This window comes from Cellulomonas sp. KH9 (assembly GCF_900114185.1).
Classification (GTDB): Bacteria; Actinomycetota; Actinomycetes; order Actinomycetales; family Cellulomonadaceae; genus Cellulomonas.
Genome location: NZ_FOSE01000001.1, coordinates 104,156 through 215,859, shown reverse-complemented (window position 1 = coordinate 215,859; position 111,704 = coordinate 104,156). Strand labels below are relative to the sequence as shown.

Below are 111,704 nucleotides of genomic sequence, written 5' to 3'. Positions count from 1 at the left end.
CGTCGCGCTCCCCCACCACGTGCACCGGCCCCACGCGCTCGTCGACGCCGGAGCGCCCCGCCAGCACGGCCACCGCGTGCACCTCGCCCGGGGCCAGCCCGACCTCGGCCAGCTCCCCCTCGGTGCGGTACGCCAGGTCGGCCAGCGCCATGAGCTCGTCGGTGACGTCCTCCTGACCGCGGTGGATGCGGTCGCCGGCGATCGACACGTCGGCCCAGGCCTTGGTGTCCACCACGAACACGCCGGCCGGCCCGACGACCACCATGTCGACCTGCGCCCGCCGGCTGCCGGGCCACTGCCGGTCCGCGAGCAGGTGGTAGCCCGCGGCGGCCAGCGGCGCCAGCACGGCCGCCGTGCGCTGCTCGGTCGCCGAGGCGAGCCCGTACCGCGAGGCGGTCGCGCGCGCGGCGACCGCCGCCTTCTCGTGCGCGGCCGCCAGCGCGAGCTGGCGGCTCGCCTCCTGCGCCGCGGAGTCCCCTGCAGGCATGGTCGTCCCTCCCCACCGTCGAGGCTCTATCGGCCGCGGTGCGCGGGAGCATGAGACGGCGGAGGGGTGACCACCCCGATGACCCGGACGGCTCACCCGGGCGCGCCCCCAGGGGCGGACGGCCCCGGGGCGGTGGGTCAGTCCGCGGGGCGGTGGGTCAGTCCGCGGGGCGGTGGGTCAGGCCCCGGGACGGTGGGTCAGGCCGTGGGGCGTCAGGCGGTCGGGCGTCAGTCCGTGGGGCGTCAGCCCGTGCGTCCGACCGGAGGCGCCGCGAGCGCGGCCACCCGCTCACCGGCGAGCCGCGGCACCGCGGCCATCGCCGGCACCAGCAGCAGCGCCGGCACCAGGAACCCCGGGCCGATGCCCGTGATGCCGGCCAGCAGCCCGATCGAGACCGACCCGATGAGCGCACCGGCGTAGTTGAAGAGGTTGATCCGGGCGATGACGTCGTCCAGGCGCCCGGGCGCCAGCTCCCCGGCCGCGGAGAAGGCCAGCGGCACGAGCGTGCCGGCGCCGATCCCGGCCAGCGCGAACCCGACGATCGCCGCCGCCGGGCTGGGCACGAGCGCGACGAGCACGAGACCCACGGCGGCCACGGCGCCGGTCGGGGCGGCCACGCGCACCCGCCCGTGCCGGCGCACCAGCGGGTCGCCCAGGAGCCGGGCGATCAGCACGGCTCCCTGGTAGGCCGCGTACCCGAGCGGCGCGACGGCAGCGGACGCCGCCAGCTCGTCGTACAGGTACACCGTGCTCCAGCTGGAGACGGCGGCGTCCACCACGAACGCGGCGGCGACGAGCGCGCCGAAGACCCACAGGCCGGCGCGCGGCAGCGGGGTCCGCGCGGCGGCCGGGGCGGGTGCGGCGGCGACCCCCGTCCGGGCACCCGGCAGGATCCCCTCGTGGTCGTCCGGGAGCGGCGGCGGCGACGCGGTGCTGTCCAGCAGCGACGGACGCACCAGCAGCGCGACACCGGCCGCGACCGCCGTGGCCACGACCAGGGCCGAGACGGCCCCCGTGGTCGTCCCGAACCGCGCCAGCCCGGACTGCACGAGCGCGGCGGAGACGGCCGCGACGGTGAGGCACGCGAAGAGCGAGGAGACGACGGGGCGGCCCACCTGCTGCTGCAGCGCGACGCCCTGCATGTTGGACGACGCGTCGACCATGCCCAGCCCGAGGGCGAACACGACGAACGCGACGACCAGCGCGGGCACCGACGTCGCCGAGGCGACCAGCGCCAGCCCGCCGGCCTGCGCCAGCAGACCCAGGACGACGGCCGTGCGGCTCGACCACCGGCGGGCGACCCGCTCGGCGGTCACCGACCCGGCCGCGGCGAGCAGCGCGCCCATCAGCAGCACCACCGAGATCATCGCGTCGTCGATGTCGGTGCGGGCCTTGAGGCCCGGCAACGCGGTCACGACCGTGGCGTACCCGAAGCCCTGCGCGGCGTACGTGGCCCCCACGGCCACCCTCGTCCGCACGTCGACGACCTGCTGCATCCGTCCCCCTCGTCCCCCTGCTGCCCCTGCGGTGCCGACGACCCTACTGCGCGGGGACCGTGGCGCGCCGGGTGATCGCGGCCGCGTCGTGCTCGCGCCGCGGGTCCGGGCTCAGGTCACGGGGTGGACGGGCCGATACCGGGGACATGGGGCCACGATGAGCACGGGCGACGAGCCGACCACCACGCGCCGCGGTCCGGCCGGCGCACGCCGTGGCCTGCCGTCGTGGGCGCACGACGTCCCGGCGGCCGAGCCCCCGGAGGTGCCCGGGGTGCCGGCGGCGCTTCGCGAGCTCGAGGCCGAGGGCTGGCTCGCGCTGCACGCGCTGCACCACCCGGGGCGGGCGGCGGCGCGGATCGCGCACGTGGCCGTCGGCCCGGGCGGCGTGGTGGTCGTCGAGGGCACCCGCCTCCCCGCTGACGCGCACCGGGGGACGGACGCGGCCGCGGCCGTCACCGCGCTGCTGGCCCCGCGGTTCCGCACGGCGGTGCGTGGCGTGCGCTGCGGGACCGGTCGGGGCACGGGCGACGCCCCGGTGGTCCGCGCGACGTCGCTCGCTGCGCACCTGCGCGCCCTGCCGCCCCGGTTGTCGCCCGTGGACGCGGCCGGGCTCGCGCTGCTGCTCGAGGTGCGGCTGGGCGGCGCCGGCCAGCCCGACCTGCTGACCACGGCCGCCCTCACGGACGACGCCCGGGTGTCACGCCGCCGGGCCGTCCGCCCGCGCCGGTCCGGACGCTGCGTGCCGCCGCAGGCACCGCCGGCGGCGGCACCGTGGCCGGTGGCCGCCCGGCGCACGGCCGCAGCCGCGCTCGTGCTGGCCGCCGCGTGGCTGGCCTGGGCGGCGGTGACCGCACCGCTCGCGCTCGGCTGAGGTCGTCGCGGGCCGTCGTCCGGCCGGCGTCAGCCCGCCACGCGCTCGCGCCGGTCGCACCCCTCACCGACGGGCGTCGGCTGCTCCGCGACGGTGTCCGCCCCGGACCCGCGGCGCGGCTGCGGCACGACCGCGTCGACCACCATGGACCCCTCGGACGGCCCCTCGAGGGTGACCGGCTCGGGCGTCGCCGCGACCTGGGACAGCGGCGCGATGGGGACCTGCGCCAGGCTGCGGTGCGCCCGCAGGTACGCGGGGACCAGCAGCGCGACGGCCCCGAGCCAGGCGAGCGGGTTGCCCCACACGACGCCCGCGAACCCGTAGGCGGCGCCGAGCACCACCGCGGCCCCGACGCGGCAGACCAGCTCGATGAGACCGGTGACGGTCGGCACGAGGGTGCGGCCCAGCCCCTGCAGCGCACCGCGCAGCACGAACAGCACCCCGAGCACGGCGTAGAGCACGCCGTTGACGAACAGGTAGTGCGCCGACATGTCGACGACGCGCTGCTCTCCCTCGCCGACGAACATCTCGACGATCCAGCCGCCCGCGGTGACGAGCACGATCCCGATGAGCACCGCGCCGACCACCGACATCCAGACGGCCTGCACGACGCCCGTCCGGATCCGGTCGGGCCGGCCACCGCCGAGGTTCTGGGCGACGAACATGGAGACCGCCAGCCCGAGCGAGGCGAGCAGGGCGACCGCGAGGCCGTCGACGCGCGTCGCGGTGGTGTAGGCGGCGACGGCGTCGGAGCCCAGGGTGTTGAGCCGCACCTGCACGGCGAGCGTCCCGATCGCGATGATCGACGCCTGGAAGCCCATGGGCAGGCCCAGGTGCAGGTGGTGCGCCAGGTCGGCGCGCGTGACGCGCCAGTCCTCGCGGCGCACGTGCAGCACGGGCACGCGTCGCCGGACGTGCACGAAGCACAGGACGACCGAGACGCCCTGCGCCACGACGGTGGCCAGCGCCGCGCCCCCGACGCCGGTGCCGAGGCCCCCGACGAGCACCACGACCAGGGCGATGTTGAGGACGCAGCTGAGCGTGAGGTAGACGAGCGGGGTGCGGGAGTCGCCGATGGCGCGCACGATCGCGGCGAGGAAGTTGAAGAACATCGTCGTCGCGGCCCCGAGGAAGCTGATGACCGCGAAGGTCTCGGCCTGGGGCAGCAGCTCCTCCGGGGTGCGCAGCAGGCGCAGCGCGGGGCCGGCCAGCAGCGGCGCGCCCACCGTGAGCAGCAGCGTGACGGCGCCGGTGAGGAGGGCACCGGACGCCACCGAGCGGCGGACGGCGGCGGCGTCGCCGGCGCCGAAGGCCTGCGCGGTGGGGATGGCGAAGCCGGACGTCATGCCCCAGGCGAAGCCGATGAGCAGGAACAGCAGGCTCCCGGTCGCGCCGACCGCGGCGAGCGCGTCGACGCCGAGCGTGCGGCCCACGACCACCGCGTCGGCGAAGTGGTAGAGCTGCTGGACGACGTTGCCGATCAGCAGGGGGACGGCGAACGACAGGATGACGCGCCACGGGGCGCCCGTGGTCAGGGCCTTCGACATGAGGGGGGTGACTCCGCGCTTCGGGTACGGCTGGGGCGGTGCGCGGTGGTCGGTCGTGCCGGGTCGCGTCAGGGCCCTATCGTATCGATACGATCGCGCGTGACCAGAGGGTTTCACCCGATCGGTGCGCGGGCCGGAACGCGTCCGACGACGACGGGGAAAGCGCACGCCACGCGGACGTCAACAGCACCCCTCTCCCTGGTGGGCAGGCGTCCAAGAACGGCCCCGCCGACGCGACGGGCCGGTGCGCAGCGGCCCGCCACCCGGCCTGCGCTTGACCGAGGTGATCTGCGTGACGGTGCGCACCGGCGGACCCCGCCCGGCGACGTCCGCCCCGCCGCGCGGCCTCACGCCCGCCGCGCGGCCCAGACCGGCCCTACGCGCGGACGACCGACCCCTCGGCGGTGATCTCGTCCGCGTCCGCGTCGTCGAACCACCGCCCCTGGCTGCCCAGGTACCGGAAGCGGACGGTCGACCCCGCCGGCACGACGACCGACGCGCTCGCCGTGCCGTTGGACCGGCGGCGCAGCGGGTGCGCACCCGGCGTCCAGTCGTTGAACGTGCCGACCACGCTCACCGGCCCGTCGAGGTCGGGGACCGGCAGGACGAACGTGAGCGTGGCGGTGCCGGCACGGACGGAGCGGGTCTTCTTCAGCACGGACGGACCACACCTTCCCTCGGTCGGGTGTTGCGGGATCGGCGCGCCTCGCGCCGGGACGCAGCGTCCCGCACCGGTGTTTCCGGCAGGCTCACCTGCGGTGACTCCCGTGTGACACCTCGACGACGCGCTCCTCCCACCCGCGGCCCGGCACTCCTCGAGGCGGCGGCATTCGCCCGATCCGCGGGTTTTCCGACGTCCCGTCCGGCTGACACCGTTCTGGGCGGTGCGCGACACGCGGTGAGTCCAGTACCGTCGGCGCCGAGCGCGCCGGTCCGGGGCGACCGTGCGGAGGGAGCCGGTGTGAAGCGGGTCGGGACTGTCGTGGCTGTGCTCGCGGCGCTGGTGCTCACCGGGTGCACCTCGCAGGCACAGGAGCCTCCCGGCCTCACGGCCTCCCCCACCTCCGTCGCCACCAGCGCACCCACGCCCAGCGAGACCGTCCCCGCCTCGCAGACCCCGGACCCCTCCGACCCCGAGCTCGGCATCGTCTTCGAGGACGTGCCCGACCTCACGGGTGACGAGGCCGACGTGTGGAACACCGCCGCGACGTACCGCGTCGAGTACTGGCGCACGATGACGACCAACACCGTCAGCCCGGGCTTCGGCGCGATCGCCTTCGGCGACACCCTCGAGGTGATGGAGAACATCGCGGCGACCAACGCCGGGATCTCGGCGCAGATCGGCGGCACGTTCCGCACCCGCGTGTTCGACGTGACCATCACGGGCGACGAGGCGTCGGCGATGGCGTGCGACATGTACGCCGACGTCACCTTCGCCAGCGTCGAAGGCCCCGCGACGCCGCAGGAGGCCGGGTTCGGTGAGAACCGCCTGCTGCGCTTGCCGATGAAGCGCATCGACGACCGCTGGCTGATCGGTCCCAGCACCCGCGAGGGCACATGCTGAGCGTCGGCGCGTGGGCGCCCGCGCTCGCGGCACTGCTGATCCTCGCCGCCCCGGGCGGAGGCGCCGGGTACGCCGGGGAGGGTGATCAGCAGAGCCCGCCGCCCGCGTCGACGCCGGTGACGCCGCAGGCCGGTGACGGCACGATCGCCGTCACCGTGACGAGCTCCGGCTCGACGGGCGAGGGCAGGTCGTTCTCGTCGTCGGTGCAGGCGACGGTGGCACCGGACTGCTGGCTGCGGGCAGGCCGCACGGGGTACGAGTACTACGAGTACTGGAAGCCCGGCGGCGAGGCCCGCAACAGCGGGACGCTCGACGACTTCGCCTACCAGGGCCTGCTCCACCCCGACTACGAGGCGCACGCGACCGACGACGAGGGCCGCTGGTACGAGCCGTACTGCCGCTACGACACGGACGCCGAGACCTCGTTCGAGTACTACACGACCCGGCAGGCCGTCTTCGTGCCGGCGGGCGACCCACCCCCGGCGGTGGACGTGGTCGTCGACCCCCAGCAGCTCGTCCGGATCGCCCAGGACTCGATGGAGCTGCCCACGGGCACGATCCGCTGGAATCCCTCCCTCGACGGGTCGGGCGCCACCGTGGTCAACAAGCCCACGTTCGTGTGGGTCGAGGGCGCACCGGCCGACGTCGAGGTCACGGCCTCCGTGCCCGGGGTGTGGGCCCGCGTCGAGGCCCGCGTCTCGCAGCTGCGCCTCGACGCGCAGAACGCCGAGTCGGCGTCCTGCCCCGACGTCGGCACCCCGTACACCCCCGGCATGACCACCAGCAGCTGCTCGCTGACCTTCACGCGGTCCAGCGCGAACCTGATGCCCCCCAAGGCCGGTCAGTCGCTGCCCACCGCGACCCTCACCGCCACCGCGGTCTGGGAGGCGACGTGGACGTCGTCGGTCGACCCCGCCCCCCAGCCCCTCGACATGCAGACCGTCGAGACCTCCGCCGAGATCCCGGTCGCCGAGATCCAGTCGGTCGTCACCGGCTGACGCCGCACCGCCCGGACGGGTGACCCTGCCGGTCGAGGCGTCACCTCCGGCGCACGGAGCGGCATGACGTCCGCGCCCGGGAACGAGGACGGAGCCGACATGTCGGACCAGGCGCCCGACCGGTACCGCCAGGAGCTGGGCGAGGCGCTGCCCGCCGAGCGCTTCCGCCGCGACGCGACGGCGGGCGTGCTGCGGACCGTCCAGCGAGGACCGGAGCGACTGGCCGGACGTCGTCGAGCTCACCCGGTTGGACGGCGGTGCGTGGTCCCGCGGGCACGCCCCGGAGACCGACAGGGCCGGAGACTGCTGACCACGCGCGGTGCCGGACGGCAGCGGGCCACGCACGTCGGGCACGCCGCCCTCAGGGCAGCGGCACCTGCACGAGCTGCCACGCCCCGCCCGTGACCAGCAGTCCCCGGCCGGGCACCGCCCCGCCGAGCGCGGAGCGCGGCAGCCGCAGGCCGAACAGGTCGCCGTCGTTGGGGGTCGCGGGGGCCAGCAGCAGCCCGCTGCGCGACTTCTTGATGGTGGCCGCGGGGCCGCGGTAGGCGCTGCCGAGCTCGTCGGCGGTGCCGGCGGCGACCACCAGGCCGGGCCGGTCCCGCAGCACCCCGAGGTGCGCGACGATCCCGTCCGCGAGCACCCCGTCGGTGCCCACCAGCTCGAGGTCGTCCACGAGCAGGACGCTGGGCACGTCCTGCGGGACCAGGCTCGCCAGACCTGCTGTGACGTCGTCACGCGCGGCGTCCGCCTCGATGACGACGACCCCGTCACGCCCCACGAGGTCACGCAGCGGGCTGCGACGAGGGGTGACGATCCCGACCGTCCACCCGCGGCGCAGCGCGCTCTCGCCGACGGTCAGCAGCGTGGTGCTGCGCCCCGAGCGGCGCGGCCCCACCACGAGCAGGCCGGGTCCGTGCTCCTCGGCCTCCAGCCCGTGCAGCGCGAGCGTGTCGCCGCCGACGCCCATCGGCACCGCCGTGCGCCGCAGCGGCGCGCCACCGAGGGCGGCGGCCTCCGCCAGCGTGAGGCGGGTGGGCAGCGGGTCGATGCGGAACGGCACCTGCGCCCCGCTCGACGGCACGGGGTCCGCCGCGTGCCGGGCGGTCGCGTCCCGGCCGATCGCCTGCAGCGCCGCGACCTGCGCGGGGCCGCTCGGGTCCTCGTGGAGCAGTGCCACCTGCAGCTCGTGCGCACCGTCGGAGCGGAACGCCCGGCCCTCGGGCAGGTGCTGCGGCACGTCGCGGGTCGCCAGGCCGACGGCCTGGTAGTCGCCCGGGTCCGACATGGGCAGCATCAGGCGGTCCTCGGTGAGCGTCGAGACGCGGCCCACCAGCAGGCTGCGGTCGCCCGAGACGACGACCTTGACGCCGGCACCCGGCCCCTCCTGCAGGATCTGGGTCCACAGGTCGACCAGCGCACCGGCGTCGACGTCCTCGAACGCCTGCACGAACCCCTCCCACCGGTCGAGCAGCACCAGCAGGTACGGCAGCCGCTGCTCGGGCGCGGCGGCGGCGCGCTGCTCGGCGACGTCCGCGAACGACTGCTCGGCGAGCAGCTGCTGCCGCCGGGAGATCTCGGCGCGCAGCCGCCGCGTGAGGCGGGCGATGCGGTCCGGCTGGTCGCGCGGCACCACCGCGCCGGTGTGCGGGAGCCCCACCAGCGGCAGCAGCGCGTTGTTGCCGAAGTCCAGGCCGTAGACGTGCACGTCCCGGGGCGACGTCCGGGTCGCCACCGCCGCCGCGAGCACGCGCAGCACCGTGGAGCGCCCCGAGCGCGGCGAGCCGACGACCGCGAGGTTCCCCGCCCTGTCGAGGTCGTGCACCGCGACGTCGCGGCGCTGCTGGGCGGGCAGGTCCAGCAGGCCGTACGGCAGCGCGAGCGGGCGCGCTTCGAGCGCCGCCCCACCCTGCTCGTCGACCTCACGCACCGTCACGACGTCGGCCAGGGCGGGCAGCCACGGCGGCGGCGGTGCGGACACGTGCGCGAGCTCTGCCGCACCCTGCACCGCCGTGACGAGCGACGCGAGGTCGGTCGGCACGTCGACGTCGTTCTCCGCCTCGGGGCGCCGCACCACGACCGGACGACCGACGCTCGCCCAGGTCAGCGGCATCACGTCGACGCCCCCTCCGGGGACGGAGCCCGGCGGGCGCCCCCCGACCCGCGACGACTGGAACGCCACCAGGCTCGAGTGGCCGAGCCGCGCGTACGCGCGGCCGGGCAGGCTCGGCGCGATCTGCGCGGCGTCGGGCGACTCGATGACGTCCTGCGAGTCGTTGCGGTCGGTGACGCGCAGGGCGATGCGCAGGTTGGTGTTCGACTTGATCTCCGCGCTGACGACGCCCGCGGGCCGCTGCGTCGCGAGCACCAGGTGCACCCCGAGCGACCGGCCCCGGCGGGCGATGTCGACCAGGCCGGTGACGAAGTCCGGGAGCTCGGCGACCAGGGCCGCGAACTCGTCGATGACGATCATCAGCCGGGGCATCGGGGCGTCACCGGGCCCGCGCGCCGCCAGGTAGTCCTCGATGTCCTTGGCGCCCGCGCCGGCGAGCTGGTGCTCCCGGCGCCGCAGCTCGGCCGCGAGCGACTCGAGCGCCCGCGTCGTGAGGTGCGCGTCGAGGTCGGTGACCATGCCGACCGTGTGCGGCAGCCGGGCGCAGTCCTTGAACGCCGCCCCGCCCTTGTAGTCGACCAGCACGAACGTCATCTCGTCGGGCCGGTTGCCGACCGCGAGCGACGCGATGAGCGTCTGCAGCAGCTCGGACTTGCCGGAGCCCGTCGTGCCGGCGACCAGGGCGTGCGGCCCGTCGGCCCGGATGTCGACCGACCACGGGCCGTCCGTCGCCTCACCGATCACGGCGCGCGTCGTGCGCCCACCGCCGGCCCAGCCGCGGGCGACCGCCTCGGGCGTCGGCGGGTCCAGCCGCAGCACGTCGAGCAGCCGCGACGAGGAGGTGAGCGTCGCCGACAGGTCCTCCGAGCTGATGTCCTTGATCGGGGCCAGGGAGCGGCCCAGGCGCTCGAACCACGCGGTCGGCACCAGGTCGGCACGGACGCCGTCGACCGGCTCCTGGCCCGCGACGTTCACGGTGGCGCGCGTGCCGTCCACGACGACGACCGCCTGGCACTCCTCGGGCAGCTGGCGCTCCTGCTCGTCGAGGCACAGGAAGTACACGCCGTACCGCGGCCCCTCGCGCAGCAGCGTCACCAGCCCGGGCAGCAGGCGGAACCTCCGCGCGCCGTCGAGGACGACGAGCACGGGTGGCGGCAGGACCGACGCGACGCTGCCGAACCCGCCCGGTCCCTCGGTCGCGGCCCGGCGGGCCTCGACCAGCGCGAGCAGCTCGGAGATCCGGCGCGCCGTGGTCTCCTCGTCCGAGCCGACCTGCGCCACCGGGCCGGTGTCGCGGCGCGCGTGCGGCAGCCAGCGGACCCAGCCCCACACGTCCGCGCCGCCCGCGTCGGCGAGCAGGTGCACGGTGACGTCGGCCGGCGAGTGGCCGGCCACCACCTGCGCGAGCATCCACGCGCCGATGCGGCGCCGCTCGTCGGGAGGTCCGGCGACACCCGTGACGCCCGCCCGCTGAAGCGGCACCGCCACCGGCACGTCGGCGGCCGTCCAGTGCAGGACCCGCTCGTGCTCCTCGCGGGTGGGGTCGTGCAGTGACACCTCGCTCGGCAGGTCGGCCGTGCCGACGCGCGCGACCATCCAGTCCGGGTCGGTGCGCCGGCGCTCCCACAGCCGCGCGCGGGGACCGGTCGCGAACAGCAGCACCGTCGCGGGGTCGGGCAGCTCGCGGCGCCGGGCCGCGCTCTCGGTGCCGAGCGCGTCGAACGCCTGCTGCTCGATCCGGGCGACACGCCTGACGTACGTCTGGACGTCCTGCAGGTGGCGCTGCCGGCCGCCGCCGCGCATCGACAACCAGTTCCCCACGACCATCGCCGGCGACAGCGCCATGATCATCAGCGAGTACGGGGACCTCGTGAACCAGAACATCGCCGCGCCCATCACGACGGGCACGATGATCATCGTGATCGGGAACCGTTGCTTGTCGGGTGCCCGCGGCTCGGTGGGCAGCCGGAAGTCGGTGCTGCGCTCCGGCGGCAGCAGCCGCGGCGGCCGGTTGTAGTCGAGCGTCGCGCCCGCCGTGCTCGGCGACAGCGACGCATCGGGCTCGCCGACCGCCGCGACCTCGAGGACCACGTCCCCCACGACGAGCGACTGCCCCGGCTCCCACGCACGCCGCGCGGTCAGCGCCGTACGGTCGACGTGCACGAGCGGCCGGTCCGACTCGGGGTCGATCTCGGTCATCTGGTCGAGGCCCTTGCGGGCCTCCGCGAGCTGCCGCGCGAACCTGCCGCGCGGGCGGCGCGCCTGCCGACCGGCCGGCGCCTCGCCGGGCGTCGCCCGGACGACGATCGGCCCCTCGGGTGGCCGTCGGCGCACGGGGGCGCCGCGGACCGCACCGGCGACGTCCGGGCCCGGCTCGATCGTCACTCCCCCGTCGACGCCGACCTCGAGCACCACCGCGGTCGCGGGGACCTCGGGGTCCGGCACGCGCACCGACGCCGCGGGGTCGGTGCCCACGACGTGCCGGCCGACGGGCAGCCGGTGCACGCGACCGGCCTGCTCGCCGGACACGATCCGCACCTCGCACGCACCGTCCGGCTCGGACCACGTGTCCCCCGGGTCGACGCCGAGGCCGACGACAGCGCCGTGCCGCAGCGGCGACCGCTCCACCGGCAGGTCGTCGTCGAGCGGCTTGCCGTGCCACCACAGGTGCGGCGCCGGTCCCTGCGCGGGCTCGATCGTGACGACACCGAGGTGACCCGACCCGCGGGGCACCACGCGGGGCTGGACGCCCGGCAGCCGGTCGGCCAGCACGCGGGAGACGTCACGCACGCGCGACCCGGGCGCGCACTCGACGACCACGTCGAGCGGCTCACCGCCGGTGCGGGTGGTGACGCTCAGGATCAGTCGCACGCGTGCCTCGTCTCGCCCGTTTCGTCCGTCCAGGTGCCGTGCACGCCGGCGGCCCGCCCTCGCAGGAGGACGGGCCGCTGGTCACGCGCACCGACTCAGATGCGGTCGCTCTCGCCCGTGGCGGCGGCGATGTTGTTGTGGTTCGTGCGCACGTCCGCGGCGGCACCCTCGAGCGCCTCCTTCAGGCGGTCCAGGTTGGCGCGGTACTCCGTCCACGCCGAGCGGAAGTCCTCCGAGTACCGACCCGTCCAGACGGCGCTGTCGAGCCCCTTGTCGACGTCCGTCTTGATCGCGTACGCCTGCTCGGCGTTGGTCTGGAAGGTCTTGTAGAGCGCCTGCAGTGTGCTGAGCTCGGCACCAACGGCCACGACTCACTCCTCCGGTCGGCGGCGCCCGCGGCGCCTGGTCGGGTCGACCTTATCGGGCATATGGGTGCGAGGTGGTGCGTTCCGGGAGAACCACCCGTCCGGCGTCACGCGGTCCCCCCGACCGCGGAGGGCCCGCTCGTGGGGGCCAGCTCCTCCACCAGCGCCCGGGTCGCCGCCGCCATCTGCGGCACGCCCGCCTCGCGCAGCGTCACCACGAGCGCGTCGACGACGTCCCGCACCGCAGCCTCGCCGCCGGCGGCCGCCGTGGCCCGCAGCAGGTCGCGCCACAGCAGCTCGGACGCGGGCGCCAGACGCACCCCGGTCCACGCGGCGGCCTGCGCGGCGGCCGGGTCGTCGTCCGACCGGTGCAGCACGACCAGGCGGTGCGCGGCGTCGACCAGCACGTCGCGGGACGTGCGCTCGGCCCGCACGCGCGCGAGCCACGCGTAGCGACCCGTCGGCCGGACGGCCACCACCGGAGCGGTCGCCAGCCCGAGCGCCTCGGTGAGCAGCGTGCGCTCGGCGGCGGGATCGGCGGCGGTGCGCGCCCGCGCCAGGAGGGACCGGACGACGTCCCAGTCGACGACGACGTCGGGCCCCAGCGACAGACGCCCGTCCGCACCGCTCACCAGGAGGGCCCGGCCCGCGGCGTCCTCCCCGAGCCAGGCCGCGGTCCGGGCGATCGTGCGGTCGCGGACCTCGGCGGTCACGCCACCCGGCCAGAGCGCGGCCGCCGCGACGTTGGGGTGGACGCCCTCGGGGTGCAGCGCGAGCAGCACGACCAGCTCGGTCGACAGCGCGCGTCGCGACTCCTCGACGGGACGCGACGTCTCGACGCGGGGGTCACCGAGCACGCGGACCCGCACGGGGGCCCGGTCGAGGTCCGCCGCACCGAGCGCACGGTCCGGCGCCTCGACGTCCGGACGCTCGACCGCACCCTCGTGCTCGGCGGCCGCCCGGCGCTCGTCGATGCCGGCCGCCGCGGGCTCGGGGGTCTGCGCCAGCAGCTCCCCGAGCGCGTCCAGGTGCTCGTCCGTCAGCCGGTTGGCCTGCACGTCGACGCCCAGCAGGCTCGCCGTCAGCCGCCCCCCCGCCGTGACCTCGAGCCGCCACCGGGCCCCCGGGAGGTCGCCCGCACACAGCACGCCGAGGGGCGAGCGCTGCGCGGTCGTGCTCAGCTCGACGACGCGCCGCGCCCCGTCGAGGGCCGGCACCTGCCCGAGCACGAGGTACTCCGGGACCCACGCCTGCGTGCCGTCGCCCCGGACGCGGCCCGTGAGCACGTCACCGCCGAGCACGTCGTCGCGATGCTCCTGCAGCCGCGGCAGCACGTCGCCGGCGGAACGGGCGGTGGTGTACCGGTCGCCGGGCAGCGCGTCGACCAGCGCGGGTGCCAGGCCCACGCCCGTGACGTGCAGCGCGTCCGACCAGCGGTTGGTGGCGAGCTCGGTGACGAGCGCGGTGACGACCTCCGCGGCCGCCGTGGGGTCACCGACCACCGCGACGGGACCCTGCGCGGCCTCGAGGTCGACGAGCACGTCACGCCCGTCGGCGTCGCGGCCGAGCGACACCAGGCCCGGGTAGGGCGCGGGGGCGTCCGTGCGGCCGAGGTCGACGTCGGCCGCGTCGAGCTGCCAGGCGCGGCCGCCGTCGGTCGCGCGCCACGGGGAGGGAGCCGCGGGGGCTGCCGGCGTCAGCGACAGCCGGACCGACGTGTCGTCGACGCGCGCGACCACGACGCCGGGCAGCGGACGCCCGGCCGTGCGCAGGTCGGCGGCGAGGCGGCGCAGACCGCGGTCGAGCAGCAGCGCACGCCGGGGGTCCGCGCCGATGCGCAGCACGACCTCGAGCTCCTGCGCCCCCGCGGAGGGGTCCGCCGCCCGCCCGCGCCGCCGGCGCCGCTCGAGCGCGACGAGCAGACCGGCGGCGAGCAGACCGGCGCCGACCAGGCCGGGCGCCTGGCTCTCGGAGGAGGCCGGGGCGGCGACCACGTGGCCCGCGGCCGCCTCGGGCGGGGCGACGTGGGCGGCGGTCGGCGTGGCCCCGACCGGCGCCTGGACCGGCGTCGGCGTCTCGACCGGCGTGACCACCGCGGTGACGCGCTCCACGCCCGTCGCGTCCTCCGGCATGATCAGCAGCCAGTTGGGCTGGATGAGCCGCTCGAGCGTCAGCTCCTGCCCGTCGGGCTGGTCGCGCCCCTTGTTGAGCTCGAAGACCTCCCGGTAGCGCATCCCGTCGCCCAGGGTGCGCTCGGCGATGTCCCAGAGGTTGTCGTGGTAGCGGCCCTCGGGCGGCTGCACGACGTACACCCGGTGCCCCTCGAGCTCGGCGCCCTCCTCGGGGCTGAGCTGCATGCCACCGAGCCAGTACGTCGTCTCGACCTGTGCCTCCGCCCCCGGTGCCGGGGTCTGCGCCGCCTGCTCCGCGGGCGCCTGCGCCGCGGGACCGGGGACCGCGGCGGCCGAGACCGACACGGGCGCGGCGTCGGGCGCCGACATCGCGAGCGAGGGTGCGACCGCGGCCGTGGCCTGACCCGCGGCCGTGACCAGCAGCAGGACGGTCACCACCAGCGTGCGCGCCAGCCGCTGGCTCGGTCCCGCGAGCGGGACGCGCGCCGGGAGCCCGACGCCCGACAGCGCGGAGCGCAGCTCGACCACGACGCAGATCGTGAACTGCAGCCACGCGAGCCACACCACCCAGACGAGCACGGCGATCACCTGCTCGACGCCGATCGTCGCGGTGAGGTCGGCACGGCCGGGCAGGGACGTGGGCAGCGCGGGCGCCGCCCCGAGCGTGAGCAGGACCGCCGGCACGCCGGCGACCAGCAGCAGGAGCAGGAACGCGGCGCCGAGCGCCGCGCCGACCGGGCGCCGCTCATCGGTCGCGACCGCCTGCTGGAACCGCTGCGGGCCGATGGGCCGCGCCGCGCCGTCGTCGTGGCCCATCACGGCCCTCCCTCGAGCTCGGTGACGATGCCGATCGCGGCGCGCGCGGTCGCGCTGCCCTCGACCGTGAAGCTGTCGATCAGGATCAGCTGGAGCAGCCCGGTCGGCACGACGTCGCTGACGCGCACGGCGACGCGCTCGTCGTCGGCCGAGATGCTCACGCGGGAGCTCTCGTACCCGCGGGCGGCCAGGAACTGCTGCGCGGCGCTGGTCGCGGCGACCGGGTCGATGCGTGGCGTGCCGCTGCCGCGCAGCGACCCGTCCTGCACCTGGTCGGCCCCCACGCGGGCGGCCTGCTCGGCGTCGTCCGTGATCGCGACACGGGCGTTGATGGCGCGCCCGCCGTCCGCGACGAGGCCCGCGACCGCGAAGAGCACGACCGTCAGCCCGACGACGAACGGCGTGGCGCTGCCGCGGTCCGCACGCCGGCCGGCGGCGGCGCGCAGGCGCGCGAGCACGCCGCGGTGCGGCGAGGGCGTCGCCCGGCGTGGTGCAGCGCTCATGTCACACCCCCGTCCGTCGCCACGTGTCGAGCGGCGCGGTGCTCGAACCGACCACGGTCGCCGAGCCCGGCAGGCCCGGCAGCCCGAGGTCCGTGAACGAGACGTCGCACCGCACCTCCACCCGGATCTGGCCGCCCGCGACGAAGGCGCCCGTCATCGTCGCCGGCTCGCACGCCAGCGACTCGGGCTCGGCCGAGGCCGCGGTCTGCTGGGCGGCCGCGAGCGCGACCTGGCTGCTGCGCTCGAGCGTCGCGGCGCGCACCGCGTCGCGGGCCATGGCCGCGACCTCACCCTGCGCCGACACGTACCGGCCGAACGCGACGACGAGGAACATCATCATCACCAGCAGCGGGATCAGGACGACGACCTCGACGGCCATGGAGCCGCGGTCGTCGCCCGCGCGGACGCGGGCGTGCTGACGCGCCATGGGTCCTCCCGGTGTCGTCGTGATGCGTGTCGTCGTGATGCGTGTCGTGAGGAGGACCGTCGTGATGGGGCGTCGGTCGTTCACAGGTCGGCGCGGAAGCCCTCGACCGGCCCCTGCACGGTCGCGGAGACCCGTGGGGCGAGTCCCTGGACGATCTCGACCGCTCGTCCGGTGACCGTGACGCGCACGGTCTGGGCGTCGGGCCGCGAGATCTCGACGGAGACGTCCCGCAGCGACGCACCACCGACGGTGCCCGCGTACTCCGTGCCCCGCTGGTGCGCCCGCGTGACCGAGTCGTCGGACCCGCCGCCCGTCCGCACCACGCGGGCCGTCTCGCGTGCGACCGCCCCGGCGAGCTCGTTGCCGTACCAGGTCAGCGAGAACTGGACGATCGCGAGGATCGCGAGCATGAGCAGCGGCGTGTAGAACACCATCTCGATGGTGCTCGCGCCGCGGTCGTCACGTCCCCCGGGACCGGGAGGACGCCGGCGGGTCACTCGTTGCCGCCGCCGCCACCGGCGCCACCGCCGGGCGCGTCGGGGATGACGATGCTGTTGGCCTCGTCGCGGATGCGGTTGAAGATGATCAACCCGACCGCCGCAGCGAGCGCCACCAGCACGCCGGTGATGATCACCCACTCGATCGCCGACGCACCACGGTCGCCGCGCTCGTCCGCCAGCTGCGCCCGCGCGACGCGGCGTCGCACCTCGAGCTCGGCATACCCCATCGGGGTCCAGGGGGCGAAGATCATGACGCCCTCTCCTCTCGTCGTGACTGCTGGAGCACTGACCACCGCGACGGGGTGTCGCGGCGACGCATCAGGGGCCGCCGAAGACGGTGACGACGGCCGGGTAGAGCAGGAACACCAGGAACCCGACGGCGAGCAGCAGCTGCGCCACGAGCATCGTCTCGGAGCTCTCGCCGGCCTTGCCCTCGGACTCGGCGAGCTCGCGGCGGCGCATGGAGCCGGCACGCGCCGCGAGCGAGTCGCGGACCTTCGCGCCGTCCTCGGCGACCAGCGCGAGGGCCGCCGCGAGGTCCCGCAGCTCGTCGATGTCGAGGTCCTCGCCGAGCGCACCGAGGGCGGCCCACGGCGTCTCGCCGCGTAGCCGCGCCGCGATGAGCGCGTCGCGGATGCGCACCATGGCCCAGCCGTCGCTGATCTCGGACGCCCCCTGGAGCGCCTCGGGCACCCCCCGACCACCGGCCAGGCTCATGGCGACGAGGTCGAGGAACGACCCCACCACGTGGCGGAAGTTCCGACGCCGCCTTGCCGCCTCGGAGCGCAGACCGAGCGCGGGCAGCGCCCCCGCGACCACCGCACCGACCAGCGGCACGACGACCGGCACGACGAACGACAGCCGGACACCGAGCACGGCCAGCACCGCCAGCACGAGCAGCGGCGCCACGAAGCCACCGACGGCCGAGAGCACCGTGCGGGCGAGGAACGCGTCGCGGGACGTGCCGACCATCGCGAGGTCGGCGCGCAGGCTGCCCAGACCGATGCCCAGGGAGTCCAGGCCCCCCGCGGCGCGCCGACCCAGCGTCTGCTCCCACCGCGGCACCCGGGCCGCCCGCGGGTCGACGGTGAGCACACGCGCACGGGCACGGCCGTCGCGGCGTTCCCGGTCGAGCCGGGCCAGCGCACCCGCGGGACGTGCGGCGGGCGGGACGAGCACGAGGACGAGCAGGAGCACGCCGAGCCCGGCGACGGCCCCCGCGACGAGCACGGCCGTCATGCGCGCACCTCCGTGGCGCCGCGCCGGTCGGCGGTGGCGACGAGGAAGCGCTCGGGCAGGTCGATCCCGGCCAGGCGCCGCATCCACAGGAACCCGCCCGCGAAGAACGCGGCGACGACCACGAGGACGAGCTGCCCCGTCGCGGTGCCGTACGGCTCGACGTACGTCGGGTTGAGGAGCGTGAGGCCGAGGATCACCGCGAGGGAGAAGATCGTGACGATCTGCGCCGACCGCCGCGTGGACGACCGCCCCGCCGAGACGCGCTGGCGCATGTCGAGCTCGGCGCGCGCGGCGTCGGACAGCGAGGACAGCACCTGACGCAGACCCGGCCCACGCAGTCGGGCGTTGAGGATGAGCGCGGCGACGATCAGGTCGGCGCTCGGGTCGTCGAGGTCGTCCGCGAGCCGCTGCAGCGCGGTCGGCAGCGGCACCCGCACGCGAAGCCGGTCGACGAGCATGCGCAGGTGCGGCTTGACGGCCGGCGACGCGGCCTGGACCGTCGCCGGGATGGCCTGCTCGAGGCCGACCGCCCCGGCGATCGTGTCGCGCAGCGACTCGGTCCAGGACGCCAGTCCCTCGATGCCGGCCATCGCCTGCTTCTCGGCGCGCGCGCCGCCGAACAGCGCCGGCCACGCGAGGACGAGCAGTGCGGCGGCGCCGGCGGCGACGGGCCAGCGGGTCGCCACGAGGACCACGAGCGCCACGGCCCCCGCCACCAGGCCGCGCCGGCCGAGCCGCTGCACCACCGACGGACCGGTGCGCTGCACCTCGCGGCGGGTGCGGTCACGCGGCGTCAGGGAGTCGACGAGCAGCACGACGGCCCCGCCGACGAGCGCACCCAGGCAGACGACGAAGAGGACCGAGGGCGTCATCGCACCCCCTGCGCGAACGCGTAGCCGGGGCTGTACCCGACCGCCGTGAGGTCGTCGATGCACGCGATCGGCGCGGCCGGCTGGGCGATGCCGTCCGGGCCGGGCGCGAAGACCTCGCTCGACAGCACGCGACCGTCGATGCCGTTGACCTCACGGATGCTCGCGACGAAGCGGCGCAGCCGCCCACCCGCGTGGTACTCGTTGTGCTTCTGCACGAACACCACGAAGTCGATGGCGCCCGCGATCAGCATCATCGTGGCCTCGACCGGCAGACGCTCCGCCGACTGGATCGCGTACGTCGAGATGCGGTTGAACACCTCGATCGAGCTGTTGGCGTGGATGGTCGACAGTGAGCCGTCGTTGCCCTGGCTCATGGCGTTGAGCATCGTGACGATCTCGTCGCCGAGCACCTCGCCGACGATCACGCGGCTCGGGTTCATGCGCAGCGAGCGACGCACGAGCTCGGCCATGGTGATCGCGCCGTTGCCCTCGGAGTTCGGCAGCCGCTCCTCGAACGCGATGACGTTGGGGTGCAGGTCCACGAACTCGCCGAGCCCGAGCTCGAGCGCGCGCTCGACCGTGATGAGCCGCTCGTGCGGGCCGATCTCGTTGGCGAGCGCGCGGAGCATGGTGGTCTTCCCGGCGTTGGTCGCCCCCGCGATCATGACGTTCTTGCGCGCCGCGACGGCGGCCGACAGGAAGGCCGCGACCTCCGGGGTGACCGAACCGAGCCGCACGAGGTCGTCCAGGTGGACGCGCGAGAGCCGGGCGCGACGGATCGAGATCGACGGGCGCGCGCAGACGTCCATGACGGCGGACATGCGCGAGCCGTCGGGCAGCCGGATGTCCAGCTGGGGGTTCGCGGAGTCGAACGGCCGGCTGGTCAGGCCCGAGTACGCCCCCAGCACCTGGATGAGCTCCACGAGCTCGTCGTCGGACTCCGCGACGGGCGGGGCCTTGGCCTCGCGGCCGTCGGAGTACTGCACGAACACCTGGTCACAGCCGTTGATGTCGATGTTCTCGACGTCGAGGTCGTCGAGCAGTGGCTGCAGGCGCCCGACGCCGAACAGCGCGGCGTGGATGCCGGAGGCGACCTCCTCCTCCTCCGCGGGTGCGAGCGGCGTACGGCCCGAGGCGATCTCCGCGCGCGCGTGCGCGTCGAGCACACGGTTGATGACCGCGCGCGCGAACTGCCGCTCGTCCTGCGCGGTCATCTGCGGGTTGCCGGCGGCCGTGTCGTCGCGGCGCTGGCGCGCGAGCGTGTCGGCGACCTCCTCGCGCAGGCGCCGGACGAGTCCCTGGTCGACAGCCATCCCGGACCTCCCCGTCAGGCCGTGGTCCGCACGCCGCGCCCGGACTGCGACAGGGCACGCAGCGGGTCGACGAGCTGGCGGGCGGAGCGGACGAGCAGCGACCGGGCGACGGGACGCTCGACGCGGCCCCCCAGCACGTCGGCGGCGCGCGTGTCGTCCGCGAGCTGACCGAGCACCGTGCCCGGCAGGCCGTCGTGCGCGAGGAGACGGGCGAGGTCACCGGCCGAGGTGCGGTCGCGGCTGTCGGCGACCAGCACGACGGCCACCTCGGGCGTGCGCAGGTTGGTCTCGCGGAGCTGCGCGAGCCAGCGCACCCGCTCGCGGACGTGCGCGAACGACTCGATCCGGGGCCGGGCGACGAGCACGAGCACGTCGGCGGCCTGCACGAGCGGCAACGTGGGGCTCGTCGGCGAGACCCGCCCGACGTCCACGAGCACGTCACGACCGGGCCAGCGCGCGAACGCCCCCGCGACCTGCGGGAGCACGGGACCGATGCCGGCCATCTGGTCGGGCGTCGAGACCCCGCAGATCACCTCGAGGCCGCCCTCGACCTGCTGCAGGTGGTCCTCCAGCGGCCGCTCGCCGAGCCCGCGCCGCGCGTCCGCGGCGAGCGAGAGCAGACCACGGTCGGGGTCGAGCGCACCGTCGTCCGGGCGGCGGGCGAGCAGCGCGAGGTCACCACCGGCGGGGTCGGCGTCGACGAGGACGACGTCCTGCGGCCACACCGCCGCGAGCACGCGCGCGGTCGTCGTGGCCCCGGGCGCGCCCTTGGCCGAGCCGACGGCGAGGAGCACGTCAGCCCTCCTCGGCCGTGACGGGCGTGCCGCGCTCCACCAGCACGACCGCGAGCCGGCTCTCGGCCGCGAGCCCGGCGACGGACGCACCCGCGTCCTCGTCGACGATGAGCGTCGCCGTCGTCACGCTGGTGCCGGCGCTGTCCCCGGCCTGGACGGTCGAGCTCACCAGGGCGTCGGGCACGACGACCTCACCCTGGCCGTCGCCGACCCTCACGAGCTGCACGATGTCGCCCGGCTGGAGGCCGGACGCGGGCACCCGCCCGGCGGCGAGGGCCGCGCCGACCGCGACCTTCCCGTCCGTGAGCGTGCTGAGCCGCGTCAGCATGGTGGTGTCGAGCAGCTGACCCGCGCTGACGGGGCGCCGCGCGTACTGCCCCACGACGAGCTCCTGCTGCGACGCGGGCACGAGCAGCGTGCCCTCCGACGCGACCGGCGTGGTCCCCAGCGCGTCAGCCGTGATCTCCTCGCCGGCGCCGATGTCGCGGGCGGCGACCAGCACCGGCACGCGGGCGTCGGCCCGCAGCGCGAGCAGGCCGGCGACGGCGGCACCGCCGACGATCAGCAGCACCGCGAACGCGGCCAGGAGCGGGCGGCGCTCGCGAGGGGGCGGCGGCAGGCGGTCGCCGCGCGCGGGCGCTGCCGGGCGCGCGCCACGGGCCCGTCGGTCGACGCCCGCGTCGGTGGCGGGTCCTGTGTTCACCGTCATGGGGTGACGCGTCCCTCACGCTCGCTGGTCTCGGACGCGACGACTATAGGCGTAGATGCACCCGAAACGGACAGAGCGGTCACCTGGTCGGCCCTGTGGATAGCATCGGCTCGCGCGGCCCGGCGTGAGCACGCCCGAACGCCCGACGAGAAGGGCTCCACCATGCACCGAACCGTTGCGTCGAACCCCGCCTCCGGGCGGGACGTCCCCCGGGCGGAGGACGCGCGGTGAACCACGCCACGCCCGCGACGGCGGCGATCGCGCCCTGGCCGCGCGTGACGGCGGTCGTGCACTCGGGCACCACCGCGACGCTGATCGTCAACGACGTCGAGCGCACGTGCGAGGCCCCCAGCGAGGAGCGCCTGCGCACCGGCGTGCTGGCCCGGGCCACGGCGGTGGCGGGGACCGTGGGCCGGCCGGTCCGGCTGCGGCTGGCCGCCGCCGGCAGCACGCAGCTGCTCGCAGTGCGCTCCGACGGCGCCGTGCACCGGCTCGCCGACGACGGGACCATGGACGCGGCCCGCCTCTCCGCGCCCGCCGACGCGGGGTGCCGCCGCTGCGGCACGCAGCAGCCGCTGACCGCGACGACCTGCCCCCGGTGCGGCACCCTCGAGCCGCACCGGGTCGAGCGGTCGCCGTTCCCGGTGCTCGACGCCGCCGACCTGACGCTCCCGGACGCCGCCGTCGCCGCGCACGTGCACGCCCGCGCCACGTCGAGCGGCCGCGGTGCCGCGCCGTCGCTCGTGGTCCGCGTCGAGGGCGGCCCGGCGCGGACCGTCACCGGCGCGGTCGCCCTCGGGCGCAACCCCGCGGCCGCGCCGGGCCGGACACCCGTGGTCGTGCACAGCCCGGGCACGCTGGTGTCCAAGACGCACGCGATCATCGAGGTCGACGCGGGCGGTGTGGTGCGCGTGACGGACTGCCGCTCCACCAACGGCACGACGCTGCTCGGCGACCCGCCGCTGCCGCTGAGCCCGGACCAGCCGCACGTCGTGCCGCCGGGCGTCGCCGTGCGGATGGGTGACGTGACGGTGCACGTCGAGGCCGTGGGGACCGGCGCCGACCGGTCCTGACGCGCCGGCCGCGGGGCGCCGACCGGCTGAGCGCCGACCGGCTCAGCGCCGCCCGGCCTCGCCGTCGGCCAGCCCGGCCAGCATCGCGTTGTACTCGTCGAGCTCGGCGTCGCCGTCGCGGTCGACGCGCCGGTCGCGGCGCCGCGCCGTGCGCTCGTCGTCGCGCGTCCACTGCACGGCCACGACCACCGCGAGCGCCAGCGTCGGGATCTCCCCGATGCCCCACGCGATGGACCCGCCGATCTGCTGGTCGCGGATGGCCGAGGCCCCCCACGGGCGACCCGTCAGGCCGAACCAGTCCGCCACCAGCAGCCCCTCGCCACCGACCAGCGCGACGCCGAAGAACGCGTGGAACGCCATGGTCGCGAACAGCAGCAGCAGCCGCATGGGGTACGGCGGGCGGGTGGGGCCGGGGTCGACGCCCGCGAGCGCGTTGACGAACAGGTACCCGGCGAGCGTGAAGTGCACGATCATCGCCAGGTGCCCCACCGGGGAGCGCAGCGACCACTCGAACAGCCCCGAGTAGTAGAAGAGGACCATCGAGCCGGCGAAGTTCACGGCGGCCACCACGGGGTGGGCGAAGAACCGGCCGACGTGGCTGTGCACGAGCGTGAGCACCCACTCGCGCGGGCCGCGCGAGGCGTCGTCCCGCAGCGCGGCCGCCCGGGCGGGCACCGCGCGCAGCAGCAGGGTCACGGGCGCCGACAGCGCCACGAACAGCGGCACGACCATGACGAGCACCATGTGCTGGATCATGTGCGCGCTGAACAGCACGTGCCCGTAGACGGACGGCCCGCCGGACGTCGTCCAGGCGAACAGCAGCATGCCGGTGACCCACGACGCCGTGCGCACCCAGGACCAGGGGTCGCCGCGCCGCCGCAGGCGCCGCACCCAGCGCAGGTACACGACGATCCCGGCGGCCGCGGCGCACGCCATGAGCACGTCCCAGCGCCACTCGGTGAGCCAGCGCAGCGCCGTGGGCTCGGGCGGCAGGGGGTGACCCGTGAGGACGTAGGCGGGTGACGTGTCCGTCACCGGTGCGTCGGGCACCGGCGGCGGGGAGGAGCCCAGCGCGACCGCGACGCCCGAGACCGCCCCCATGACCGCGAGCTCGACGAGCACCACGCGCCAGAACAGCAGCCCGCCGCGGGGTCCGGCCAGCCGCGGGATGGTCGCGCGGCGGTGCGCGAGCCCCAGCAGCGCCAGGGCCGCGAACAGCGCGATCTTCACCAGCAGCAGCACGCCGTAGCGGGTCTGCAGACCCTCCCAGCCGCCGACGCGCAGCACGCTGTTGACGACGCCCGAGACGGCCACCCCCGCGACGCACCACCCGGCGACCACCGAGTAGCGCGCGACGGCGGGCACCACGTCGCTGCCCAGGCGGCGCACGAGCACCGCGAGCGCGGCCAGCGCGCCGATCCACACGGCCGCGCTGACCAGGTGCAGCACCATCGCGGACGTCGCCAGGTCGTGGCTCGCGGCGCCGGCGGCGTGGCCGGTCTGGCCCAGCTGCCACAGCGCGACCAGCGACAGGGCGGCGGTCCAGGCGGCGCCCGTGGGCGTGGCGACCACCAGGGACAGCGCGGTCACCACCGCGGCGACGGTCGTGACGGACAGCAGGGTGCGGCCCAGGTCGATCTGCGTGACGAACAGCGCGAGCTCGTCACCGAACGACGGGGCCGTGGGCGGGACCCCCGCGACCGACGCGTACGCGAGCACCAGGTGCACGACCGACAGGACGGTCCACGCACCGGCGGCGACCCCGGCCAGCACGAGGCTGCGGGGGTAGGCCGAGCCGTCAGCGGCGGGCCGGTCGGACCCGGGCGTGCGGGCGGGCGCCGAGGTGCGGCGCGGCAGCACGCACACGGCCAGCAGCAGGGCACCGACCGTCAGGGACGCGGCCAGCTCGGTGAGCGTCTCGACGACGGGCAGGCCCCACCGCACCAGGGCACCGGGGTCCCCGACGAGCACCGCCGCGGCGCTCCCGGTGAGGGCCACCCCGGCGAGCACCGCTGCGACGCCGGTCGCCGCGAGCACTCCGAGGGCACCACGCGGCACCGGGTTCACGTGCTCCTCCACGCGGACAGCCTAGGCCGGTTCCGAGGGCACCCCGGGCGGCGGTCGTCGCCCCCGCGACGCGGGTGCGTCAGCGCGGCGACGAGCCGTCCGGCCCGTCCGCGTCCGTCGACGCCCCGGGCGTCGTCGCGCGGCGCCGGGCGGCGAGCACGACACCACCGCCGACCAGCGCGGCCACCGCGAGCGCCGGCACGACCCACACCCAGGGCGCCACACCCTCGTCCTCGGCGAGCTCCCCGGGCGGGGTCGCCGTGGCCGTGAACACGTCGGTCGACTCGTCAGCCGCGGGGGCCTCCGGCGTGGGGTCCGCCTCCGCACCCTCGGTCGGTGCCGGCTCGGCGGGGAGCGGCTCGAGGACCGGCGACGCGTCGGTCGCCGTGAAGCCGAAGGTCCCCGACAGCGGGTGGCCGTCCGCCGACGTCACCCGCCAGTCGACGGTGTACGCACCGGCGGGCAGCGTCTCGACGAGCGGCTGGACCACCGAGGAGTCGACCAGCTGCACCGGGCCGTCGCTGACGACGACCCCGTCCGGGCCCGTCACCACGACCTGGGTGCCCAGCTCCATGGCGGGCTGGTCGAACGTCAGCGTCACCTGCGGGGGCGCGGCCGCGACCGTCGAGCCGTCCGCGGGGTCGGTGGACCGCAGGGTGTTGTGCGCCGCCGCGGGCGACGCCACCAGCACGGCGAGCACCAGCGCGAGGGCCAGGGCGAGGGCGGCGGGCCGCCACCCCGCACGGGCGACGGAGGTCGGGACGACGGACGGCACGGGGACCACCTCTCCTGCGGGGACGACAGCGCCCCGATCCCATCACGGACCCGTGACCGACGACGAACCCGCCCGTCTCATGCGGCGAGCGGCGGGCGGCCCGGCCCCGACGGGAGCGCACCCGACGGCCGGGGCCGTCGACGGCCGGGCACGACCAGCACCGACCCGGCGAGCGCGGCCGTCAGCGCCGCCGTCGCCGCGACCGCGACCGCACGGGAGGCCATGGCGGGCGACGGCGCGGGGGGACGGTCGTCCTGCGGTGCGGCGGGCGGACCCCCGGCCGCCTGCGCACGGTCGGCCGCCGCGACGAGGCCCGCCACGGTGTGGGGTGCGTGCGGGTCGTCCGGGTCCAGGCCCGCCGCCGCGAGCGTGGGGCCGTCGAGCCCCGCCGTGACGAGGGCGTCGAGGTCCGTGCCGGCCGCACGCACGGCGTCGAGGTCGACGCCGGCCGCCACCAGGGGCGTCAGGTCGACCGCCGCGGCGGGCGCACCGCCGTGGTCGGCGTGACCCGCGACCGGGACGGTCCCGGCGTCGGCGACGGGTGCGGCGAGCAGCACGAGGACGGGGTGCAGGGCGACCGCCAGGGCGGCGGCGGCGAGGGCGGCCGCGGCGCGCGCGACCGGCGACGACCCACCGGCCCGCACCACCAGCGCCCGTGCGCCCAGCACCCCGGTGACCAGCACGAGCGCGCCCAGCGCGGCCAGCACGGCGGGTCCGGGCACGTGCCCACCGGCCAGGCAGTGGCCGACCAGGCCCCCGGCGAGCACGGCAGCGGTCAGGCCGGCCCCGCGGACGAGCGCCTGCGGGGTGCGGCCCGCGGCGAGCGTCGTCTCGTCGGCCGGCACCCGCCGAACATCACGTGCGGCGTGGGCGCGGTCCAGTGACCGAATCGTTTAGCCCCCGGGCGACCGCGACCGCGGCCGGGCACCGGCCGGGACCGGCCACCGCCGCGGCCGTCAGCCCCAGACCAGCGCCTGCGCGGGGTCGGCCAGCACGGCGGCGACGTCGGCGAGCACGCGGCTGCCCAGCTCACCGTCGACGAGCCGGTGGTCGAAGCTCAGCGCCAGCTGCGTGACGTGCCGGGGCTTCACCTTGCCCTTGTGCACCCACGGCTGCTGCCGGATCGCCCCGAACGCGAGGATCGCCGACTCCCCGGGGTTGAGGATGGGCGTGCCCGTGTCGATGCCGAAGACCCCGACGTTCGTGATCGTGATGGTGCCGTCGGACATGTCGGCCGGCGACGTGCGACCCGCGCGCGCCGTCGCGGTCAGCTCACCCAGCCCGCGCGCCAGGCTCAGCAGGTCCAGCCGGTGCGCGTCCTTGATGTTGGGCACCACCAGGCCCCGCGGCGTCGTGGCCGCGATGCCCAGGTTCACGTAGTGCTTGTAGACGATCTCCTGCTGCTCCTCGTCCCACGACGCGTTGATCTCCGGGTGCCGGTCGACCGCCAGGAGCAGCGCCTTCACGGCGATCAGCAGCGGGGTCACGCGCACGTCGGCGAACTCCCGGTCGGCCCGCAGCCGCTCGACCAGCTTCATGGTCCGCGTCACGTCGACGGTGTGGAACACGGTCACGTGCGGGGCGCTGAAGGCGCTCGACACCATCGCCTCGGCGGTGCGCTTGCGCACCGACTTCACCGGCACGCGCGTCTGGCGCCCGTCGGGGCTGACCGTGCCACCGGCCGCCCAGGGGCGGTCGTCGCCGGGGTACGTCGCCAGTGCGCGGCCCTCGGCGCGGACCGCGTGCGCCAGCACGTCCTCGCGCGTGACGATGCCCCCGGGGCCCGTCGGGGTGACGGCGTCGAGGTCGACGCCCAGGTCGCGGGACAGCTTGCGCACCGGCGGCTTGGCCAGCGCGTGCTGCGCGCCGGCGGGCCGCGGGGGCGCCTCGGGCCGCACGGCCGGCGCCGCCGCGCGCACGGGGGCGGCGGCGGGTGCGGCGGCGCGCGGGGCGGCGGGGGACGTCGCCGCGGCAGCGGCACCGCCCGCGTCGGCACCGCCGGCCGCCGCGCCGGCCGCACCGGTCACCGCCCGACGGGGGCGTCGCGCCGACCCGCCGTCCGCCACGCCGTACCCGACGAGCACCGCCCCGGACCCGCCGCCGGTGGCGGGCGCACCGCCCGCGTGCCCGTCCGCGCGGGTGACGGGCACCTGCAGCTCGTCGCGCGCGGCCCCGACCTCGTCCGCACCGCCGGGCTCGGACGACGAGCGGCTGGGGTGCGGGTGGTGGGCGCGCACGCCCTCCGCGTCGGCACGGGCGTCACCCGGGCCCGCGGGCTCCGGAGCAGCACCGTCCGGGTCCACGTCCACCTCGATGATCGGCGTGCCGACCTCGACCGTCGCCCCCGGGTCGACGAGCAGCCGCGTCACGACGCCCGTCCACGGGCACGGCAGGTCGACCAGCGACTTCGCCGTCTCGATCTCGACGATCGTCTGGTTCACCTCGACACGGTCGCCGACGGCGACGTGCCACGTGACGATCTCGGCCTCGGTGAGGCCCTCACCGGCGTCGGGCAGGGGGAACTGCTGGTACGTGGGCACGCGGGGTCTCCGAGGGGTCAGAACGCGAGGGTGCGGTCGACGGCGTCGAGCAGCCGGTCGAGCCCGGGCAGGTAGTCGTGCTCGATCTTGGAGACCGGGTACGGGGTGTGGAACCCGCCGACACGCAGCACGGGGGCCTGCAGGTGGTAGAAGCACTCCTCGGTGATGCGGGCCGCGACCTCGGCGCCCGACCCGTAGAGCACGGGCGCCTCGTGCACGACGACGCAGCGGCCCGTGCGGCGCACGGAGGCGGCGATCGTCGCGGTGTCCAGCGGGGAGATGGTGCGCAGGTCGACGACCTCGATGCTCGTGCCGTCGGCCGCGGCGGCCGCGGCGGCCTTCAGCGCGGTCGCCACCGTCGGGCCGTAGGCGACGACCGTGACGTCCGTGCCCGGGCGTACCACCCGCGCGTGGTCGAGGTCGGCCGGGCCGCCGTGCGGCGCCGGCAGCGGCGCGTCGAGGTCGACGTCGCCCTTCTCCCAGTACCGGCCCTTGGGCTCGAAGAAGATCACGGGGTCGGGCGACGCGACGGCCTGCTGGATCATCGTGAACGCGTCGGCCGCCGTCGCCGGTGACACGACCCGCAGGCCGGGCGTGTGCGCGAACAGCGCCTCGGGCGACTCGCTGTGGTGCTCGATGGCGCCGATGCCGCCGCCGTAGGGGATGCGGATGACGACGGGCAGCCTCAGACGCCCCCGCGAGCGGTAGTGCATCTTGGCCAGCTGGGTCGTGATCTGGTCGAACGCCGGGAAGACGAACCCGTCGAACTGGATCTCGCACACCGGCCGGTACCCGCGCAGCGCCAGGCCGATCGCGGTGCCGACGATGCCGGACTCCGCCAGCGGCGTGTCCACGACGCGGTCCTCGCCGAACTCCGCGAACAGCCCGTCGGTGACGCGGAAGACCCCGCCGAGCCGCCCGATGTCCTCCCCCATGAGCAGCACGCGCGGGTCGTTCGCCAGCGCGCGTCGCAGCCCGAGGTTGAGGGCCTTGGCCATCGGCAGCCGCTGGGTGCCGGTCGGGAACGGCGCCGGGGCGGGTGCCGGCGGCAGGTCGGTCGTGGGTGCGGTGCGCTCGCCCGTCACGGTCATCGGTGTCCCCCTGCCGTCTCGCGGCCGTCGTGGTCGACGAACGACTGCTCGTACTGCGTGAACCAGGCCCGCTCGGCGTCGACGACGGCGTGCGGCGTGGCGTAGACGTGCTCGAACATGCTCGGCGACGCCGGGTGCCCCATCGCGCGGACGGTGGTGCGGATGTGCTCGCCGAACGCGTCGGACTCCGCGGCGAGCTGCGCCTGGAAGACCTCGGGCAGCTCGCCCGTGCGCTCCAGGTGCACCCGCAGCCGCTCGATCGGGTCGCGTCGACGCCAGCGCTCCTCCTGCTCCGAGGTGCGGTAGCGGGTCGGGTCGTCCGACGTGGTGTGGGCGCCCATGCGGTACGTGAAGGCCTCGACGAACGTCGGGCCGCCGCCGCTGCGGGCGCGCTCCAGCGCCTGGCGCGTCACCGCGTACGACGCGAGCACGTCGTTGCCGTCGACGCGCACGGACGGGATGCCGAAGCCCGGGGCGCGGTCGGCGATGGGCACCCGGGCCTGGCGCGTCGTCGGCTCCGAGATCGCGAACTGGTTGTTCTGGCAGAACAGCACGACCGGCGCCTGGTTGACCGACGCGAAGACCAGGGCCTCGCTGACGTCGCCCTGGGCGGTGGCACCGTCGCCGAAATACGTGACGACGGCGGTGTCGCGGGTCGGGTCACCGGTGCCGACGAGGCCGTCGCGCTGCACGCCCATCGCGTACCCGGTCGCGTGCAGCGTGTGCGAGCCGATGACCAGCGTGAACAGGTGGAAGCCGTGCGCGGCCGGGTCCCAGCCACCGTGGTCGACGCCGCGGAAGAGCCGCAGCAGGTCGGTCATCTCCAGGCCGCGGACGTGCGCGACGCCGTGCTCGCGGTACGACGGGAACACGTGGTCCTGCGGGGCGAGCGCGTGGCCGGAGCCGACCTGGGCCGCCTCCTGGCCGAGCGACTGCGCCCACAGGCCCAGCTCCCCCTGCCGCTGCAGGGACGTCGCCTCGGTGTCGAACCGCCGCGTGAGCACCATGTCGCGGTACATCGCACGCAGGCGGTCGGCGTCGAGGTCGGCGGCCCACGCGTCGTACTCGGGGTGGTGCACGCGCTCGCCGGTCGGGGTGAGCAGCTGGACGAGGCCCTCGTCGGTCAGGGGTCCCTCGGCCGCGGGAACGGTCGTGCTCACGCGGTTCTCCTTCGCCTGGGGTGCGAACCTACGTCAGCGTAGGCTACGGATGCGTAGGTTCCGCCGGGGAGGTCCCGACAACGCTGGTGCGACGTGTTTGTCGGATCCCCACACCCTCGGCAGCCTGCCCGAGCCGCGGAGGCCCTGCACTGCGACACCCCGGCCGCACGTGACGTCGCAGCGGTGGCGGGCACCGGTGCGATCGGCCACCCTCGGGGCTGTCGACCACCCCGGGAGGTGCCGTGACCCCTGACCTCACCGCCCCCGCGGCGCGCCGCCGCTCCGCCGCCGCCGCGGGCCTCGTCGGCGCCGGCGTCATGGCCGCGGTCGACGAGATCGTGTTCCACCAGGTGCTCGCCTGGCACCACTTCTACGACCGCGGCACCCCGGACCTGGCGCTGCTGTCCGACGGGTTGCTGCACGCCGCCGAGCTCCTCGCGCTCGTCGCCGGGTTCTTCCTGCTCGGTGACCTGCGACGACGCGGTGCGCTGGTGGTGCGGGCCGCCTGGGCCGGCGTCCTGCTCGGGGCCGGCGGGTTCCAGCTGTTCGACGCGGTGGTCGACCACAAGCTGCTGCGGGTGCACCAGATCCGGTACGGCGTCGACCTGCTCCCCTACGACCTGGCGTGGACCGCGAGCGCCGTCGTCCTGCTGCTGGCGGGGGCCGCGGTGTGGGCGTCCGCGCGGCGCGCGGCACCGGAGGGGGGCGGCCCGTCGGGGAGCCGGGCGTCCGGGGGCACGACGGGAGGCGGGACGCCGGGGCGGGACGCATGACACCGGGCACGGCGCCGGACCCCGCCGTGCTCGCGCACGCGGGGCACGGCACCACCGCGGCCGCATGGGGACCGGACGCCGTGGCGGCCGCGCTGCTCGCCGCCGCCCTGGTCGCCGGGTACGTGCTGGCGGCCCGGCAGCACGGTCGCCGCGTGCTGCGACCGTGGCCGGGGCACCGCACGGGCGCCTGGGTGACCGGGTGCGCGCTGGTGGCCGTGGCGCTGTCCCCCGTGCTCGCGGTCGTGCCCGGCGACGCGAGCCGGCACATGGTGCAGCACCTGCTGGTCGGCATGCTCGCCCCCCTGGCGCTCGTGCTGGCGGCCCCCGTGACGCTGCTGCTGCGCGTGGCGACCCCCGGGGTGCGACGGGTCGTGGGGGGCGTGCTCGCGGCACGGCCCGTGCACGTCCTGTCGCACCCGGTGACGGCGGCCGTGCTGCACGTCGGCGGCGTCGCGGTGCTCTACCTGACGCCGCTGTACGCCCTGACGACCCGGTCCACCGCGGCCCACGTCGCCGTGCACGTGCACGTCCTCGCGGCGGGGTACCTGTTCGCGTGGGCGCTCGCGGGGCCCGACCCGGCACCGCGCCGGCCGGGGACCGCGACGCGCCTCGTCGTGCTGGTGGTCGCCGGGGGCGCGCACGCCGCGCTCGCCAAGCTGCTGTACGCGCACGCGGACCGGCTGCCGCCCGGGGCGGTGCACCCGCCGGGCGACGTCGAGGTCGCGGCGCAGTGGATGTACTACGGCGGGGACGTCGCCGAGGTGCTGCTGGCGGTGGCCGTGCTGGCCGCCTGGTACCGCGCCGGTGCGCGACGGGCGGGTGGCACGGCTCGGCGGGTCACGGCGAGTAGCGTCCCAGCGACCGCAGCCGCTCGTTCTCCTGGAGCACCGGCCACCGGCTGAACGCGAACACCAGGAACATCACGAGGTTGAGCACGGGGACCAGGCCCACCAGCACCCACCAGCCGGAGTACCCGGCCTTCTGGATGATCCGCACGTAGGCGATCAGCATCACCACGTACACGGTGAGGACGACGGCCAGCCCGACGCTGCCCGCGAGCCAGTCGGTCCACTCCGTCGCGGTCTCGGTGGCGTCCGACGTGTCGACGGCCGCCGGTACCCAGGTCAGCACGGTGTCCATGCCTCCCATGGTGCTGCGGGCACCGAGGGACGGCGACCGGAACGCCGCGCACCCGTCAGCGGGGCGCGTGCTCCTGCGCCACCTCGAGGAAGATGTCGGTCGCCTCGCGCTCGCCGACGCTCACGCGCACGCCGTCGCCCGCGAACGGCCGGACCAGCACACCGGCGCGGGCGCAGCGCTCCGCGAACGTGACCGTGCGGTCGCCCAGCGCGAGCCAGACGAAGTTGGCCTGGCTGTCGGGCACCGCCCAGCCCTGCGCGTGCAGACCGGCGAGCATGCGGGTGCGCTCGGCGACGATCGCCTCGACCCGCACGAGCAGCTCGCGCTCCGCGCGCAGGGACGCGAGCGCCGCGAGCTGGGCGACGTGCGAGACCCCGAAGGGCGTCGAGGCCGTCCGGATCGCCGCGGCCAGCCGAGGGCGGGCCACGGCGTACCCGACACGCAGGCCCGCGAGCCCGTACGCCTTGGAGAACGTGCGCAGCAGCACGACGTTCGGGTGCTCCGCGAACAGGGCGAGGGCGTCCGGCGCCTGGGCGTCCCGCACGAACTCGACGTACGCCTCGTCGAGCACCACGAGCACGTCGCGCGGCACCGCGGCGAGGAAGTCCCGCAGCTCGGCGTCGCGCACGGCCGGGCCCGTGGGGTTGTTGGGCGTGCACACCAGGACCACGCGTGTGCGGTCCGTGACGGCAGCCGCCATCGCCGGCAGGTCGAGACGACCGTCGGGCAGCACCGGGACGCGCACCTGCTCGGCGTGGGCGAGCGTCACCGCGATCGGGTAGGCCTCGAACGACCGCCAGGGCAGCACGACCTGGTCGCCGGCCTCGCACACCGCGGTGAGGACGTGGCCCAGGACGGCCACCGAGCCGGTCCCTGCGACCACGGACGCGGGCACCACGGCGAGGCGGTGCGCGATCGCCTCGGTCAGCTCCGTGGCGTACATGTCCGGGTACCGGTTGACGTCGACGGCGGCGTCCGCGATCGCGGCGACCACGGACGGCAGCGGCGGGTACGGGTTCTCGTTCGACGACAGCTTGTACGCGGCCGCCCCGACGGCGGCGCGGGCGCCCGGCACGTACGCGGGCAGGTCGGCGAGGGCACGGCGGAGGGGGACGCGGCTCACGCCCGTCAGCATGCCACCGCGAGCCGGCCGGCCGCGCCGTGCGCCGCGGAGTGACCGGACCGACCGGCCGCGGGGGCGCGGTCCCGGTGGTGTCAGGGGGCGGGCTGGTGGGCGCGCAGGCGGCGGTCGAGAGCGAGGAGCGCGGGGACCGCCGCCTCGAGCGCGGCGAGGTCGGACGGTGGGAGCTCGCCCACCGCCTCGACGACCGGGCCGACCCACGCCTCTGCCACGGCCTCGTGCTCGACCCGCGCGCGCTCGGTCGGGACGAGCCGGGTGACGCGACGGTCGTCGGGGTCGGGCTCGCGGGCCACGAGGCCCCGCTCGCCCAGCGTCCGCAGCGCGGCGCTCGTGTTGCTCTGCCGCAGACCGAGGTGGCGCGAGACCTCCCCCACCGACAGCCCGGGCGACTCCAGCACGTGCATGAGCACGGCGAGCTCGGTGGTGGGCAGCGGCTCGATCCCCGCGACCTGCGGGCTGCGGCGGTGGATGGTCCAGGCGAGGTCGCGCAGCACGGCGGTGACGTCGGTCGACGCGGCCCTGCCCGCCGAGGGGCCGCCCGTGCGTGACCGCGCTGTCGCCATGCGCCGATCCTAACTCATATCTTGACATACATATGTTCATGTATCTAATGTTCCCGGGTCCCCCACCACGTCCGAGAGGTCGACCATGCCCGCGTCCGCCGACGCCCCCGCCCGCCCCGCCCTGCCCCTGGGTCCCGCGCTCGTCGCGGTCCTCGCCCTGCTCACCGCCGTCGCCCCGCTCTCGATCGACATGTACCTGCCCGGGTTCCCGGCGATGGCGGCCGAGCTCGGCACCACCGCCAGCGGGATCCAGCTGACGATGACCGCCTTCCTCGTCGGCCTCGGGCTCGGTCAGCTCGTCATCGGCCCGCTGTCCGACGGGATCGGGCGCCGCCGGCCCCTCCTCGCGGGTACGGCCCTGTGCCTGCTCGCGAGCGTGGTGTGCGCGCTCGCGCCCACCGTCGAGGTGCTCACCGGCGCGCGGTTCCTGCAGGGGCTCGGCGGCGCCGCCGGCGTCGTGCTCGCCCGTGCGGTCATCTCCGACACCTCGCGTGGCCCCGCCGCCGCGAAGCTGCTCGGGGTGCTCATGATCGTGAGCGTGGTCGCCCCGGTCGTCGCCCCCCTCGCCGGTGGCCTGATCGTCGCGCAGTCCGGCTGGCGGCTGGTGTTCTGGGTGGTCGCGGCGCTCGTGCTGCTCATGCTCGGGGGCGCCGCGCTGTGGGCGCGGGAGACCCTGCCGCGTGACCAGCGCACGCGCGGCGGCGTCGGCGCGACGCTCACCACCGCCCGCCAGGTGCTCGCGAACCGGTACTACACCGGCTACGTCCTGACGTTCTGCTTCTCGTTCGCCGGGCTCTTCGCGTACATCTCGGCCTCGCCGTTCGTGGTCCAGAACATCATCGGGCTCTCCGAGGGCCAGTTCTCGCTCGTGTTCGCGCTCAACGCGCTGGCCATCACCGCCACCAGTGCGGTGTCCGCCGCGCTCGCCGGTCGCGTGCCCTACCGCGTGATGATCGGCACCGGCCTGACCGCGGCCGGCCTCGCGGCCGCGGGTCTGCTCGTGACCGCGCTCCAGGGCGTCCCGACGGCCCCCACCCTGGTCCTCCTCGCCGTCTTCCAGGGGTCGTTCGGGCTCGTCTTCGGCAACGCGACGGCGCTGGCCCTGGGTCAGGCGGGCCGGCACGCCGGCACCGGCTCGGCGTTCCTCGGCTTCCTGCAGTTCGCCCTCGCCGCCGTCGTCGCGCCGCTGGTCGGCCTGCGGGGTGAGCTGACGGCGGTCCCCATGGCGATCGCGATGGTCGTCTCCGCGGCCCTGGCCGCGCTGTCCTTCGTCGTCCTGACGCGTGGGGCTCCCGCCGCGGTGACCGCGGCGCCCGGTGTGCTCGAGGACGGTCCGGTCGGGGACGGCACGCCGGCCACCGCCGCCGTCGGTCGCTGAGGGGGACCCCGGGACGCCCGACGCGGCCACCGACCCGACCCCGCGTCCGCCGCGACACGACGCGGACCGCGCGGCCGCGCCGACCTGTGGAAACGCGGCGCAGGGTGCACCATCGGAGCATGGGATTCGTCGTCCGCGTGCTCATCAACGGGGTCGCCATCTGGCTGGCCACCCTGATCCTGCCCGGGCTGGTCGTCGTCGGTGGTGAGACGACGACCCAGACGGTCGGGATCATCCTCGCCGTGGCGCTCGTCTTCGGGATCGTCAACGCGATCGTCAAGCCGATCGTCGCGCTCCTGTCGTTGCCGCTGTACATCCTCACCCTGGGCCTGTTCACCCTCGTCGTGAACGCCCTGATGCTGCTGCTCACCGAGTGGATCACCGAGCAGACGGACTGGGGCCTGCGGATCAACGACTTCGGCACCGCGATCCTCGGTGCGCTGATCATCTCCGTCGTCAGCTTCGTGCTGTCGTCGATGACGTCGTCGGACCGGCGCTGACGGCCCCGCCGAGCCCGGCGGCCTGCGTGAGCAGGTCGCGGGTGGGCGGCGGCCACGCCGCCGGTGCCCCGAACGCGCCGTCGGGTGCGGCGGGCGGGGCCGGGCGCACCACCGGCGGGACCGGCAGCCCGCCGGGGGCCGCCGGGACCTCGGACGAGCCCGTCGTGACCGTGACCTGTGACGTCGTCGTGCGGGCAGGGGCGTCCCCCAGCACGTCCGCGAGCGCCCGACGCACCGGGTCGCCCGCCGGCACGTCCCCCAGCGCCTGGTCGACCAGGGCACCCGTGCGCACGTAGCCGGCCACGGCGTGCGCCTCGCTGAACGACGGCCGCACCGGTCCGCCGGTGGCCGCGAGGTCCCGCACCACGGACAGCGTCCCGGGTCCGCCGCGCTCCCCGACCCGCCCGTCCAGCAGGGAGACCGCGTCCTCGCGGTGCCGCAGCGTGACGGTCGCGACGCCCGGCGGCGGCGCGGCCGGCACGTCGGGCGACCCGGCGGTCACCACGAGCCGCACCGCGTACGCGCCCGCGGTGACCGCCGCGACGTTCGTGGCGACCATCCCGCCCTGGCTGTGCCCCACCAGCGCGACGGGCTCGTCGGCGCCGATGCCCGCACCGGCCATCGCCGCGAGCACGGCGCGCGTCATGACGTCCGGCACCCCGCCCTCGAGCGCCAGGTTGGTGCCGTTGTCGGTCGGCACGTCACCGGTCAGCCCCGCGGCCCGCGTACCGGGCACGGCGACGACCCAGGACCGGCTGCCGTCCGCGTGGTCGAGGCGCTGCACCGTGACCGTCGCCAGGGGCGTGCCCGGCTCCCCGGTGCCGGTCCCCTCGTCGTACGTGCGCGCGGCGAGGTCCACGAGCCCCTCGACGCCGCGGGGCGCCGGCAGCCGGGGCGGGTCCGCCCGGGGCACCAGCCGCACGTCCCGCGCCGGCAGGAGCCCCGCGACGAGGGCCGAGAACCGCCGCACGGGGTCGAGCTGCGGTCCGGACGCCCCGGCGACGGACCCGAGCGCGGCCGCCAGCAGCTGCAGGACGAGGGCACCGCGGCCGTCCGCGACGATCCGCCGGGGGACGTCCGCGAGGTCGGCGAGCTCCGCCGCCGCGTCGCCCGGGGACGTCCGGCCCCCCGGCGCGAGCGCGAGGTCGCGCGCCTCGGCGAGCAGCAGGTCCCCGACCGCGACCCCCGCGGCGGCCGTCAGCAGCGCCGCGGGACCGAACGGCCCGACGGCGACGGCGAACCCCAGGGCGCCGACGACCGCGGACCATCGCGCCTGGGCGTCCGTCTCGGCCAGGTCGTACGCGGCCGCCGCGTCGGTGCTGCGCCTCGCCAGGTCCCGCACGTCGTCCGCCAGACCGGCCGGCCCGTGCACCGCCCGCCGCAGCGTCGCCAGGGCGTCGGCGAGCGCGTGCGCCTCCGGGAGCGCCGCCGCCAGGTCACCCGCCCGCCACGCGGCCGACCCGAGGCGCACGTCGGCCGTGTCCAGCCGCTCCGCCGCGCCGCGCAGCCGGGCGGCGGCCTCCTGCAGCTCGCCCGGGTCGACCAGCACGTGCCCGTGGCCGTCGAGCGTGAGCGAGAGCCCGTCCCTCACCCCCACGGCGGCACCGTCCCACCGACCGGTGCGCCGGTCGCGAGAGGGGCCGGGAGGACGCACTGCCGCTCGGCGCGCCGCACGGCCGCCAGCAGCCGGTCGGCGTCGTCGAGCGCCGCCCGGCAGGTGCGCACCGCGGCGAGCAGCGCGGTCCGTCGTCCGTCCGCCGCGTCGGCCGCCGCGCCCGTCCACGTGACGGCGCTCGCGCCCACCACCACGACCTGCGCGGCCGCCAGGTGCGCCCGCACGTCCGCGAGCGCGGACTCGATGACCGTCGTCGACATGCCGCGACGCTAGGGCGCCGCGCAGGGCGGCGGCAGGGCGACGAGGCGGCCCGGGGACGGAGCCGCCCTGCGGTGGTGCTGGGGTCGGGTGGGCGCCCGGGGCCCACCGCTACGCGTCCGGCTGCCCCCGCCACCACGGCCGCACCGGCCGGACCATCGCGGTCGCGGCCAGCCCGACGACCGCCAGCATCCCGACCACGTGCCAGCCACCGGTGCCCGCGGCACCCCCGGCACCCAGCACCGCCCCGGCGAGCAGCGCCAGCGCCTGCGCACCGACCTGCACCGCCACCGCCGCCCGCAGGTCGTCCGTGAGGACCGCGACCTCGATCCGCCCCCGCCACCCGACCCGGGCGACGACGGCCGCGAGCCGCAGCACCACGTGCAGGGCCAGCACGAGCACCGCCAGCACCAGCGGCGACGCCGGGTCGGCGAGCAGCACCCGCACCCCCACGACCAGCACCAGGAGCGCCGCCACCGGCGCGCGCGGCACCACCGCGGGCGCGAGCGCGACCACCACCAGCAGCGTGAGGACCCCGGGCGGCACCACCCCGCCGGGCATCGTGCCCGCGACGAGGGCGGCCGCCACCGCGGCCAGCGCGAGCACCGCCCGCACGGCGGCCGCGGGCACGGCCGGACCGGTCCGCACGGTGACCTCCGGCTGCTCGCCGCGCCCGCGCGGTGCGCGCGCCGTCGGGCCGATCCGGTCCAGCACCCACGCCCCGAACCCCTCGGAGCCGAACCGCGCGCTCACCGTGCCACCCCCGCCCCGGCGCGCCGCTGCGCGCGACGGGCCAGCACCCGCAGCGCGACCGCGGGCTCGTCGCGCCACGTCACCAGCTCGACGTCCTGGTCGGCCAGCTCGGCCATCCGGTCCTCGCGGGTCAGCGTCATCATCCGCAGCGCGAGGCGCTCGCGGTCGTACAGGCCCGACGCCCGCAGGCGCGGCAGCACGTCGACCGCGACCACGCGGTGCCCGGCGGTCCGCCAGCGGGCCGCGACGGCCGCCGACTCGTCGTCCAGGAAGGTGGAGAACACCACGACGAGCGCACCGGACGGCAGACGCGGCGGGCGCAGCCGTGCCGCCGGCTCCCCCTCCGGGGCCGTGAGCGCCAGCGCGTGCCGGATGCGGTCGAGCTGCCGGCGTCCGCCGCCGGGGGGCACGGGGCGGCGGCGCACGCCCAGGTCGTCGAGGCCGACACGGTCACCGGCGGCCAGGTACGCGCGGGCCAGCGACGCGGCAGCCTGCCGTGCACGGTCCAGCGACGTCGCGTCCTGCGGGCGGGGCGCGACCGACCCGCGCCACGTGCGCGGGTCCGGGCCGACGTCGTCGCGGGAGTCGACGACGAGCACGACGACGGCCTCGGCCTGCGCGTGCTCGCGGCGCACGTACAGCTCGCGCAGGTCGGGCGAGCGGCGGGCGGTCACGCGCCAGTCGATGCGGCGCAGCCGGTCGCCGGGCGCCCACGGGTGGACGTCGCGCAGCCCGCCGCCCTCCCCGGGGCGGCGCGACTCGTGCGGGCCGGTGAGCCCGCGCAGCCTGCTCGGCAGCGGCAGGTCCAGCAGCGGGGTCGTCGCGGGGAGCACCACGGTGCTGCGGGTGACCGGCGGGGTCGGCTCGGCGACCGACGCACCGTCGAGCCCGACGCCCTGCACGACCGCGGTCGCGACCTCCTGCGGCCCGGTGCGCACGGTGCGGGCCACCACGGGCAGCCGGCGCTCGTCCGCCAGACGCACCAGCACCTCGGTGCCGCGGCGCCCCTGGCGCGTCGTGGTGACGGCGGCCCACCGCCCCGGGCCCTCGAGGCGCAGCGTGGCGTGCAGCCGGCCCCCGCCGCCGCGCGCGTCGGGGTCGTCGTCCACGTCGCCGGCCTCGAACCTGGCCCGCACCGGCCCGGCGGGGCGTCCGTGCAGTGCCCGCACGGCCAGCAGCAGCGGCGCGACGCCCAGCACGGCGGCGTCCGGACGCCCCGCGAGGACCCCTAGCAGCAGCACGACGAGGCACGCGGCCGAGGCGCACGTCGCGGCGCGCACGGGCGTCCACCGCCCCGTCGCGGCGGGAGCCGGGGACGGGTCCGGGTCCTGCCCCCACGTGGGTGGCCGCGCGGGGGGCGGCTCCGGCAGGCTCACGCGCGGCGGGCCGTCGTCGGCACCGCGACCTGCGCGAGCACCTCCTGCACCACCGTCCCGGGGGCCAGGCCCGCGGCCCACGCCTGCGGCGTGAGGGACAGCCGGTGCGCGAGCGCGGGCGCGGCGACCTCCTTGACGTCCTCGGGCGTGACGTGGTCGCGGCCGTCGAGCACCGCGAGCGCGCGTGCCACCAGCACCAGCGCCTGCGACCCGCGCGGTGACGCCCCGACCTCGACCGCGCGGTGGGTGCGCGTCGCGGCGGCCAGGTCCACGCAGTACGCGAGCACGTCGGGGTCCACGGCGACGGCCTCGACGCCCGCCTGCATGGCCAGCAGGGTGGCGACGTCGACGACCTGCCGCACCGACGCGCCCTCCTCGCGCCGGGCGAGGCGCCGGGCCAGCACGTCGACCTCGGCGTCCCGCCCGGGGTACCCGACGGCCAGACGCACCATGAACCGGTCGAGCTGCGCCTCGGGGAGCGGGTAGGTGCCCTCGTACTCGACGGGGTTGGAGGTGGCGACCACGTGGAACGGCGCGGGCAGCCGGTGCGTGGTGCCGTCGACGCTCACCTGCCGCTCGGCCATCGCCTCCAGCAGCGCGGACTGCGTCTTGGGGGCGGTGCGGTTGATCTCGTCGGCCAGCAGCAGCCCGGCGAAGACGGGCCCCGGGCGGAAGGTGAACTCGGCCGTGGCCGGGTCGTACACCGACGAGCCCGTGACGTCCGACGGCAGCAGGTCCGGCGTGCACTGGATGCGACGGAAGTCCAGGCCGAGCGCGGTCGCCAGGCTGCGCGCCGCGAGGGTCTTGCCCAGGCCGGGCACGTCCTCGAACAGCACGTGCCCCCCGGCCAGCACCGCGGCGAGCGCCACGCGCAGCGGGCCGCCCATCCCGACGACGGCGGTGGCGACCTCGTCGAGCACGGCACGGCCGCTGCGGGCGACGTCGGCGACGGGCAGCGGCGCGGGGGTCGGCGTCATCGGGGGCTCCTCGGGTCGGGGGCGGGCCGCGCGTCGGCGGCCGGGGGGTCGTGGGGGGCGGTCGTGCGCGACCGCGTGGCACCGAGCCGCTCGAGCACGCCGAGCGTGTGCGTCAGGTCCCCGACGGTCGGGGTCGGGTGGCCCCGCCGGGTGAGGGTCCCGTACGCGCGTCGGCCCAGCAGCCCGGTGAGCGCGTCGGCCTGCCGGTCGTCCGTCAGGTCCAGCCCGTGGCGTGCGACGCGGCGTGCGCCGGCGGCGCGCAGCGGGCGCAGGGCGCGCTCGGTGACGCGGCCGTCGCGGCCGACCATGGACCACGCCACGTCGAGGACCTCGCCGCGCCCGCCGTCGCGCGCGGCCTGCGCGCGGCGGGCCGGGCGCGGCTCGGGCAGCGTGTCGACCCGTTGCAGCACCGCCGCCAGGGTCGCGGCCGCCAGGCCCAGGACCAGCGCGGACGGCGTCCGCATGCCCAGCGCCCACGCCAGCACACCGACGGCGGCGCCGACGGCCAGCGGCCGCCAGGCGGTGTCCCACGCCGCCCGGAGCAGCGGGCGCGGCGCGGTCACGGGGCGGCCTCCCGGTCCGTCGCGTCCTCGCGGCCCGCGTCGTCCTCACCCGCGCCGTCCTCGCGCGGGACCAGCCCCTGCCCCACGACCGTCAGCAGGTCGCGGGCGCGCCGCACGTCGTCCGCGTCGACGCCGTGCGTGCCGTACCGCGCGGACAGGTACAGCCGCAGCAGCGCGCGCGTGGCCGTGGGGTCGGCGCGGGTGGCGCCGAGCACGCGCACGGTGAGCTCACCGGCCGTCTCCGCCGGGTCGCGGACCACACCGGTGCGGGCCGCGGCGGTCTCCACCGCCACCCACGCGCCGATCACGGCGTCGCCGGGTGGCACGTCGTCCTCCAGGGCGCGGCTCGCCGCGCGCACCCCCTCGCGCAGGGCGGCCACGGCGGTGTCGCTGAGCTCGTCGTCGGTCTCGTCGCCCGCGGGCGCGTCGTCCTCGTCGCCGGCGGGCCGGTCCAGGCGCCAGCCCCGCGCGAGGTACCGCACCACCAGCACCAGCACGACGACGCCGGCGAGCGCGGCGAGGACCTGCAGCGCGCGGACGATCCCGTCGACCCACTCGAACGTCGTGGTCACGTCGTCGAGGTCCGGGGGCCTCGGCGCGGGCGAGGCGGTCACCACCTCGACGGACGGCGTGTCGGTGGGCACCGGCACCTCGCCGCCGCGACCCGCCAACGACAGCGGCCCGCCGACCGCGGCCGCGAGCACCGCCAGCACCACCAGCAGGGCGGACAGCGCCGTCACCGCAGCGGTGGAGCGGGTCGGCACCGAGGACCTCCGGGGGTGGGGTGCCGCCCGACGGTGGACGGCGCGGCCAGGCTAACCGGTGACCGTCCCACGGGGCGCAGCACCACCCCGGCGGCCGCGGCGGCGTGCGTCACCAGCGGTTGTGGACGTCCTCCGCCCAGCCGACGACGTCGCGGACCTGCACCCACGTCCCCGTCTCGTCGCGCACGCGCCCCGACCAGTGGCCGAAGCACTGGGACGTGCGGGACGCGAAGACCTTCAGGTCGGTGGCGGACTGCTTGAGGTGGAAGGGCGTGAGGGTGAGCTCGACGTCCGTGCCGGTGACGCTCCACGGCGCGTGCCAGTCGTCCCGGTCGTACTCCCAGACCAGCTCCTCGCTGATCTTGGTGAGGCGGCCGTCGACGACGAGCGCGTTCTCGACCGACCCCGTGCCGTCCGTCCACCGTCCGCCCACCTGCAGGCCGACGACCCGCCCGTCGGTGACCCCCGACCCGGCTCCCCAGTTCCAGCGCACGTCGTACGGCCAGCGGCCGCGGCCGTGGTCGAGGGTCGCCCACGACTCCCCGGCGGGCACGTCGGACGTGATCCCGTCGACCCGCACCGTGCCCGTGGCGGGGCGGGCGACGTCCTTGACGGTGTACTGGAACAGGGTGTCGGACCAGGGCACGACGACACCCAGGGACTCGTGCCCGTCGGGCCGGTGCGCGACGACGTCGACCCGCACGCGCGGCCCCACGGCCCGCAGCCGGGTGCCGCCGGGCACCTCGTCGATCGCGATCTTCACCTGGCGCGTGCTGGTGCGGACCTTCCCGCGTCCGAGGGTCCCGGGCAGCCGCACCGACCCGGTGAGGGCACCGATCGCGTCGTGCGACACCGCGGTCCCCGTCCGCCGGTCCAGCACCCAGATGCCGTGGACGGCGGCGTAGTCGATCGCCGAGGTCACGAGCGCGACGACGTGCGTCGGGGTGGTGACCGCCCAGTACTCCCACCGCTTGTTGCGGCCCAGCCCGCGCGGGCCGCGGCCGATGCCGTCGGTCGTCACCAGCGGTGTGCGCGTCCAGCCGACCGCGTCGGGGTTCAAGCGGCCGTCGGGCAGCGTGAGGCTCACGGGGGCGGTGATCTCACGCTCGGTGACGCGCACCGGGCGGGCGGGAGCCACGCCGGCGGCCGCGTCGTGGCGGGCGCGCAGCCGCAGGTTCGACGTGCGCACGGCGTCGGCGTCCACCTTGAGGACCCGCCGGTCGTACGTCATCAGCCCGTTCGTCTCCTCCTCGACGTCCGCGAGCTGGGTGTGGACGAACGCCGCGAGCCCGTCGTCGACCGCCGGCCCGACCTGCTCGTGCTGCAGCCGCAGGTAGGCGCGCTCGAAGGCGTCGCGGTCGCGGAAGCGCCGGTACCCGAACTCCTTGTCGGACCAGGTGTGCCCCGGGACACGGTAGGAGTACCCGCCGTACTCGGAGAGCACCGCGGCGCGCGGGTCGGCGGCGTCGGCGCGCGACAGCCGGTAGGGGCGGAAGTAGACGTGCCGGCTGACGACGTCGCCCGCGCCCTGGTCGTGCCAGCCCGACGCGTGGTCGACGGGTCGCGTGGGGTCGAGCGCGGTCACGCGCGCGGCCACGGCGGCGGCGTCGAACTGCCCCCAGCCCTCGTTGAACGGCACCCACAGCGCGACGCACGGCACGCTGCGCAGCAGCTCGACCGTCGCGTCGACCTCCGCGAGGAACTCCTCGCGGCCCTCGGGGTCCTGCCGGCCGAACGCGCGGTACCGGGAGTCGTCGAGCCGCAGCGGCGTCAGCACGGGCGCCGTGACGACGACCGGGTGGTACGTCCGCCCGCCGTTGACCATGTCCTGCCAGACGAGCATCCCGATCCGGTCGCAGTGGTGGTACCAGCGCAGCGGCTCGACCTTGATGTGCTTGCGCAGCATCGTGAACCCGAGGTCCTTGGCGGTGCGGATGTCGTGGACCATCGCGGCGTCCGACGGCGGCGTGTACAGCCCGTCGGGCCAGTAGCCCTGGTCGAGCAGACCCGCGTGCAGGTACGGCTCGCCGTTGAGCAGCAGGCGCGTGCGCCCGTGCGCGTCAGGCCCGACGCCGAACGAGCGCATGCCGACGTAGCTGGTCACGTGGTCGTCGCCCAGGGTGACCTCGACGTCGTGGAGGAAGGGGTCGTCGGGGGACCACCGGCGCACGTCGGGGCCGAGGGCGATGCGCGTCGGGACGCCGGAGCGGACCGTGGCGCGGGCCAGCTCGCGGCCGTCGGCGCGGACGACGACCTGCGCCGTCCCGTCCGGGGCGTCGTCGCCGGCCGGCACCCCGCCGGGCACGACCGTCACCTCGACCTCGCCGGTCGTCAGGTCCGGGGTGAGGACGAGCCGGTCCACCCACCGCGCCGGCACGGACTCGAGCCAGACGGTCTGCCAGATGCCCGACTGCGCGGTGTACCAGATGCCGCCCGGCTCGAGCTTCTGCTTGCCGCGGCTGCGGTACGACGTGTCGGTGACGTCGCGGACCCGCACGACGACCTCGTGCTCGTCGCCGTCCGCGAGCGCGTCCGTCACGTCGAGCGTGAACGGCAGGTACCCGCCACGGTGCCCGCCGACGTCGGTGCCGTCGACCCACACCTGCGCGTCCTGGTCGACGGCACCGAGGTGCAGCAGCACGCGGTCGCGCACGAACCCCTCGGGGAGGGTGACCGTCCGCCGGTACCAGAGCGCCTCGTCGGGCTGCAGCGTGCGGCCGACGCCCGACAGCGGCGCCTCGGGCGAGAACGGGACGAGGATCGGCCCGTCCCACACCTGCGGGCGCTCCTCGTCGGTCGCGTGCGTGAACGCGTGGTCCCAGCGGCCGTTGAGGTTGAGGTAGGAGTCGCGCACCAGCTGCGGGCGCGGGTGCTCCGCGAGGATCGCAGCGGGGGCCGCGAGGATCGCAGTGGGGCCCGCGAGGATCGCGTCGGGGTCCAGGGTCTCGCCCCACGGTGTCATCACGAGGGCACCTCCACGTCAGGGGTCTCGTCGGGGACGGCCAGGGGTACGGGCGCGGGCACGGGCACGGGCGCGTCACGCAGCCGCCGCGCGGGGACGACGACGAGCAGGGCGACGACCGCCGCCGCGACGAAGATCCACGGCGTCGGCACCTGCTTGACGACGCCCAGGTCGACGTACGTCTCGTCGGCGCCCACGATCACGGCCGCGCCCAGGAACGGGCCGACGACCATCGGGATCAGCACGGCGAACACCATCCGCAGGCCCTGCACCTGGCCCGCACGGTCCGGCGGGGTCAGGTTGCGCACCGTGGCGGAGACCGCCGCGACCCCCAGCATGAACCCGGACATCATGACGATCCCCGCACCGATGACCGCGAGCATCCCGCGCGCCGGGAACATCAGCAGCAGCCCGACGGCGTACACGGCAGCGACCGGCAGGATCGCGCGGTGCGGCCCGACGCGGTCCAGCACGCGCCCGCCCAGCACGCTGACCACCGCGGCGCCCAGCAGCACCGACGCCAGCACGACCGGGTACCCGTCGATGTCGAGGTACCGCTGCACGTAGATGATGAGGAACGGCATGAAGACCTGCGTGCTGGTGCCGAGCACCGCCCACGCCGACAGCGCGACGTACAGCCGCGGCTGCGCGCGCACGGTGCTGGGGCGCAGCCCGTGCACGACGCTCGCGAGATAGGTGCCCCCGGGGCGCGGCGTCGGTGCCTCCTTCAGCCCGAACCACGCGACGACACCGACCACCACCGTGGCGCCGCCGACGACCGCGAAGAAGACCGACCAGCGGCCGTCGCGCGTCAGCGGGTCGAGCGCGCCGAACACCAGCAGCATCGCCAGCAGCGGCAGCGTCGCGAGCACCCCGTCGACCCGGCCGCGGTTGGACGCGTCGGTCGTGTCCGTGACCCACGCGTTGAACGCCGCGTCGTTGGCGGTGGCCCCGAACACGCTCATGACGCAGTCGAGCAGCACGATCCCGACGACCGCGACGACGACCGCGTCGAGCGCGGGCGCCAGGGACGCCGCGGTGTCGACGCCGACCAGCCCGAACGCGGCCGTGCTCGCGCCCCACAGCACATACCCGCCGGCGATGAACGTGCGCCGCCGGCCCACCCGGTCCGACCACGCCCCGGCGAGCAGCGTCGCCGCCGTCGCGGCCACGGCGCTCGCCGCGACGATCGTCGCCAGCACCGCCGGGGAGTCCGTGATCGTGTCGTGGACGAACACGTTGAGGTACATGTTCTCGACCGTCCAGGCGAGCTGTCCGGTCAGCCCCAGCAGGACCACCCAGACCCACAGCCGACGGCCCGTGTGGCTCCGTTGCACGGCGCGACTGTAACCAGGGAGGACGTCGGGCCCGACGACCCCCGCACGCGCCGCGCCGACGGGGTGCGCACCTCACCCGGGTGGCGGCGCGGGGCACCCTGCCGGTGCGCGCCGCACCGGTGACCACTGGTCACTCGGGAGCACCCGCCGCCCCCAGCTCTCGACCACTGGTCACGTGGGAGCACCTCGGCGCCTCCGAACCCCTCCCAAGTGACCAGTGGTCACCCGCGGCTGGGCCGTTGCTAGCCTCGATCAGGTGATCCCCGCACGGTGCCCTCGATGAGCGACGTCCTCGACGACCTGCGTCGCCACCCCGACCTCGAGGCGCCGAACCTCTACGCCGTCGACGCGACGGACCGGCTGGTCCTCGACGAGGCCGCGCCGCTGCTGACGGGTGCGCCCGACGGGAGCGTCGTGGTGGTCGGTGACCGGTACGGCGCGCTGACGCTCGGCGCCGTCAGCCGCTTCGCCGTCACGGGGGTCCGCACCCACCAGGACCGCCTGACCGGTGAGCTGGCCCTGCGCGAGAACGCCGAGCGCCTGGGGATCGGCGGGTTCACGGAGCACGGGCTGACCGCCGACCTGGTGGCGGGCGCCCGCGTCGTGCTGCTGCAGCTGCCGCGATCCCTCGACGCGCTCGACGAGGTCGCGGCGCTCGTCGCGGAGCACGCGGACCCGGCGGTCGTCGTCGTCGCCGGCGGGCGGGTCAAGCACATGACGACCGCGATGAACGACGTCCTCGGACGGCACCTCGCGGTGGTCGAGGCGCGGCTCGCGCGGCAGAAGTCACGGGTGCTGGTGGCCTCGTCCCCGCGCCCCGCGGCCGAGCGCCCGACGCGGCGTTGGCCCGACCGCGCGACGCACGCATGGGCCGAGCACGACGGCCTGGTGGTGTGCGCGCACGGCGGCGCGTTCGCCGGCACGAGCATCGACATCGGGACGCGCGCGCTGCTCGCCCACCTCGACGAGGTCCCGCAGACCACGGGCACCGCCGTCGACCTCGGATGCGGCACGGGCGTCCTGGCCGTCGCGCTCGCCCGGTCGCGACCCGGTCTGACGGTGGTCGCGACCGACGAGTCCGCCGCCGCGGTCGCGTCCGCACGCGCGACCGTCGAGGCGAACGGCGTCGCCGACCGGGTGACCGTGACGCGCGCCCTCGGGACCGAGAAGATCCCCGACGCGAGCGTCGACCTCGTGCTGCTCAACCCGCCGTTCCACGTCGGCGCCGCGGTCGCGCCCGCGGTCGCGCGCACGCTGTTCGCGGACGCCGCACGCGTCCTGCGCCCGAGCGGCGAGCTGTGGGCGGTGTGGAACTCGCACCTGCACTACCGACCGACGCTCGAGCAGGTCGTGGGCCCGACGCGGCAGGTCGGGCGGGACCCGAAGTTCACGGTGACGGTGTCGACGCGAGGATGAGAAGAAGGCTGTTCGCCGCCGCCGCCGCCGCCCGCCTGCTGCGCCCGATGGGGACGGGGCCCGCCCTGCGTGATCGGCACCCGCTCGCCTGATTCGCTGATAGCGGCCGGTCCGCCAAAATCTCTCTCCGCCCCGCGTCTGCTGGCGATGGAAACAGGCGCTCCAGGACGTCGCAGGCGTGACGGGGCGCCCGCACCAGAACATGACGACGGGGCGCGTGCCTCATCAGAACGTCTCCACTTGATTCGCCCTGGATTCAAGTTTGCCTCCCGGCACTCCCCCCAGCAGCATCCTCGTGGCTTTGCTACATCATTCAACTTCGCGTGACGCGACGGTGCCACCGGGCATCGGACGGCCGTCGACTCGCCCGTCACCGACCTCGTCAGCCGCGACACCTCATCAGGCGCCGTCCCCCGACCCAGCGACGATGTCTGCTCGTTGTGCGTCGACAACGCCCGTCTCCAGGAGCCGGTCCATCTCGTCGTCCTCGACGGGCCCGAAGGCGTGCCACGGGGCTCCCGCGTCGTACCTCAAGGCGTAGTGGCACCTTCGCAGACGCAACGTGACCAGGCCGGGATCGACACCTGCCAGATGGCTGAAGTGCACCGCCAGAGGTTCCGAGTCGTCGGTCTCGTGGCCGGAAAGGTACACCCAGCTGCCACTCCGCCGCGCCACGAACGTCACGGTACGTCCAACCTCGAGGACCTCGGCGGAAGTCGTCACCACCTCCTTCGAGCGCGGCGTGCGTGCCGAACCGATGCCGAACATCCTATTTTGCCCCCTTGCCGTTGTTGCATCTGGCGCATATCTCACGTCGATTCCATGGCGAATTGTTACGTCACGGGACCTCGCCTGAAGGTGGTCCTGCTCGACCTGCCTGATGGTCTTGGCTTTCCCTTGACTGATCGCGCACTCCGCTCGGTCTCGACCCCGCACATGGAGCATGGCTCGCCGACGGCCGTCTCGGCGTGCCTGCGGTGCAGCGCGTGGGCGGCCGTCGACGGGCGCGTCGTGCGGCTGCTCGCCGGGTCGTGACGAACACCTAGTCCTGTGCGCGCCCCTCCATCCACGCCCGAACCTCCTCTGACTCGGCGATGGTGGCCCAGCGCACGGGGCGGATCACACCGTCCACCTCGACCTGCGACGCCTTCCACAGACCCACCGAGCGGCGAAGCCCTTCGCCGTAGACGATCGCGTCCTCGTAGATGGAGCCGTCCGACGACCAGTAGTGCTGGTGGATCGCCGGCTCGACCACCCAACCCCCGAGGACGCCCCACCACCGCGGCGTACTCCGCCGGCGCAGCTCCTCCTCCTCCAGGTACACCGTGCCGACCTCGCGACCTTCGGCCCCGAGCACCCGCCCCGCACGGTTCTCGAACACGCGCTCCTCCTTGCTGCTCGGTCCAGACTCCGTCGATCGCGGGTGGCTCAGAAGTAGCGACTGCGGTGAGTGACATGGAAGCTGCGGTAGGTGGGCTTTCCCTTGTCGCTCACGCCCGCGGGGCCCTCGACGTCGACGGTCACGCTCGTCGGCTGCTTGTGCATCCACCCCGAGGACGGGTGCGTCGGCGCAGGAAGTTAGCGACGTCGCAACTCGAGTCGCCGACGTTCACAAACAATTCACTCTTTCGGGTGTGATCCGGGCAGATCGGAGCAGTGCCACCACCCGTCCGGCCCAGCGCGAGCCCGCGGCAGACGCGCTCCCCACCCTTCCGGACGCCCCGCACACCTCGCCGTCGCCCTCTGGAACACTGGCCCCATGCCGCTCGACGACGCCCCCACCCCCCGCGTCCCCCTCGCCGACGTCACCCCGCCGATCGCGCTCGGCCCGCTCGACGGCCGCTACCGCCCGGCGGTCGCGCCGCTGGTGGACCACCTGTCGGAGGCGGCGCTCAACCGGGCGCGCATCGAGGTCGAGGTCGAGTGGGTCATCCACCTGACGTCGCACGCCGTGGTCCCCGGCGCCCCGGAGCTGGCGCCCGACGAGCAGCAGTACCTGCGCGACGTCGTCGCGACGTTCGGCGCCGACGAGATCGCCGAGCTCGCGGAGATCGAGCGCACGACGGTCCACGACGTGAAGGCCGTCGAGTACTTCCTCAAGCGCCGCATCGCCGCGGCCCCCGAGGCGCTGCGCCCGGACACGGTGCTCCCGCAGGTCAACGAGCTCGTGCACTTCGCGCTGACCAGCGAGGACGTCAACAACCTGTCCTACGCGCTGATGGTCCGGGGCGCGGTGCGCGAGGTGTGGTTCCCGGCGGCGGTCGCGCTCGTCGACGAGGTCGCGGCCATGGCCGCCGAGCACGCGGCCGTCCCGATGCTCGCGCTGACGCACGGTCAGCCGGCGACCCCGACGACGCTCGGCAAGGAGCTCGCCGTCCTCGCGCACCGCCTGCGCCGCCAGCTGCGCCGCATCGAGGGCGACGAGTACCTCGGCAAGCTCAACGGCGCGACGGGCACGTACGGGGCGCACCTCGCCGCGGTCCCCGACGCGGACTGGCAGGTGGTCTCGCGCACGTTCGTCGAGCACCTGGGCCTGACGTGGAACCCGCTGACCACGCAGATCGAGTCGCACGACTGGCAGGCCGAGCTGTACGCCGACGTCGCGCGCTTCAACCGGGTGCTGCACAACCTGGCCACCGACGTGTGGACGTACATCAGCCGGGGCGTGTTCACGCAGATCCCCGTGGCGGGTGCGACGGGCTCGTCAACCATGCCGCACAAGGTCAACCCGATCCGCTTCGAGAACGCCGAGGCGAACCTCGAGATCTCGTGCGCGCTGCTCGACACCCTCGCCTCGACGCTGGTCACCAGCCGGCTGCAGCGCGACCTGACGGACTCCACGACGCAGCGCAACATCGGCCCCGCGTTCGGGCACTCGCTGCTCGCGATCGACAACGTGCGGCGCGGGCTGCGGGCCCTGTCGGTCGACGAGGCGCTGCTGGCCCGCGAGCTGGACTCCAACTGGGAGGTGCTGGGCGAGGCGGTGCAGTCGGCGATGCGCGCGGCGTCCGTCGCGGGCGTCCCGGGCATGGACAACCCGTACGAGCGGCTCAAGGAGCTCACGCGCGGCCACCGGCTCACGGCGCAGGACATGCGGGACTTCGTCGACGGCCTGGGGCTGCCCGCCGACGTGACCGAGCGGCTGCGAAACCTGTCGCCCGCGACGTACACCGGACTCGCGACGTCGCTGGTCACCCACCTGGAGTAGCATCGCGGCCGGTTCGTCCGGTTCGGGGGCGATACGTCCCCGGAGAGGCCACCCGTTCAGCCGAACGAGGGCCTCCGGAGTGGGAGCGATCCCCGTCGAGACGTTTCGACACCTGGACATGTGCCCTGAAGCGGGTCAGAATCGTCGGCGTCGTCGGAATCCTCCCCCTCCGTCCGATCCGGCAAGGAAGCCCCCTCGTGACACTGATGCAGAAGGCGATCACACCGTCGCTGGCGCACGCCCATCTCACGCAGGGTCACGACCGCATCGCCGGTTACGTGGTCCGCGCAGAGGACGTCGCCTTCGCGACCACTCCGGCCCAGCTCTTCGAGGTGCACGGCCTGGGCTACCCCGGGTCGCCGTTCAGCCCGTACGACCGGTACATCGACATCCTGCGGTTCGAGTCGTCACCGCAGCTGCAGTACCGCGACGTGCCGGGCTACATCGTCCCGCTGTGGTGGCTGCGGCACTCCCGCATCCCCCCGGGCGCCGAGCTCATCCGGGTCCACGACGACGGCACGTCCACGCTGCTCGCGCGCTACGGCGACGTCGGCACCGGCTGGACGGTCACGCAGCTGGGGGCACCCCGGCCGGCGCTCGCGTCGCTGTCCCGGTGCGTCGGGCCCGTCGCCAAGTGGCACGGCGCGTACCTCGAGGCGGACGTCGTCGACGGCGGCCACACCGTGGTGCTCGCCCTGGCGAACCCGCCCCTCGCGGAGACCGGCTTCCACCAGTCGCCGTCGGGCCGCTGGTACCGGCGCGTGGCCCGTGAGGACGTCACCGAGCTGTTCGAGCTGGACCTGACGGCGCGGTGGAACGGCCTGTCCGTCCGGGTGGTCGACCAGTGGCAGGACGCGCAGCGGTACGTCGTCGCGCGCATCTCGCACCTGGGCGACGACATCGAGCGGGCCGAGCGGCTGCACCTCGACCGGGTCGAGGCCGGCGTGTACGAGGCGATCGTCTACGCCGCCGAGCTCACGGACATCGAGACGAACCAGGTGGTCCCGCACACGTGGGCACCCGGTCCGGCGGCGCAGGCACGGGACTGGGCACACTCGTGAGAATCTGGTCGATGAATTTTCACCCACGAAGCCCGGTCATCGCGTAGCATCACTGGACATACCGGCACGAACCCGAGCGGCACTCCCCGGAGCGCCCCGGTCAGGTCGGACCTCACGGGTCCGACCCACAGACCGCACCGGGCCTGGTCCTCCCCCCCGACCAGGCCCGGTGCGCTTTTTCATGCCCCGGCTCCGCGCGACACCCGCAGGTCAGGCGGGGTGGCAGGCCGCACCGCGCAGCGCCTGGTCGACCAGCCGCGGGACGAGGCTCTCCTCCAGCGGGACCCGGAGCACCAGCAGGCGGTGGTAGCAGGCGCCCCACAGCTGGTCGACCACGATGTCGAGGTCGGCGTCCTCGCGCAGCTGCCCCTGCCGCTGTGCCGAGCGCAGACGTGCGCGCGCCAGCTCGCGGCGGGGCAGCGAGTAGAGCTGCGGCCAGGCGTCACCGAGGTCGGGGTCGATCTGGGCGGCCCCGACGAGCTCGACGAGCGCCGTGCCCGCCCCTCCGGCGGTGACCAGCCGGACGAACGACGTCAGCTGCGCGACGAGGTCGGCGCGCAGGTCGCCCGTGTCGGCGAACCCGAGCGCGGGCGCGCTCCGCGCGAAGTACGCCTCGGCGGCGAGGGCGCCCGGCGAGGGCCACCACTTGTGCAGGGTCGTCCTGCTCGCCCCCGCCTCCTTGGCGACGCGCTCGAACGTCACCGCGCGCAGCCCTTCCGCCAGCAGGAGGTCGCCGGCGGCGGTGAGCACCTCGGTCCGCACCACGGCCGCGGGTCGGCGTCCGCGGCCCCGGCGGGGCGTCGTCGACTCGGTCACGCGCGCTCCTTTTATGGACAGCGAGTCCATATCGCTCTACTCTCGTATGTGGACACTCCGTCCACATCCTAGAGGGAGGTGCGCACATGGCCGGCACTGCGGGACGCGTCGCCATCGTCACCGGCGGGTCGGGGGGCATCGGGCGCACGAGCGCCGCCCGGCTCGCGGCCGACGGCACGGCGGTCGTCATCCACCACGGCAGTCACGCCGAGCGCGCGGCGCAGGCCGTGCGGGACATCACCGACGCCGGCGGGCAGGCCGTCGCCGCCGGCGGGGACGTCGCCGACGAGGACGACATGGCGGCGCTCTTCGACACGGCGCAGGACGCCTTCGGCGGCGTCGACGTCGTCGTCCACACCGCCGGGATCATGCCGCTGTCCCCCATCGCCGCGCTCGACCTCGCGACGTTCGACCGGGTCCAGCGCACCAACGTCCGCGGCACGTTCGTCGTCGACCGGCTCGCCGCGCAGCGGGTGCGCCCCGGCGGCGCGATCGTCAACGTCTCCACGTCGGTCACGCGCCTGCAGATCCCGGGGTACGGGGCGTACGCGGCGTCCAAGGGCGCCGTCGAGGCGATGACGCTCATCCTCGCGCGGGAGCTGCGCGGACGGGACGTCACCGTCAACGCGGTCGCGCCCGGCCCCACGGCGACCCCGCTGTTCCTCGACGGCAAGAGCCCCGAGCAGGTCGACGCGATCGCCGCCGCCAACCCGATGCAGCGCCTCGGCACCCCGGCCGACGTCGCCGAGGTCGTCGCCTTCCTCGCCGGACCCGGCCGGTGGGTCAACGGCCAGGTGCTCCACGTCAACGGCGGCGCGGCGTGAGGGCCCCGCGGCCGGCGTCGCCGGGGCGACCCGCGCTCGTCGCGGTGCTGGTCACGCTCGTCGTGGTCACGGGCTGCACCCGCGCGGACGACGGCGGGACCCCCGCGGCGCGGACGTCGTCGCCGGCCCACCTCCCCTCGCCCGCACCCGCGGGCGTGACGCCCGCCGTGCTCGGCGCGCCGACCGAGCTCGTCACCGGCCTCGACGCCCCGTGGGGCCTGACGTTCCTGCCCGACGGCTCCGCGCTCGTCTCGGAGCGGATCAGCGGCCGGATCGTGCGCGTCACCGCCGACGGCGGGGAGCCCCGCACGGTCGGCGTCGTGCCCGGGGTGGCGGTCTCGTCCGAGGGCGGGCTGCTGGGGATCGTCGCCTCTCCCGACTTCGCCGCGGACCGCACCGTGTTCGCGTCCGTGTCCGGCCCCGAGGAGAACCGGGTCGTCGCGCTGACGATCACGCAGGACCACGGCTCGCTCACGCTCGACCGCGTCCTGCTCGACGGCATCGTCACCGCCGACCGCCACCACGGCGGCCGCCTCGCCATCGGGCCCGACGGACACCTGTGGGTCGGGACCGGCGACGCCTTCGAGCCCGAGAACGCCGCCGACGACGACTCGCTCAACGGCAAGGTGCTGCGGATCGCGCTCGACGGGTCGGTACCCGCCGACAACCCCGGCGACTCGCCCGTCTGGTCGAGCGGGCACCGCAACGTCCAGGGCATCACCTTCGGCCCCGACGGGACCGCGTACGCCACCGAGCTCGGGCACCGCACCTGGGACGAGGTCAACGTGCTGCGGCCCGGTCGCGACTACGGGTGGCCCGAGAGCGAGGGCATCGAGGGTGACACCGGCGAGCAGCCGATCACCGTGCTGCACCCCGACGACGCGAGCCCCTCCGGGGTCGCGTACGCGGCGGGCTCGCTGTGGATCGGCGCGCTGGGCGGGCAGCGGCTGTGGCAGGTGCCCGTCGAGGACGGCGCCGCGACCGGTGAGCCCGTCGCGCACCTCGTCGGCGAGCACGGGCGCATCCGCACGGTCGAGGTCGCGCCCGACGGCGCGCTCTGGCTCGTCACGTCGAACACCGACCGCGCGACCTGGGGAGGCACGGACCCGCGCCCGGGCGACGACCGCATCCTGCGGGTCGAGGTCGCCGCCCCCTGACGCCCGGCCCGCAGCGGGAGCGGGCGACCCGCTCACCCGGACGGACCGGAGGCGGTCGCGGCGCGCGTGGTCCCACGCGAGAGTAGGTGGATGCCCAACCGCCTCGCTGCCTCCACCAGCCCGTACCTGCAGCAGCACGCCGACAACCCCGTCGACTGGTGGGAGTGGGGCGACGACGCGTTCGCCGAGGCCCGGCGCCGGGACGTCCCGCTGCTGGTCTCCATCGGGTACGCCGCGTGCCACTGGTGCCACGTCATGGCGCACGAGTCGTTCGAGGACCCGGCGACCGCGGCGTTCATGAACGAGCACTTCGTGTGCGTGAAGGTCGACCGTGAGGAGCGGCCCGACGTCGACGCGGTCTACATGACCGCCACCCAGGCCATGACCGGCTCCGGCGGGTGGCCCATGACCGTCTTCACCACGCCCGACGGCAGGCCCTTCTACTGCGGCACGTACTTCCCGCCGCGTCGGGTCGGGCAGGTGCCCTCGTTCCCGGAGGTGCTGGCCGCGCTCGCCGCCGCATGGACCACGCGCCGCGACGAGGTCGTCGGCAGCGCGGCGTCGGTCGCCGGTGTGCTGGCCCGCCGCGCCCCGACGGAGGGGTCCGGCGCGGCCGGCGAGGTCGACGAGCGCGTCGTCGCCCGGGCGCTGGGCGCGCTGGGTGCGTCCTTCGACGAGCACCACGGCGGGTTCGGTGGCGCACCGAAGTTCCCGCCGTCCACGACGCTCGAGTGGCTGCTGCGGCACCACGCCCGCACGGGTGACGCGGACGCGCTCACGATGGCGACCCGCACGCTCGAGGCGATGGCGCGCGGCGGCATGTACGACCAGCTGACCGGCGGGTTCGCGCGGTACGCGGTGGACGCGACGTGGACCGTCCCGCACTTCGAGAAGATGCTCTACGACAACGCGCTGCTGCTACGGGTGTACCTGCACGCGTGGCGCCTGACCGGTGACCCGCTGCACCGTCGCGTCGTCGAGGAGACCGCGGGCTGGCTCCTGACGGAGCTGCGCACGCCCCAGGGCGGGTTCGCCTCCGCGCTGGACGCGGACAGCGAGGGCCGCGAGGGCACGTACTACGTCTGGACCCCCGCCCAGCTGCGGACGGCGCTGGGCGACGACGAGGGTGCGTGGGCCGCGCGGGCCCTCGGGGTGACCGACACGGGCACGTTCGAGCACGGCGCCTCGGTGCTGCAGCGCCGCAGCGAGCCGGACGACGTCGCGCGTCTCGATGCCGCGCGCGCCCGGCTGCGCCACGCCCGCGCCGCACGGCCCCGACCGGCGCGCGACGACAAGGTGGTCGCCGCGTGGAACGGGCTCGCGGTGGCGGCCCTGGCGGAGGCCGGGGCGCTGCTCGACCGCCCGGACTGGGTGGACGCCGCCCGCGACTGCGCGCGGCTGCTCGACGACCTGCACGTGCGCACCGGTCCCGACGGCAGCGCCCGGCTGCTGCGCACGTCCCGCGACGGTGTGGCCGGGGCGGCCGCGGGGGTGCTCGAGGACTACGCCGACGTCGCCGAGGGCTACCTGACGCTGGCCGCGGTGACCGGCGAGCACGTCTGGACCGCCCGCGCGCAGGCGCTGCTGACCACCGTCCTCGGGCACTTCGGGGACGGCGACGGCGGCCTGTACGACACGGCGGACGACGAGACCGATGCGGTGCTGGGTGCGCTCCAGCGCCCGCAGGACCCGACCGACGGGCCCACGCCCGGCGGTCAGCCCGCCGCTGCCGGTGCCCTGGTCGCCCTCGCCGCGGCGACGGGTTCGGTCGGCCTGCGGGAGGCGGCGCTCGCCGCGCTGCGCGTCCCGCTGCGGGTCGCCGCCCGCCACCCGTCGGCCGGCGGCTGGGCGCTGGCGACGGCGGAGGCGCTGCTCGACGGGCCGCGGGAGGTGGGCGTCGTCGGTGCACCGGACGACCCCGCCACGCGTGCGCTGCACCGGGCGGCGCTCGCGGCACCCGCGCCCGGGCTGGTGGTCGCGCTCGGCGACCCGGCGCACCTCGACCCGGACGCGCCCGCGCTGCTGCGCGACCGCCCGCTCGTCGACGGACGCCCGGCGGCGTACGTCTGCCGCGGGTTCGTGTGCGAGCGGCCGACCTCCGACGCCGACGCGCTGGCGGCGCAGCTGCGCGCCTGAGCGCGGCCCCGCGTCGCACCGGCAGCACGACGGCCCGGCCACCCCACGGGCGACCGGGCCGTCGGCGCAGGTCAGGGCGTCGTCGTGCCGCCGTCGACCGTGGTCCCGCCCTCGACCTCGCCGCGCCAGGCGCCGGTCTCGGTGCGGCGCGACTCGATGAACTCCTTGAACCGGTGCAGGTCCTTCTTCACCTGCCGGTCGTCGGCACCCACCGCGGCGCCGACCTTCTCCTTGAACGAGCCCGGCTCCCACTCGATGTGCGTCGTGATGCGCGTGGACCCGGGCCCGAGGGGCTCGAAGGTCACACGGCCGGAGTGCGTCGTGCCGTCGATGCTGCTCCACGCGACGACGACGTCCGGCTGCTGCTCGCGGATCGTCGCGTCGAACTCCCGCTCGACGCCCTGGATGTCGGTGACCCAGCGCGTCAGCGTGTCGCTGATCTGCTTGACCTCCTTGACGCCGTCCATGAAGTGCGGGAACTCCTCGAACTGCGTCCACTGGTCGTACGCCGTGCGGACCGGGACGTCGACGTCGATCGTCTCGTCGATCGTGGCCATGCCGTCTCCTCCTGCGGGGTCGGGGATGGTGCGCCGACGACGCTACGGCGGGTTCGGCGGCAGCGCGCGCGGAGGCGGGACGACGCCGCCGGCGGGCGTGAACCCCGGGCGGGCGTGAACCCGGGCGGGCGGCATGCGGGGCCCCGACGCGGGGCCACGGCGACGGCGCCCGCGCGGTCAGGCGGACGTGACCTGCGGGACCGGCACGGCCGCGAGGTCGGCCAGCGCGCGGGCGTACCCCGCGGCGTCCCCCTCGCGGGCGGCGGTGCGCGCCGCGACGGTGGGCCCGTGCAGCGCGGCGCGGGCGCGCCGCCGCAGCGACCGCGCGCGGGCCTCGTCGCGCTCCTGCGCCGGCAGCGCGTCGAGCGCGGCGTCCAGGCCCCCGAGCACGCGGGTGCGCTGCGCGACCACGGCCGGGTCCCACTCCCGCACGCGACGGTCCGCCTCGAAGTCCCGGGCCGCCTGCAGCACCACCTCGCGCGCACGGCCGAGCGCCGCGTGCTCGGCGGGGGCGTGCTCGGCCACCGACTGCAGGGAGACCAGCGCGACACCCGGCAGCGACCGGACGTCCGGGTCCACGTCGTGCCGCAGCGCGAGGTCGACCACGGTCAGCGGGTGGGTCACGTCCCGCCGCGCCTCGGCCAGCGCCTCGACGCCCAGAACGGGGCCGGCGGCACCCGAGCACGCCACGACGAGGTCCGTGCGCGCCAGCTCGTCGCGCAGGTCGGCACCGGCGGGCAGCGCCGCGACCCCGCGCGCCGACGCGAACGGCCCGGCCCGGCCGCTCGGCGAGTAGACGCGCACGTCGCGGACCCCACGGGCCTTCAGGGCGGCGAGGCTCGCCCCGGCGTACGAGCCCGTGCCGACGAGCACGCAGCGCACGGCCGACCAGTCCGCGCCGTCGTCGCCCGGCGGCAGCGTGCGGGCGGCCAGGTCGAGAGCGACCCCGACGACCGAGCGGCCGGTCGACCCGAGGCCGGTGGTGGCCTCGACGGCCCGTGACGCGCGGGACGCGGCCTGGAACAGCGCCTCGAGCATCGACGTCGTCGTGCCGTCGCGGCGCGCGGTGGTCAGCGCGCGCCGCACCTGCCCGGCGATCTCCCGCTCCCCGACCACCATCGACTCCAGGCCGGAGGCGACCGCGAACAGGTGCTCGCCCGCGTCCCCGCCGACCAGCGGGCGCAGGTGCTCGACGACCTCGTCGACCTCGTACCCCGACCGCGCGGCCACCGCCTGGGCGACGGCGCGACGGGCACGGGAGGTGTGGGCGGTGTCATCGACGTCGAGGTACAGCTCGAACCGGTTGCACGTCGCGAGCACGACGACGCCGGACACGGCGTTGGTCGCGGCGACGAGCTCGCGGCCGACCGCGTGGACGTCGGACTGCAGACGTTCCAGGACGGTCAGGTCGAGGTCGTGGTGGCTCGCGACGAGCGACAGGAGCACCACGGGAACCGATTGAATCATCCTCGGAAATGTCCGGCACAATCGATCGTGTGAGTCTTCCCCCACACCATCCTCTGGTCGACGGCCGCACCTCCGGCTCGGCACTCGTGCGCGCCTATTCCGGGGACCGCCCGCAGAGCCCGCCCGTGTGGTTCATGCGCCAGGCGGGACGCTCCCTGCCGGAGTACCGCGAGTCCCGTGCGGGGGTCGCGATGCTCGACGCGTGCCTGGACCCGGACCTGGCCGCCGAGATCACCCTGCAGCCCGTGCGCCGCCACGGCGTCGACGCCGCCGTGTTCTTCTCGGACATCGTGGTGCCGCTGCGCCTGGTGGGCGTGGACGTGGAGATCGTGCCCGGCACGGGCCCGGTCATCGCCTCGCCCGTGCGCACCGTGGACGACGTCGCCCGCCTGCGCGACCTGGGCCCGCTGGACGCCGCCCGGGTGTCGCCGGTGGCCGAGGGCGTGGCGCGGACCGTGTCCCGGCTGGGCACCACCCCGCTGGTCGGGTTCGCCGGTGCGCCGTTCACGCTGGCGGCGTACCTGGTCGAGGGCGGGCCGTCGCGCGACCACCTGGCGGCGCGGCGCCTCATGCACGCCGACCCCGCCGCGTGGGCCGCCCTCATGGACTGGACGGCCGAGATCACCGGTGCGTTCGTCGCCGCGCAGGTCACCGCCGGGGCGAGCGCCGCACAGCTCTTCGACTCCTGGGCCGGCGCCCTGACGCTGGCCGACTACACCGCGCACTGCGCGCCCGCGTCCGCGCGGGTGCTGGCGCAGGCCGGTGCGCTGGGGGTGCGCACGGTGCACTTCGGTGTCGGGACGGGTGAGCTGCTCGTGGCCATGCGGGACGCCGGGGCGGACGTCATGGGCGTCGACTACCGGGTGCCGCTCGACGAGGCGTCGGCGCGGCTCGGCGGGCGCACGCCGCTGCAGGGCAACGTCGACCCGGCCCTGCTGGCCGCACCCTGGGAGGTCCTCGAGACGCACGTGCGGGACGTGGTGCGCCGCGGGACCGCCGCACCCGCGCACGTCGTGAACCTGGGCCACGGCGTGCCGCCGGACACCGACCCGACCGTGCTGACGCGACTCGTGCAGCTGGTCCACTCGCTGTGACCGACGGCGGGCCGGCGCCGCTCACCGGCGCACCGGCGTGGGAGGCCGTCGTCGTCGGTGCCGGGGTCGCGGGCCTGGTGGCGGCGCGTGAGCTGGCGCGCGCGGGGCTGCGCACGCTCGTCCTCGACGAGCGCGACGCCCCCGGTGGCGCGGTCCGCGGGCACGACGTCGCCGGGCTGCGGCTCGACGCGGGCGCCGAGTCGTACGCCACCCGCAACGGCTCCGTCGCCGCGCTGCTCGCCGACCTGGACCTGGCCGGGGACGTCGTCGCCCCCGAGCCGCGGGGGGCGTGGACGCACCTGACCAGCGGCGACGGCCCTCTGCCCCGCACGGGGCTGCTGGGCGTGCCGGCGTACCCGCTCACCCCGGACGTGCGGCGCACGCTGGGGACCGCCGGGGCGCTGCGGGCCGCGCTGGACCTGGTCCTGCCGGCCCGGGTGGGGGCGCGGGCCACGACCCTGGGCGGGCTCGTGCGCGCGCGCATGGGTCGTGCCGTGGTGACGCGGCTGGTGCACCCCGTGGTCGGTGGCGTGCACGCGGCCGACCCCGACGACCTGGCCGTCGACGCGGCCGCACCGGGTCTGCGCGAGGCCCGGGACGCCGCCGGCGGCTCCCTGGCGCGGGCGGTGCGCCGCCTGCGGGCGTCGGCGCCGGCGGGCAGCGCCGTCGAGGGTGTCGCGGGCGGGGTGCACCGCCTGGTCGACGCGCTGGTCGCCGACGTGACCGCGCACGGCGGCGTGGTGCTCACCGGCACGCGCGCGGAGTCGGTGACGCGGGCGGCGGACGGCACGCTGGTCGTCGGCACGCAGGACCGGCACCGCCCTCCGCGACCGTCGCGCGACGTGCGCACCCAGCGCCTGGTGGTGGCGACGCCCGGCGCGGCGCGGGTGCTGGACGGCCTCGACGGCGCGGACCTGCGGGACGTGCGGCTCGACGAGGGTGCCCCGGTCACCCTGGTGACGCTGGTGCTCGACGCGCCCGCGCTGGACGCGGCGCCGCGCGGCACCGGGGTGCTGGTGGGGCCGGGTGTGGGCGACGTGCGGGCCAAGGCGCTGACCCACGCGACGGCCAAGTGGGCGTGGGTGGCCGACGCCGCCGGACCGGGCCGGCACGTGGTGCGGCTGTCCTACGGCCGCGCCGGTGCCGCCCCGACCGATGGCGCCGGGGACGACGCCGTGGACGACGCCGGCACGACACCGGCCGACCGCGGCGCGCTGCCCGACGGTCCCGCGCTGGTGGACCTCGCGCTGCGTGACGCCACGACGCTGCTGGGCGTGCCCCTGGACCCCGCGCAGCTGCGGGGGTCCGCGGTGGTGCGGTGGACGCAGTCCCTGCCCCGGCCCAGCGCCGGGCACCGGGCGGCGGTCACGGCCGTGCGGGCGGCCGCGGCGGGCATGCCGGGCGTCGCGGTGTGCGGCGCGTGGGCGGCGGGCAACGGGCTGGCGTCGGTGGTCCCGGACGCACGGGCCGCCGCCGAGGCGCTGCTGGCGCAGGTGCCGCCCGAGCCGTCGGCCGAGCCGTCACCCGCACAGCCCGCCGACCCCGTCGACGGCCCCGCCGACGACCCTGCCCCGTCGACACCCGCCGCACCCGACGCCACGTGATGACGACCTGTCAGAAATAGCACGGGAAAATGGTGTGCGTCACATTCCGTGCGGCGCGCCGAAAAGGTTCTGACGCATTGTCAGAACGGCTCTGCGACGATATTCCGCGCGGACCTGCGGGCGAGCACCGCCGGGCACGCCATTTCGACATCCGCGCGTGCGACGACGACACTGGGCGCATGCCTCAGCAGGTCCGCGTCGGCACGCGCGCGAGCGCCCTGGCCCTCACGCAGACGGGTCACGTCGCCGACGCGCTCGCCGCCCTGGGCGGCCTCGCCGTCGAGACGGTCCGCGTGCGCACCCAGGGCGACCGCGTGCGCGCGTCCCTGGCCACCATCGGCGGCACCGGCGTCTTCGTCACGGCCCTGCGCGACGCGCTGCTCGACGGCCGCTGCGACGTGGCCGTGCACTCGCTCAAGGACCTGCCCACCGGCCCCGCCGAGGGTCTGGTCATCGCCGCCGTCCCCCCGCGGCAGGACCCCCGCGACGCGCTGTGCGCCCGCGACGGCCTCACGCTGGCGACGCTGCCGGCCGGTGCGCGCGTGGGCACCGGGTCCCCGCGGCGCGCCGCGCAGCTGCGCGCGCTGCGCCCCGACCTCGACGTGGTCGACATCCGCGGCAACGTCGGCACGCGGCTGGGGCGCGTCCGTGGGCTCGACCCGACCACCCACGCCGCCGGCGCGCACGTCGGCCCCGAGGCGCCGCACCCCGGCGTCGCCACCGACGCGCCCCGCGGCGACCTCGACGCCGTGGTCCTGGCCGCGGCCGGCCTGGCACGGCTCGGACGGCTCGACGCCGTGAGCGAGACCCTCGAGCCCGACGTCCTGGCCCCCGCCCCGGGGCAGGGTGCGCTGGCCGTCGAGGTCCGGGCGGCGGACGCCACCGGTGACACCGCGCTGGCCGACGCGCTGCGCGCGCTGGACCACGCCCCCACCCGTCGGGCGGTCGTCGCCGAGCGGGCGGTGCTGGCCCGCCTGGAGGCCGGGTGCGCCGCACCCATCGGCGCGTGGGGCCGGCTCGACGAGGCGACCGGCACGCTCGTGCTCGACGCCGTCGTGGCCGCCCCCGACGGCTCGCGCGTGCTGCGCCTCGCCGCGCGCGGCCCGGCCGACGACGACGCGGCGGCCGACGCCCTGGGGCGGCGGCTGGCCGAGGACCTCCTGCACGCCGGCGCCACCGACCTCGCCCCCCTCGGCCCGGTGCGATGACGGCCGACGACCCGACCCCGGCCCGGCCGTCGTCCGACCCGCGCGCGGCCACGTCCCCCGCCACCGGTCCGCTCAGCGGGTGGCGCGTCCTGGTCCCCCGCCCACCGCTGGACCCCGCGCCCGCGGCCGGTGCGTCCGCCGCGGGCGGCCCGGGGGACCCGGCCGGGCTCCCCACCACCTCCCTCAGCCCCGCCGCGATCGCGCTGCGCGCCGCGGGGGCCGAGCCCGTGGTCGTCCCGCTCGTCCGCACGCAGCCCGTCGACGACGCGGGGCCCCTCGACGACGCCCTGCTCGCCCTCGGCGCCGGCTGGTACCCGTGGCTCGCCGTGACCAGCCAGGCCGCCGTCGCCGTGCTGGCCGACCGCGCCGCGGCCCACGACGCCGGGCTCGCCGCCCTCGTCGCGCGCGGCGGCGCCCGGGTCGCCGCCGTGGGCCCCGGCACCGCACGCGCGCTGCAGGCGCTGGGTGTGCGTGTCGACGTCATCCCCCCGGTGCGCTCCACCGCCGCGGACCTGGTCGTCGCACTGCTGGCCGCGGCCGCCGGCGCGTCCCCGCGACCCTCCGACGACGGCCCGACCGGCACCGGCCCCCGCGTCCTGTTCCCCCGCGGCGACCTGGCCGCCGGCACGCTGGCCGACGGGCTGCGGGCCGCCGGGTGGGCCGTCGACGACCTCGTCGTGTACCGGACCACCCCCGCGGGACCACCGGACCCGGCGGTCGTGCGCGCCTGGGCCGACGGCGACGTCCACGCGGCCCTGCTCACGTCCGCCAGCAGCGTGCGCGCCCTGCTCGACCACCTCGGCGCACCGCCGCCCGCCACGCGCGTCGTCGTCATCGGTCCCAGCACCGCCGACGAGGCCCACCGCCGCGGGCTGCGCGTCCACGCCGTCGCCGACCGGCAGACCCTCGCCGGCCTCGTCGACGCGCTCACCCGGCACGTCGTGGGCACCGGCGCGACGCCCGGGGCCGTCCCCCCGTCCGCACCCGTCACCCCCACGGAGGACACGCCGTGACGACCCCCACCCCCGGCCGGCTGCGCCCGCGCCGGACCCGCCGCACACCGGCGATGCGCCGGCTGACCGCGCAGACCCGCCTGCACCCCGCCGACCTCGTGCTGCCGCTGTTCGTCCGGGAGGGCCTCGACGCCCCGCGGCCGATCACGTCGATGCCGGGCGTGCAGCAGCACACGCGCGACTCGTTGCGCCGCGAGGCGGCCCGCGCCGCCGAGGCCGGGCTGGGCGGCGTCATGCTCTTCGGCGTCCCCGCCCACCGCGACGCGCTCGGCACGGGCGCCACGGACCCGGACGGCATCCTCAACGTCGCGATCGCCGACGTGGTGGCGGAGGTCGGTGACGCCCTCGTCGTGCAGGCGGACCTGTGCCTGGACGAGTTCACCGACCACGGGCACTGCGGCGTGCTGACCCCGCAGGGGGTCGTCGACAACGACGCGACGCTGGAGCGGTACGCCGCGATGGCGCTCGCGCAGGCCGAGGCGGGCGCCCACCTGCTGGGGCTCAGCGGCATGATGGACGGCCAGACCGCGGCCGTGCGGGACGCGCTGGACGCCGCCGGGCACCACGAGGTGGCCGTGCTGGCGTACGCGGCGAAGTACGCGTCGGCGTTCTACGGGCCGTTCCGCGAGGCCGTCGAGTCGCAGCTCGACGGCGACCGGCGCACCTACCAGATGGACCCCGCCAACCGCCGTGAGGCGGCGCGCGAGGTCGCCGTCGACGTCGCCGAGGGCGCGGACGTCGTCATGGTGAAGCCCGCGATGTCGTACCTCGACGTGCTCGCGGACGTCGCGGCGTCGTCGACCGTGCCCGTCTGGGCGTACCAGGTGTCCGGTGAGTACGCGATGATCGAGGCGGCGTCCGCGCAGGGGTGGATCGGCCGTCGGAGTGCTGTCACGGAGTCCGTGCTCAGCATCCGCAGGGCCGGTGCCGATGCCGTCCTGACGTACTGGGCGACGGAGCTGGCCGGGTGGCTGGCGGAGGAGCGGTGATGACGCAGGTGGAGGACGACGTCGCAGGTGGTCCCGCCCCCGCGGACGGCCCGGCCTGGACCGCCAGCAGCACGGAGGCGTTCGCGCACGCCACGGCGGTGATCCCCGGCGGGGTGAACTCGCCGGTGCGCGCGTTCGGGTCGGTCGGCGGCACGCCGCGGTTCCTGGCCTCGGCGCGCGGTGCGTACGTGACGGACGTGGAGGGCCGCGACTACGTGGACCTCGTCGGGTCGTGGGGGCCGGCGCTCGTCGGCCACGCGCACCCGCAGGTGGTCGAGGTGGTGCAGCAGGCGGCCGCGCGCGGTCTGGGCTTCGGTGCGCCGACGACGACCGAGGTCGAGCTGGTCGACGAGATCCGTGACCGGGTGCCGGTGGCCGAGCGGGTGCGCCTGGTCTCGACCGGCACCGAGGCGACGATGACGGCGCTGCGCCTGGCGCGCGCGTGGACGGGCCGCGACAAGGTCGTGAAGTTCGCCGGCTGCTACCACGGGCACGTGGACGCGCTGCTCGCGCAGGCCGGGTCGGGCGTCGCGACGCTCGCGCTGCCCGGGTCCGCGGGTGTCACCGCGGCGGTCGCGGCCGAGACGATCGTCGTGCCGTACAACGACCTCGACGCGGTGCAGGCCGCCTTCGACGAGCACGGCTCGTCGATCGCCGCCGTCATCACGGAGGCCGCGCCGGCCAACATGGGCGTCGTGCCGCCGCTGCCCGGCTTCAACCGCGAGCTGCGCCGCATCACCCAGCACCACGACGCGGTGCTGATCCAGGACGAGGTGCTCACCGGGTTCCGCGTCGGCCGTGCCGGCTGGTGGGGCCTCGAGGGCGCCTCCGAGCAGTGGGCGCCGGACCTGCTGACGTTCGGCAAGGTCATCGGCGGCGGGCTGCCCGTGGCAGCGGTCGCCGGGCGCGCGGACATCATGGACCAGCTCGCACCCCTGGGGCCGGTGTACCAGGCGGGCACCCTGTCGGGGAACCCGGTGGCCACGGCTGCCGGTCTGGCCACGCTGCGGCTGGCCGACGCCGAGGTGTACGCGCGCGTCGACGCGGCGTCCGCGCACCTGCGCCGGGCGGTGACGTCCGCGCTGGCCGAGGCCGGGGTGCCGCACGCGCTGCAGTGGGCGGGCAGCCTGTTCAGCATCGTGTTCGGGGAGCAGGCCGCGGCCGAGGGCGCGCGCGACTACGCCGCGGTGCAGGCGTCGGAGCACTGGCGCTACGCGCCGTTCTTCCACGCGCTGCTCGACGCGGGCGTGCTGGCACCGCCGTCGGCGTTCGAGGCGTGGTTCGTCTCGGCCGCGCACGACGAGGCCGTGCTGGACCGGATCGTCGAGGCGCTGCCGGTGGCGGCCCGGGCCGCGGCCGCGGCCGACCGCCCGGAGTAGCTCCTCCCCCGGCCGAGGTGTCCACGTCCTGGGGCGCAGGACGCACGAGACCGGGCTCAGGTCGCCCACCGCGGTGGATGAGCGACCTGAGCCCGGTCTCGTCGCCGGTCCGTCCCGGGGTGCGGACCGGGAGGTGCGACGAGGTCAGCGGGTCGGCGGCACCGGGTCCACGTCGGCCGCGACGAGCGCGGGCTCGTCGCCCGGCGCGACCGGGTCGGTGGGGCCGTGTCCCACGGCGACGACGTCACCGCGCCCGGCGGCCAGGTCGTGGCGGTACGCCCGGACCGACCACGTGATGGCCGCGATCCACACGAGCGCGATCAGGCCGAGCACGATGTCCTCGGTCGGGGTGTCACCCACACCGACCCAGTCGGAGCGCAGCAGCGTGCGGGTGTTCGTCAGGACGATGACGCCGCCGACCGCCGAGCCGAGGACGCGGCCCGGGACCTTGCGGACGAGCCACGCGGCGAGGGGCGCGGCGATGAGCCCACCGACGAGCAGTGCGGCGACCCAGGTGAAGTCGATGCCCTGCGAGCCGATCGCGAACAGGAAGCCCAGGCTCGCGGCGATCGCGACGAGGAACTCCGAGGTGTCGATCGACCCGACGACCTTGCGCGGCTCGAGCCGGCCGCTGGCGAGCAGCGCGGGCGTGCCGACCGGGCCCCAGCCGCCGCCACCGGTGGCGTCGACGAAGCCGGCGACCAGCCCGAGCGGTGCGAGGAACCGCGAGCGCAGCGGCAGGTGCAGGCGGTCGGTGCGCAGGCCCTTGAGCGTGAACCGGACGAGCAGGTAGACGCCGAGGCCGAGCAGGATCAGCGACATCACGGGCTTGGCGGCGTCGGTGGACAGGTTCGACAGGACCGTCGCCCCGGCGAACGCGCCGACCGCGCCGGGCACGCCGACCCGCAGGACGACCTTCCAGTCGACGTTGCCGAACTTCCAGTGCGAGACGCCCGACGCGAGCGTCGTGCCGATCTCGGCGAGGTGGACCGTCGCGGACGCGGCGGCGGGGTTGGTGCCGATGAACAGCAGCAGCGTCGTCGACGTCACGCCGTAGGCCATGCCCAGGCTTCCGTCGACCAGCTGTGCGGCGAGCCCGACGAGGGCGAGCAGGACGATCGTGGGCACGGGGACCACCTCGGGAGCGGCCCGGCGGAGGGCCGGGGTGGGATCGGACGGATCGGACATGCTGCGTACCAGCCCGATAATTCCGACCCGAGTGCTCGGGTAACAAGGCCTATCCGTATCCTGAGACGACGTCTCGGAGCACGGACGTCCCGTCGGTCAGGGGTTCTGCCAGGCGTCCTCACGGGCGGCGAGCCGGTGGACCGACTCGGGCAGGTCGCGCCGCACCACGTCGGCCAGCGTCACGACGTCGAGCACGTCGCGCACCGAGGTCCGCAGCGCGACCCAGACCTCGAGCAGGGCGGTCGCCGACCCCTCGTACGTCAGCCCCGGCGGACGGACGTCGCGCACCGTCACGAGGGGGCCGTCGACGGCCCGGATGACGTCCGCGACCGTGATCTCCTCGGCCGGCCGGGCCAGCAGGTAGCCACCGGCCCGCCCGCGCACGCTCGTCACGATGCCGCCGCGGCGCAGGTCGCCCATGATCCGCTCGAGGAAGCTGGTGGGGATGTCCTGGCCCGCGGCGAGCGCGTCGCTCGTGACGGACTCACCGCCCGGCCTGCTCGCCAGCTCGGCGCACGCCCGCACCGCATAGTCCGCCTTCGCCGAGACCCGCATGGCGCGATTCTCCCCCGTCACGGCGGCCGGGCGGGGCAGCGACGGCCGCGCGGTCGGGTGAGAGCAGCACGTCGCCGACGGGGCAGACCTGAGGGGAATACCCCCCAGGGGTACCGTGTTGGGGTGCACGTGACGACGACACCGACCGACACGCAGGCGACGGCCCCCACGGCCCCGCACCCCGCGGACGTCGACGCACCCGCGACCGCCGGGGAGACCGGGTCGCCGGTGCACGGGTACACGCCCGCGAAGGACGAGTACCTGCGCCGGCTGCGCCGCGTCGAGGGCCAGGTGCGCGGGATCGCCCGCATGGTCGACGAGGACGTGTACTGCATCGACGTCCTCACGCAGATCGCGGCGGTGACCAAGGCCCTGCAGGCCGTCGGGATCGGCCTGGTCGAGGACCACCTGGGCCACTGCGTCGTCGACGCCGCGCGCCAGTCCCCCGAGGAGGGCGCCGCCAAGGTCCGCGAGGCGTCCGCCGCCATCGCACGGCTCGTCCGCAGCTGAAGCCCCGGCCGCCCGTCCCCCCACCAGGACGGACGGCCCCACCCCACCGGTCGCCCGGCCGCCCGCCGCACACCCGCGCGGGCCCCCGCCGCACCGGACCACCGAGGTCGAAGGAGCACCACCATGAGCACCACCACCTTCCGGGTCGACGGCATGACGTGCGGCCACTGCGTGAACGCCGTGACCGAGGAGCTGTCCGCGCTGCCCGGCGTCACCGGCGTCGACGTCGAGCTCGTCACCGGCGGCTCGTCCCCCGTGACCGTCACCTCCGACGCGCCGCTCGACCCCGCGGCGGTGGACGCCGCCGTCGTCGAGGCCGGGTACGCGGTGACGCCCACGCGGTCGTTGCTGTGAGTGCCGCCGCGGCCCCCGGGGCGGTGACGCCGGACGGCGTCACGCCCGTCGGGATCGACCTGGCCGTCGAGGGCATGACGTGCGCGTCGTGCGTCGCGCGCGTGGAGAAGCGCCTCAACCGCGTTCCCGGCGCCAGCGCGACGGTGAACCTCGCCCTGGAGACGGCGCACGTCGACGTCACGCCGACGGACGACGCCCCGGCGCCGACCGTCGACGACCTGGTCGCGGCCGTGCGCGCCGCGGGCTACGACGCGCGGCCGGTGGCCCGGCCGGGGAGCCACGACACGGCCCACGGGTCGGGCCACGGGTCCGGCCACGACGAGGTCGCGCACGCCCTGTCCGGCATGCAGCACGCCGGCATGGAGCACGACCCCGACGACGACACCTCCGCCCCCGACGACACCCGCGGGGCGGACCTGCGTCGCCGGCTGCGCGTCGCGGCCGTGCTGACCGTTCCCGTCGTCGTGCTGAGCATGGTCCCCGCGACGCAGTTCCGCGGCTGGCAGTGGCTGGTCGCCGCGCTCGCGCTGCCGGTGGCCACGTGGGCCGCCTGGCCGTTCCACCGTGCGGCCTTCCGGGCCGCACGCCACGGGGCGTCGACCATGGACACGCTCGTGTCGATCGGCGTCGTCGCGGCGACCGCCTGGTCGCTGTGGGCCCTGCTGCTGGGCGGTGCGGGCGAGCTCGGGATGCGCATGACCCCGACGCTGTTCCCCGCGGCCGACGCGGGCCACGGCGGCGGCATGCCGGAGCTGTACTTCGAGGTCGCGGCCGTCGTCACCACGTTCCTGCTGGCCGGCCGGTACGCCGAGCACCGGTCCCGGCGCCGGGCCGGCGACGCGCTGCGCGCCCTGCTCGACCTGGGGGCCAAGGACGTGGCGCTGCTGGTCACCGGGCCGGACGGGCGGCGCGTCGAGCGCCGGGTGCCGGTCGGGACGCTGGGTGTCGGGGACGAGTTCGCCGTGCGCCCGGGCGAGAAGGTCGCCACGGACGGCGTGGTGGTGTCCGGCACCAGCGCGGTCGACACGTCGCTGCTGACCGGAGAGCCGGTGCCCGTCGACGTCGGGCCGGGCGACGAGGTCACCGGCGCGACCGTCAACACGTCGGGCCACCTGGTGGTCCGGGCCACGCGCGTGGGCGAGGAGACCCGCCTGGCGCAGATCGGACGGCTCGTCGCGCACGCGCAGACCGGCAAGGCGCCCGTGCAGCGGCTGGCCGACCGGATCTCCGCGGTCTTCGTGCCCGTCGTGCTGGTCGTCGCCGTGGGCACCCTGCTCGTGTGGCTCGCGACCGGCGGCGGGGTGCAGGCGGCGTTCACCGCGGCGGTCGCGGTGCTGATCATCGCCTGCCCCTGTGCCCTGGGGCTGGCCACGCCCACCGCGCTGCTGGTCGGCACCGGGCGCGGCGCGCAGCTCGGCATCCTCATCAAGGGTCCGGAGATCCTCGAGGAGACCCGGCGCGTCGACACCGTCGTGCTCGACAAGACGGGCACGGTCACGGCCGGGCGCATGGCCCTGGTCGACGTCGTGCCCGCGGCGGGTGAGGACGCGGACGAGGTCCGGCGCCTCGCCGCCGCCGTCGAGCGGCTCGCGGAGCACCCGATCGCCCGGGCGATCGCGGACGCGGTGGGTGCGGAGGCCGGACCGGCCTCCCCCGCCCCCGAGGCGGTGGGTGCCGACGGTGTCGCCGTCGGCACCGAGGAGGTGCGGGAGTTCCGCGCCGACGCGGGCCGCGGCGTCAGCGGCGTGGTCCGCACCGCGCACAGCGGGGTCGGGCTCGCGCGCCGCGTGCTGGTGGGCCGCCTCGGCTGGCTCGACGAGCAGGGCGTGCGCACCACCGAGGTGGCCGACGCGGTCGCCGCGGCGGAGGCGGACGGGGCGACGGCGGTCGTGGCCGCGTGGGACGGGCGCGCCCGCGGCGTCCTGGTGCTGCGGGACCCGGTGAAGCCGACGTCGGTGCAGGCCGTGCGCGACCTGCGGGCGCTGGGCCTGCGCCCGGTGCTGCTGACGGGCGACAACCGGGGCGCCGCCCTGGCGACGGCCCGTGCGGTCGGCATCGCGGACGAGGACGTGGTCGCCCAGGTCCTCCCCGACGAGAAGGTCGCGGCGGTCGAGCGGCTGCAGTCCGGCGGCGCGCGCGTCGCGATGGTCGGTGACGGCGTCAACGACGCCGCGGCCCTCGCCACGGCCGACCTGGGGCTGGCCATGGGCACCGGCACGGACGTCGCCATCGAGGCGGCGGACCTCACGCTGGTGCGCGGGGACCTCGCGTCCGCGCCGCAGGCGATCCGGCTGTCGCGGCGCACGCTGCGGATCATCCGGCAGAACCTGTTCTGGGCGTTCGCGTACAACGTCGCGGCGATCCCGCTGGCCGCCCTCGGGCTGCTCAACCCCATGATCGCGGGCGCCGCCATGGCGTTCTCGTCGGTCCTGGTGGTGACGAACTCGCTGCGGCTGCGCCGGTTCTCCTGACCGGCGCTGTCCCGAGCGACGCCATGACGGGCGCGGCACCCGCGGGTGCCGCGCCCGTCGTCGTCCCGGGCTGCCGGCGCGCGTGCGTCCGGCCGGGTGAGGTGCACCGTCCTCGGTCCGCCGGGTCGGGGTCCGGTGCTAAAGTGATATCACTTTGATAGCGCACCCGCGCTTCTCCCCCTCTGGAGGTCACCATGCCCGACACCGCACCGCCGCAGGACTCCGTGGGCGGCGACCCGAGCGGCCGGCCGGTCGGCCACAACGGCGCCCGCGTCGACGTGGTCGAGCGGGACGCCTGGGCGCTCGGCGCCGGCCCCGCTGCGGTCGTGCTCCTGCTCGCCCTGGGCTCCCTGGGCGCGTCGATCCCGCTGTTCGTCCACGCCGAGACCACGGGGCAGGACGCGTGGGGCTTCCTCGGCATCGCGCTCATCCTGGTCGGCATCCTCCTGTCCACCAGCATCGCCGTCATCAGCCCCGGGCAGACGCGGGTCGTCCAGCTCTTCGGCCGCTACATGGGCACCGTGCGGCGCACCGGCCTGGTCCTGACCGTGCCGCTGACCGTGCGCAAGAACGTCTCCGTGCGGGTCCGCAACTTCGAGACCAACGAGCTCAAGGTCAACGACGAGGACGGCAACCCGATCAACATCGCGGCCATCGTCGTGTGGCAGGTCGCCGACACCGCCAAGGCCACGTTCGCGGTCGAGGACTACGCCGACTTCGTGCGCGTGCAGTCCGAGTCCGCGCTGCGCCACGTCGCGATGTCGCACCCGTACGACCACGCGGAGAACGGCGAGAACTCGCTGCGCGGCGCCACGGACGTCGTGTCGGCGGAGATCGCCGCCGAGGTCGCGGCCCGCGTCGTCATCGCCGGCCTCGAGGTCATCGAGGCCCGCATCTCCAACCTCGCGTACGCCCCCGAGATCGCCCAGGCCATGCTGCAGCGCCAGCAGGCCGGCGCGATCATCGCCGCCCGCGAGCGCATCGTCGAGGGTGCCGTGTCGATGGTCGAGGGCGCGCTGAGCCGCCTCGAGGCCGACGGCGTGGTCCAGCTCGACGACGAGCGCCGGGCCGCCATGGTGTCGAACCTGCTCGTCGTGCTGTGCGGCGAGTCCCGCGCGACACCCGTCATCAACACCGGGTCGCTCTACGCGTGACGGCCGACGAGCCCGTGGGGGCGGACTCACCGCCGGCCCCGGGCGGCGCGCAGGGGGACGCGCCGGCCGGGGCCGACCCGAGCGCACCGCCGGGTGACGAGGGTGCACCCGCGCGCCCGGGACGCCGGGAGCGGCGGCAGGTGCTGCTGCGCCTGGACCCCGCGGTGCACGACGCCGTGGCCCGGTGGGCGGCGGACGACCTGCGCAGCGTCAACGCGCAGATCGACCTGCTGCTGCGCCGCGCGCTGAAGGACGCCGGACGCATGCCGGACGCGGCGGGCGCCCCGCCGCGTCGCGGGCGGCCGCGCGCGACGCCGTGATCGTCGCGCCGACACCCCCACCAGGGGTGCCGGCGCGACCGTCACGGCGTGGTCAGCGGAAGCGCCGCCCCTCGTCCGAGCGGACGGCGGCGACGGCGAGCGCCGCGAAGACGGCCGTCCACGCGAGCAGCACCGGCAGCGCCACCGCACTACCCTCGACCCCCGTGGTGACCTGGACGACCAGGTCACGCGCGGCCCGCGACGGCAGTGCCTGCGAGATGACGTCCAGCCAACCCGGGAAGATCTCGGGCGGCATGAACAGACCGCCGGCGAACGCGAGCGGGAACAGCACGCACTGCACGACCGCGAGGGCCGCCTTGGTCGACATGGCGTAGCCGATGGCCAGCCCCAGGAGGGTGAACGGCACGGCCACGAGCGCGACCATGACGAACGCACCCAGGGCGCGGAGGCCGGTCAGCGAGGCGGACGTCAGCAGCGCACCGACCAGGACGGGCGGCACGAGCGCCAGGTACGCCCACAGCAGCCCGTTGACGACGCGCCCGGCCAGCCGCGGCCCGGGCCGTGCGGGCAGCGTCCGCACGAACGGGTCGAACGGCTTGGCGCGGTCCTCGGCGACGCCCGCGCCGTGCGTGAACAGGCACGCGGACATCACGGCGAAGGTCCCCAGCTGGGCGATCGCCGCGGTCGACGCCAGCGGGTCGGACGTGATGGCGTCCTGCGGGACGACGAAGAAGAGGAGCGCGAGCGCCGGGAACAGCAGGTTGCCGATGACGGCGATCGGCACGCGCACGGTCTCGAGGAACTGGTAGCGGGTGTGCAGCCACGCGAGCGACGCCCAGGGTCGCAGCGGCGGGGCGGGCACGGCCGCGCGGGTCGTCGTGCTCATCGGACCACCTCCGGGAGGGCGGGCGCGGCCGCGGGTCGCCGCGACGCGGGTGCGTCGGGCAGCACGTCGGCGTCGCGCGTGGTGAGGGAGAGGAAGGCCTCCTCGAGGGACGCGCCGCGCACCTCGAGGTCGGTGAACGGCACGCCCGTGGTGACGAGCGCGCGCACGGCCGCGTCGGCGTCGGACGCGACGAGCGTGACCCGCAGGCCTCCGGGGACCTCGCCGGTCCCGGTCACCTCCTGGACGCCCGGCAGCGCGGCGAGGCCGGCGACCGGACCTGCGACCGTGAGGCTCACCCGCCGCACGGCGACGAGGTCGAGGACGCGCGCCAGCGTGTCGTCGGCCAGCACCCTCCCGCCCCCGACGACGACGACGCGCTGGGCCAGCGCCTCGATCTCCTCGAGGTAGTGGCTGGTGACGATGACCGTGGCGCCGTCGGCGTGGTAGTCGCGCAGCGCCTGCCACAGCACGTGCCGCGCCTCGACGTCCAGCCCGGTCGTCGGCTCGTCGAGGAGCACCAGGCGCGGGCGGCCGACGAGCGACAGCCCGACCGCGAGCCGGCGCTTCTGCCCGCCGGACAGCGCACCGGTCTGCCGGTCGGCCAGCTCGGTGAGGCCGAACCGCGTCATGACCTCGTCGCGGGGCATGGGGTCGGCGAAGTGCCCGGCGACGAAGTCGATGACCTCACGGACCTTCAGCGTCTCCGGCAGGCCCGTCTCCTGCGGGGTGGTGCCGAGCGAGGTGCGGGCGGCGGGGTCACGCGGGTCGCCCCCGAAGACGCGGACGGTGCCCTCGTCCGGGGTGCGCAGACCGGCGACCAGCGACAGCAGGGTCGTCTTGCCGGCCCCGTTGGGTCCCAGCAGGCCGACGATCTCGCCCGCGTCGACCCGCAGGCTGACGTCGTCGAGCGCGGTGACGGTGCCGAAGCGCCGCGTGACGTGCTCGACGAGCACGGGGGGTGGGGTGTCGGTGCTCATTCCTGCGCTCCCTTGAGCAGCTCCGTGAGGGTCTGCGTGTACCGCTCGAACGCGAGCCGTCCGGCGGGGCTGAGCTCCACGTACGTGGCCGGGGTGCGGCCGACGTGCGTCTTGGTCTGGGTGACGTACCCGGCGTCCTCGAGGCGCCGCAGGTGCGTGGACAGGTTCCCGGCGGTCATGTCGAGCAGCTTCTGCAGCCGGGGGAAGGAGACCCGGTCGCCGCGCTCGAGGGCGGCGAGGGTGGCGACGACCCGCAGCCGGGACGCCGAGTGGATGACGGGATCGAGGTCGACCTCGCTCATGCGCGCCGCCGTCGCACCGCGGCGAGTGCCGCGCCGACGAGCATCCCGCCGCCGCCGGCCAGCGACATGACGAGGTAGCCGGCGGGCATGGCCACCAGGCCCGCGGCCGCCGCGGTGAGGATCATCCAGCCGCCCAGGGCGTACATCGAGACCTCACGCCACAGCGCGCCGCCGGCCATGTAGAGCAGGCCGACGACCAGGCAGGCGACGCCGTTGGCGACGACGGTGACGACCACCGGGCTCGCGTCGGCGCGCACGACGCCCGCGACGAGCAGCCCCTGGCCGACGAACCCGAGCATCCAGGCCCAGCCGTACATCGCGCCCACCTGGCGGCTGGTGCCGGCGAGCCCGTGGGTGGCGCGCGTGACGTGGACGAGCGTGACCACGAGCCCGGCGACCGCCAGCACGCCGAACACGAGGCCGCCGACTCCGGTGGCCGTGCGGGTGGGCGACGTGGTGGCCGTCCACCACTGCGCGCCGTAGCCCAGGAGCCAGGCGACGCCCCAGACGCCGAAGAGCACGCGGTCGTCGACGTCGGAGTCCCGCACGCGGCGCTGCTGGGCGGCGACGATCGCGAGCCCCTCCCGGGGGTCCGGCGGGGTGTCGTCGTCCGGCACGGCGGACCTTCGGGTGTCGTCGTTCGACTTTGTCATGCAAACCACTTTGCACCCGCGTCCACTCTGCGGTCAAGACCCTGTCACCCCCGCACGCGCAGCCGGGACGCCCACGCCCCGGGACACGCCACGGGACCGGCCGCGCCGCCCGGACGCACGGCACGTAGCCTGCGAGCATGGGACGTGCGGTCGGCGGGCGCGGGGGCGCGCGCGAGGACGACGGGCGCGGCAGCGCCGCCGGAGCCGGTGACGGGCTGCCGCACGCCGCGCCGCCCCCCGGCGAGCGCGCCGTCGCCCGGCGGCTCACCGCCGAGATCTGGATCGTGCTGGGCCTGTCGCTCGGCAAGTCGGCGGTCTACGCCGTCGTCGCGCTCGTCGCCAAGCTCACGGCCGGCCCACCCCTGGCGAGCCAGACCACCACGCTCAACGCCAGCCGGTCGCCGCGCCCCTACCTCGACCTGACGTACCAGCTGCTGTCCATCGGGTTCGCGCTGCTGCCGGTCGCGCTCGCGCTGTACCTGCTCTCCGCCAACGGCCGCTCCGCGGTGCGCCGCATCGGGCTCGACCGCACGCGACCGTGGCGGGACCTGGGCCTCGGCATCGGGCTCGCGGCGCTCATCGGCATCCCCGGTCTCGGTCTCTACGTGGCCGGTCGTGCGCTCGGCATCACGGTCGAGGTGCAGGCCGCGGCGCTCAACGCGGCCTGGTGGACCGTGCCCGTGCTCATCCTCTCGGCGTTGCAGAACGCCCTGCTCGAGGAGGTCGTGGCGGTCGGCTACCTCATGGAGCGCCTGCGCGACCTGCGGTGGCGGACGCCGGCGATCATCGCCGCCAGCGCCCTGCTGCGCGGCTCGTACCACCTGTACCAGGGCTGGGGGCCGTTCATCGGCAACGTGGTCATGGGCGTCGTCTTCGCCGAGTACTACCGGCGACGACGCCGCGTCATGCCCCTCGTCGTCGCGCACACGGCGCTCGACGTCGTCGCGTTCGTGGGCTACGCGCTGCTGCCCGAGGAGTGGCTCGAGGCCATCGGCGTCACCTGACGCCCCGCACCGCCAGGCTCACGGCACCGCCGGGCTCAGGGCACCGCGGGACTCACGGCACCGCGGTGATCACGGCACCGCGGTGATCACGGCACCGCGGTGGTCACGGCACCGCGGGACGGCCGAGGTCCTTGACCATCTGCCGCACCGCGAACCCGCTGACCACGTTCATGGCGCCGCCGACGAACGCGAACAGCCCCAGCAGGACGCCGAACACCGCGAGCGAGCCCTGCGGCCGGGCGATGAGCAGCACCGCGAACAGCGTGCTGACCAGACCGAACGCGAGCGGCCAGTGCCAGCCGGGGTCGCGGTAGCGGGACAGCGCCACCGCTCCGATGATCGAGACGACGCCGAGCACGAGCAGCCAGGCGGCGAGGAGGAAGAACAGCACGCGCACGGTGGGGCCGGGCCACAGCACCACGACCGCGCCGACGGCGACGCCGGCGACGCCCTCGACCACCCACCACGTCCAGCCCGGGACGCCGCGGTCGACCAGTCCCTGCACGACCAGCAGCACGCCGTCGACGACGGCGAAGATCCCGAAGAGCCAGACGATCGCCGCGAGCGACGCGGCGGGCTGGGCCATGAGCAGCAGCCCGAGCACCAGCAGCAGCACGCCGCGCACGACGGGCAGCCACCACACCTTGCGCACGGTCCGCACGACCTGCGCGGTGACGTCGTCGACCATCGTGACCTCCTCACGGAGCCCTGCGGCCCGGGGTCAGGTGGCGCGGTCGGTGACCACGCGGCGGCACCTCCGGGCCGAACGTAGCGCGGACGGCCGCACGGGGCGCGCCGGGCGCCGGGTGCGACGCGGGTCAGTCCTCGCGGCGACGCCCGCCGTAGCGGCGGTGGACGGCCTGCTTGCTGACCCCGAGCATCACGGCGATCGCCGCCCACGGGACGCCGGCGGCACGGGCGCGACGCACGGCGACGGCCTCGCGGCGGTCGACCTCACGGCGCAGCCGCGACAGCGCCAGCAGCGCGCCGAGCGGGTCGTCGTCCTCGGCGCGGGCGACCAGAGCGGACATGTCGGTCTCCTCCTCGGTCATCGTGGTCCTCCGTCGACGTGCTGACGTCAACTCATGTTGACGCGCTCACCCTGCGATGTCAACACATGTTGACACCCGGGACGGAGACACGGCCGCGCAGGACCCGCCGCAAGGTGGACGAGCGCCGCGCGGCACGCTGCCTAGACTCGCCATCATGTCGATCTCGCCGCCGCGCGCACCGGACGGTGCCGGCGACGACCCCCGGCCACCGTCCGCGGCACCGCCGGCCACGGCACCCCGCGCCGCCCTCACCGACCCCTCCCCCGACGGCGACGTCCGCGCCGTCCGCTCACCGGTCGACGTGGTGGACGTCCGCCCCCAGCGGGTCCACCGCCCGGTCGACCTGCTCGGCGCCACGCTCGCGGCGCTGATCGCCGTGCTCGTCGTCGTGCTGGCGACCTACGCGCAGAACACCACCACGGGCGTGGCCGAGGACGTCCAGGGGTTCGCGACCCTGCTGCGCCGCATCCTGTTCGTGCCCGTCAACGTGCTCGTCGGGTTCACCACCGTCGTCGTGCCGATCGCCGTGCTGACCGAGCTGGCCCTGCGACGCCTCGGCCGCCAGCTGCTGCAGGCCGTGCTCGCTGCGATCGGCGCGCTCCTGCTCGTCGCCGCCCTGTACTGGACGTTCGACACCTTCGGCTCCGAGGGCCTGCGCCACGGCCTGTCCGTGCGGCTGGGCGGGGTGTGGCAGCTGACCATCCCCGAGTACGCCGCCATGCTGACGGCCCTGCTCACGGTCGCCGGGCCCCGCAGCCGACGACGCAGCGTCGCCTGGTCGTGGAACCTGCTGTGGGTGACCACCGGCGTCGTGCTCATCACGGCAGCCGTGTCCCTCGCCGGGATCGGCCTGGCCCTGCTCGTGGGCCGGACCGCCGGGCTGCTGGGTCGCTACGTGGGAGGCGTGGACCCCGAGCGCGCCTACGCCCGCACGCTGCTCGCCGGCATCCGCCGCGCCGGCGTCGAGCCCGCCACCGTCACCCGCGTGCCCGACCCGGCCCTGCTGGGCGACCGCACCACCGCGACCGTCGAGGGGGTCGCCCGGCTGCCGCAGGGCACGCCCGCGCAGCGGGCGCTCGTGCGCGCCGCCGGCGACCGGCTCTACGACGTGACCACCGACGACGGGCGCCACCTCGACCTGCTGGTGTTCGACGGCGACCGCCAGGTGGTCGGCATGATCACCCGGCTGTGGCGCTCCCTGCGCCTGCGCGGCCTGGAGGGCCGTTCCGCCCTCTCGCTGCGGCAGGCCACCGAGCGCGCGGCACTGCTCTCCTACGCCGCGAGCGCCGCCGGCGTGCGGACCCCGCAGCTGCTGAGCATCGCCGAGGCCGAGGACTCGATGCTCCTGCTCCAGGAGAGCACGGGGTCCGCCGTGCCCCTGTCCGACCTCGAGACCGACGACGTCGACGACGACGTGCTGCACGCGATCTGGGCCCAGCTGCAGCTCGGCCACGCCGCGGGCATCGCCCACCGGGCGCTGACGTCCGACGCCATCCTCGTCGAGCGGGGTCCCACCGGCCCGCGCGTGTGGCTGACGGCGTGGGAGCAGGGCGACGTCGCCTCCTCCGAGCTCGCGCGCCGCATGGACACCACCCAGCTGGTCGCCCTCCTGGCCCTGCGCGTGGGCGCCGAGCGCGCCGTCGGCTCGGCCGTCGAGGTGCTGCCCGACGGCGACATCGAGGCCATCGGCCCGCTGCTGCAGACCGTCGCACTGCCGCGCCGCACCCGCGACGAGATGCGCGCCCACAAGGAGGTGCTCGCCGAGCTGCGCTCCGCGCTCGTCGCGCGCCTGCCCGAGGCGGACGTCCACCCCGAGCAGCTCGTCCGGTTCGGCGCCCGCACGCTCGTCACCATCGTGCTGACGATCGTCGCCGTGTTCGCCGTGCTCACCGCCGTCAACGTCGCCGAGATCGGCCCCGTGCTGGCCGCCAGCGACTGGCGGTACTCGGCCCTCGCCGCGGCCCTCGGCATGGTGACGCTCCTCGGGGCCGGCCTCGCGTTCGTCGCGTTCTCCCCCGTGAAGCTGCCGGTGTGGCGCGCGACGCTGGTGCAGTCGGCCGCCACGTTCGTGGCCCTCGCGGCACCCGCGGGCATCGGCCCGGCAGCGCTCAACCTGCGGATGCTCACCCGCCGCGGCGTCAGCGCGACCCTGGCCGGCGCCACGGTCGCCCTGGTGCAGGTGAGCCAGTTCATCACCACGCTGCTGCTGCTCCTGGTCCTCACGGTGACCTCGGGCGTGCACTCGCCGTCCTCGTTCTCCGTGTCGCCGCCCATGCTGGTGGCGCTCGCGGTCCTCGCGGCGCTGGTCGGCCTCGCCCTGCTGTTCCCGCCCGTGCGCGCGTGGGTGCAGCGACGGGTCGGGCCGACCGTCCGCCAGACGCTGCCGCGCCTCATCGAGGTGCTGGGGCAGCCGTGGCGGCTCGCCCTCGCGCTGGGCGGCAACGTCCTCATGACGATGGGGTACGTGCTCGCGTTCGACGCCGCGCTGGCCGCGCTGGGGCAGCACGCCTCGCTGGTGCAGGTCGCGCTCGTGTACCTCACCGGCAACACCGCCGGCGCGATCATCCCCACGCCCGGCGGCATCGGCACCGTGGAGTCCGCGCTGGGCCTCGGCCTCTACACCATCACCGGCATCAACGCCGGTGTCGCCACCACGGTCGCCCTGCTGTTCCGCCTGCTGACGTTCTGGCTGCGGATCCCGTTCGGCTGGATGGCGATGCGGTACCTCCAGCGCGTCGGCGAGCTCTGAGGGCAGACCGCGGCCCCGCAGTCCGGGGGGAGGACGGCGGGGCCGCGGGGTGGTGCGTCGGGGGATGTGACGTCGTCAGGCCGCCAGCGCGTCGCGCTGGGCGGGGACGCTCACCGTGGCCTCCAGGCGTGCGGCGATGGCCGCCCACCGTGCGACGGGGAGGACCTGGGGGCGAACCTCGTGCGGCTCTGCGGCGGAGTTGCGCTGGTCCATGACGGAACCCTTCGTTCGGTAGCCCGGCTGACCTCGTGGGTCCCGTGGCTTTGCGTCCCCTCCTTGCGGAGGGTTTGCCGTTTCGCTGACAAGTCCGACATTAGACGGCTCTCACGTTGAGCGGTAGTGATTCCGGTCACTCGTCCTGGACGAGAGCCCAATTCACCCGCTCGGCCGATCATCCCGCGCCCCGCAGGGGGCGTGTCGGCTCGACGCGACGCTGACCTGCGCCCGTCCGGGTGACGCGAGCGCCCCGGCAGCACGACGCCCCCGGGACCGACGTCGGTCCCGGGGGCGTCCGGCGGGTGCGGGGCACCCGCACACCGTCCGAAAGATCAGCGGAAGGCGTCCTTCACGTTCTCGCCGGCCTGCTTGAGGTTGGCCGAGGACTGGTCCGCGCGGCCCTCGGCCTCGCGCTCCTCGTCACCCGTCGCCTTGCCGACGGCCTCCTTGGCCTTGCCCTCGGCCTGCTGCGCGGAGTTCTTGATCTTGTCGTCGAGACCCATGATGAGCTCCCTTCGTCGTGACCCCCCGACGTTAGGTCCGGTCCGACGCTCCCGCATCCGCAGGGCCCTCGCCCACGGGCCCGCCGTCGGTGGCGCCCTCGTCGCGCAGCCGCGGCTCCGTGCGGCGCGCCGGGACCACCCCGGCCTTGTCCGCGTAGAACGCGCGCACCCGGTCCATGTCCGCCCGGACGTCGCCCGTGAGCGTCAGCGTCGGGCCCAGACCGGCCGTCATGGTCGTGCGGTCCACGTACCCGAGCGTGACCGGCAGGTCCGTCGCCCGCGCGATGCGGTAGAAGCCCGACTTCCACCCCGACCCGGACCGGGACCCCTCCGGCGTCACGACGAGGTAGAAGTGCTCGCCGGCGCCCATGCGCGCGACCAGGTCGTCCACCAGCCCGGCAGGGTCGCGGCGGTCGACCGGGATGCCACCGAGCCCGCGCATCAGCGGACCGGCGGGCCCCCGGAACAGCGTGTGCTTGCCGAGCCACCGGAACGGCAGCCCCGCCTCCCACGCGATCGCGAGCATCAGGACGAAGTCCCAGTTGGACGTGTGCGGGGCGCCCAGGATGATGCCGGACCCGTCCTGCGGCACCCGCTCGGTCCGCAGCGTCCAGCGGCTCACCCGCCAGTAGGCGCGGGCGACGGCCCGACGGGCGGTCACGGGCGGGCCCCCGGCGGCAGGTCGGCGTCCCGGCACAGCAGCAGCAGCGTCATGTCGTCCTTGGAGTCAGGGTCGGAGCACGCGGCCACGACCTCGTCGATGTCGACCGGGACCGTCGGGTCGGGGCGGTCGAAGCGGCGGACCAGCCGGTCGATGCCGTCGGCCAGGGCGGTCGACCGCGAGTCGACCAGACCGTCGCTGTACAGGACCAGCCCACCGCCCGGCTCGATGTGCAGAGACTGCACGGGAGGCTCACCCGAGCCGACCCCGATGGGCCGGTCCAGCCGCAGCGCCATCAGCGCCGCGTCCCCGTCGGCACTCAGGGCCAGCGGCCGCGGGTGCCCGGCGGCAGCCACGTGCGCCTCCCCCGTCGCCGGGTCGACCACCACGACGACGACCGTCGCCATGTCGTCCGGCATCGTGCGACGCGCCAGCTCGTCGAGGTCGACGAGCGCCTCGCCGACCTCCGCCCCCCGCATGAGGTAGGCCCGCAGGGCGTTGCGCAGCTGTCCCATCGCGGCGGCCGCGCCCAGCCCGTGGCCGGCCACGTCCCCGACGACGACGACGAACCGGCCGTCCGGCAGCTCCAGCGCGTCGTACCAGTCGCCGCCGACGCGCCCCCCGGCCGCCGGGACGTAGCGTGCCTGCAGGTTCCAGCCGGGCAGCTCGGGCAGTCGCCGCGGCAGCAGGGACAGCTGGACGGCGTGCGCCGCGGCCATCTGCCACCGGTTGCGCGTGATGATCACCTCGAGCAGCCCGCTGCGCAGGTCCTGCACCGCCCGCACGTGCTCCGGTGCCCACGGCTCGCTGCGACCGCGCACCACCTCGCGCCACTGGTCGAACGACTTGCGCGGGCTCAGCCGCACCGCGTCGCCCTCGCGGTGCGCGATCGCCTTGTTGTGCGGGTCGCCGCCCCAGTAGATGTCCCGCACCTGCTCGTACCGCAGCCAGACGATCACCTGGTCGTCGGGCAGCCGGACCGCCAGCACACCGGCGACGTCCGGCAGCACGTCCGCCAGCTCCGGGTCCGTGGTGCCGAGGTGCGTGCGCACCGTCACCGGATCCGGCTGCGCGAGCACCCACGCGCGCAGGGCCGGCACGTCGACGGCGACGTCGCCGGCCGTGGCGGTGGTCCCGTCCGCGACGACGACCAGGCCGTGGGCGGGCACGACCGTCAGCAGGCCGTCGTCACCGGCGAGGGCCTCCGCCAGCCCGTGGTCGGGGTCGCGCACGAGCCCCAGCACGCGGGTCATCGCCCCCTGGGCGGCGAGCTCCCGCTCCAGCTCGCGGTCCTCCGCGCGGGCGATCAGCCGCAGCGACAGGGCCGACCCGAGGAACTCCGCCGCCGCCCGCACACCGAACGGCACCACGTGCGGACCGGCGTAGTGGTGGCAGGCGACGAGGCCCCACAGGCGCCCCTCGCGCAGCAGCGAGATCGACATCGACGCCCGCACGCCCATGTTCGTCAGGTACTCGACGTGCACCGGCGAGACGCTGCGCAGCACCGCGTGCGTCAGGTCCAGCGGCTCGCCCGACGCGGGGTCCCACGCGGGCACGATCGGCGCCGGGCGGTACCCGACGTCGGCGATGAGCCGGATCCAGTTGGTCTCGTACAGCGCGCGGGCCTGCGGCGGGATGTCGGACGCCGGGTAGTGCAGACCGAGGAACGCGTTGAGGTCCGCCCGGCGCGCCTCGGCGACGACCTCACCGTTGTGGTCCTCGTCGAACCGGTACACCATCACGCGGTCGAACCCGGTCAGCGCGCGGACCTCCTGCGCGGCGACGTCGTACAGCTCGTCCAGGGTGCCGGCACCGTTGAGCTTCTCGAGGGCGGAGCGGATGGCCTGGTACGTGTTGGGGAACGAGAAGGGACGCGGCCCGGTGGCCGTCTCCAGCTCGACCACGAGCAGCGTGCGCCCACCGACGGCGATGCGGTGCAGGATCGCGTCGGCCGTGACCGGGCCGTGCGGTCCGGCCACGTCGACGGACACCGGGTTGCGCGCGCGCAGGTCGCCGAACGTGCGCACGTGCACCCGCACCGCCCGCTCGGCCGCCGCACCCAGCACGTCACCCAGCGGCGCGCCGACGACCTCGTCGACCGCGAGCCCCGTGAGGTCCGCGACGTTGGCGGACACGTGCCGGACCACCAGGTCCGGCTCCGAGACGGCGAGCAGCACCCCGTGCGGCTGCACCGAGCCGGGGATCCGGATCGGCTCCTCGGCGCAGGCGTCGAGGTCCGCGAGCACGTCCCCCGCGGAGGTCAGGGGTCCTGGCCCAGGTCCCTGGTCGGTCATCCTCGCTCCGTCCCCGCGGCGGGGGCGCACGCCCCGACCTTGCCCTGAAACGGTAATGGATGCGGGGGCGTCAGCTGTCGAAGGGGGCGTCGAGCCAGGTCGCCGCCGGCGGCACGAGCGTCTCCAGCTCCTCGAACAGGTCGTCCGGCAGGGGCACGGCCGCCGCGGCCAGGGTCTGGGCGACCCGCTCCGGGCGTGACATGCCCACGATCGTCGAGGCGAAGCGCTCGTCGCGCAGGGAGAACTGCAGGGCGGCGGTGCCCAGGTCGGTGCCGTGCCGCGCGCACGTACGCCGCATCGCGTCCACCGCGTCGAGCACCTGCGGCGGGGCGGGGCGGTAGCCGTAGGTGGTGGGCCCGCCCTGCTGGTGGGCGAGGATCCCGCCGCCGTACACCGCCGCGTTCAGCACCCCCATGCCCTGCGCCCGGGCCTCGGCGACGACCGGACCGGCGGACCGGTCCACCAGGGTCCAGCGGTTGTGCACGAGCAGCACGTCGAACACCCCGAGCGCCAGGTAGCGCGCCATCTCCTGCACCCGCCCGCCCGCCAGGCCGATCGCCCCGACCACCCCGGACTCGCGCAGCTCGACGAGGGCCTCGACGGCGCCGTCCGGACCCGTCAGGTCGTCGAACTCGTGGAACTCCGGGTCGTGCAGGTGCACGAGCGGCAGGTGGTCCAGGCCCAGCCGGGAGCGCGACTCCTCGACCGACCGGCGCACGCGCTCGCCCGAGTAGTCGGCACCGTCCGGGTCGACCTTGGTCGCGACCGCGTAGCCGGCCGGGAGCCCGCCGGCCGCGGTCAGCGCGGCACCGATGCGACGCTCACTCTCACCGTCCGAGTAGCCGTTGGACGTGTCGATGAACCGGACGTCGCTGTGCAGCGCGGCCCGCACCGTGTCGATGCCGCGCTCCGGGGAGACCTCCTGCCCGAAGAGCTGCGGCATGCTGCCCAGCGGTCCCCCACCGAGGGCGAGGGCGCTCACGGTCAGCGCGGTCCCCGGCAGCGGGCGCAACCAGCCCGGCTCCCCCGGCACGTGGCGTGCGGTCATCGTCCCTCCCGACGTCGGCGTCCCCGGGGGGCGGACCCCGGCCGTCATCCGGCCAGGAACGCGCGCAGCAGCGGACCGGCCGTCGTCGAACCGTAGTCCCCCTCGGACACGAACACCGCGACGGCCAGGTCGCCGTGCACGGCGATGATCCAGGCGTGGTTGCGCAGGTCCGCGTCCTGCCCGAACTGCGCGGTGCCCGTCTTGGCCAGCACCGGGTCGCCGGGCACGTCGGCCAGCAGGCCCGCCCCGCCCTCGGTGACGACGGCCCGCATCATCGCCTGGAGCGCCGACGCCTCGTCACCGGTCAGGGGCGTGGCGGCCGGCAGGTCGTCCTGCGGCTCGGCGGACGCGTCGCCGTCGTCCGCCGCGGCGCCGTCCGCCGGCCCGCCCTCGGCGTCACCGGCCCGGGTGCCGGCCTGCGCGGCGTCCGCGTCCGGGACCACGAGGTGCGGCACGACCGTGCGGCCGGCTCCCACCGAGGCGGCCACGGTCGCCATGCCCAGCGGTGAGGTCAGCACCTGGCCCTGGCCGATGACCGACGCGGCGTGCGCCGTGGCCGACGCCTCGTCCGGCACGGTCCCCAGGAACGCCGGGAACCCCAGCTCGGCGGCCGGCTCGAGGCCCAGCGAGCGGGCGGCGGCCAGCAGCTCGCCCTGGTCCGCCATGTCCCGCAACCCGATCATCGCGGTGTTGCAGGAGTTGGCGAAGGCCGTGCGCAGCGGCACGTCACCGAGCGCCGACGCCGGGTAGCCGGGGAAGTTCTGGAACGTGCGACCGTCGACGGTGACGGTCGGCGGGCAGCTCACCGTGGAGTCGGGCGTGAGCCCGCCCCGCAGGTACGCCAGCGCGCTGACGACCTTGAAGGTCGAGCCGGGTGCGTACTGCCCGACGGTCGCCGTCGACAGCCCCTCGCCGCCCGGCCCGCTCGCGGCGGCCAGCACCTCACCGGTGGACGGCCGCAGTGCGACGATCGCCGCCGCGGGCTCGATCCCGGCGAGCAGCCCCTCGGCACGCGTCTGCAGGTCGAGGTCGAGCGTCGTGCGCAGCGGCTCGCCGGGCACCGGCGGCACGTCCAGCAGCAGCCGCTCCGCGCCGCCGTCCTGCGCGACGGCGCGCAGGGTCACCCCGGGGGTGCCGCGCAGGTGGTCGTCGTACTGGCGCTGCAGCCCCGAGAGGCCGGCCTGGTCACCCGCCGCGACGGCCCCCTCGGAGGCCTCGATGATCTCGGCGGTCGCCTCGCCGACCGTACCGAGGACGGGCCGCGCGAAGGCCCGGGTCGGTGCCAGCGGGATCTCGTCGGCGACGAGCGTGACACCGGGCAGCGCACCCAGGGCCGCCAGGTCGTACGACGGGTCCTCCTCGCGCACGACGATCGCCTCGACGAACGCCTTGGGCCCCGCCGCCACGGCGCGCGCGGCGTACGCGTCCGCGTCCGTCCCGAGCGCCCCGGCCAGAGCGCGCGCGGCCGCGTCGACGTCCCCCTCGGCGACGCGCGTGCGGTCGATGCCGATGCGTCGCACCGGGCGGTCCACGACGATCGCGGCGTCGCCCTGGCCGAGCACCGGGCCCCGCGCCGCCGACTGCCGGGACACGGTCAGCCGCTCCCCCTCCGTCAGGTCGGGGCCCAGCAGCGGCAGCTGCCAGGCCGCGCGCCACGGCTGCTCCGCGTCGTCCTCGACGCGCTCGAGCCGGGCCGTCACCTCGTACGACCAGTCCTGGTCGGTCCACGGCAGGTCCCAGGCCACGGCGAGCCGCGCGGTGGCGCTCTGCTCGTCCTGCGCGACGGTGACCTCCTGGACCGTGGCGGTCGCGGTCGACTCCCCGAGCCCCTCGACCACGGCCGCGCGGGTCGCCGCGATCTCGTCGGGTGCCGGCGAGTCACCGGTCAGCGGGACCGCACCGAAGTCGCCCGAGCCGAGCGCGTCCGCCAGGGCATCGGCCGCGGGGCGGGCGTCCGGGACGCTCGGGCTGCAGGCGGCGAGCCCGGCCGTCGTCGAGGCGGCGACCAGCACCGCGGTGGCCCAGCGTCGGGCGGCGTCCCGGCCGGTCGTTCGTGCGGCTCGCACCCTCGTCCTCCTCGTCGTCCCCGCGCGGGCGCCGACGGGTGCGGCGCCGTCCCCGCGCACGACGTCGTGGCGGGCCGGACGGGGGCCCTCCGAGCCTGTCATCCCGGTGCCGTGCCGCGTGCGGGTTCGGGGGGCATCTTCACCCGTCCTCCCCACCTCCGGTTGCGACGGCGGCGACGAACCGGACGCGCCGTGACGTTCCGGTTGCACCTGGACGCACGTCCGAGACACGATGCCCCTATGGACGCAGGGGGACGCCCGCCCGTGACGCAGCGCGCCGACCCGCCCGACGCGGTCGGCCCCCTCGCCCCGGGCGACCGGAGGCAGGCCGCCGCCGTCCTCGCGGCCGCCCTCGCGGACGACCCCGGCTACCGGCACCTCTTCCCCGTCACGGCGCGCCGTGAGCGGGAGCTGCGCGAGGTGTACCGCATGACCCTGGCGGACGGGCTGCGCCACGGCCAGGTGCTGGCCACGACGCTCGACGGCGAGGTCACGGGCGTGCTCGCGCTGTACCCGCCGGGGACCTACCCCATGGGCGTCGGGCGCTGGGCGCGGCAGGCGGGCCGGATCCTGCGCATCGCGTCCCGCACGCGCGAGCACAGCCCGGGCATCATCCGGTTCGGCGACCTCACGTCCCGCGGCGTCCCCGCGGACAGCTGGTACGTGGAGGCGTTCGGCGTGCGCCCCGATCTGCAGCGGGCCGGGCGCGGCAGCGTCCTGCTGCGCCGGTTCCTCGCCGAGGTCGACGCGCACGGCGCGCGCTCCTACCTGGAGACGACCAACGAGGAGAACGTCGGCTACTACGCGGACCGCGGCTACACCGAGGCGCACCAGCCGGTGCCGCTCGCGCCCCGCGGGCCGCACATCTACCCCATGAGCCGCCCGGCGGCCGCGCCCGGCCGCTGACGGCACCGGCGTCCCCATGCCGACGTCACGTCACCGGAGGCCCGAGGCGGGCCCGGTCGCGCAGCACCTCCGGCGTCGCCGTGGCGGGGTCCCACAGCGCGTCGACGAACCAGGTCGCCCCGGCCTCGGCGAGCGCCGCCGCGCGCTCGCGCGCCGCGCCCCGGTCGGCGGGCAGCGCACCGTGCAGGACCACCTCGAACGGGCCGGCGTCCGCCGGGCGGTGCGCCCGCAGCCACGCGACGACGTCGGCGACGTCCTGCGGCTCGAGGTCCGCCGTCGCCCGCTCCCCGCGGTGCTGCGGCACCACCCCGTCCCACCGTGCGGCCCGGGCCATCGACCGGTCCGACGGGTAGGCGGCGACGACCCACACCGGGATCCGCGTGCGCCCGTCCGGCCGGGGCACCGGCACGGGCCGCAGCCGCAGCCCGTGCACCGTGAGGTGCCGGCCCTCCAGGTCGAACCGCTCGCCGGTGAACGCCCGGTCCAGCACGTCGAGGGCGTCGTCGAGCCGTTCGGCGCGCTCCCGCACGGTCCGCGCCTCACCGCTCACGCCGGCCACGGCACCGTCGGTGGGCACGCCGAGGCCGACGGGCAGCACCAGCCGCCCCCCGGACAGGTGGTCGACCGTCACCGCCTGCTTGGCGACCACCCAGGGCCGCCGCCGGGGCAGCGCGTGCACCAGGGCGCCGAGGGTCACCCGGTGCGTGCGCACCGCGGCCGCCGCGAGGACCGCCCACGGGTCCCACGCGTCCATCCCGTCGACGTCGACGCCGTCCCACGTGAAGAACCCGTCCCAGCCGTGCTCCTCGACCTCCACCGCCAGGTCGACGACCTGCTGGACCGTCCCGAAGCTGCCCACGAACCCGAACCGCACGGCACCTCTCCTCTCGTCCGGCACGCCACCGTCGGCCCCGGCCACCGCGTGCGCCTCGTGGACGGGCCCCGCCGGGCGTCCCCGCCCGCTGCCGCCGACGCTACCGAGACCCACCCACACCGCCCCGCGCACCCGTGCGCCCGCGGTCTGCGCGCCGCGCGGTACGGTCTGACCCGTCCGACCCGGCCCCTCCGGTCGCGGGCAACGCCCCGGTGGCCCGTGCGGGCACGGCTGGACGGCGGTTCATCTCGTCCCCGGCGCACCGCGGTCCTCAGTGGTGGGATCCGGCGTGGGCGCCTACCGTGGCCGGGGACCGGGGCGCGGACGACACGCACCGACGGACGCGCGGCCGCCGGCGGGACCGAGGAGAGGGGGTGCGGGCGATGAGCCACGACGAGCAGCTGACGTCGCCGGGCACCCCGCCGCCCCCCGCCGGCAGCCGGTTCGACGCGGAGCACGCACCCCCGGCCGCCCTGCCGCCCGACGACGCCCTCACCGACCCCGCGCACGGGCGGACCCTGCCCGCCACCCGCCCGCCGGAGACGTACGTGCCGGTGCGCCGCTGGGTGCTGCGCAGCGCCTCGGAGCTGCGGGCCATGCGCGGTGACCTGCGCGAGCAGCTCGCCGCGTCCGCCCCCCCGGCCGGCGGCGACGACACCGGGCCGGACAACGTCGTCCTCGTGGCGTCCGAGCTCGCGACCAACGCCCTCGCGCACGGGCGCCCGCCCGCCCAGGTCAGCCTGGCGATCGACGGGCACGCCGTGCTGATCGTCGTGTCCGACTGCGACACCACGCACGCCCCCTTCCTGGCCCAGGGCCGCGAGCCCGGCGAGGGCGGGTTCGGGCTGCAGATCGCGCGGCGCCTGTCGAGCAGCGTGGGCTGGTGGTCCGACCCGGGCGGCAAGCACGTCTGGGCCACGATCCCGGCCGAGCCGACGACCTGACGGTCCCGGCGCGCGTCCCGACCAGGGGACGGACGCGGCGCCCCCACCGCCCACCGGCGACAATCAGCGCATGACGACGAGCGACGCGGTGCTCCGCCTGCGCGGGACGACCCTGGGCGCGGGCACCCCCAGCGTGTGCGTGCCCCTGGTGGCGGCGACGCCCGACGACGCCGTCGACGCCGCACGCGCCCTGCCGGCCGGTGTCGCGGACGCCGTCGAGCTGCGCCTGGACCACCTGACGGGTGCTGCGGCCGAGCCGGCCCGGGCGGGCGCGGCCGTCGCGGCGGTGCGGGCCGCGCTGCCGACGGAGGTGCCGCTGCTCGCCACGTTCCGCTCCGCCCGGGAGGGCGGGGCCCAGCCCGCGGACGACGCCGCGTACGCCGCCGTCGTCGGTGCCGTGGTCGCCGGCGCCGGGCCGGACGGTGCGGACGCCGTGGACGTCGAGCTCGCCACACCGGGGGTGGCCCGCCTCGTGGCGCGGGCGCAGGCCGCCGGGCTCGCCGTGGTCGTCTCGCACCACGACTTCGTGCGCACACCGCCCGCGGCCGACCTGGTCGCCCTGCTGCGCCGGCAGCGGGACGTCGGCGCCGACGTCTGCAAGGTCGCCGTCCTGCCGCACGACCCCGACGACGTCCTCGCCCTGCTCACCGCCACGCGGGAGTTCGCGCGGGACGCGGACCGGCCCGTCGTGACCGTGGCGATGGGGGCGCTCGGCCTGGTGACGCGCCTGGCCGGCGGGGTGTTCGGGTCGGCGATGACGTTCGGCGCCGTGGGGACCGCGAGCGCACCCGGCCAGGTGGACGCCGGGCGGCTGCGCGCGGTGCTGGACCTGCTGCACGACGCGTCGTAGGCCGCGGGACCGGGCGGCCCGGCCCCGCGGCGCGGCCAGGCCCCGCGGCGTCAGGCGCTGTCGGCGCGGCGCTCGTCGGCCTCGCGTGCCGCGGCCCGTGCCTTGTCCGCGTCACCGCGGCCCCGGCTCGGGTCGTCGTCCCCGCCGGGGTCCCCGCCCGACGCCTCGCCCGGGTCGTGCAGCATGTGCGACTGCACCAGCTCGTGGCGCTGCACGTACGTGTTGGCCACCGCCTGGATGGTCGCCGCGATCGGCAGCGCCAGGAACGCACCCAGTGCCCCGAACACCGCGCCGAACGCCAGCACCACGACGAACGACACCGCCGGGTTCATCTCCAGGGCACGCGCCGACACCTTGGGCGCCAGCCACAGGTTCTCGACCTGCTGGTACGCGAGGATGAACGCCAGCACGCCCAGCGCCTGGGGCACGCCCTGCGACGTCAGCGCGACGGCGACCGGCAGCGCACCGCCGATGTACGTGCCGATGGTGGGCACGAACTGCGAGACGACGCCCGTGAACAGCGCCAGCGGGAGCGAGTACGGGGTGCCCAGGATGGCGAGGAACGCGAACGTCGCGACCGTCGCGATCGCCGCCAGGACGATGCGCGTGTTGATGAAGTCCGAGACCTTGACCTGGGTGACCTCCCAGAGCCGCAGCACCTCCTGCTGGCGGTTCGGGGTGAGCCAGCGGCAGACCGACGCGCGGAACCGCGGTCCGGCAGCCAGCAGGTAGTACGTCACCAGCAGGATCGTCAGCGTCGCGAAGACGCCGCCGAGGATGGTCGAGCCGACCACCAGGGCACCCGACGCGACCTCGGCCCCCCACTCCTCGGCGCCCTGGCGCAGCAGCTCGGCGACGTCCGGCACCTCGATGTCGAACCGGTCCTGCACCAGCTCCTGCGTGGACGTGTACAGGTCCGGGACGTTGCCGACGAGCTGGACGAGCTGCTGCACGAACAGGTTGCCGAACAGCGCGGACACCACGAGCACCACGACGAGGCTGCCGAGCAGCGCGAACGCCGCGGCCCCGCCCCGCTTCCACCCGTGGCGCACCAGCCACACGACGATCGGCTCGAGGGCGAGCGCGACGAAGAACGCGATGAGCAGGTTCACCAGCAGGCTCTGCAGGGCGCCGATCGCGTCCCACGCGAAGATGCCGACGAAGACCGCGACGACCGCCATCGCCAGGCCCTTGCCCCACCAGCGGGGCGGGCGACGCGCGTCGTGCTGCAGCGGGCGCGTGCCCTCGTCACCCGGGGAGTCGGGTGCCCCGAGCAGGGGTGCACCGGCGGCGGGCGGCGCGCCGCTCGCGGGCGCGTCGGGGGCCGGGGCGTCGGTACCCGGGGAGTACGGCGACGCGGGCGTGCTGTCGGTGGTCACGGGTGGTCCTCCGCGGGGCGTGGCGTCGGGGGGCGACGGGCGGGCTGCTGACCTGCTGCTGGATGCCGCGCGAGGTGCCGGCGGTGCCGGCGCCGCGCGTGCGGGGCCCACCCTAGGGCGGGACGCGGCCGCTAGGGTCCGAACATGCCCTCCGGCGCCCCGGCCCCCACCCCGCCCGTGGTCGTCCGCGACGCGACACCTGCCGACGGCGCCGCCTGCGCGGCGGTCTACGCGCCGTACGTGCGTGACACCGTCGTGTCGTTCGAGGACCGCCCGCCGACGCCCGACGAGATGGCGGGGCGTATCGCGGCCGCGCTGGTGTCGCACGCGTGGCTGGTCGCCGTGCTGCCACCCGGCACCGCGGACGCGGGACGGGTGGTCGGGTACGCCTACGCGGTCCCGTTCGCGGCGCGCCCGGCCTACCGGTGGGCGTGCGAGACGAGCGTGTACCTGGAACCCGGCCGGCGGCGCACGGGTGCGGGGCGGGCGCTGTACTCCGCACTCCTCGAGCGGCTGACGGGCCTGGGTCACCGGCAGGCGGTCGCGGGGTACACCGAGCCGAACCCCGCCAGCGCGGCCCTGCACGCGGCGCTCGGCTTCGAGCCCGTCGGCACGTTCCGCGGCATCGGGTTCAAGCACGGCGCGTGGCGGGACGTCACGCGGGTGCAGCGCACGCTCGGCGCGGGCGCGACCACACCGCCGGCGTGAGGGGCGACCTCGGCCTGCGGCGCACGTGCTCGCCGTCGCGGGGTGAGCCCGACGCCCGTCACGCCTCCGCCGGACGGCCCGGCAGGTCGGCGCCGGGCCGTCCGGTCGGGGGACGTCGGGGGTATGAGGTGTCGCCGGGCCGGGTCGCCCACGTAGCGTCGTGACCATGGTCAGCACCGGTCTCCGACGCACCTTCGACGACGCGGTCACCGCGGCGGCACAGGAGGTGGGTGACGGCGGCGAGGACGTCGGCGTCGTCGCGCGGGTGACACGGGTCGCCCCCGGCGCGCTGCCGGGCTCCGGGCCCGTGGACGTCCTGCTCGACGCCGCGGCAGGACTCGCGGACCGCCGGCACGGGGTCGCGCTGACGCCCCGCCACCGGTTCGCCGTCGCGAGCGGCAGCAAGGGGTTCACCGCGGCGGCCGTGCTCGCGCTCGTCGCGGACGGCACGCTGGACCTGAGCACCACGGCCCGGTCCCTGCTGGGCGACGACCTGCCGCTCGTCGACGACGCCGTCACGGTCGAGCACCTGCTGAGCCACCGGTCCGGGATCGGCGACTACCTCGACGACGACGCCGACGTCAGCGAGTACCTCATGCCCGTCCCGGTGCACGCCCTGGTCGACGCCGAGGACTACCTGCCGATCCTCGACGGCCACCCGCAGGCCTTCGCCCCGGGCACCGCGTTCGCCTACTGCAACGGCGGGTTCGTGGTGCTGGCGGCCCTGGCGCAGCGGGCGTCGGGCGTGCCGTTCCACGACCTGGTGCGCACGCGCGTCCTGGAGCCCGCGGGCATGGCGTCCACCGGCTACCTGCGCTCCGACGCCCTGCCGGGCGACGCCGCGGTGGGGTACGTGCAGGTCGACGGGCAGTGGCGCAGCAACGTCCACCACCTGCCGGTCGTCGGCGGCGGGGACGGCGGGGCGTACACGACGACGCTCGACATGGAGCGGTTCTGGGGTGCGCTGCTGGGCGGGCGGATCCTCCCGGACGAGCTGGTCGAGCGCATGCGCCGGGTGCCGGCGGACGGCGCGACCGCCGCCGAGGCCGCGGACGGGACCGCCCACGACGACGACGAGGAGGAGCGCTACGGCCTGGGCCTGTGGCTGCCCGGCACGGCGGACGCGGTGGCGCTCGAGGGCCAGGACACGGGCGTGTCGTTCTTCTCGACGCACGACCCGGCCACGGGCCTGACGGTGACGGTCGCCGGGACGACGGCGGACGCGGCGTGGCCGGTGGCGCAGGCGCTGCGCGACGCGGTACCGGACGCGGTGGCCTGAGCGCCGGCTGCGCGCACCCTCAGGCCGACCCCTCGCGTCGCCGCTCGTCCGCCGCGGTGACCCGCCGCTCGCGCCGACCGCGCACGAGCTCCGTCCCCAGCGCGTCGAGCGGCTGCGCGAACGGGTCGAGGAACCCGGTCAGCCAGTCCTCGACGACCGTCAGCGCCTGCGGCTCGACCCGGTAGAGCCGCCGCGACCCCGCGGCGCGCACCGTCACGACGCCGGCCTCGCGCAGCACCCGCAGGTGCTGGGACGTCGCGGGCTGGGAGATGCCGAACTCGTCCGCGGCGGCCGCGACGAGCTCGCCGGCCGCCCGCTCGGCGCGACCGAGGTGCTCGAGCAGCCGCCGGCGCACGGGCTCCGCGAGTGCGGCGAGGACGACGTCGACCGGTGCCACGGGCGGCCGTCCGGGGGTCGCCGACGCGGCACCGGCACGCCCGGCACCCGCCCGCACGGCCCGCGTCCGCGCGCCACCGTCTCCCGCGGTGCCCGTCGCCGTCATGCTCATGTCCCGCTCACACCCGTGCCCGCACCTCCCACGTCCGGCTCGCTCATGCCTCGGGCGCGGTCGTGCCCGTGTAGAACCCGAACGTCCGCCGCCCGGCGGCCTCGGCCGACGCAGCCTCGCGTCCGTCCGCGGCGTCCGCCCGGGCCCACCCGCTGGCCGCGTGGTCGATGAACGCCTGCCCGTCGGGCGTCATGGGCCACTGCTCGCCGTCCTCCTGCGCGACCGCCGCGCCGGTGGCGAGGTGGACCGCGAGCCCCCACAGGGCGAGGTCCCACCCGACGCCGACGGCCCCGGGGCCGAACTGCTCCCAGAACGCCGGGTCGACGTGGGACTCGTGCAGCAGCGTGAGCTCGGTGCCGCCGTCGGCCGGGGCCAGCAGCACCTCGACCCAGCTGACCTGGTCGCCCATCTCCCACGTGAGCCCGAGCCGCTCGGGCGCCCGGCACTCCTCGACGACGCCGCCGGCGTTGCCCACCACCTGGTAGCGGCCGCCCTCGCGCAGGTCGCCCGTGACGGGCGCGAACCAGCGCGGCAGCCGCTCGGGGTCGGTGAGCGCGTCCCAGACGTCGTCGACGGCGGCCCGGTACGTCCGTCGCGCGACCGCGATCTTCGTGGGCGCGCCGTCCCGCTCGCCGCCGCGCAGCTCACGCGTGACGAGCCCGGCCTGCTCCAGTGCGTCGATGCCGATCATGGTTCCTCCAGAGCGCGGTGAATAAGTCGTGGCTTATACGCTACCGCCGGGGTCCGGCGGCGTCCACCCCTCGGCCCGGACCCCTCGACGCGCCCGGCAGGACCCGGCACGCCGGGCTGGTGCCCCGGTCGCCGCCGGGGTCGCCGCCGGCTCGGTGACGCTCGCCTTCCGACGCCGGCGACGACCGGACGTGCGGGTCGGCGTACGTGGCACGCACCGCTCGCCGCTGACCCTGCGGTGCTCGCGGTGCCCGCGATACTCGTCCCACCCGACGAGAGGCCTCACCCCATGACCGTCCTGCGCTCGATCCTGCTGTTCGTCGCGGCCGCGGGCCTGGAGATCAGCGGTGCGTGGCTGGTCTGGCAGGGCATCCGTGAGCACCGCGGATGGGTCTGGGTCGGGTTCGGCGTGATCGCGCTCGGCCTGTACGGCGCGGTGGCGACGCTGCAGCCGGACGCGAGCTTCGGGCGGATCCTGGCTGCGTACGGCGGGGTGTTCGTGGCCGGGTCGCTGCTGTGGGGCGTGGTCGTCGACGGGTTCCGGCCGGACCGGTGGGACGTGACGGGCGCCCTCGTGTGCCTCGTCGGCGTCGCTCTCATCATGTACGGGCCGCGCACCGCGTGACCCTGCCGGCCGCCGACGCCCGGCGCCCCACCTGGGACGTCACGGGGTGTGCGGCGTCCGCCGCCACGTTGTGCGACCGCGCGACGCCCACGACACTGTCCGGCAGACGGCCGGCCCCCGCCGGTCACGGGCGGCGGAGGCGGCATGACGCGAACCAGGGCGAAGCGGGTCGGGATCCTCACGGCAGGAGGCGACAGCCCTGGGCTGAACGCGGCGATCCGCGGGTTCGGCAAGACCGCGATCGCGCACTACGGCATGGAGCTGTTCGGGTTCCGTGACGGGGTGACGGGCCTGGTCGAGAACCGGTACGTCGAGCTCGACGGCAAGGCCCTGTCCGGGATCCTGACGGTGGGCGGCACGATCCTGGGCACCAGCCGGGACAAGGTGCACCGGTACCTGGTCGACGGCGAGCCGCAGGACATGGTGCCCACCGTCGCCGAGAACTACCGCGAGCTGGGCCTGGACGCCCTGATCATGCTGGGCGGCGGCGGGACCGCGAAGAACGCGATGCGCCTGGTCGAGGCCGGGCTCAACGTCATCCACCTGCCCAAGACGATCGACAACGACATCGCCGAGACCGACACGACGTTCGGGTTCGCGACGGCCACGGAGATCGCGACCGACGCCGTGGACCGGGTGCACTCCACGGCGCACAGCCACCACCGGATCATCCTCACCGAGATCATGGGCCACCGGGCGGGGTGGCTGACGCTGGCCGCCGGGGTCGCGGGCGGTGCGGACATCATCCTCATCCCCGAGATCCCGTACACGATCGAGTCGGTCGCCCAGACGATCCGGCGGCGCACCGCCCACGGCTCGTCGTTCTCCGTGGTCGCCGTCGCCGAGGGCGCGCGGGACGTCGAGGACACCGCGGACTACGACGCGGCGCAGCTGCTCGTGAAGTCCGCGAAGACGCCGGAGGCGCGACGCGCTGCCAAGAAGCACCTGGCCAACGTCGAGGACGCGCAGCGGGAGCACACGTTCAAGCTGGCGCGTGAGCTCGAGGCCGCCACGGGGCTCGAGACCCGCGTGACGATCCTGGGGTACGTGCAGCGCGGCGGGACGCCGTGCGCGGCGGACCGCCTGCTCGCGACACGCCTGGGCGCGGCGGCGGCGGACCTCGTCGAGCGCGGCGACTTCGGTGTGATGGTCGCCGCGCGCGGTGACGACGCCGTCCCGGTGCCGCTGGCCGACGTGGCCGGCAAGGTCAAGCTCGTCCCGCCGGACCACGCGTGGGTGCGCGCCGCACGTCAGGTGGGCACCGGGCTGGGCGACTGAGCCCCCCCGCACCCCTGGCGGTGCGGGGGCGCGCGGGCCAAGGTGGACGGAGGGGTCCGTGCCGCACGGGCCGCGGCGAGGGGGCCGACATGTGCCGATGGCTGGCGTACTCGGGTGCACCGGTGACGCTCGACGACCTGCTGTACAAACCCGCCAACTCCCTGGTCCTGCAGAGCAGGCACAGCCACCTCGGTGTGGAGCCGACCAACGGCGACGGGTTCGGCGTCGCCTGGTACGACGGCCACGCGCCGGAGCCCGGCCTGTTCCGCAGCACCGAGCCCGCGTGGAACGACCGGAACCTGCGCGAGCTCGCGCGCCACATCCGCTCCGGCACGGTCTTCGCGCACGTGCGGGCGACCACCGGCACCGCGGTGCAGCAGACCAACTGCCACCCGTTCCGGCACGACCGGTGGGTGTTCATGCACAACGGCTCGCTGGACCGGTTCCCCACCTACAAGCGTGACCTGCAGCTCCTGGTGGACCCGGAGCTCTTCCCCACCATCGAGGGCACGACCGACTCCGAGACGGTGTTCCACCTGGCCCTCACCGCCGGGCTCGCCGACGACCCGCCGGCGGCGATGGCCGCCGCCGTCGGCCAGGTCGAGGAGGCGGGGCGGCGCCACGGCGTCGACTTCCCGTTCCAGGGCACGCTCGCCGCGACGGACGGCCGTCGCATGTGGGCGGTCCGGTACTCCTCCGAGGGCCGCTCGCGCTCGCTGTTCCGCAACGCCGACGTCTCGGTGCTGCGGCAGCACTACCCCGACAACCCCGCGCTGCAGAACCTGTCCGACGACGCCCGGATCATCGTGTCCGAGCCGCTGGGCGAGCTGCGTGGTGCGTGGCGTGAGGTGCCGGAGGCGACGTGCCTGGTCGTGGACGGGGCCGACGAGGAGGTCCGCCCGTTCGTCCCGACGGCGCCCGCCGCCTGACGTCGCCCGGCGCCGGTCACGCCGGGTCGGGTGCCTCCTGCTCCGCGTCCGGCTCCCAGCGCAGCAGGTCCCCCGGCTGGCACTCCAGCACCTCGCACAGCGCGGCGAGCGTCGTGAAGCGCACGGCCTTCGCGCGCCCGTTCTTCAGCACGGCGAGGTTGGCGGGGGTGATCCCGACGCGCTCGGCGAGGGTCCCGACGGACATCTTGCGGCGCGCGAGCATGACGTCGACGTCCACGACGATCGGCATCAGATCACCTCGTCGAGCTCGTCGCGCAGGCGCCGGGCCTCGGTGTCGCGCTCGACGGCCTGCGCGAGCAGCAGCCGCAGCAGCAGGACGATCAGCGCGATGCCGCCGAGGACGAGTGCCGCGCCGCCGACCAGCAGCACCATCCCCGGGGCGACCGCCTCCCCCGGTGCCAGCACGACCGCCAGCGCGAACGCCAGGACCGCCGCCGCCGCGATGGCGCCGATGATGACGTCCACCCAGCGGAACGCGGCGGGCGTGAAGACCTCCTCGCGGCGGACCATCGTCAGCAGACGCCACACGCACACCCCGCAGACCTGCAGCGTGACCAGACCGAGCACGAAGATCACGACGAACGGCACCCGGACGGACGGCGGGGCGCCGGCCTCGACGAGGTCGGTCCACAGCAGCGGCGCCATGACGCACTGGACGAACAGGGTCCCCGCGAGCGCGAGCGCGATGACGACGCGCAGGGCTCCGACGGTCAGGTTGCGCATGACGGGCTCCTCGATCGGACGTCCTGGGATCGGATGCGGTGAAATCTATCGAGAAACGATCGATTCCTCAAGGAAGTCGATCGAGGAGTCACCCTGACGCCCCCAGCGCACCACGTCAGACCCGCACGACGACCTTCCCCCGCACGTGCCCCTCGGCGACCAGGTCGTGCGCCGCCGCCGCGTCCGCGAGGTCGAGCACCTGCGCCACGTCGACCTTCACGGCACCGTCGTCGACCAGCCGTGCCAGCGCGTCGAGGTCCGTGGTGCTGGGCCGGACCCACACGTAGTGACCGCCCAGCTCGTCGCGCGCGGCGGCGTCGACGATCGAGGCGACCGTGCCGCCGTCGGCCAGGACGGCGCGGGTCGTGGGCACGAGGTCGTCGGAGCCGTAGTCGAGGACGACGTCGACACCCTGGGGCGCCAGGGCGCGCACCCGGTCGGCGAGCCCGTCGCCGTACTCCACGGGGTCGGCGCCCAGGCCGCGCAGGTGATCGTGGTTGCGCGCCGACGCGGTCCCGATCACCCGGGCCCCGCGCGCCCGCAGGATCTGCACCGCGAACTGCCCGACTCCGCCGGCCGCCGCGTGCACCAGCACGGTCTGCCCCTCGCGCACCCCGACGCGCTCGATCGTCTGGTACGCCGTCAGGCCGGCGAGCGGCACCGCCGCGGCCTCCTCGAAGCTCAGGGACGCGGGCTTGCGGGCGAGGGTCCGCACGGGTGCGGCGACCAGCTCGGCGAACGTGCCGCCGTGCAGCCAGTCCTTGCGCACGTAGCCGTAGACCTCGTCACCCGCGGCCAGCTCCGGGGTGTCCAGGCCGGGGCGCTCGACGACCCCCGCGACGTCCCACCCCGGGACCGCGGGGAACTGGGTGTCGATGATCTGGTCGAGGTACCCGGCGCGGACCTTCCAGTCCACGGGGTTCACGGACGCCGCCCGCACGCGCACGAGCACGCTGTCGGGGCCGACCTTCGGCTCGGGCTGCTCGGTGAGCCGCAGGACGTCGCTGCCGCCGAAGCGGTCGTAGGTGATGGCACGCATACCGGTCGCAACCGCCGTGGGGGGCGGGTCTGTTCCTCCCGGGCACCGTCCCGGCCGGTGCCCGCGGCCGTCAGCGCGTGAGCAGCCCGCGCACCGCCGCCCGGACGGCTGCCTCGTCCGCGCCGCCCTCGATGAGCGCGCCGGCCCGCTGCACCATCGCGTTGACGAGCTCCGCGACGACCCCGGGTTCGGCGACGCCCGCGTCCCGCAGGGCCGCGAGCAGGGGCTCGACGTGCTGCCCGTGCATCTCCTGCACCCAGGGGTCGGAGAACGCCCGGGGGCTGAAGGCCGCCAGCGCGCTGATGACGGCGTGCTCCCCGTCCGCGACGAGCGTGAGGTTGGCCTCGGCGTAGGCGACGATCCGGGCACCCGGGTCGTCGTGCGCGCCCGTCGCCGCCTCGATGGCGGCCTTCCAGCGCGGCAGCGCCTCCACGACGACCGCCCGGAACAGCTCCTCCCGGGACGGGAAGTAGTGGTAGATGCTCGACCGTGCGAGCCCCGCCTTCGCGGCGATCGCCGCGAAGGTGGGCTCGACGTCGGGTGCGTCCGCGAGCAGCTCGCGGGTCGCGTCGAGGATCGCGCGCCGCTGGGCCTCCCGATGCTCGGGCACCGATGGGGCGGTGATGCGGGGCACGTCTCCTCCTGGTTCCTCAGACGGCGCGCAGGCGGCCGTCGACCATCTCGAGCACGCGGTCGCAGTGCTCCAGCACGTCGTGGTCGTGCGTGACCATCACCGTAGCGACCCCGAACTCGTGCGTCTGACGCGCGAGCAGCTCGACGATCTCGTGGCTGCGGCGCCGGTCGAGGGCCGCGGTGGGCTCGTCGACCAGCAGCACGGACGGGGAGGCGACCAGTGCCCGGGCGATGCCCACGCGCTGCCGCTCGCCGCCCGACAGCCGCCCGGGGCGGCGCTTGGCGTGCTCGGCCATCCCGACGGACTCCAGCAGCTTCTGCGGCGGGGTGGCCGCGCGGCGACCGGTGATCTTCTCGACCAGGCGGAGCTGGTCGATCGCGGTCAGCGCGGGCACCAGGTTGCCCGACTGGAACACGAACCCGACGTGGTCACGGCGGTACCGGGCCAGCGCGGCCTTCGACATGCTCGTCAGGTCGGCACCGCCGACGACGACCGAGCCGGACGTCGGCGTCGTCAGACCGCCGGCGACGGCAAGCAGGCTCGACTTGCCGGCGCCGGACGGGCCGACGACGGCCACGATCTCCCCGGGGGTGACCGTCAGGTCCACGTGGTCGAGGGCGTTGACCTGGGTGTCGCCGTCCCCGAAGGTCAGGACGACGTCGCTCAGCGCGAGGCCCGTGCGGGTGGTGGTGGTGGTGGTCATCGGTTCTCTCCCAGCGCGGTCAGCGGGTCGACTCGGGCGATGCGGACGGTCGCGACGGCGGCACCGAACAGGCCCAGTCCGAGCAGCAGGAGCGCACCGGTCGCGATGGGCCCGCTCTCCAGCTCGAACGGCATGCCGGTGCCGACGAGCAGCGAACCGAGCCCGAGGCCGACGGCCAGACCGGCGCCGACGGACACGACGAGCAGGATCGCGGCCTGCGCCAGACCGTCGCCCAGCAGGAAGCGCGTCGAGGCCCCCATGGCGCGCATGACGGCGAGCTCGCGGGTGCGCTGCACGGTCCACAGCGTGAAGAACGCGCCGACGACGAGAGCCGAGATGGCGTACAGGAACGCCTGGATGAGCTGCATCGTCATGATCTCGGCGGTGTAGCCCGGCGACGAGTCGTAGGCCTCCTCGATGGTGCGAGCCGAGGTGCCCGCGTCCGCGTCCCCCGCGGCCAGGTCGGGCAGGGCGCCGTCGACGCCGCGCAGCGCGACGACGCTCGCCGCGTCGTACGCCTCCGCGCTGGCCTGCTGGCCGGGCACGGTCGCCGAGTGGATCTCCTGCCAGGTGCGCAGGTGCAGGTAGCCGATGTCGACGTGGCCGAAGGTGCGCTGGTCGGTCGTGAAGCCCACGACCTCGAGCTCGGTGCCGACGCGGTCGATCGTCAGGACGTCACCGAGCTCCACGCCCTCGTCCTGGGCAGAGACGGACAGGACGACCTGGCCCTCGGCGGCCAGGGGGCTGCCGTCGCCGACCTGCGGCTCGACGAACCCGCCGGGCTCGACGCCGAAGAGGGTGAGGTCGACGGGCGTGCCGTCCTCGTTCTTCGCGTTGACGATGGCGGTGCCGAGCAGCTCGGCGTCGGCGACGTCGTCGCGTGCGGCCCAGGCGTCGCGCTCGGCGGTCGTGACGACGCTGCGGGTGAAGGCGGAGTCGGTCTTGGTGCCGTCCTCGAACGCGACCGCGCCCATGGGGCTGCGCATGAGCCCCGAGACGCCGTCGACCACGAGGCCGGACGACAGACCGGACAGCAGGACCATGAGGACGCTGATGAGGGCGACGACAGCGCCCATCAGTCCGAATCGGGTACGCGCGAACGCGAGCTCGCGCAGAGCGAGGAACACGGGATCAGACCTCTCGCCGGGGACGCACGTCTTGTTGACGCGCTGTCGACATCTTATCGACGCCCTGTCGAAAAGAGGCCCCCGCCCGGTGAGAGATGGGCCACTGCGGCGCCTCAGGGGGCCCGGAGGTCCGCGAGCAGCCCGGTCGCGATGCCGACCATCACCACGGCGATCACGGCGTCCAGGAGGCGCCACGCCGCCGGGCGGGCGAACACCGGGCGCAGCAGGCGCGCCCCGTACCCCAGGGCCGTGAACCACAGCACGCTGCCGACGCCGGCGCCCGCGGCGAACCACCAGCGCGCGTCGCCGTGGCCGGCGGCCACCGACCCCAGCAGCACCACCGTGTCGAGGTACACGTGGGGGTTCAGCCAGGTCAGGGCCAGGGTCGTCAGCGCCGCGGCGGCCGCGGTCCCGGCGGTGCGGTCCGGCGCGCCGTCCACGACCAGCGCGTCGTCCCCGCGCACGGCCCGGCGCGCGGCCATCGCCGCGTAGGTGAGGAGCACCGCGGCGCCGAGCACGACGGTCACCACGGTCACCGGACGGCTGGCGGCGACGACGGTCCCGACGCCCGCCGCCCCGACCACGATGAGCAGCAGGTCGGAGACGGCGCAGATCGCCACCACGAGCCCCACGTGCTCGCGGCGCAGGCCGGAGCGCAGCACGTGCGCGTTCTGCGCGCCGATGGCGACGATGAGCGCGAGCCCGAACCCGAGCCCGGCCAGGGCGGACGTCCACATGACGACGACGCTACGAGCCCGCTTGCCATCAGACCAGCGAATGTTCTGCATGCACCGTTAGCGTGGCTGCATGACCGACTGGGACCTGGGCCAGCTGCGGGCACTGGCCGCGGCCGCCGACCTCGGCACCTTCGACGCCGCGGCACGCGCGCTGCACGTCACCCCCTCCGCCGTGAGCCAGCGCATCAAGGCGCTCGAGCAGACGGCCGGCGCCGTCCTGCTGCGCCGCGAGCGGCCCGTGCGCCCGACCGTCGCGGGCGAGCCGCTCGTCCGGCTGGCCCGCCAGCTCGACGCCCTCACCGACCAGGCCACCCGGCACCTCACGGACGACACGTCCGCACCGCGCGTCACGCTCGCCGTCAACGGCGACTCGCTGACGACCTGGGTGCTGCCCGCGCTCGCGCCGCTCGCGGACCGGGTCGCGCTGCGCATCGAGCGCGAGGACCAGGACCGCACCGCCGACCTGCTGCGCGACGGCACGGTCATGGGCGCGGTGACGTCGCAGGGCACCCCCGTGCAGGGGTGCACGGTGGAACCGCTGGGCGTCATGCGGTACCGGCCCGTCGCGGCGCCCGCGTTCGCCGCGCGGTGGTTCGACGGGCCGTGGGAGCCGGGGGCGGCGCCGTCGCCCGACGCGGTGCGGCCCGCCTCCCTCGCCGCCGCGCCGGTCGTCGTGTTCGACGCCGCCGACCGCCTGCAGGACCGCTGGCTGCGACGTCGGCGGGTGGACCCGGCCCGGCCCCCGCGGCACCTCGTGCCCGCGTCGGCGGACTTCGCCACAGCCGTGCGCCTCGGGATCGGCTGGGGCATGCTGCCCGACCAGCAGGCCGACGACGACGTCCGCGCGGGGCGCCTGGTCCGGCTGTCCGACGACGTGGTCGACGTCCCGCTGCTCTGGCAGCAGTGGTCGCTGCGCACCGACGCCCTGGACGCCGTCGCGCACGCCCTGCGCGGGGCCGCGGCGGCCGGCCTGCTGCCACCACCCTGACCCGGCCGCCGCCGCCGTCCGCCCGCCGGCGGCCCCGCTCAGCGGGTGTGGAACGGCCGACCCGCCAGCAGCACCCCGCCCGGGTCGTACCGGCGCGACACCTCGGCCAGCCGCGCGCGCGTGACCGCCGGGTACACGCGCTCGGCCCATGCCGAGCCGTGGCCGGACGTGAAGTTCGGCAGCCCGCCCGGACGCGTCCACGGGCCGAGCCCGTCGGCGATGCGCCGGGCGTCGTCGGCGACGGCCCGCGCGGCGGCGGGCGTCGCGACGCCGACCGTGAAGACGGACCACGTCGCCGCCCGCGACGGCACGGCGTCCGGGACGGCCGGCTGCCGCGAGGCGGCCCCGCCCAGGTGCCGCACCTCCACGACGTTCTGCACGCACGACGACGCGGGACCCACGAGCTCCAGCAGGCGCTCGACCGCCTCCGGCCCCAGGTCCTCCAGCAGCAGGTGGGAGTCGTGCACGGGCATCGCACCGTCGGGATCGGCGTGGATCGAGCCGATCGCGGTGCTCGGCATGACGTCCACGGTGTCGAGGAGCGGTGCCGCGACCCGCCGCAGCGGCGCGAGGACGGCCGCACCCTCGTCCGCGTCGCCCGTCCACGCGAAGCGGACCGTGACGGTGGTGCGCCCGGCGAGCGCCTCCGGCACCCCCGGCAGCGCGGGCAGGCGCATGACACCGAGCGACGTGGTCGCCTGCGGGGGCAGGGTGGGTGCCCACCAGGCCCACGCCTGCACCGTGCCCTCGACGTCGGCCGACCACAGCGACCCGCCGTAGAGGGTGGGCTGGTCCACCAGGTCGAGGTCGACCGCGACCACCACACCCAGGGCCCCGCGCCCGCCGCGCAGCCCCCAGAACAGGTCGGGCTCGTCCGTGGGCGTCGCGCGGCGCAGCACCCCGTCACCGGTCACGACGTCGAAGGCGCGCACCCGGTCGGACGACACCCCCAGCGTGCGGGCCAGCGGGCCGTGGCCACCCCCGGTCAGGTACCCGACGGCCCCGACCGACGGCGCCGAGCCGCACACCGGCGTCAGGCCGTAGGGGGCGGCGGCGGCCACCACCCGCGACCACCGCAGCCCCGCACCCACGTGCGCCGTGCCCCGCGCCGGCAGCACGGTGAGGTGGTCGAACTCGGCGGTCGACACGAGCAGGGCGCCGTCGAGCGGTGCCGAGGCGCCGTGGCCCGTGCCCTGCACCGCGACGGGGACCCCGTGCTCGCCCGCCAGGCGCACGACGTCCGCGACCTCCTGCGGGCTGCGGGGCGCGGCGACCAGCGCCGGACGCTGCGGCACCGTCAGGTTGGTGGTCGTCGACAGCGCGGCGTGCTCCGCGGTGCCCGGCGCGTGGGCGGGGACCCGACCGGCCAGGGCCGCGGCCAGCGCCGCGACGGCCGCGTCCGCCCGTGCGTCGGTGCGCGGGGGTCGGTCCATGCGAGCGCCTCCTCGGCCGTCGGGCCCTCGGCGCCGGGCGCACGAGGGTCACGGCGGCAGGAGCGCGACGCCGCGCGGGTGATACGCCCCGAACGGGTGACGGCCCGTCGGCCGGGCGGTGCCCGGCGGTGCCCGGCGAACGCCGTCGTGCTGGTCCTGGCGTTCGCGGCGGGCGCTCGCCGCGGGGATCGTGCGGTTCACCGAGTCCCTGCCGTCCTGACCCCTCCCGGATGTCGGAGGGTGCACCTAGCCTGAATCCGACAGATCGGGCACGGCGGAGGGACGACGGCCATGGCGCACGGCGACATCACCCACATCGACATCCCCGTCAGCGACACGCAGGCGGCGTCACGGTTCTACGGCACCGTGTTCGGCTGGGACATCCAGGAGATCCCCGGGTTCGAGGGCTACCCCATGTGGTCGGCCCCGAACAAGGTCAGCGGCGGCGGCCTGGCACCGCGCGGCGAGGGTTTCACCGCACCCCGCAGCTACGTGGAGGTCGACTCGATCGACGCCGCCCTCGCCCAGGCGACCGCGCTGGGCGGCGAGGTGCTCCGGTCGCGCACGCCCATCGACGAGACGAGCTGGTGGGCGTCGTTCCGCGACCCCGACGGCAACGAGATCGGGCTGTTCGAGGGCCGGACGGGCGGCGGGGACTGAGCCGTCGCCGCCCCGCACGCCTCCGCGCTCGCCCCGTCACGCCTCCGCGCTCGCCCCGTCACGCCTCCGCGCTCGCCCCGTCACGCCTCCGCGCGCAGCGGCAGGACGAGCCGGGTGACGTTGGCCGCGGGGTCACCACCCGGGGACGGGTCGGTGACGTACTCCTCCCAGAAGTCGCCGCGCCCGTCCACGCCGAGGGCGGCACGCTCCTGCTCGAGGCGGTCCCAGGCCGCGGGGAGCTGGTCGTACGGTCCGGTGTGCGTCGCCTCCAGCGACGCACCGCCGGGCAGCTCCATGACCTCGACCCCGTCGGACACCGGCCCGAGGGGCGCGCCCTCGACCGGGAACCCGCCGGTCACGTCCACGGTGTCTGCCGGCATGCCGCGGTACCAGGCCAGCGCCGGGCCGCTGAGCGTCCAGCCCTGGCCTCGCACGACGTCGCCCACCGTGGAGTACGTGCGGTCGAAGTACGCGACCAGCTCCGCGGCGGGCACCGTCGCCCGCACGGCGGCGATGCGGACGGTGGGCCTGTCGATCGGGGTCGTTCCCATGGTTCCTCCTCGGCACGTGTCGCCCGCGCGCTCGGCTGGGCTGCGGTCGGAGGGACCGACCCGGGTGAGCCGGCGAACTCATCGGGTCGGGGGTTTCCGGCTGGCGCTCCACGGTCCGGTCCGTACGGTGGGGGCGTGACGCTCGTCGACCCCGTCCGACGCTGGCGCGCCCGCTCCGGCGAGGCGCTGTTCCTGCGTGTCGCCGGGCCGCACGGGCCGCGCAGCCGCGAGCGGATCCACCACCGTCCCGGCCCGCGCTGGTTCGGGCCGGACGCCGCCATCCGCGTCGTGCACGGGGACGCGTCGATGTTCGTCGGCGGGCTGCGCTCGCTGCTCCTGCAGTCCCTGCACCCGGCGGCGATGGCGGGCGTCGCGAGCCACTCCGACTTCCGGCAGGACCCGTGGGGCCGCCTGGCCGGGACCAGCACGTTCCTGGCGACCACCGTCTTCGGCACGGCGGACGACGCCCAGGCGGCGATCGACGCGATCCGCACCATCCACGACCGGGTGCGCGGCGTGACCCCGGACGGCATCGCGTACGCGGCGTCCGACCCGGACCTGCTGCGCTGGGTGCACGTGACCGAGATCGAGAGCTTCCTCGACGCGCACACCCGCTACGGGCAGCACCCCCTGACCCCCGAGCGCGCCGACGAGTACGCCGCGCAGGCCGCGCGGATCGGCCGCGCGCTGGGTGCCGCGGACGTGCCGGAGACCGCGGACGGCCTGCGCGAGGCCATCGAGGGCTACCGCCCGGTGCTCCGCGCGACCCCGGCGGCCCTGGACGCGGCGCAGTTCCTGCTGCGGGAGCCGCCGGTGCCCCGCACGCTGCGCCCGGGGTACACGGCGCTGGGCGCGGCCGCCGTCGAGTCCCTGCCGGACTGGGCGCGCGCCGAGCTCGGCCTGCCGGACCGCGGCCGGGTCGCCCGTGCGGCGGCCCGGGCCTCCGGGCACGTGGCGACCCGGTCCATCAGGTGGCTGCTGGCGGGCCAGCCCGAGGGCTGACGGCCCGGGCACTCGCCGCGCGGTCCGTCGACGCCGGCCCTAGCGTGGCCGCACACCGTCGTCCCGTGGGAAGCGTGCCGCCATGACCCCTCCCCGCCATCGTGTCCTCGTCGTCGGGGGCGGCAACGCGGGCATCTCGCTCGCCGCGAAGCTGCTGCGCGGCGGGTGCCCGGACGTGGCCCTCGTCGAGCCGTCTCCCACGCACCACTACCAGCCGCTGCTGTCGTACGTCGCCGGGGGTGCCGCGACGATCGACGACCTGACGCGCGCGCAGGCCGACGTCGTGCCGGCGGGGGTGCGCTGGTACCAGGACAGCGTGACGGCCGTCGACCCGGACGCCTCGGTGGTGCACCTGGCCGGCGGCGGCGAGCTCGCGTACGGGGACCTCGTGCTGTGCCCGGGGTCGCAGGTCGACTGGGACGCGGTCCCCGGCCTGCGCGAGGCGTGCGCGACGCTGCACGCCTCGACCAGCTACCTGCCGGAGCACGCCCCCGAGGCGTGGGACATGCTCTCGACGCTCACGTCGGGACGCGCCGTCTTCGTCGTGTCCGACCGCCACGTGCCGTGCTCACCCGTCGGCCTCAAGCCGCTGTTCCTGGCGGCGGACCACTGGCGCAGCACCGGGGTGCTCGGCGACGTCGCGATCGACCTCGTCGTCGAGGGGTCGCGGCTGGCGGGCACCGCGCGCGCCGACCAGGAGCTGCGCGCCGCCGCCGACGACTACGGTGTGCGGCTGCGCACGGGCACCGTCGTGGAGCGGGTCGACCCCGCGGCGCGCACGCTGCAGCTGCGATCGGCGGACGGCACGGCCACGCTCCGCTACGGTGCGCTGTTCGTCGCCCCGCCGCACCGGGCACCGGGGTGGGTCGCGGCGAGCGGGCTGGACGCCGAGGGCACCGACGGGTTCGTCGACGTGGACCCGCTGACCCTGCAGCACCGCACGCACCCGCGCGTGTGGGCGCTGGGGGACGTCGCGACGGTCGACACGTCACCGTCCGGCGGTGCGCTGCGCAAGCAGGTGCCGGTGGTGGCGCACAACATCCCCGCGCACCTGGTGGGTGCGCCGCTGCGGCACTACGACGGGTACACGGTGGCGCCCGTGACGACGTCGCGCCACCAGCTGCTGCTGGCCGAGCACGACCGTGAGGGCCACGCCGAGCCGACGATCCCGTTCCCCGACCTGGTGCGGCCGCGCCGGTCGCTGTACCTGTTCGACCGGTACGTGGAGCCGCAGGTGTACTGGCACCGGCTGCTGCGGGGCAAGGTCTCCTGAGCGGGTGACCCGCGGCGTCCGGTGGTAGGCAGGACACCTGACGTCCGCACCACCAGGGGGCCGCCATGCGCACGTCCACGATCGCCCGTCCGCTCGTCGTCGCCGCCGCGTCGCTGGCGCTCGCCGCCGGGGCGCTGCCCGCGGCCGCAGCGCCGCCGGGTGCCGGCTCGACGTCCGAGGGCACCGCGGTGGACGGCGCCCAGGTCGGTGGCGACGAGGTCGACGGCGCCCAGGTCGACGGCCGAGGGCGCCCCGGGAAGCCGGGACCGGGCAAGCCCGGCCCGCACCGTCCGCCCGCCAAGGTCCCGGTCGCCGTCGGCAGCGGCGGTGCCGTCGCCACGGTGGACCCCGACGCGACCCGCGTGGGCCTCGACGTGCTGCGCCGCGGCGGCAACGCGGTCGACGCCGCGGTGGCCGCCGCGGCGACGCTGGGCGTGACCGAGCCGTACTCGGCCGGGATCGGCGGCGGCGGGTTCCTCGTCGTCCACGACGCCGCGACGGGCACGGTCCAGACGATCGACGGCCGCGAGACCGCCCCGGCCGCCATGGGTCCCGACGCGTTCGTCGAGAACGGGACCGCGATCCCGTTCGACCAGGCCGTCACGTCGGGCCTGTCCGTCGGGGTGCCGGGGACGCCGGCGACGTGGCAGGCGGCGCTCGACACGTGGGGCACGATCAGCCTGCGCGACGCGCTGGCCGGTGCCACCCGCGTCGCGGAGAAGGGGTTCGTCGTCGACCAGACGTTCGTCGACCAGACCACGGCGAACGCCGACCGGTTCGCCGACTTCCCGTCGACCGCCGCGCTGTACCTGCCGGGCGGCGCGCCGCCGCGTGTCGGGTCGGTGCTGCGCAACCCCGACCTGGCGGCCACGTACCGGCTGCTGGCGCGCGACGGCGTCGACGCGCTGTACACCGGGCCGCTGGCGCAGGAGATCGTCGACACGGTGCAGCAGCCGCCGGTCACCCCGGGCAGCACGCGCGTCGTGCGGCCCGGGCTGCTGGAGACGTCCGACCTCGCCGCGTACGACGTCGTGCCGCGCGACCCGACCCACGTGACGTACCGCGGGCTCGACGTGTACGGCATGGCACCGCCGTCGTCCGGCGGGTCCACCGTGGGTGAGGCGCTGAACATCCTCGAGACCGTGGACCTCGGCGCCCTCGACGACACCCAGGCGCTGCACCGGTACATCGAGGCGTCGTCCCTCGCGTTCGCCGACCGCAACCGGTACGTGGGCGACCCCGCGTTCGTCGACGTCCCGCTCGACGCGCTGCTGTCCGACGGGTTCGCCGCCGAGCGGGCCTGCCTGATCGACCCGACGGCCGCGCTGCCCAAGCCGGTCGCCCCGGGCGTCCCGGACGGGACGTACGACGGCTGCGGTGACGGCACCGACCCGGGCGTCGAGTCGCCGGAGGGGACGTCGACCACCCACCTGACCACGGCCGACCGCTGGGGCAACGTCGTCGCGTACACCCTGACCATCGAGTCCACCGGCGGCAACGGGATCGTCGTACCCGGGCGCGGGTTCCTGCTGAACAACGAGCTGACGGACTTCAGCTTCACGGACACGCAGGACGGGTCGGACCCGAACCTGCCCGGCCCGGGCAAGCGCCCGCGGTCGTCCATGGCGCCGACGATCGTCCTCCGGGACGGCCGACCGTTCCTCGCCCTCGGCTCCCCCGGCGGCGCGACGATCATCACCACGGTGCTGCAGACGCTGGTCAACCGGATCGACCTGGGCATGCCGCTCGACCAGGCCGTGGCCGCGCCGCGCGCCACACCGCGCAACGCGTCACCCGTGCAGGCGGAGCCGGCGTTCCCGCGCCCCGGTCTGGAGGCGCTGGGGCACACGTTCACCGACGTCCCGGAGATCGGCGCGGCCACCGCGATCGAGGTCCTCGACCGCGGCAGGCTGCTGTCGGTCGCGGAGCCGGTGCGCCGCGGGGGCGGCAGCGCGGGGGTGGTGCGACCGCGGGGGTGATCCCGCGGGCCGCCCGTCGGACCGGGAGGTGTGACGAGGTGCCGCACTCGGCGCGCCACGGCTCACACGTTCCGGACCCGGGCTGGGACCTTCTGACCACCGACCGCCACGTCGGACGGCCCACGGTGGGGGGATGTTCCGCACGTCCGCCGCCCTGCGACCCCGCACCGCCCGCCACGACGCCGCGTCCGGCACGCTGACGGTCCGCCTCACGTCCGTCTCGGGGAGCAGCTGGGCCGACTACGAGTACCGCGACGTCCCCGTGGACGTCGCGACCCGGGTCACGACCGCGGGTGTCCGGCTGCGCGCGGCCCTGCTGGAGCACGTCGTGGACCGCTACGCCGTGCGCCGCTGCGGGACTCCCCGGTGGGTCGAGCCGGTGGACATCGGGCGCGGCTGACGCCGACCCTCGTCCGGGTGCACGGACGCCGGTGGGCGGGGTCCGGGCGTCCGTCGTCCCGGCCCCGCCCGACGGCGACGTCAGCGCACCCGCACCTGCGAACCGGCCTCGCTCCTCGTCGCCAGGGTGACCCACGCGCTGGTCCCGCCGTACGAGACCAGCCACCGCCCGTCGCTCCGCGCGTGGAA

108 protein-coding genes and 1 riboswitch (2 of these 109 running past the window's edge) are annotated in these 111,704 nt (G+C 76.0%); of the genes, 41 read left to right on the top strand and 67 right to left on the bottom strand.

Annotated elements, in window-relative coordinates; genetic code table 11:
* Positions 1 to 487 carry the start of a nuclease-related domain-containing DEAD/DEAH box helicase gene (locus BMZ16_RS00985; RefSeq protein ID WP_089797661.1) on the bottom strand. It extends 1,700 nt beyond the left edge of the window, so only the first 487 of its 2,187 coding nucleotides appear in the window; the start codon lies at positions 485 to 487; its stop codon lies beyond the left edge, outside the window.
* A 242-nt stretch (positions 488 to 729) separates the two neighbouring features.
* Positions 730 to 1,983 carry an MFS transporter gene (locus BMZ16_RS00980; RefSeq protein WP_089797660.1) on the bottom strand — a complete coding sequence of 418 codons (1,254 nt, stop codon included), beginning with the start codon at positions 1,981 to 1,983 and terminating at the stop codon, positions 730 to 732.
* Positions 1,984 to 2,140: 157 nt separating this feature from the next.
* Here BMZ16_RS00980 and BMZ16_RS00975 point away from each other — a divergent pair, with 157 nt between their 5' ends.
* Complete coding sequence (locus tag BMZ16_RS00975; RefSeq protein ID WP_089797658.1) at positions 2,141 to 2,854, top strand: hypothetical protein; 714 nt, start codon at positions 2,141 to 2,143, stop codon at positions 2,852 to 2,854.
* A gap of 29 nt (positions 2,855 to 2,883) precedes the next feature.
* On the opposite strand, the gene BMZ16_RS00970 is transcribed toward BMZ16_RS00975, so the two are convergent.
* Together BMZ16_RS00970 and BMZ16_RS00965 are read right to left on the bottom strand one after the other, a co-directional pair.
* A complete protein-coding gene (locus BMZ16_RS00970) occupies positions 2,884 to 4,401 on the bottom strand; it encodes an MATE family efflux transporter (RefSeq protein ID WP_089797656.1) in 1,518 nt (505 codons plus the stop codon).
* 376 nt (positions 4,402 to 4,777) lie between these two features.
* Entirely contained in the window at positions 4,778 to 5,059 is a 282-nt protein-coding gene (locus BMZ16_RS00965) for an isoamylase early set domain-containing protein (protein WP_089797653.1), read from the bottom strand.
* Positions 5,060 to 5,362: 303 nt separating this feature from the next.
* On the opposite strand from BMZ16_RS00965, the gene BMZ16_RS00960 reads away from it, so the two are divergent.
* Complete coding sequence (locus BMZ16_RS00960) at positions 5,363 to 5,965, top strand: hypothetical protein (protein WP_143082700.1); 603 nt, start codon at positions 5,363 to 5,365, stop codon at positions 5,963 to 5,965.
* Positions 5,959 to 6,963 (top strand): hypothetical protein, encoded by a 1,005-nt coding sequence (locus BMZ16_RS00955; RefSeq protein WP_089797649.1) that lies wholly within the window; start codon positions 5,959 to 5,961, stop codon positions 6,961 to 6,963. The genes BMZ16_RS00960 and BMZ16_RS00955 overlap by 7 nt, the downstream gene beginning before the upstream one ends.
* A gap of 361 nt (positions 6,964 to 7,324) precedes the next feature.
* Here BMZ16_RS00955 and BMZ16_RS00950 read toward each other — a convergent pair whose 3' ends face one another.
* The 12 genes from BMZ16_RS00950 to BMZ16_RS00895 form a co-directional block, all read right to left on the bottom strand.
* On the bottom strand, positions 7,325 to 11,947 hold the full coding sequence (locus BMZ16_RS00950; protein ID WP_089797647.1) for an FtsK/SpoIIIE domain-containing protein: 4,623 nt from the start codon (positions 11,945 to 11,947) through the stop codon (positions 7,325 to 7,327).
* A gap of 95 nt (positions 11,948 to 12,042) precedes the next feature.
* A complete protein-coding gene (locus BMZ16_RS00945) occupies positions 12,043 to 12,315 on the bottom strand; it encodes a WXG100 family type VII secretion target (protein WP_089797645.1) in 273 nt (90 codons plus the stop codon).
* 104 nt (positions 12,316 to 12,419) lie between these two features.
* A complete protein-coding gene (locus BMZ16_RS00940; RefSeq protein WP_089797643.1) occupies positions 12,420 to 15,260 on the bottom strand; it encodes a bacterial transcriptional activator domain-containing protein in 2,841 nt (946 codons plus the stop codon).
* The gene (locus tag BMZ16_RS00935) at positions 15,260 to 15,763 is read right to left on the bottom strand and encodes a pilus assembly protein TadG-related protein (RefSeq protein WP_089797641.1); all 504 of its coding nucleotides are present in this window, start codon (positions 15,761 to 15,763) and stop codon (positions 15,260 to 15,262) included. The genes BMZ16_RS00940 and BMZ16_RS00935 overlap by 1 nt, the downstream gene beginning before the upstream one ends.
* 1 nt (position 15,764) lies before the next feature.
* On the bottom strand, positions 15,765 to 16,190 hold the full coding sequence (locus tag BMZ16_RS00930) for a TadE/TadG family type IV pilus assembly protein (RefSeq protein WP_089798636.1): 426 nt from the start codon (positions 16,188 to 16,190) through the stop codon (positions 15,765 to 15,767).
* Between the two features lie 80 nt (positions 16,191 to 16,270).
* Positions 16,271 to 16,687, bottom strand: coding sequence for a TadE family protein (locus BMZ16_RS00925; protein WP_255366282.1), 417 nt, complete (start codon positions 16,685 to 16,687; stop codon positions 16,271 to 16,273).
* Positions 16,684 to 16,941, bottom strand: coding sequence for a hypothetical protein (locus BMZ16_RS00920; RefSeq protein WP_255366281.1), 258 nt, complete (start codon positions 16,939 to 16,941; stop codon positions 16,684 to 16,686). The genes BMZ16_RS00925 and BMZ16_RS00920 overlap by 4 nt, the downstream gene beginning before the upstream one ends.
* 67 nt (positions 16,942 to 17,008) lie before the next feature.
* Positions 17,009 to 17,929 (bottom strand): type II secretion system F family protein, encoded by a 921-nt coding sequence (locus tag BMZ16_RS00915; protein WP_089797636.1) that lies wholly within the window; start codon positions 17,927 to 17,929, stop codon positions 17,009 to 17,011.
* Positions 17,926 to 18,801, bottom strand: coding sequence for a type II secretion system F family protein (locus BMZ16_RS00910; RefSeq protein WP_089797634.1), 876 nt, complete (start codon positions 18,799 to 18,801; stop codon positions 17,926 to 17,928). Before BMZ16_RS00910 ends, BMZ16_RS00915 begins: the two co-directional genes overlap by 4 nt.
* Complete coding sequence (locus BMZ16_RS00905) at positions 18,798 to 20,114, bottom strand: CpaF family protein (protein WP_089797632.1); 1,317 nt, start codon at positions 20,112 to 20,114, stop codon at positions 18,798 to 18,800. The genes BMZ16_RS00910 and BMZ16_RS00905 overlap by 4 nt, the downstream gene beginning before the upstream one ends.
* A gap of 14 nt (positions 20,115 to 20,128) precedes the next feature.
* Entirely contained in the window at positions 20,129 to 20,908 is a 780-nt protein-coding gene (locus BMZ16_RS00900) for a P-loop NTPase family protein (protein ID WP_089797630.1), read from the bottom strand.
* 1 nt (position 20,909) lies between these two features.
* Positions 20,910 to 21,611, bottom strand: a complete 702-nt coding sequence (locus BMZ16_RS00895) for an SAF domain-containing protein (protein WP_177199545.1) — start codon at positions 21,609 to 21,611, stop codon at positions 20,910 to 20,912.
* Between the two features lie 233 nt (positions 21,612 to 21,844).
* On the opposite strand from BMZ16_RS00895, the gene BMZ16_RS00890 reads away from it, so the two are divergent.
* On the top strand, positions 21,845 to 22,690 hold the full coding sequence (locus tag BMZ16_RS00890) for an FHA domain-containing protein (protein WP_089797626.1): 846 nt from the start codon (positions 21,845 to 21,847) through the stop codon (positions 22,688 to 22,690).
* Between the two features lie 42 nt (positions 22,691 to 22,732).
* Here the strand turns inward: BMZ16_RS00890 and BMZ16_RS00885 are convergent, their stop codons facing one another.
* From BMZ16_RS00885 to pdhA, 6 genes are all read right to left on the bottom strand, one after another.
* Positions 22,733 to 24,769: a bifunctional copper resistance protein CopD/cytochrome c oxidase assembly protein gene (locus tag BMZ16_RS00885; protein WP_089797625.1), complete on the bottom strand. Its 2,037-nt coding sequence runs from the start codon at positions 24,767 to 24,769 to the stop codon at positions 22,733 to 22,735.
* Between the two features lie 67 nt (positions 24,770 to 24,836).
* Positions 24,837 to 25,532 carry a copper resistance CopC family protein gene (locus BMZ16_RS00880; RefSeq protein WP_177199544.1) on the bottom strand — a complete coding sequence of 232 codons (696 nt, stop codon included), beginning with the start codon at positions 25,530 to 25,532 and terminating at the stop codon, positions 24,837 to 24,839.
* Positions 25,533 to 25,609: 77 nt separating this feature from the next.
* Positions 25,610 to 26,377 carry a hypothetical protein gene (locus BMZ16_RS00875; RefSeq protein ID WP_089797621.1) on the bottom strand — a complete coding sequence of 256 codons (768 nt, stop codon included), beginning with the start codon at positions 26,375 to 26,377 and terminating at the stop codon, positions 25,610 to 25,612.
* Between the two features lie 111 nt (positions 26,378 to 26,488).
* The gene (locus tag BMZ16_RS00870; protein WP_089797619.1) at positions 26,489 to 28,072 is read right to left on the bottom strand and encodes a dihydrolipoamide acetyltransferase family protein; all 1,584 of its coding nucleotides are present in this window, start codon (positions 28,070 to 28,072) and stop codon (positions 26,489 to 26,491) included.
* Between the two features lie 17 nt (positions 28,073 to 28,089).
* Positions 28,090 to 29,163, bottom strand: a complete 1,074-nt coding sequence (locus BMZ16_RS00865) for an alpha-ketoacid dehydrogenase subunit beta (protein ID WP_304441030.1) — start codon at positions 29,161 to 29,163, stop codon at positions 28,090 to 28,092.
* Entirely contained in the window at positions 29,160 to 30,323 is a 1,164-nt protein-coding gene (pdhA, locus tag BMZ16_RS00860) for a pyruvate dehydrogenase (acetyl-transferring) E1 component subunit alpha (RefSeq protein WP_089797617.1), read from the bottom strand. The genes BMZ16_RS00865 and pdhA overlap by 4 nt, the downstream gene beginning before the upstream one ends.
* Positions 30,324 to 30,565: 242 nt before the next feature.
* On the opposite strand from pdhA, the gene BMZ16_RS00855 reads away from it, so the two are divergent.
* Positions 30,566 to 31,096: a DUF2243 domain-containing protein gene (locus BMZ16_RS00855; RefSeq protein WP_255366280.1), complete on the top strand. Its 531-nt coding sequence runs from the start codon at positions 30,566 to 30,568 to the stop codon at positions 31,094 to 31,096.
* Entirely contained in the window at positions 31,093 to 31,998 is a 906-nt protein-coding gene (locus BMZ16_RS00850) for a cytochrome c oxidase assembly protein (RefSeq protein WP_089797615.1), read from the top strand. Before BMZ16_RS00855 ends, BMZ16_RS00850 begins: the two co-directional genes overlap by 4 nt.
* Here BMZ16_RS00850 and BMZ16_RS19615 read toward each other — a convergent pair.
* The 3 genes from BMZ16_RS19615 to BMZ16_RS00835 form a co-directional block, all read right to left on the bottom strand.
* Positions 31,934 to 32,236: a DUF805 domain-containing protein gene (locus tag BMZ16_RS19615; RefSeq protein WP_089797614.1), complete on the bottom strand. Its 303-nt coding sequence runs from the start codon at positions 32,234 to 32,236 to the stop codon at positions 31,934 to 31,936. The two genes, BMZ16_RS00850 and BMZ16_RS19615, sit on opposite strands and share 65 nt — an antisense overlap.
* Before the next feature lie 55 nt (positions 32,237 to 32,291).
* Positions 32,292 to 33,371, bottom strand: a complete 1,080-nt coding sequence (gene hisC, locus BMZ16_RS00840) for a histidinol-phosphate transaminase (RefSeq protein ID WP_089797612.1) — start codon at positions 33,369 to 33,371, stop codon at positions 32,292 to 32,294.
* A gap of 80 nt (positions 33,372 to 33,451) precedes the next feature.
* The gene (locus BMZ16_RS00835) at positions 33,452 to 33,940 is read right to left on the bottom strand and encodes a MarR family winged helix-turn-helix transcriptional regulator (protein WP_089797610.1); all 489 of its coding nucleotides are present in this window, start codon (positions 33,938 to 33,940) and stop codon (positions 33,452 to 33,454) included.
* Positions 33,941 to 34,025: 85 nt separating this feature from the next.
* Here BMZ16_RS00835 and BMZ16_RS00830 point away from each other — a divergent pair, with 85 nt between their 5' ends.
* Together BMZ16_RS00830 and BMZ16_RS00825 are read left to right on the top strand one after the other, a co-directional pair.
* A complete protein-coding gene (locus BMZ16_RS00830) occupies positions 34,026 to 35,318 on the top strand; it encodes a multidrug effflux MFS transporter (protein WP_089797608.1) in 1,293 nt (430 codons plus the stop codon).
* A gap of 119 nt (positions 35,319 to 35,437) precedes the next feature.
* Positions 35,438 to 35,818 (top strand): phage holin family protein, encoded by a 381-nt coding sequence (locus BMZ16_RS00825; protein WP_089797606.1) that lies wholly within the window; start codon positions 35,438 to 35,440, stop codon positions 35,816 to 35,818.
* Here BMZ16_RS00825 and BMZ16_RS00820 read toward each other — a convergent pair.
* The 9 genes from BMZ16_RS00820 to BMZ16_RS00780 all read right to left on the bottom strand — a co-directional run bounded on the left by BMZ16_RS00820 (position 35,775) and on the right by BMZ16_RS00780 (position 46,423).
* A complete protein-coding gene (locus tag BMZ16_RS00820; protein ID WP_089797604.1) occupies positions 35,775 to 37,415 on the bottom strand; it encodes a hypothetical protein in 1,641 nt (546 codons plus the stop codon). The two genes, BMZ16_RS00825 and BMZ16_RS00820, sit on opposite strands and share 44 nt — an antisense overlap.
* The gene (locus tag BMZ16_RS00815) at positions 37,406 to 37,693 is read right to left on the bottom strand and encodes a hypothetical protein (protein WP_089797602.1); all 288 of its coding nucleotides are present in this window, start codon (positions 37,691 to 37,693) and stop codon (positions 37,406 to 37,408) included. Before BMZ16_RS00815 ends, BMZ16_RS00820 begins: the two co-directional genes overlap by 10 nt.
* A gap of 109 nt (positions 37,694 to 37,802) precedes the next feature.
* The gene (locus BMZ16_RS19610) at positions 37,803 to 38,444 is read right to left on the bottom strand and encodes a hypothetical protein (RefSeq protein ID WP_143082699.1); all 642 of its coding nucleotides are present in this window, start codon (positions 38,442 to 38,444) and stop codon (positions 37,803 to 37,805) included.
* Positions 38,441 to 39,724: a DUF58 domain-containing protein gene (locus BMZ16_RS00805; RefSeq protein ID WP_255366279.1), complete on the bottom strand. Its 1,284-nt coding sequence runs from the start codon at positions 39,722 to 39,724 to the stop codon at positions 38,441 to 38,443. The genes BMZ16_RS19610 and BMZ16_RS00805 overlap by 4 nt, the downstream gene beginning before the upstream one ends.
* Positions 39,725 to 39,816: 92 nt before the next feature.
* Positions 39,817 to 40,797 (bottom strand): AAA family ATPase, encoded by a 981-nt coding sequence (locus BMZ16_RS00800; RefSeq protein WP_089797598.1) that lies wholly within the window; start codon positions 40,795 to 40,797, stop codon positions 39,817 to 39,819.
* Positions 40,794 to 41,360 carry a hypothetical protein gene (locus BMZ16_RS00795; RefSeq protein WP_089797596.1) on the bottom strand — a complete coding sequence of 189 codons (567 nt, stop codon included), beginning with the start codon at positions 41,358 to 41,360 and terminating at the stop codon, positions 40,794 to 40,796. The genes BMZ16_RS00800 and BMZ16_RS00795 overlap by 4 nt, the downstream gene beginning before the upstream one ends.
* The gene (locus BMZ16_RS00790) at positions 41,357 to 42,124 is read right to left on the bottom strand and encodes a DUF4129 domain-containing protein (RefSeq protein WP_143082698.1); all 768 of its coding nucleotides are present in this window, start codon (positions 42,122 to 42,124) and stop codon (positions 41,357 to 41,359) included. Before BMZ16_RS00790 ends, BMZ16_RS00795 begins: the two co-directional genes overlap by 4 nt.
* A gap of 109 nt (positions 42,125 to 42,233) precedes the next feature.
* A complete protein-coding gene (locus BMZ16_RS19605) occupies positions 42,234 to 45,086 on the bottom strand; it encodes a DUF2804 family protein (RefSeq protein WP_255366385.1) in 2,853 nt (950 codons plus the stop codon).
* Complete coding sequence (locus tag BMZ16_RS00780) at positions 45,086 to 46,423, bottom strand: MFS transporter (protein ID WP_089797592.1); 1,338 nt, start codon at positions 46,421 to 46,423, stop codon at positions 45,086 to 45,088. The genes BMZ16_RS19605 and BMZ16_RS00780 overlap by 1 nt, the downstream gene beginning before the upstream one ends.
* Before the next feature lie 279 nt (positions 46,424 to 46,702).
* On the opposite strand from BMZ16_RS00780, the gene BMZ16_RS00775 reads away from it, so the two are divergent.
* Positions 46,703 to 47,839: a class I SAM-dependent methyltransferase gene (locus BMZ16_RS00775; RefSeq protein ID WP_089797590.1), complete on the top strand. Its 1,137-nt coding sequence runs from the start codon at positions 46,703 to 46,705 to the stop codon at positions 47,837 to 47,839.
* Between the two features lie 399 nt (positions 47,840 to 48,238).
* Here the strand turns inward: BMZ16_RS00775 and BMZ16_RS00770 are convergent, their stop codons facing one another.
* Both BMZ16_RS00770 and BMZ16_RS00765 read right to left on the bottom strand, forming a co-directional pair.
* A complete protein-coding gene (locus tag BMZ16_RS00770) occupies positions 48,239 to 48,607 on the bottom strand; it encodes a hypothetical protein (RefSeq protein WP_143082697.1) in 369 nt (122 codons plus the stop codon).
* A 274-nt stretch (positions 48,608 to 48,881) separates the two neighbouring features.
* Positions 48,882 to 49,220: a hypothetical protein gene (locus tag BMZ16_RS00765; RefSeq protein WP_089797586.1), complete on the bottom strand. Its 339-nt coding sequence runs from the start codon at positions 49,218 to 49,220 to the stop codon at positions 48,882 to 48,884.
* Between the two features lie 378 nt (positions 49,221 to 49,598).
* Between BMZ16_RS00765 and purB the strand changes: the two genes are divergently transcribed.
* On the top strand, positions 49,599 to 51,047 hold the full coding sequence (gene purB / locus BMZ16_RS00760; protein WP_089797584.1) for an adenylosuccinate lyase: 1,449 nt from the start codon (positions 49,599 to 49,601) through the stop codon (positions 51,045 to 51,047).
* A 206-nt stretch (positions 51,048 to 51,253) separates the two neighbouring features.
* Positions 51,254 to 52,108, top strand: coding sequence for a hypothetical protein (locus BMZ16_RS00755; RefSeq protein ID WP_255366384.1), 855 nt, complete (start codon positions 51,254 to 51,256; stop codon positions 52,106 to 52,108).
* A 210-nt stretch (positions 52,109 to 52,318) separates the two neighbouring features.
* Here the strand turns inward: BMZ16_RS00755 and BMZ16_RS00750 are convergent, their stop codons facing one another.
* A complete protein-coding gene (locus BMZ16_RS00750) occupies positions 52,319 to 52,924 on the bottom strand; it encodes a TetR/AcrR family transcriptional regulator (protein ID WP_255366278.1) in 606 nt (201 codons plus the stop codon).
* A gap of 86 nt (positions 52,925 to 53,010) precedes the next feature.
* On the opposite strand from BMZ16_RS00750, the gene BMZ16_RS00745 reads away from it, so the two are divergent.
* From BMZ16_RS00745 to BMZ16_RS00735, 3 genes are all read left to right on the top strand, one after another.
* Entirely contained in the window at positions 53,011 to 53,748 is a 738-nt protein-coding gene (locus BMZ16_RS00745) for an SDR family oxidoreductase (protein ID WP_089797578.1), read from the top strand.
* The gene (locus tag BMZ16_RS00740) at positions 53,745 to 54,905 is read left to right on the top strand and encodes a PQQ-dependent sugar dehydrogenase (RefSeq protein WP_255366277.1); all 1,161 of its coding nucleotides are present in this window, start codon (positions 53,745 to 53,747) and stop codon (positions 54,903 to 54,905) included. The genes BMZ16_RS00745 and BMZ16_RS00740 overlap by 4 nt, the downstream gene beginning before the upstream one ends.
* A gap of 90 nt (positions 54,906 to 54,995) precedes the next feature.
* Positions 54,996 to 57,041 carry a thioredoxin domain-containing protein gene (locus BMZ16_RS00735; RefSeq protein WP_089797575.1) on the top strand — a complete coding sequence of 682 codons (2,046 nt, stop codon included), beginning with the start codon at positions 54,996 to 54,998 and terminating at the stop codon, positions 57,039 to 57,041.
* Between the two features lie 71 nt (positions 57,042 to 57,112).
* On the opposite strand, the gene BMZ16_RS00730 is transcribed toward BMZ16_RS00735, so the two are convergent.
* Positions 57,113 to 57,598 (bottom strand): SRPBCC family protein, encoded by a 486-nt coding sequence (locus BMZ16_RS00730; protein WP_089797573.1) that lies wholly within the window; start codon positions 57,596 to 57,598, stop codon positions 57,113 to 57,115.
* A 177-nt stretch (positions 57,599 to 57,775) separates the two neighbouring features.
* Positions 57,776 to 59,065 (bottom strand): glutamyl-tRNA reductase, encoded by a 1,290-nt coding sequence (locus BMZ16_RS00725; protein ID WP_255366276.1) that lies wholly within the window; start codon positions 59,063 to 59,065, stop codon positions 57,776 to 57,778.
* 8 nt (positions 59,066 to 59,073) lie between these two features.
* Here BMZ16_RS00725 and hemE point away from each other — a divergent pair, with 8 nt between their 5' ends.
* The 6 genes from hemE to hemL all read left to right on the top strand — a co-directional run bounded on the left by hemE (position 59,074) and on the right by hemL (position 66,352).
* Positions 59,074 to 60,159, top strand: coding sequence for a uroporphyrinogen decarboxylase (gene hemE, locus BMZ16_RS00720; protein WP_089797569.1), 1,086 nt, complete (start codon positions 59,074 to 59,076; stop codon positions 60,157 to 60,159).
* Entirely contained in the window at positions 60,156 to 61,763 is a 1,608-nt protein-coding gene (locus BMZ16_RS00715) for a protoporphyrinogen/coproporphyrinogen oxidase (RefSeq protein ID WP_089797567.1), read from the top strand. Before hemE ends, BMZ16_RS00715 begins: the two co-directional genes overlap by 4 nt.
* A 179-nt stretch (positions 61,764 to 61,942) precedes the next feature.
* Entirely contained in the window at positions 61,943 to 62,971 is a 1,029-nt protein-coding gene (hemC, locus tag BMZ16_RS00710; protein WP_089797566.1) for a hydroxymethylbilane synthase, read from the top strand.
* Positions 62,968 to 63,984 (top strand): uroporphyrinogen-III synthase, encoded by a 1,017-nt coding sequence (locus BMZ16_RS00705; protein ID WP_089797564.1) that lies wholly within the window; start codon positions 62,968 to 62,970, stop codon positions 63,982 to 63,984. The genes hemC and BMZ16_RS00705 overlap by 4 nt, the downstream gene beginning before the upstream one ends.
* Complete coding sequence (gene hemB / locus BMZ16_RS00700; RefSeq protein WP_089797562.1) at positions 63,981 to 64,973, top strand: porphobilinogen synthase; 993 nt, start codon at positions 63,981 to 63,983, stop codon at positions 64,971 to 64,973. The genes BMZ16_RS00705 and hemB overlap by 4 nt, the downstream gene beginning before the upstream one ends.
* Positions 64,973 to 66,352, top strand: a complete 1,380-nt coding sequence (gene hemL, locus BMZ16_RS00695; protein ID WP_089797560.1) for a glutamate-1-semialdehyde 2,1-aminomutase — start codon at positions 64,973 to 64,975, stop codon at positions 66,350 to 66,352. The genes hemB and hemL overlap by 1 nt, the downstream gene beginning before the upstream one ends.
* 144 nt (positions 66,353 to 66,496) lie before the next feature.
* On the opposite strand, the gene BMZ16_RS00690 is transcribed toward hemL, so the two are convergent.
* Both BMZ16_RS00690 and BMZ16_RS00685 read right to left on the bottom strand, forming a co-directional pair.
* A complete protein-coding gene (locus tag BMZ16_RS00690; protein ID WP_089797558.1) occupies positions 66,497 to 67,480 on the bottom strand; it encodes a sulfite exporter TauE/SafE family protein in 984 nt (327 codons plus the stop codon).
* Between the two features lie 156 nt (positions 67,481 to 67,636).
* Positions 67,637 to 68,095 carry an RrF2 family transcriptional regulator gene (locus BMZ16_RS00685; protein WP_089797556.1) on the bottom strand — a complete coding sequence of 153 codons (459 nt, stop codon included), beginning with the start codon at positions 68,093 to 68,095 and terminating at the stop codon, positions 67,637 to 67,639.
* Between the two features lie 123 nt (positions 68,096 to 68,218).
* Between BMZ16_RS00685 and BMZ16_RS00680 the strand changes: the two genes are divergently transcribed.
* The 5 genes from BMZ16_RS00680 to BMZ16_RS19600 all read left to right on the top strand — a co-directional run bounded on the left by BMZ16_RS00680 (position 68,219) and on the right by BMZ16_RS19600 (position 72,904).
* Positions 68,219 to 68,605: a metal-sensitive transcriptional regulator gene (locus tag BMZ16_RS00680; RefSeq protein ID WP_369822478.1), complete on the top strand. Its 387-nt coding sequence runs from the start codon at positions 68,219 to 68,221 to the stop codon at positions 68,603 to 68,605.
* A 123-nt stretch (positions 68,606 to 68,728) separates the two neighbouring features.
* Entirely contained in the window at positions 68,729 to 68,959 is a 231-nt protein-coding gene (locus BMZ16_RS00675; RefSeq protein ID WP_089797554.1) for a heavy-metal-associated domain-containing protein, read from the top strand.
* Between the two features lie 74 nt (positions 68,960 to 69,033).
* Positions 69,034 to 71,430, top strand: a complete 2,397-nt coding sequence (locus BMZ16_RS00670; protein ID WP_089798630.1) for a heavy metal translocating P-type ATPase — start codon at positions 69,034 to 69,036, stop codon at positions 71,428 to 71,430.
* A 194-nt stretch (positions 71,431 to 71,624) separates the two neighbouring features.
* Positions 71,625 to 72,584 (top strand): SPFH domain-containing protein, encoded by a 960-nt coding sequence (locus BMZ16_RS00665; RefSeq protein WP_089797551.1) that lies wholly within the window; start codon positions 71,625 to 71,627, stop codon positions 72,582 to 72,584.
* The gene (locus BMZ16_RS19600) at positions 72,581 to 72,904 is read left to right on the top strand and encodes a type II toxin-antitoxin system antitoxin (protein WP_255366274.1); all 324 of its coding nucleotides are present in this window, start codon (positions 72,581 to 72,583) and stop codon (positions 72,902 to 72,904) included. Before BMZ16_RS00665 ends, BMZ16_RS19600 begins: the two co-directional genes overlap by 4 nt.
* A gap of 52 nt (positions 72,905 to 72,956) precedes the next feature.
* Here the strand turns inward: BMZ16_RS19600 and BMZ16_RS00655 are convergent, their stop codons facing one another.
* The 4 genes from BMZ16_RS00655 to BMZ16_RS00640 are packed head-to-tail and all read right to left on the bottom strand — an operon-like array spanning position 72,957 to position 75,647.
* Entirely contained in the window at positions 72,957 to 73,751 is a 795-nt protein-coding gene (locus BMZ16_RS00655) for an ABC transporter permease (RefSeq protein ID WP_089797550.1), read from the bottom strand.
* A complete protein-coding gene (locus tag BMZ16_RS00650; protein WP_089797548.1) occupies positions 73,748 to 74,728 on the bottom strand; it encodes an ABC transporter ATP-binding protein in 981 nt (326 codons plus the stop codon). The genes BMZ16_RS00655 and BMZ16_RS00650 overlap by 4 nt, the downstream gene beginning before the upstream one ends.
* A complete protein-coding gene (locus tag BMZ16_RS00645; protein ID WP_089797546.1) occupies positions 74,725 to 75,030 on the bottom strand; it encodes a transcriptional regulator in 306 nt (101 codons plus the stop codon). The genes BMZ16_RS00650 and BMZ16_RS00645 overlap by 4 nt, the downstream gene beginning before the upstream one ends.
* Positions 75,027 to 75,647 (bottom strand): hypothetical protein, encoded by a 621-nt coding sequence (locus BMZ16_RS00640; RefSeq protein ID WP_089797544.1) that lies wholly within the window; start codon positions 75,645 to 75,647, stop codon positions 75,027 to 75,029. The genes BMZ16_RS00645 and BMZ16_RS00640 overlap by 4 nt, the downstream gene beginning before the upstream one ends.
* 173 nt (positions 75,648 to 75,820) lie before the next feature.
* Between BMZ16_RS00640 and BMZ16_RS00635 the strand changes: the two genes are divergently transcribed.
* Positions 75,821 to 76,687: a CPBP family intramembrane glutamic endopeptidase gene (locus BMZ16_RS00635; protein WP_089797542.1), complete on the top strand. Its 867-nt coding sequence runs from the start codon at positions 75,821 to 75,823 to the stop codon at positions 76,685 to 76,687.
* 103 nt (positions 76,688 to 76,790) lie between these two features.
* On the opposite strand, the gene BMZ16_RS00630 is transcribed toward BMZ16_RS00635, so the two are convergent.
* Both BMZ16_RS00630 and BMZ16_RS00625 read right to left on the bottom strand, forming a co-directional pair.
* A complete protein-coding gene (locus tag BMZ16_RS00630) occupies positions 76,791 to 77,375 on the bottom strand; it encodes an HdeD family acid-resistance protein (RefSeq protein ID WP_089797540.1) in 585 nt (194 codons plus the stop codon).
* Positions 77,376 to 77,505: 130 nt separating this feature from the next.
* Positions 77,506 to 77,739 (bottom strand): hypothetical protein, encoded by a 234-nt coding sequence (locus BMZ16_RS00625; RefSeq protein ID WP_089797538.1) that lies wholly within the window; start codon positions 77,737 to 77,739, stop codon positions 77,506 to 77,508.
* Positions 77,740 to 77,893: 154 nt separating this feature from the next.
* Here BMZ16_RS00625 and BMZ16_RS00620 point away from each other — a divergent pair, with 154 nt between their 5' ends.
* Positions 77,894 to 80,488, top strand: coding sequence for a lysylphosphatidylglycerol synthase transmembrane domain-containing protein (locus BMZ16_RS00620; protein WP_089797536.1), 2,595 nt, complete (start codon positions 77,894 to 77,896; stop codon positions 80,486 to 80,488).
* Positions 80,489 to 80,563: 75 nt separating this feature from the next.
* Here BMZ16_RS00620 and BMZ16_RS19090 read toward each other — a convergent pair whose 3' ends face one another.
* From BMZ16_RS19090 to BMZ16_RS00595, 6 genes are all read right to left on the bottom strand, one after another.
* On the bottom strand, positions 80,564 to 80,701 hold the full coding sequence (locus BMZ16_RS19090) for a hypothetical protein (RefSeq protein ID WP_177199542.1): 138 nt from the start codon (positions 80,699 to 80,701) through the stop codon (positions 80,564 to 80,566).
* 14 nt (positions 80,702 to 80,715) lie between these two features.
* A riboswitch (cyclic di-GMP riboswitch) is annotated at positions 80,716 to 80,790 on the bottom strand.
* A 246-nt stretch (positions 80,791 to 81,036) separates the two neighbouring features.
* Positions 81,037 to 81,207 (bottom strand): CsbD family protein, encoded by a 171-nt coding sequence (locus BMZ16_RS00615; protein ID WP_089797534.1) that lies wholly within the window; start codon positions 81,205 to 81,207, stop codon positions 81,037 to 81,039.
* Positions 81,208 to 81,238: 31 nt separating this feature from the next.
* On the bottom strand, positions 81,239 to 81,868 hold the full coding sequence (locus BMZ16_RS00610) for a 1-acyl-sn-glycerol-3-phosphate acyltransferase (protein ID WP_089798628.1): 630 nt from the start codon (positions 81,866 to 81,868) through the stop codon (positions 81,239 to 81,241).
* Positions 81,865 to 84,162 (bottom strand): SpoIIE family protein phosphatase, encoded by a 2,298-nt coding sequence (locus tag BMZ16_RS00605; RefSeq protein WP_089797532.1) that lies wholly within the window; start codon positions 84,160 to 84,162, stop codon positions 81,865 to 81,867. The genes BMZ16_RS00610 and BMZ16_RS00605 overlap by 4 nt, the downstream gene beginning before the upstream one ends.
* A gap of 70 nt (positions 84,163 to 84,232) precedes the next feature.
* Complete coding sequence (locus BMZ16_RS00600) at positions 84,233 to 85,210, bottom strand: aldo/keto reductase (RefSeq protein WP_089798627.1); 978 nt, start codon at positions 85,208 to 85,210, stop codon at positions 84,233 to 84,235.
* A 44-nt stretch (positions 85,211 to 85,254) separates the two neighbouring features.
* On the bottom strand, positions 85,255 to 87,276 hold the full coding sequence (locus BMZ16_RS00595; protein WP_255366273.1) for a penicillin-binding transpeptidase domain-containing protein: 2,022 nt from the start codon (positions 87,274 to 87,276) through the stop codon (positions 85,255 to 85,257).
* A gap of 240 nt (positions 87,277 to 87,516) precedes the next feature.
* Between BMZ16_RS00595 and BMZ16_RS00590 the strand changes: the two genes are divergently transcribed.
* Positions 87,517 to 88,182: a GNAT family N-acetyltransferase gene (locus BMZ16_RS00590; RefSeq protein ID WP_089797528.1), complete on the top strand. Its 666-nt coding sequence runs from the start codon at positions 87,517 to 87,519 to the stop codon at positions 88,180 to 88,182.
* 25 nt (positions 88,183 to 88,207) lie between these two features.
* Here the strand turns inward: BMZ16_RS00590 and BMZ16_RS00585 are convergent, their stop codons facing one another.
* The gene (locus BMZ16_RS00585) at positions 88,208 to 89,170 is read right to left on the bottom strand and encodes an LLM class flavin-dependent oxidoreductase (RefSeq protein WP_369822477.1); all 963 of its coding nucleotides are present in this window, start codon (positions 89,168 to 89,170) and stop codon (positions 88,208 to 88,210) included.
* Between the two features lie 269 nt (positions 89,171 to 89,439).
* Here BMZ16_RS00585 and BMZ16_RS00580 point away from each other — a divergent pair, with 269 nt between their 5' ends.
* Positions 89,440 to 90,000, top strand: coding sequence for an ATP-binding protein (locus BMZ16_RS00580; protein WP_143082695.1), 561 nt, complete (start codon positions 89,440 to 89,442; stop codon positions 89,998 to 90,000).
* Between the two features lie 70 nt (positions 90,001 to 90,070).
* Entirely contained in the window at positions 90,071 to 90,850 is a 780-nt protein-coding gene (gene aroD, locus BMZ16_RS00575; RefSeq protein ID WP_089797521.1) for a type I 3-dehydroquinate dehydratase, read from the top strand.
* Between the two features lie 50 nt (positions 90,851 to 90,900).
* Here aroD and BMZ16_RS00570 read toward each other — a convergent pair whose 3' ends face one another.
* Positions 90,901 to 92,229 carry an AI-2E family transporter gene (locus BMZ16_RS00570; RefSeq protein ID WP_089797519.1) on the bottom strand — a complete coding sequence of 443 codons (1,329 nt, stop codon included), beginning with the start codon at positions 92,227 to 92,229 and terminating at the stop codon, positions 90,901 to 90,903.
* 144 nt (positions 92,230 to 92,373) lie between these two features.
* On the opposite strand from BMZ16_RS00570, the gene BMZ16_RS00565 reads away from it, so the two are divergent.
* Both BMZ16_RS00565 and BMZ16_RS00560 read left to right on the top strand, forming a co-directional pair.
* Positions 92,374 to 92,937 (top strand): GNAT family N-acetyltransferase, encoded by a 564-nt coding sequence (locus BMZ16_RS00565; RefSeq protein ID WP_089797517.1) that lies wholly within the window; start codon positions 92,374 to 92,376, stop codon positions 92,935 to 92,937.
* Between the two features lie 166 nt (positions 92,938 to 93,103).
* Positions 93,104 to 94,216, top strand: coding sequence for a serine hydrolase domain-containing protein (locus tag BMZ16_RS00560; protein WP_089798626.1), 1,113 nt, complete (start codon positions 93,104 to 93,106; stop codon positions 94,214 to 94,216).
* Between the two features lie 19 nt (positions 94,217 to 94,235).
* On the opposite strand, the gene BMZ16_RS00555 is transcribed toward BMZ16_RS00560, so the two are convergent.
* Both BMZ16_RS00555 and BMZ16_RS00550 read right to left on the bottom strand, forming a co-directional pair.
* Entirely contained in the window at positions 94,236 to 94,724 is a 489-nt protein-coding gene (locus tag BMZ16_RS00555) for an ArsR/SmtB family transcription factor (RefSeq protein WP_255366272.1), read from the bottom strand.
* A 43-nt stretch (positions 94,725 to 94,767) separates the two neighbouring features.
* A complete protein-coding gene (locus BMZ16_RS00550) occupies positions 94,768 to 95,415 on the bottom strand; it encodes an SRPBCC family protein (RefSeq protein WP_089797515.1) in 648 nt (215 codons plus the stop codon).
* Between the two features lie 288 nt (positions 95,416 to 95,703).
* Between BMZ16_RS00550 and BMZ16_RS00545 the strand changes: the two genes are divergently transcribed.
* The 3 genes from BMZ16_RS00545 to BMZ16_RS00535 all read left to right on the top strand — a co-directional run bounded on the left by BMZ16_RS00545 (position 95,704) and on the right by BMZ16_RS00535 (position 98,246).
* Positions 95,704 to 96,039, top strand: coding sequence for a YnfA family protein (locus tag BMZ16_RS00545; RefSeq protein ID WP_089797513.1), 336 nt, complete (start codon positions 95,704 to 95,706; stop codon positions 96,037 to 96,039).
* Positions 96,040 to 96,183: 144 nt separating this feature from the next.
* Positions 96,184 to 97,317, top strand: a complete 1,134-nt coding sequence (locus tag BMZ16_RS00540; protein ID WP_089797511.1) for an ATP-dependent 6-phosphofructokinase — start codon at positions 96,184 to 96,186, stop codon at positions 97,315 to 97,317.
* Positions 97,318 to 97,406: 89 nt separating this feature from the next.
* Positions 97,407 to 98,246, top strand: coding sequence for a class II glutamine amidotransferase (locus BMZ16_RS00535; RefSeq protein WP_089797508.1), 840 nt, complete (start codon positions 97,407 to 97,409; stop codon positions 98,244 to 98,246).
* A gap of 16 nt (positions 98,247 to 98,262) precedes the next feature.
* Here the strand turns inward: BMZ16_RS00535 and BMZ16_RS00530 are convergent, their stop codons facing one another.
* The 7 genes from BMZ16_RS00530 to BMZ16_RS00500 all read right to left on the bottom strand — a co-directional run bounded on the left by BMZ16_RS00530 (position 98,263) and on the right by BMZ16_RS00500 (position 103,230).
* Entirely contained in the window at positions 98,263 to 98,496 is a 234-nt protein-coding gene (locus tag BMZ16_RS00530) for a helix-turn-helix domain-containing protein (protein ID WP_089797506.1), read from the bottom strand.
* Positions 98,496 to 98,990 (bottom strand): DUF2975 domain-containing protein, encoded by a 495-nt coding sequence (locus BMZ16_RS00525; RefSeq protein ID WP_089797504.1) that lies wholly within the window; start codon positions 98,988 to 98,990, stop codon positions 98,496 to 98,498. The genes BMZ16_RS00530 and BMZ16_RS00525 overlap by 1 nt, the downstream gene beginning before the upstream one ends.
* Positions 98,991 to 99,105: 115 nt before the next feature.
* Positions 99,106 to 100,029, bottom strand: a complete 924-nt coding sequence (locus BMZ16_RS00520) for an NADP-dependent oxidoreductase (RefSeq protein ID WP_089797502.1) — start codon at positions 100,027 to 100,029, stop codon at positions 99,106 to 99,108.
* Positions 100,030 to 100,099: 70 nt separating this feature from the next.
* Positions 100,100 to 100,663: a TetR/AcrR family transcriptional regulator gene (locus BMZ16_RS00515; RefSeq protein ID WP_089797500.1), complete on the bottom strand. Its 564-nt coding sequence runs from the start codon at positions 100,661 to 100,663 to the stop codon at positions 100,100 to 100,102.
* Positions 100,664 to 100,679: 16 nt separating this feature from the next.
* Positions 100,680 to 101,366, bottom strand: a complete 687-nt coding sequence (locus tag BMZ16_RS00510) for an ABC transporter ATP-binding protein (RefSeq protein ID WP_089797499.1) — start codon at positions 101,364 to 101,366, stop codon at positions 100,680 to 100,682.
* Positions 101,363 to 102,493: an ABC transporter permease gene (locus tag BMZ16_RS00505; protein ID WP_177199541.1), complete on the bottom strand. Its 1,131-nt coding sequence runs from the start codon at positions 102,491 to 102,493 to the stop codon at positions 101,363 to 101,365. Before BMZ16_RS00505 ends, BMZ16_RS00510 begins: the two co-directional genes overlap by 4 nt.
* A gap of 113 nt (positions 102,494 to 102,606) precedes the next feature.
* Positions 102,607 to 103,230, bottom strand: a complete 624-nt coding sequence (locus tag BMZ16_RS00500; RefSeq protein ID WP_089797496.1) for a LysE/ArgO family amino acid transporter — start codon at positions 103,228 to 103,230, stop codon at positions 102,607 to 102,609.
* 70 nt (positions 103,231 to 103,300) lie between these two features.
* On the opposite strand from BMZ16_RS00500, the gene BMZ16_RS00495 reads away from it, so the two are divergent.
* Positions 103,301 to 104,218: a LysR family transcriptional regulator ArgP gene (locus BMZ16_RS00495; protein WP_089797494.1), complete on the top strand. Its 918-nt coding sequence runs from the start codon at positions 103,301 to 103,303 to the stop codon at positions 104,216 to 104,218.
* 38 nt (positions 104,219 to 104,256) lie between these two features.
* Here the strand turns inward: BMZ16_RS00495 and BMZ16_RS00490 are convergent, their stop codons facing one another.
* Positions 104,257 to 105,651, bottom strand: coding sequence for an FAD-binding oxidoreductase (locus tag BMZ16_RS00490; RefSeq protein ID WP_089797489.1), 1,395 nt, complete (start codon positions 105,649 to 105,651; stop codon positions 104,257 to 104,259).
* Positions 105,652 to 105,942: 291 nt separating this feature from the next.
* Between BMZ16_RS00490 and BMZ16_RS00485 the strand changes: the two genes are divergently transcribed.
* The gene (locus BMZ16_RS00485; protein ID WP_089797487.1) at positions 105,943 to 106,311 is read left to right on the top strand and encodes a VOC family protein; all 369 of its coding nucleotides are present in this window, start codon (positions 105,943 to 105,945) and stop codon (positions 106,309 to 106,311) included.
* A gap of 80 nt (positions 106,312 to 106,391) precedes the next feature.
* On the opposite strand, the gene BMZ16_RS00480 is transcribed toward BMZ16_RS00485, so the two are convergent.
* On the bottom strand, positions 106,392 to 106,862 hold the full coding sequence (locus BMZ16_RS00480; protein ID WP_089797485.1) for a GyrI-like domain-containing protein: 471 nt from the start codon (positions 106,860 to 106,862) through the stop codon (positions 106,392 to 106,394).
* A 135-nt stretch (positions 106,863 to 106,997) separates the two neighbouring features.
* Here BMZ16_RS00480 and BMZ16_RS00475 point away from each other — a divergent pair, with 135 nt between their 5' ends.
* The 4 genes from BMZ16_RS00475 (at position 106,998) to BMZ16_RS00460 (ending at position 111,516) form a co-directional block, all read left to right on the top strand.
* Entirely contained in the window at positions 106,998 to 107,864 is an 867-nt protein-coding gene (locus BMZ16_RS00475; protein ID WP_089797484.1) for an oxygenase MpaB family protein, read from the top strand.
* An 82-nt stretch (positions 107,865 to 107,946) separates the two neighbouring features.
* Positions 107,947 to 109,137 (top strand): NAD(P)/FAD-dependent oxidoreductase, encoded by a 1,191-nt coding sequence (locus tag BMZ16_RS00470; RefSeq protein WP_089797481.1) that lies wholly within the window; start codon positions 107,947 to 107,949, stop codon positions 109,135 to 109,137.
* A 65-nt stretch (positions 109,138 to 109,202) separates the two neighbouring features.
* Positions 109,203 to 111,116 (top strand): gamma-glutamyltransferase, encoded by a 1,914-nt coding sequence (gene ggt, locus BMZ16_RS00465; RefSeq protein ID WP_089797480.1) that lies wholly within the window; start codon positions 109,203 to 109,205, stop codon positions 111,114 to 111,116.
* Positions 111,117 to 111,249: 133 nt separating this feature from the next.
* Positions 111,250 to 111,516 carry a hypothetical protein gene (locus BMZ16_RS00460; RefSeq protein ID WP_089797478.1) on the top strand — a complete coding sequence of 89 codons (267 nt, stop codon included), beginning with the start codon at positions 111,250 to 111,252 and terminating at the stop codon, positions 111,514 to 111,516.
* Between the two features lie 80 nt (positions 111,517 to 111,596).
* Here BMZ16_RS00460 and BMZ16_RS00455 read toward each other — a convergent pair whose 3' ends face one another.
* Positions 111,597 to 111,704, bottom strand: the end of a protein-coding gene (locus BMZ16_RS00455) for an FG-GAP repeat domain-containing protein (RefSeq protein WP_089797476.1). It continues 3,510 nt past the right edge of the window; the window shows 108 of its 3,618 coding nt (coding positions 3,511-3,618); the start codon falls outside the window, past its right edge — the gene reads right to left on this strand; it ends in the stop codon at positions 111,597 to 111,599.

Excerpts from the sequence above, each read along its gene's own strand:
- BMZ16_RS00980 (WP_089797660.1), bottom strand. The coding sequence starts at position 1,983 with ATGCAGCAGGTCGTCGACGTGCGGACGAGGGTGGCCGTGGGGGCCACG.
- BMZ16_RS00975 (WP_089797658.1), top strand. The coding sequence starts at position 2,141 with ATGAGCACGGGCGACGAGCCGACCACCACGCGCCGCGGTCCGGCCGGC.
- BMZ16_RS00970 (WP_089797656.1), bottom strand. The coding sequence starts at position 4,401 with ATGTCGAAGGCCCTGACCACGGGCGCCCCGTGGCGCGTCATCCTGTCG.
- BMZ16_RS00955 (WP_089797649.1), top strand. The coding sequence starts at position 5,959 with ATGCTGAGCGTCGGCGCGTGGGCGCCCGCGCTCGCGGCACTGCTGATC.
- BMZ16_RS00940 (WP_089797643.1), bottom strand. The coding sequence starts at position 15,260 with ATGGGCCACGACGACGGCGCGGCGCGGCCCATCGGCCCGCAGCGGTTC.
- BMZ16_RS00935 (WP_089797641.1), bottom strand. The coding sequence starts at position 15,763 with ATGAGCGCTGCACCACGCCGGGCGACGCCCTCGCCGCACCGCGGCGTG.
- BMZ16_RS00930 (WP_089798636.1), bottom strand. The coding sequence starts at position 16,190 with ATGGCGCGTCAGCACGCCCGCGTCCGCGCGGGCGACGACCGCGGCTCC.
- BMZ16_RS00920 (WP_255366281.1), bottom strand. The coding sequence starts at position 16,941 with ATGATCTTCGCCCCCTGGACCCCGATGGGGTATGCCGAGCTCGAGGTG.
- BMZ16_RS00915 (WP_089797636.1), bottom strand. The coding sequence starts at position 17,929 with ATGACGGCCGTGCTCGTCGCGGGGGCCGTCGCCGGGCTCGGCGTGCTC.
- BMZ16_RS00910 (WP_089797634.1), bottom strand. The coding sequence starts at position 18,801 with ATGACGCCCTCGGTCCTCTTCGTCGTCTGCCTGGGTGCGCTCGTCGGC.
- BMZ16_RS00905 (WP_089797632.1), bottom strand. The coding sequence starts at position 20,114 with ATGGCTGTCGACCAGGGACTCGTCCGGCGCCTGCGCGAGGAGGTCGCC.
- BMZ16_RS00865 (WP_304441030.1), bottom strand. The coding sequence starts at position 29,163 with ATGACCGTGACGGGCGAGCGCACCGCACCCACGACCGACCTGCCGCCG.
- BMZ16_RS00850 (WP_089797615.1), top strand. The coding sequence starts at position 31,093 with ATGACACCGGGCACGGCGCCGGACCCCGCCGTGCTCGCGCACGCGGGG.
- BMZ16_RS19615 (WP_089797614.1), bottom strand. The coding sequence starts at position 32,236 with ATGGACACCGTGCTGACCTGGGTACCGGCGGCCGTCGACACGTCGGAC.
- hisC (WP_089797612.1), bottom strand. The coding sequence starts at position 33,371 with ATGCTGACGGGCGTGAGCCGCGTCCCCCTCCGCCGTGCCCTCGCCGAC.
- BMZ16_RS00835 (WP_089797610.1), bottom strand. The coding sequence starts at position 33,940 with ATGGCGACAGCGCGGTCACGCACGGGCGGCCCCTCGGCGGGCAGGGCC.
- BMZ16_RS00830 (WP_089797608.1), top strand. The coding sequence starts at position 34,026 with ATGCCCGCGTCCGCCGACGCCCCCGCCCGCCCCGCCCTGCCCCTGGGT.
- BMZ16_RS00825 (WP_089797606.1), top strand. The coding sequence starts at position 35,438 with ATGGGATTCGTCGTCCGCGTGCTCATCAACGGGGTCGCCATCTGGCTG.
- BMZ16_RS00815 (WP_089797602.1), bottom strand. The coding sequence starts at position 37,693 with ATGTCGACGACGGTCATCGAGTCCGCGCTCGCGGACGTGCGGGCGCAC.
- BMZ16_RS00800 (WP_089797598.1), bottom strand. The coding sequence starts at position 40,797 with ATGACGCCGACCCCCGCGCCGCTGCCCGTCGCCGACGTCGCCCGCAGC.
- BMZ16_RS19605 (WP_255366385.1), bottom strand. The coding sequence starts at position 45,086 with ATGACACCGTGGGGCGAGACCCTGGACCCCGACGCGATCCTCGCGGGC.
- BMZ16_RS00775 (WP_089797590.1), top strand. The coding sequence starts at position 46,703 with ATGAGCGACGTCCTCGACGACCTGCGTCGCCACCCCGACCTCGAGGCG.
- BMZ16_RS00770 (WP_143082697.1), bottom strand. The coding sequence starts at position 48,607 with ATGTTCGGCATCGGTTCGGCACGCACGCCGCGCTCGAAGGAGGTGGTG.
- purB (WP_089797584.1), top strand. The coding sequence starts at position 49,599 with ATGCCGCTCGACGACGCCCCCACCCCCCGCGTCCCCCTCGCCGACGTC.
- BMZ16_RS00755 (WP_255366384.1), top strand. The coding sequence starts at position 51,254 with ATGCAGAAGGCGATCACACCGTCGCTGGCGCACGCCCATCTCACGCAG.
- BMZ16_RS00745 (WP_089797578.1), top strand. The coding sequence starts at position 53,011 with ATGGCCGGCACTGCGGGACGCGTCGCCATCGTCACCGGCGGGTCGGGG.
- BMZ16_RS00735 (WP_089797575.1), top strand. The coding sequence starts at position 54,996 with ATGCCCAACCGCCTCGCTGCCTCCACCAGCCCGTACCTGCAGCAGCAC.
- BMZ16_RS00730 (WP_089797573.1), bottom strand. The coding sequence starts at position 57,598 with ATGGCCACGATCGACGAGACGATCGACGTCGACGTCCCGGTCCGCACG.
- BMZ16_RS00725 (WP_255366276.1), bottom strand. The coding sequence starts at position 59,065 with ATGATTCAATCGGTTCCCGTGGTGCTCCTGTCGCTCGTCGCGAGCCAC.
- hemE (WP_089797569.1), top strand. The coding sequence starts at position 59,074 with ATGTCCGGCACAATCGATCGTGTGAGTCTTCCCCCACACCATCCTCTG.
- hemC (WP_089797566.1), top strand. The coding sequence starts at position 61,943 with ATGCCTCAGCAGGTCCGCGTCGGCACGCGCGCGAGCGCCCTGGCCCTC.
- BMZ16_RS00705 (WP_089797564.1), top strand. The coding sequence starts at position 62,968 with ATGACGGCCGACGACCCGACCCCGGCCCGGCCGTCGTCCGACCCGCGC.
- hemL (WP_089797560.1), top strand. The coding sequence starts at position 64,973 with ATGACGCAGGTGGAGGACGACGTCGCAGGTGGTCCCGCCCCCGCGGAC.
- BMZ16_RS00685 (WP_089797556.1), bottom strand. The coding sequence starts at position 68,095 with ATGCGGGTCTCGGCGAAGGCGGACTATGCGGTGCGGGCGTGCGCCGAG.
- BMZ16_RS00675 (WP_089797554.1), top strand. The coding sequence starts at position 68,729 with ATGAGCACCACCACCTTCCGGGTCGACGGCATGACGTGCGGCCACTGC.
- BMZ16_RS00670 (WP_089798630.1), top strand. The coding sequence starts at position 69,034 with ATGACGTGCGCGTCGTGCGTCGCGCGCGTGGAGAAGCGCCTCAACCGC.
- BMZ16_RS00665 (WP_089797551.1), top strand. The coding sequence starts at position 71,625 with ATGCCCGACACCGCACCGCCGCAGGACTCCGTGGGCGGCGACCCGAGC.
- BMZ16_RS00655 (WP_089797550.1), bottom strand. The coding sequence starts at position 73,751 with ATGAGCACGACGACCCGCGCGGCCGTGCCCGCCCCGCCGCTGCGACCC.
- BMZ16_RS00650 (WP_089797548.1), bottom strand. The coding sequence starts at position 74,728 with ATGAGCACCGACACCCCACCCCCCGTGCTCGTCGAGCACGTCACGCGG.
- BMZ16_RS00645 (WP_089797546.1), bottom strand. The coding sequence starts at position 75,030 with ATGAGCGAGGTCGACCTCGATCCCGTCATCCACTCGGCGTCCCGGCTG.
- BMZ16_RS00635 (WP_089797542.1), top strand. The coding sequence starts at position 75,821 with ATGGGACGTGCGGTCGGCGGGCGCGGGGGCGCGCGCGAGGACGACGGG.
- BMZ16_RS00630 (WP_089797540.1), bottom strand. The coding sequence starts at position 77,375 with ATGGTCGACGACGTCACCGCGCAGGTCGTGCGGACCGTGCGCAAGGTG.
- BMZ16_RS00625 (WP_089797538.1), bottom strand. The coding sequence starts at position 77,739 with ATGACCGAGGAGGAGACCGACATGTCCGCTCTGGTCGCCCGCGCCGAG.
- BMZ16_RS00620 (WP_089797536.1), top strand. The coding sequence starts at position 77,894 with ATGTCGATCTCGCCGCCGCGCGCACCGGACGGTGCCGGCGACGACCCC.
- BMZ16_RS19090 (WP_177199542.1), bottom strand. The coding sequence starts at position 80,701 with ATGGACCAGCGCAACTCCGCCGCAGAGCCGCACGAGGTTCGCCCCCAG.
- BMZ16_RS00615 (WP_089797534.1), bottom strand. The coding sequence starts at position 81,207 with ATGGGTCTCGACGACAAGATCAAGAACTCCGCGCAGCAGGCCGAGGGC.
- BMZ16_RS00605 (WP_089797532.1), bottom strand. The coding sequence starts at position 84,162 with ATGACCGACCAGGGACCTGGGCCAGGACCCCTGACCTCCGCGGGGGAC.
- BMZ16_RS00600 (WP_089798627.1), bottom strand. The coding sequence starts at position 85,210 with ATGACCGCACGCCACGTGCCGGGGGAGCCGGGCTGGTTGCGCCCGCTG.
- BMZ16_RS00590 (WP_089797528.1), top strand. The coding sequence starts at position 87,517 with ATGGACGCAGGGGGACGCCCGCCCGTGACGCAGCGCGCCGACCCGCCC.
- BMZ16_RS00580 (WP_143082695.1), top strand. The coding sequence starts at position 89,440 with ATGAGCCACGACGAGCAGCTGACGTCGCCGGGCACCCCGCCGCCCCCC.
- aroD (WP_089797521.1), top strand. The coding sequence starts at position 90,071 with ATGACGACGAGCGACGCGGTGCTCCGCCTGCGCGGGACGACCCTGGGC.
- BMZ16_RS00565 (WP_089797517.1), top strand. The coding sequence starts at position 92,374 with ATGCCCTCCGGCGCCCCGGCCCCCACCCCGCCCGTGGTCGTCCGCGAC.
- BMZ16_RS00560 (WP_089798626.1), top strand. The coding sequence starts at position 93,104 with ATGGTCAGCACCGGTCTCCGACGCACCTTCGACGACGCGGTCACCGCG.
- BMZ16_RS00555 (WP_255366272.1), bottom strand. The coding sequence starts at position 94,724 with ATGAGCATGACGGCGACGGGCACCGCGGGAGACGGTGGCGCGCGGACG.
- BMZ16_RS00550 (WP_089797515.1), bottom strand. The coding sequence starts at position 95,415 with ATGATCGGCATCGACGCACTGGAGCAGGCCGGGCTCGTCACGCGTGAG.
- BMZ16_RS00545 (WP_089797513.1), top strand. The coding sequence starts at position 95,704 with ATGACCGTCCTGCGCTCGATCCTGCTGTTCGTCGCGGCCGCGGGCCTG.
- BMZ16_RS00540 (WP_089797511.1), top strand. The coding sequence starts at position 96,184 with ATGACGCGAACCAGGGCGAAGCGGGTCGGGATCCTCACGGCAGGAGGC.
- BMZ16_RS00535 (WP_089797508.1), top strand. The coding sequence starts at position 97,407 with ATGTGCCGATGGCTGGCGTACTCGGGTGCACCGGTGACGCTCGACGAC.
- BMZ16_RS00530 (WP_089797506.1), bottom strand. The coding sequence starts at position 98,496 with ATGCCGATCGTCGTGGACGTCGACGTCATGCTCGCGCGCCGCAAGATG.
- BMZ16_RS00525 (WP_089797504.1), bottom strand. The coding sequence starts at position 98,990 with ATGCGCAACCTGACCGTCGGAGCCCTGCGCGTCGTCATCGCGCTCGCG.
- BMZ16_RS00520 (WP_089797502.1), bottom strand. The coding sequence starts at position 100,029 with ATGCGTGCCATCACCTACGACCGCTTCGGCGGCAGCGACGTCCTGCGG.
- BMZ16_RS00510 (WP_089797499.1), bottom strand. The coding sequence starts at position 101,366 with ATGACCACCACCACCACCACCCGCACGGGCCTCGCGCTGAGCGACGTC.
- BMZ16_RS00500 (WP_089797496.1), bottom strand. The coding sequence starts at position 103,230 with ATGTGGACGTCCGCCCTGGCCGGGCTCGGGTTCGGGCTCGCGCTCATC.
- BMZ16_RS00495 (WP_089797494.1), top strand. The coding sequence starts at position 103,301 with ATGACCGACTGGGACCTGGGCCAGCTGCGGGCACTGGCCGCGGCCGCC.
- BMZ16_RS00490 (WP_089797489.1), bottom strand. The coding sequence starts at position 105,651 with ATGGACCGACCCCCGCGCACCGACGCACGGGCGGACGCGGCCGTCGCG.
- BMZ16_RS00485 (WP_089797487.1), top strand. The coding sequence starts at position 105,943 with ATGGCGCACGGCGACATCACCCACATCGACATCCCCGTCAGCGACACG.
- BMZ16_RS00480 (WP_089797485.1), bottom strand. The coding sequence starts at position 106,862 with ATGGGAACGACCCCGATCGACAGGCCCACCGTCCGCATCGCCGCCGTG.
- BMZ16_RS00470 (WP_089797481.1), top strand. The coding sequence starts at position 107,947 with ATGACCCCTCCCCGCCATCGTGTCCTCGTCGTCGGGGGCGGCAACGCG.
- ggt (WP_089797480.1), top strand. The coding sequence starts at position 109,203 with ATGCGCACGTCCACGATCGCCCGTCCGCTCGTCGTCGCCGCCGCGTCG.
- BMZ16_RS00460 (WP_089797478.1), top strand. The coding sequence starts at position 111,250 with ATGTTCCGCACGTCCGCCGCCCTGCGACCCCGCACCGCCCGCCACGAC.